This is a genomic window from Pseudidiomarina aestuarii (assembly GCF_048263735.1).
Lineage (GTDB): Bacteria > Pseudomonadota > Gammaproteobacteria > Enterobacterales > Alteromonadaceae > Pseudidiomarina > Pseudidiomarina aestuarii_B.
In genome coordinates, this window is the sequence record NZ_JBLXDX010000005.1 from 57,020 (window position 1) to 145,763 (window position 88,744).

Annotated in this window: 74 protein-coding genes and 1 other RNA gene (1 of these 75 only partly in view); 48 read left to right on the forward strand and 27 right to left on the reverse strand. The window is 49.4% G+C overall.

All coding sequences use genetic code 11. The annotated features are described in order from the left end of the window. Positions 1 to 13, reverse strand: the 5' end (the start) of a protein-coding gene (locus tag ACN0S4_RS11165; RefSeq protein WP_417657754.1) for a GntP family permease. Its footprint begins 1,283 nt before the window's first position; 13 of the gene's 1,296 nt are visible here — the first part of the coding sequence; its start codon is at positions 11 to 13; the stop codon falls past the left edge of the window. 230 nt (positions 14 to 243) lie between these two features. Here ACN0S4_RS11165 and ACN0S4_RS11170 point away from each other — a divergent pair, with 230 nt between their 5' ends. Both ACN0S4_RS11170 and ACN0S4_RS11175 read left to right on the forward strand, forming a co-directional pair. After that, the gene (locus ACN0S4_RS11170; RefSeq protein WP_417657755.1) at positions 244 to 2,514 is read left to right on the forward strand and encodes a TonB-dependent receptor; all 2,271 of its coding nucleotides are present in this window, start codon (positions 244 to 246) and stop codon (positions 2,512 to 2,514) included. A gap of 68 nt (positions 2,515 to 2,582) precedes the next feature. After that, positions 2,583 to 3,287 (forward strand): response regulator, encoded by a 705-nt coding sequence (locus ACN0S4_RS11175; protein ID WP_417657756.1) that lies wholly within the window; start codon positions 2,583 to 2,585, stop codon positions 3,285 to 3,287. Here ACN0S4_RS11175 and ACN0S4_RS11180 read toward each other — a convergent pair. Next, on the reverse strand, positions 3,276 to 6,653 hold the full coding sequence (locus ACN0S4_RS11180; protein WP_417657757.1) for a PAS-domain containing protein: 3,378 nt from the start codon (positions 6,651 to 6,653) through the stop codon (positions 3,276 to 3,278). The genes ACN0S4_RS11175 and ACN0S4_RS11180 overlap by 12 nt on opposite strands. Continuing rightward, positions 6,653 to 7,270, reverse strand: a complete 618-nt coding sequence (locus tag ACN0S4_RS11185) for a trimeric intracellular cation channel family protein (RefSeq protein WP_417657820.1) — start codon at positions 7,268 to 7,270, stop codon at positions 6,653 to 6,655. The genes ACN0S4_RS11180 and ACN0S4_RS11185 overlap by 1 nt, the downstream gene beginning before the upstream one ends. 163 nt (positions 7,271 to 7,433) lie before the next feature. Between ACN0S4_RS11185 and yajC the strand changes: the two genes are divergently transcribed. From yajC to ACN0S4_RS11235, 10 genes are all read left to right on the forward strand, one after another. Then, complete coding sequence (gene yajC, locus ACN0S4_RS11190) at positions 7,434 to 7,769, forward strand: preprotein translocase subunit YajC (RefSeq protein ID WP_169931421.1); 336 nt, start codon at positions 7,434 to 7,436, stop codon at positions 7,767 to 7,769. 19 nt (positions 7,770 to 7,788) lie between these two features. Next, positions 7,789 to 9,636, forward strand: a complete 1,848-nt coding sequence (secD, locus tag ACN0S4_RS11195; protein WP_417657758.1) for a protein translocase subunit SecD — start codon at positions 7,789 to 7,791, stop codon at positions 9,634 to 9,636. Positions 9,637 to 9,684: 48 nt separating this feature from the next. Then, positions 9,685 to 10,593, forward strand: coding sequence for a protein translocase subunit SecF (gene secF / locus ACN0S4_RS11200; protein ID WP_417657821.1), 909 nt, complete (start codon positions 9,685 to 9,687; stop codon positions 10,591 to 10,593). 73 nt (positions 10,594 to 10,666) lie between these two features. Beyond that, positions 10,667 to 11,446 (forward strand): peroxide stress protein YaaA, encoded by a 780-nt coding sequence (gene yaaA / locus ACN0S4_RS11205; RefSeq protein WP_417657759.1) that lies wholly within the window; start codon positions 10,667 to 10,669, stop codon positions 11,444 to 11,446. Positions 11,447 to 11,457: 11 nt separating this feature from the next. After that, a complete protein-coding gene (locus ACN0S4_RS11210) occupies positions 11,458 to 12,312 on the forward strand; it encodes a DUF3014 domain-containing protein (protein ID WP_417657760.1) in 855 nt (284 codons plus the stop codon). Further along, on the forward strand, positions 12,309 to 12,914 hold the full coding sequence (locus ACN0S4_RS11215; protein WP_417657761.1) for a 1-acyl-sn-glycerol-3-phosphate acyltransferase: 606 nt from the start codon (positions 12,309 to 12,311) through the stop codon (positions 12,912 to 12,914). Before ACN0S4_RS11210 ends, ACN0S4_RS11215 begins: the two co-directional genes overlap by 4 nt. A gap of 51 nt (positions 12,915 to 12,965) precedes the next feature. Further along, positions 12,966 to 13,430 (forward strand): 6,7-dimethyl-8-ribityllumazine synthase, encoded by a 465-nt coding sequence (gene ribE / locus ACN0S4_RS11220; protein WP_417657762.1) that lies wholly within the window; start codon positions 12,966 to 12,968, stop codon positions 13,428 to 13,430. A gap of 11 nt (positions 13,431 to 13,441) precedes the next feature. Continuing rightward, a complete protein-coding gene (gene nusB / locus ACN0S4_RS11225) occupies positions 13,442 to 13,861 on the forward strand; it encodes a transcription antitermination factor NusB (RefSeq protein WP_169931428.1) in 420 nt (139 codons plus the stop codon). 12 nt (positions 13,862 to 13,873) lie between these two features. Beyond that, complete coding sequence (thiL, locus tag ACN0S4_RS11230) at positions 13,874 to 14,881, forward strand: thiamine-phosphate kinase (RefSeq protein ID WP_417657763.1); 1,008 nt, start codon at positions 13,874 to 13,876, stop codon at positions 14,879 to 14,881. Then, positions 14,868 to 15,362, forward strand: a complete 495-nt coding sequence (locus tag ACN0S4_RS11235) for a phosphatidylglycerophosphatase A (protein WP_417657822.1) — start codon at positions 14,868 to 14,870, stop codon at positions 15,360 to 15,362. The genes thiL and ACN0S4_RS11235 overlap by 14 nt, the downstream gene beginning before the upstream one ends. On the opposite strand, the gene dxs is transcribed toward ACN0S4_RS11235, so the two are convergent. Genes dxs through ACN0S4_RS11250 form a run of 3 tightly spaced genes read right to left on the reverse strand, consistent with a single transcriptional unit; the run spans position 15,324 to position 18,392 of the window. Further along, positions 15,324 to 17,204 (reverse strand): 1-deoxy-D-xylulose-5-phosphate synthase, encoded by a 1,881-nt coding sequence (gene dxs / locus ACN0S4_RS11240; protein ID WP_417657764.1) that lies wholly within the window; start codon positions 17,202 to 17,204, stop codon positions 15,324 to 15,326. The two genes, ACN0S4_RS11235 and dxs, sit on opposite strands and share 39 nt — an antisense overlap. A gap of 4 nt (positions 17,205 to 17,208) precedes the next feature. Further along, positions 17,209 to 18,096: a (2E,6E)-farnesyl diphosphate synthase gene (gene ispA / locus ACN0S4_RS11245; RefSeq protein ID WP_417657765.1), complete on the reverse strand. Its 888-nt coding sequence runs from the start codon at positions 18,094 to 18,096 to the stop codon at positions 17,209 to 17,211. Continuing rightward, a complete protein-coding gene (locus tag ACN0S4_RS11250; protein WP_417657766.1) occupies positions 18,093 to 18,392 on the reverse strand; it encodes an exodeoxyribonuclease VII small subunit in 300 nt (99 codons plus the stop codon). Before ACN0S4_RS11250 ends, ispA begins: the two co-directional genes overlap by 4 nt. A gap of 162 nt (positions 18,393 to 18,554) precedes the next feature. On the opposite strand from ACN0S4_RS11250, the gene thiI reads away from it, so the two are divergent. After that, a complete protein-coding gene (gene thiI, locus ACN0S4_RS11255; RefSeq protein WP_417657767.1) occupies positions 18,555 to 20,042 on the forward strand; it encodes a tRNA uracil 4-sulfurtransferase ThiI in 1,488 nt (495 codons plus the stop codon). Positions 20,043 to 20,071: 29 nt separating this feature from the next. Further along, positions 20,072 to 20,443 (forward strand): VanZ family protein, encoded by a 372-nt coding sequence (locus ACN0S4_RS11260; protein ID WP_417657768.1) that lies wholly within the window; start codon positions 20,072 to 20,074, stop codon positions 20,441 to 20,443. Here ACN0S4_RS11260 and srmB read toward each other — a convergent pair. Beyond that, positions 20,440 to 21,648: an ATP-dependent RNA helicase SrmB gene (gene srmB, locus ACN0S4_RS11265; protein ID WP_417657769.1), complete on the reverse strand. Its 1,209-nt coding sequence runs from the start codon at positions 21,646 to 21,648 to the stop codon at positions 20,440 to 20,442. The genes ACN0S4_RS11260 and srmB overlap by 4 nt on opposite strands. Positions 21,649 to 21,705: 57 nt before the next feature. Between srmB and ACN0S4_RS11270 the strand changes: the two genes are divergently transcribed. Beyond that, a complete protein-coding gene (locus ACN0S4_RS11270; protein ID WP_417657770.1) occupies positions 21,706 to 22,413 on the forward strand; it encodes a tRNA1(Val) (adenine(37)-N6)-methyltransferase in 708 nt (235 codons plus the stop codon). 6 nt (positions 22,414 to 22,419) lie between these two features. Here the strand turns inward: ACN0S4_RS11270 and ACN0S4_RS11275 are convergent, their stop codons facing one another. From ACN0S4_RS11275 to ACN0S4_RS11285, 3 genes are read right to left on the reverse strand one after another with little or no spacing between them, the layout of a single operon-like run. Continuing rightward, positions 22,420 to 24,114 carry a dipeptidyl-peptidase 3 family protein gene (locus ACN0S4_RS11275; protein ID WP_417657771.1) on the reverse strand — a complete coding sequence of 565 codons (1,695 nt, stop codon included), beginning with the start codon at positions 24,112 to 24,114 and terminating at the stop codon, positions 22,420 to 22,422. A 36-nt stretch (positions 24,115 to 24,150) separates the two neighbouring features. Then, positions 24,151 to 25,059, reverse strand: coding sequence for a recombination-associated protein RdgC (gene rdgC, locus ACN0S4_RS11280; protein ID WP_417657772.1), 909 nt, complete (start codon positions 25,057 to 25,059; stop codon positions 24,151 to 24,153). A 21-nt stretch (positions 25,060 to 25,080) separates the two neighbouring features. Next, positions 25,081 to 26,823 carry a sensor histidine kinase gene (locus tag ACN0S4_RS11285; RefSeq protein WP_417657773.1) on the reverse strand — a complete coding sequence of 581 codons (1,743 nt, stop codon included), beginning with the start codon at positions 26,821 to 26,823 and terminating at the stop codon, positions 25,081 to 25,083. 180 nt (positions 26,824 to 27,003) lie between these two features. Between ACN0S4_RS11285 and ACN0S4_RS11290 the strand changes: the two genes are divergently transcribed. The 11 genes from ACN0S4_RS11290 to ACN0S4_RS11340 all read left to right on the forward strand — a co-directional run bounded on the left by ACN0S4_RS11290 (position 27,004) and on the right by ACN0S4_RS11340 (position 39,781). Beyond that, positions 27,004 to 28,482, forward strand: coding sequence for a hypothetical protein (locus ACN0S4_RS11290; RefSeq protein WP_417657774.1), 1,479 nt, complete (start codon positions 27,004 to 27,006; stop codon positions 28,480 to 28,482). A gap of 75 nt (positions 28,483 to 28,557) precedes the next feature. After that, positions 28,558 to 31,194, forward strand: a complete 2,637-nt coding sequence (locus ACN0S4_RS11295; RefSeq protein ID WP_417657775.1) for a TonB-dependent receptor domain-containing protein — start codon at positions 28,558 to 28,560, stop codon at positions 31,192 to 31,194. A 119-nt stretch (positions 31,195 to 31,313) separates the two neighbouring features. Next, positions 31,314 to 32,591 carry a mechanosensitive ion channel family protein gene (locus tag ACN0S4_RS11300; protein WP_417657776.1) on the forward strand — a complete coding sequence of 426 codons (1,278 nt, stop codon included), beginning with the start codon at positions 31,314 to 31,316 and terminating at the stop codon, positions 32,589 to 32,591. A gap of 122 nt (positions 32,592 to 32,713) precedes the next feature. Further along, the gene (locus ACN0S4_RS11305; protein ID WP_417657777.1) at positions 32,714 to 33,490 is read left to right on the forward strand and encodes a DUF3450 domain-containing protein; all 777 of its coding nucleotides are present in this window, start codon (positions 32,714 to 32,716) and stop codon (positions 33,488 to 33,490) included. Between the two features lie 2 nt (positions 33,491 to 33,492). Further along, the gene (locus ACN0S4_RS11310) at positions 33,493 to 34,854 is read left to right on the forward strand and encodes a MotA/TolQ/ExbB proton channel family protein (RefSeq protein ID WP_417657823.1); all 1,362 of its coding nucleotides are present in this window, start codon (positions 33,493 to 33,495) and stop codon (positions 34,852 to 34,854) included. A gap of 8 nt (positions 34,855 to 34,862) precedes the next feature. After that, positions 34,863 to 35,381, forward strand: coding sequence for a MotA/TolQ/ExbB proton channel family protein (locus ACN0S4_RS11315; RefSeq protein WP_417657778.1), 519 nt, complete (start codon positions 34,863 to 34,865; stop codon positions 35,379 to 35,381). Positions 35,382 to 35,408: 27 nt separating this feature from the next. Further along, entirely contained in the window at positions 35,409 to 35,816 is a 408-nt protein-coding gene (locus ACN0S4_RS11320; protein ID WP_169931445.1) for an ExbD/TolR family protein, read from the forward strand. A 2-nt stretch (positions 35,817 to 35,818) separates the two neighbouring features. Beyond that, positions 35,819 to 36,427: an energy transducer TonB gene (locus ACN0S4_RS11325; protein WP_417657779.1), complete on the forward strand. Its 609-nt coding sequence runs from the start codon at positions 35,819 to 35,821 to the stop codon at positions 36,425 to 36,427. 15 nt (positions 36,428 to 36,442) lie between these two features. Further along, positions 36,443 to 37,708, forward strand: a complete 1,266-nt coding sequence (locus ACN0S4_RS11330; protein WP_417657780.1) for a tetratricopeptide repeat protein — start codon at positions 36,443 to 36,445, stop codon at positions 37,706 to 37,708. Between the two features lie 165 nt (positions 37,709 to 37,873). Next, on the forward strand, positions 37,874 to 38,818 hold the full coding sequence (locus ACN0S4_RS11335; protein ID WP_417657781.1) for a porin: 945 nt from the start codon (positions 37,874 to 37,876) through the stop codon (positions 38,816 to 38,818). 30 nt (positions 38,819 to 38,848) lie between these two features. Continuing rightward, complete coding sequence (locus ACN0S4_RS11340) at positions 38,849 to 39,781, forward strand: AEC family transporter (protein WP_417657782.1); 933 nt, start codon at positions 38,849 to 38,851, stop codon at positions 39,779 to 39,781. On the opposite strand, the gene xseA is transcribed toward ACN0S4_RS11340, so the two are convergent. Then, on the reverse strand, positions 39,774 to 41,120 hold the full coding sequence (gene xseA, locus ACN0S4_RS11345) for an exodeoxyribonuclease VII large subunit (RefSeq protein WP_417657783.1): 1,347 nt from the start codon (positions 41,118 to 41,120) through the stop codon (positions 39,774 to 39,776). The two genes, ACN0S4_RS11340 and xseA, sit on opposite strands and share 8 nt — an antisense overlap. 101 nt (positions 41,121 to 41,221) lie before the next feature. Between xseA and guaB the strand changes: the two genes are divergently transcribed. The 4 genes from guaB (at position 41,222) to purL (ending at position 49,760) form a co-directional block, all read left to right on the forward strand. Further along, positions 41,222 to 42,691 (forward strand): IMP dehydrogenase, encoded by a 1,470-nt coding sequence (gene guaB, locus ACN0S4_RS11350; RefSeq protein ID WP_417657784.1) that lies wholly within the window; start codon positions 41,222 to 41,224, stop codon positions 42,689 to 42,691. Between the two features lie 6 nt (positions 42,692 to 42,697). Continuing rightward, positions 42,698 to 44,272 carry a glutamine-hydrolyzing GMP synthase gene (guaA, locus tag ACN0S4_RS11355; protein WP_417657785.1) on the forward strand — a complete coding sequence of 525 codons (1,575 nt, stop codon included), beginning with the start codon at positions 42,698 to 42,700 and terminating at the stop codon, positions 44,270 to 44,272. Positions 44,273 to 44,274: 2 nt separating this feature from the next. After that, positions 44,275 to 45,681 carry a membrane-bound lytic murein transglycosylase MltF gene (gene mltF / locus ACN0S4_RS11360; RefSeq protein ID WP_417657786.1) on the forward strand — a complete coding sequence of 469 codons (1,407 nt, stop codon included), beginning with the start codon at positions 44,275 to 44,277 and terminating at the stop codon, positions 45,679 to 45,681. A gap of 182 nt (positions 45,682 to 45,863) precedes the next feature. Further along, entirely contained in the window at positions 45,864 to 49,760 is a 3,897-nt protein-coding gene (purL, locus tag ACN0S4_RS11365) for a phosphoribosylformylglycinamidine synthase (protein ID WP_417657787.1), read from the forward strand. Between the two features lie 69 nt (positions 49,761 to 49,829). Here purL and ACN0S4_RS11370 read toward each other — a convergent pair whose 3' ends face one another. The 3 genes from ACN0S4_RS11370 to ACN0S4_RS11380 all read right to left on the reverse strand — a co-directional run bounded on the left by ACN0S4_RS11370 (position 49,830) and on the right by ACN0S4_RS11380 (position 56,826). Then, positions 49,830 to 52,943, reverse strand: coding sequence for a TonB-dependent receptor (locus ACN0S4_RS11370; protein WP_417657788.1), 3,114 nt, complete (start codon positions 52,941 to 52,943; stop codon positions 49,830 to 49,832). 133 nt (positions 52,944 to 53,076) lie between these two features. Beyond that, positions 53,077 to 53,535 carry a tRNA adenosine(34) deaminase TadA gene (tadA, locus tag ACN0S4_RS11375; RefSeq protein WP_417657789.1) on the reverse strand — a complete coding sequence of 153 codons (459 nt, stop codon included), beginning with the start codon at positions 53,533 to 53,535 and terminating at the stop codon, positions 53,077 to 53,079. 87 nt (positions 53,536 to 53,622) lie between these two features. Next, positions 53,623 to 56,826, reverse strand: coding sequence for a TonB-dependent receptor (locus ACN0S4_RS11380; protein WP_417657790.1), 3,204 nt, complete (start codon positions 56,824 to 56,826; stop codon positions 53,623 to 53,625). A 219-nt stretch (positions 56,827 to 57,045) separates the two neighbouring features. On the opposite strand from ACN0S4_RS11380, the gene ACN0S4_RS11385 reads away from it, so the two are divergent. From ACN0S4_RS11385 to ACN0S4_RS11400, 4 genes are all read left to right on the forward strand, one after another. Next, on the forward strand, positions 57,046 to 58,251 hold the full coding sequence (locus tag ACN0S4_RS11385) for an endonuclease/exonuclease/phosphatase family protein (protein WP_417657791.1): 1,206 nt from the start codon (positions 57,046 to 57,048) through the stop codon (positions 58,249 to 58,251). Between the two features lie 84 nt (positions 58,252 to 58,335). Next, the gene (gene phoB, locus ACN0S4_RS11390) at positions 58,336 to 59,022 is read left to right on the forward strand and encodes a phosphate regulon transcriptional regulator PhoB (protein WP_417657792.1); all 687 of its coding nucleotides are present in this window, start codon (positions 58,336 to 58,338) and stop codon (positions 59,020 to 59,022) included. 17 nt (positions 59,023 to 59,039) lie between these two features. Then, entirely contained in the window at positions 59,040 to 60,356 is a 1,317-nt protein-coding gene (gene phoR, locus ACN0S4_RS11395; RefSeq protein WP_417657793.1) for a phosphate regulon sensor histidine kinase PhoR, read from the forward strand. A 101-nt stretch (positions 60,357 to 60,457) separates the two neighbouring features. Beyond that, a complete protein-coding gene (locus tag ACN0S4_RS11400) occupies positions 60,458 to 61,429 on the forward strand; it encodes a PstS family phosphate ABC transporter substrate-binding protein (protein ID WP_417657794.1) in 972 nt (323 codons plus the stop codon). Between the two features lie 81 nt (positions 61,430 to 61,510). Here the strand turns inward: ACN0S4_RS11400 and asnC are convergent, their stop codons facing one another. Next, a complete protein-coding gene (gene asnC / locus ACN0S4_RS11405; protein WP_417657795.1) occupies positions 61,511 to 61,963 on the reverse strand; it encodes a transcriptional regulator AsnC in 453 nt (150 codons plus the stop codon). A gap of 167 nt (positions 61,964 to 62,130) precedes the next feature. Here asnC and asnA point away from each other — a divergent pair, with 167 nt between their 5' ends. From asnA to phoU, 5 genes are all read left to right on the forward strand, one after another. Further along, the gene (gene asnA, locus ACN0S4_RS11410; RefSeq protein ID WP_417657796.1) at positions 62,131 to 63,120 is read left to right on the forward strand and encodes an aspartate--ammonia ligase; all 990 of its coding nucleotides are present in this window, start codon (positions 62,131 to 62,133) and stop codon (positions 63,118 to 63,120) included. Between the two features lie 122 nt (positions 63,121 to 63,242). Further along, positions 63,243 to 65,489, forward strand: a complete 2,247-nt coding sequence (locus ACN0S4_RS11415) for an ABC transporter permease subunit (RefSeq protein WP_417657797.1) — start codon at positions 63,243 to 63,245, stop codon at positions 65,487 to 65,489. A 14-nt stretch (positions 65,490 to 65,503) separates the two neighbouring features. Continuing rightward, positions 65,504 to 67,168, forward strand: coding sequence for a phosphate ABC transporter permease PstA (pstA, locus tag ACN0S4_RS11420; RefSeq protein WP_417657798.1), 1,665 nt, complete (start codon positions 65,504 to 65,506; stop codon positions 67,166 to 67,168). A gap of 20 nt (positions 67,169 to 67,188) precedes the next feature. Next, positions 67,189 to 68,007, forward strand: coding sequence for a phosphate ABC transporter ATP-binding protein PstB (gene pstB, locus ACN0S4_RS11425; RefSeq protein ID WP_417657799.1), 819 nt, complete (start codon positions 67,189 to 67,191; stop codon positions 68,005 to 68,007). Between the two features lie 19 nt (positions 68,008 to 68,026). Then, a complete protein-coding gene (phoU, locus tag ACN0S4_RS11430; RefSeq protein WP_417657800.1) occupies positions 68,027 to 68,746 on the forward strand; it encodes a phosphate signaling complex protein PhoU in 720 nt (239 codons plus the stop codon). A gap of 126 nt (positions 68,747 to 68,872) precedes the next feature. Here phoU and serA read toward each other — a convergent pair whose 3' ends face one another. The 3 genes from serA to ACN0S4_RS11445 form a co-directional block, all read right to left on the reverse strand. Then, the gene (serA, locus tag ACN0S4_RS11435; protein ID WP_417657801.1) at positions 68,873 to 70,114 is read right to left on the reverse strand and encodes a phosphoglycerate dehydrogenase; all 1,242 of its coding nucleotides are present in this window, start codon (positions 70,112 to 70,114) and stop codon (positions 68,873 to 68,875) included. A gap of 24 nt (positions 70,115 to 70,138) precedes the next feature. After that, positions 70,139 to 70,804, reverse strand: a complete 666-nt coding sequence (gene rpiA, locus ACN0S4_RS11440) for a ribose-5-phosphate isomerase RpiA (RefSeq protein WP_417657802.1) — start codon at positions 70,802 to 70,804, stop codon at positions 70,139 to 70,141. A 76-nt stretch (positions 70,805 to 70,880) separates the two neighbouring features. Continuing rightward, the gene (locus tag ACN0S4_RS11445; RefSeq protein ID WP_417657803.1) at positions 70,881 to 71,498 is read right to left on the reverse strand and encodes a 5-formyltetrahydrofolate cyclo-ligase; all 618 of its coding nucleotides are present in this window, start codon (positions 71,496 to 71,498) and stop codon (positions 70,881 to 70,883) included. 19 nt (positions 71,499 to 71,517) lie between these two features. Between ACN0S4_RS11445 and ACN0S4_RS11450 the strand changes: the two genes are divergently transcribed. Beyond that, positions 71,518 to 73,098: an amidohydrolase family protein gene (locus tag ACN0S4_RS11450; protein WP_417657824.1), complete on the forward strand. Its 1,581-nt coding sequence runs from the start codon at positions 71,518 to 71,520 to the stop codon at positions 73,096 to 73,098. An 83-nt stretch (positions 73,099 to 73,181) separates the two neighbouring features. On the opposite strand, the gene ssrS is transcribed toward ACN0S4_RS11450, so the two are convergent. Both ssrS and ACN0S4_RS11460 read right to left on the reverse strand, forming a co-directional pair. After that, positions 73,182 to 73,364: non-coding RNA, 6S RNA (ssrS, locus tag ACN0S4_RS11455), on the reverse strand. A 19-nt stretch (positions 73,365 to 73,383) separates the two neighbouring features. Further along, complete coding sequence (locus tag ACN0S4_RS11460) at positions 73,384 to 73,698, reverse strand: cell division protein ZapA (protein ID WP_169931469.1); 315 nt, start codon at positions 73,696 to 73,698, stop codon at positions 73,384 to 73,386. 158 nt (positions 73,699 to 73,856) lie between these two features. Here ACN0S4_RS11460 and ACN0S4_RS11465 point away from each other — a divergent pair, with 158 nt between their 5' ends. Genes ACN0S4_RS11465 through ACN0S4_RS11480 form a run of 4 tightly spaced genes read left to right on the forward strand, consistent with a single transcriptional unit; the run spans position 73,857 to position 78,126 of the window. After that, positions 73,857 to 74,444, forward strand: coding sequence for a UPF0149 family protein (locus ACN0S4_RS11465; RefSeq protein ID WP_417657804.1), 588 nt, complete (start codon positions 73,857 to 73,859; stop codon positions 74,442 to 74,444). After that, positions 74,445 to 75,767: a Xaa-Pro aminopeptidase gene (gene pepP, locus ACN0S4_RS11470; RefSeq protein ID WP_417657805.1), complete on the forward strand. Its 1,323-nt coding sequence runs from the start codon at positions 74,445 to 74,447 to the stop codon at positions 75,765 to 75,767. It abuts the gene before it with no gap. Then, positions 75,749 to 76,978 carry a 2-octaprenyl-6-methoxyphenyl hydroxylase gene (gene ubiH / locus ACN0S4_RS11475; protein ID WP_417657806.1) on the forward strand — a complete coding sequence of 410 codons (1,230 nt, stop codon included), beginning with the start codon at positions 75,749 to 75,751 and terminating at the stop codon, positions 76,976 to 76,978. The genes pepP and ubiH overlap by 19 nt, the downstream gene beginning before the upstream one ends. Beyond that, positions 76,978 to 78,126 (forward strand): UbiH/UbiF/VisC/COQ6 family ubiquinone biosynthesis hydroxylase, encoded by a 1,149-nt coding sequence (locus ACN0S4_RS11480; RefSeq protein WP_417657807.1) that lies wholly within the window; start codon positions 76,978 to 76,980, stop codon positions 78,124 to 78,126. Before ubiH ends, ACN0S4_RS11480 begins: the two co-directional genes overlap by 1 nt. A 92-nt stretch (positions 78,127 to 78,218) precedes the next feature. Here ACN0S4_RS11480 and ACN0S4_RS11485 read toward each other — a convergent pair whose 3' ends face one another. Then, the gene (locus tag ACN0S4_RS11485; protein ID WP_417657808.1) at positions 78,219 to 79,070 is read right to left on the reverse strand and encodes a LysR family transcriptional regulator; all 852 of its coding nucleotides are present in this window, start codon (positions 79,068 to 79,070) and stop codon (positions 78,219 to 78,221) included. A 170-nt stretch (positions 79,071 to 79,240) separates the two neighbouring features. On the opposite strand from ACN0S4_RS11485, the gene gcvT reads away from it, so the two are divergent. From gcvT to gcvP, 3 genes are all read left to right on the forward strand, one after another. Continuing rightward, positions 79,241 to 80,317 carry a glycine cleavage system aminomethyltransferase GcvT gene (gene gcvT, locus ACN0S4_RS11490; RefSeq protein ID WP_417657809.1) on the forward strand — a complete coding sequence of 359 codons (1,077 nt, stop codon included), beginning with the start codon at positions 79,241 to 79,243 and terminating at the stop codon, positions 80,315 to 80,317. 44 nt (positions 80,318 to 80,361) lie between these two features. Continuing rightward, complete coding sequence (gene gcvH / locus ACN0S4_RS11495) at positions 80,362 to 80,751, forward strand: glycine cleavage system protein GcvH (protein ID WP_417657810.1); 390 nt, start codon at positions 80,362 to 80,364, stop codon at positions 80,749 to 80,751. A gap of 93 nt (positions 80,752 to 80,844) precedes the next feature. Next, positions 80,845 to 83,754 (forward strand): aminomethyl-transferring glycine dehydrogenase, encoded by a 2,910-nt coding sequence (gene gcvP, locus ACN0S4_RS11500; RefSeq protein WP_417657811.1) that lies wholly within the window; start codon positions 80,845 to 80,847, stop codon positions 83,752 to 83,754. 165 nt (positions 83,755 to 83,919) lie between these two features. On the opposite strand, the gene ACN0S4_RS11505 is transcribed toward gcvP, so the two are convergent. From ACN0S4_RS11505 to ACN0S4_RS11525, 5 genes are all read right to left on the reverse strand, one after another. Beyond that, the gene (locus ACN0S4_RS11505) at positions 83,920 to 84,093 is read right to left on the reverse strand and encodes a hypothetical protein (RefSeq protein ID WP_417657812.1); all 174 of its coding nucleotides are present in this window, start codon (positions 84,091 to 84,093) and stop codon (positions 83,920 to 83,922) included. 2 nt (positions 84,094 to 84,095) lie between these two features. Further along, entirely contained in the window at positions 84,096 to 85,142 is a 1,047-nt protein-coding gene (locus tag ACN0S4_RS11510; RefSeq protein WP_417657813.1) for a serine/threonine-protein kinase, read from the reverse strand. Then, positions 85,135 to 85,593 carry a hypothetical protein gene (locus ACN0S4_RS11515; protein ID WP_417657814.1) on the reverse strand — a complete coding sequence of 153 codons (459 nt, stop codon included), beginning with the start codon at positions 85,591 to 85,593 and terminating at the stop codon, positions 85,135 to 85,137. Before ACN0S4_RS11515 ends, ACN0S4_RS11510 begins: the two co-directional genes overlap by 8 nt. Positions 85,594 to 85,741: 148 nt before the next feature. Further along, on the reverse strand, positions 85,742 to 86,353 hold the full coding sequence (locus ACN0S4_RS11520) for a DUF6037 family protein (protein ID WP_417657815.1): 612 nt from the start codon (positions 86,351 to 86,353) through the stop codon (positions 85,742 to 85,744). A gap of 159 nt (positions 86,354 to 86,512) precedes the next feature. Further along, complete coding sequence (locus ACN0S4_RS11525; protein ID WP_417657816.1) at positions 86,513 to 87,175, reverse strand: hypothetical protein; 663 nt, start codon at positions 87,173 to 87,175, stop codon at positions 86,513 to 86,515. 509 nt (positions 87,176 to 87,684) lie between these two features. On the opposite strand from ACN0S4_RS11525, the gene ACN0S4_RS11530 reads away from it, so the two are divergent. Further along, complete coding sequence (locus ACN0S4_RS11530; protein ID WP_417657817.1) at positions 87,685 to 88,491, forward strand: DUF6615 family protein; 807 nt, start codon at positions 87,685 to 87,687, stop codon at positions 88,489 to 88,491. A gap of 166 nt (positions 88,492 to 88,657) precedes the next feature. On the opposite strand, the gene ACN0S4_RS11535 is transcribed toward ACN0S4_RS11530, so the two are convergent. Further along, positions 88,658 to 88,744 (reverse strand): integrase core domain-containing protein (locus ACN0S4_RS11535; protein WP_417657825.1); only part of this gene is annotated, 87 nt, incomplete at its 5' end.

The window sequence follows — 88,744 nt, forward strand, 5'->3', positions numbered from 1 at the left end:
TCATGCTTAACATGCACTACCTCGTTATCATTTTTATGTGTATCAGGTATGCCACGACCCGTACGACGTTGCTCACTATGCGCGAGGACCGCACAATTTTACATAGTACTAACGTACAGAATACAACGTGAATACTTTGCGCTAGGGTAAGCATGCCATGACCATTAGGATGTGCCAAACGGCATACAGAACAACATAACAACCCATATGAAGACAACAACTCGAATTCGGGAGAACGAGACCATGAGTCAGCCCAAGCACACACAAACATTTCGGCATTCGCTCGTAGCAATGGCTATTGCTTCGGTGGTTGCGATGCCAGCCGTTGCGCAAGAAGCCAATGCTGATAACGCGCAAGCGAATGACGACTATAAAGGTTTAGAGCGCATTGAAGTCACTGCGCGTCGCCGTACGGAAAGTATTCAAGAAGTTCCAGTTTCTGTTTCTTCGTTCAGTGCAGGTGACCTTGCTGAAATTGGCGCGGAAGACATTACCGAACTGCAACAACGTATTCCGAACACCACGTTACAAGTGAGCCGTGGTACAAACTCTACGCTAACCGCCTATATTCGTGGTGTGGGTCAGCAGGATCCACTGTGGGGTTTTGAGCCAGGCGTTGGTATCTACATTGATGATGTTTATGTTGCACGGCCGCAGGGCGCGGTACTCGAAGTGTTAGATTTAGAGCGCATCGAAGTATTACGTGGCCCGCAAGGCACGCTGTACGGAAAGAACACCATTGGTGGTGCGCTGAAGTATGTCACCAAAGAATTAACAGGTTACGACGAATTCAGCGTGGAGGGTACAGTCGGTACTTACGGTCAGAAAGACCTGAAACTATCGGGTCAGACTGCTTTATCTGACAATTTCTTTGTAGGTGGTGCCTTAGCGACATTGAACCGTGATGGTTTCGGTGAGTTCGTGAATACGGGCGATGAGAACTACAACAAAGAATTGATGACTGGTCGTGTGAGCGCGAAGTGGCTGGTTTCTGACGACGTCAGCGCCAAGTTCATGTATGACAAAACCAAAGACGATTCGAACTCAAAGGGTGGCTATCGTCTGACCTCGTCACAGTTAACTGGACAAGAACCATATCAAAGCGTGTATGACTCCAATACCGCAATGCCAGTTGAAAACCTCGTGGAAACCGAAGGTTATTCACTGACTATCGATTGGGACATCAACGAGAACTGGGCATTTAAATCGGTAACGGCCGCTCGCGAAGGTTACACCATGACCAACATCGATTTCGATTCTACCGGTGCTGGCGCGTTGCTGGTTCCTGCAGACTACGAAGATGAGCAAACGACTCAAGAGTTCCAGCTAAGTTACGCGAAAGACCGCACCACATTTGTAGGTGGCGTGTATTACTACGACGGTGAAGCGTGTGGTATTTTCGGAACTGTGTTACCGCAGTTATTGGGCGTCGGCTTAACCATTGATAACGGTGGTTGTGTTGATACCAAGAGCACCGCTCTGTACGGTCAAATTAACTATGATATGACCGATAACTTCTCCTTTACGGTCGGTGGCCGATACACCGAAGACGAGAAATCAGCGAACGTTTTAAGACAGACATTCCTTGGTGTGAAGTTCCTAGATCGCTCAGGGGCTGCGACTCTGTTATCTACGAACTCTGACTTCAGTGCTGAAGAGAAGTGGACTCATTTCTCGCCACACGCGAGCATGCGTTATCGTATTACCGATGACACTATGGTCTACGGTAGCTACAGTAATGGCTTTAAGTCAGGTGGTATTGACATGCGTGCAGACGCATCGCTCAACCCTGATGCTGTAAACCCTTACGATCCAGAAATTGTGGATACCTATGAAGCCGGTATCAAAACTGAATTCTGGGACGACCGCATTCGCTTAAATGCTGCGTGGTTCTTGTCGAACTACTCAGACATGCAGGTCACTGTGCAACGCGCAGTACCAGCGGGTGTTGCTTCACAGGTGTTAAACGCAGCTGAAGCAACGGTCTATGGTTTCGAAATTGAAGCAGTTGCCGCTGTAACTGATAGCCTGAACGTCACCGCCATGATGGGTAACGTGAATGCAGCGTTTGACTCGGTTCGCTTCTTCGACCCAGTCGCGCAAGAAACAACGGATGTGTCTGATTTGTGGTCATTTGCCAACACGCCTGAATTGGTTGCGAACTTAGGTTTCAACCAAAGCCTTGAAAATGAATATGGTCAGTGGGTTTGGTCAGGCAACATGGCGTATCGCAGTGAAACACAAATCTTTGAAGTACCATCAATGTTGGACATGGGCGGCTATAGCCTCTTCAACACCAGTTTGATGTGGTACTCCAATGACGGCAACTGGTCTGCTGGCCTGCATGTGAAAAACATCGGCAACAAAGTATACCGCTTAGCTGGTTATAACTTCGCAGCGCCACGTGACGCGAACGGTAATCGCACTGGCCCAGGTTTGGGTGGTGAAGATACTATCGTTGGTTACTATGGCGACCCGCGTACTGTCTCCCTGACTGTGGGGTATCGTTTCTAACCCCGCACAGTTGTTGCCGGAGCATTTTGCTCCGGCAATGACTGACTTTTACATTCGGACACGCTAGCATGGGGTATCCTTTTTCCAACGATCAAACCAATAACATGGCCCGTGCAATTATTGCCGACGATCATCCGTTATTCCGAGCTGCCCTCCGTCAAGCGTTGACGGAAACATTGGCAACGGACATCAAAGAAGCGGCAACCTTCCATCAATTATTGTCCATGTTACAAGCCGAGCCCCAAATCGAACTCATCTTGCTGGATTTATCTATGCCGGGGAATCGAGGTTTAACGGGACTGACGTCGTTACGCAGCCGCTATCCAGATATATTGGTGGTAATCGTATCTGCCAATGAACATCCACAAGTCATACGCCAAGCCATGGCTTACGGCGCGAGCGCTTACATCCCCAAATCAATGCCACTCAATGAGCTGCAACATGCTGTTGAAACCGTCTTAGCAGGTGATACTTGGTTACCAGAGCATTTGGTCGGTGAATTAGCTCTAGCAGAAAACGATCCTTCGGTTGAATTTGCGCGCCGTTTAGAGCAGTTAACGCCGCAACAATTTCGTGTGCTGGAATGTCTAGCCGATGGTCTTTTGAATAAGCAAATTGCTTATGAACTGAACGTGCAAGAGACAACGATTAAACAACATGTCTCCGCCATTCTGCGTAAGTTAAATGTCATCAACCGCACGCAGGCGGGCGTGGTCTTCAAGCAAATGTTAAACGCCACCGACAGCAACACCGACAATCAATCACTTCAATAATTGTTTCAGTAATCGTTTCAGTGCCACCGTTTTAATTGGCTTTGGAATAAAGGCTGCGCGCTCGGCAATGGCTTGCTCGCGTACCTGCTCGTCTGGATCCGCCGAGTTGATGATGGCAGGTAATGCCGGGTTGTTAAGCTGCGTGCGAATAGCCTGCAACGCTTGGATGCCGGTTTCGCCATGGTCGAGGTGATAATCCAAAATCAAACCATCAGGCAGCGTGCTTGGTTCACTCGGCAGATCGACAGCACCACCTGCCGTCAGCACAGTAGCTCCCCAGCTTGTTAGCAACTGCTCCATAGCAACGAGAACGCGAGAATCATTGTCGACCACCCAAAGGGTTTTTCCGTGTAAGAAATTATCGTTCGTTGCGCGACTCAACGCTGGTGCGCGCCGCTTCTGTTTCTGCCAACGTGCAACGGGTAAGCGCAGTACGAAACTCGTGCCGCGATTCACTTCAGACTGAAATTCCAGTGGGATATCGAGCAAACGGCACATACGTTCAACTATGGCTAGACCTAAGCCGATGCCCGGGTTATCACCTTTTTGATCCAGTTGATGAAACTCACGGAAAATGTTCTCGCGCTGATCCGCAGGAATGCCGCGACCGGTATCAATAATGTGGAGATCAACAGCGTTACCGCGCCGCCTTGTGCCGATCACAATACGGCCAGCATCCGTGTACCGAATGGCATTCGATAGCAGGTTTTGAACAATTCGGGATAGCAACTTACGGTCGGTATCGACCCACGCACTCGAGCTGAGGTGGCGAATTTTAATGTGCTTATCAGCGGCGATAACTTGTTGAGTCTCCACCAACGGCATCAGGATATCGTTGAGCGCGGTCACTTGTTTATTGACTGGTAGGTTACCCGCTTCGAGGCGCGTCATTTCAAGTAACATTGTTAGCAGTTCTTCGGCATTTTGGAGCGACTGTTGTAGCTGTCGAGCCAGTGCTCCGGTCTCGCCTTGTAGGCGCTGCTGCAGCATGTCACAGAACAATGTGGCGGCATTGAAAGGCTGCATCAAATCGTGACTGACTGCGGCAAAAAAGCGTGACTTACTTTGATGCGCACGTTCCTCTGCTTGTTTAGCATTCAGAAGCTCTTGGGTTCGTTCCAGAACTCGCTGCTCAAGTTCTGCGTTGATACGTTCAAGTTCACGCTGTGCTTGCACCAACTCAGTAATGTCGGTGTAGGTAGTCACGAAGCCGCCATCTGGCATGGGCGCGCCTTGTAGCTCAATCACATGTTCGCCTTGCTGACGTTGGTAGCGATAGGCGCTACCCGCCCTCAAGTACTGCAAGCGTTTCTCAATTTCGGCGTCAATATCAGCGTGCACCCCATCGCCTAGCAAACCTCGTTTAGCGTTATAGCGCAGCAATTCAGCAACTGGCATTCCCGCTTGCACAAAACCTGGTGGGTAATGGAATACTTCCAAGTAGCGGCGGTTCCATGCCACTAAACGAAGCTCTTGGTCGACCACGCTGATGCCCTGTGGAATATTCTCGACCGATGCTTGTAAGAGTTCGCGATTGAATTTGTAGAGCTGCGATGCTTGCGTCGCCCAAGTCACCACTTGCGAAATAGGTACGCCCGGTTGCTGGGTAATTGCATCGAGTAAAATTCGACTGGCCGCACTACCAATCACTGCTGCCAGTTCGCGTTCCACTCGTGCGAGTATGGGAGCGGGCACAAAATCATCGGGTGGCGCGCTATTGAGATCAATTTGTAATCGTTCCGCTAAGCGGTCCAGTTCCACCGTATCAAAAAACCGAGCCAGTACTTGGCGCAGCCGGCCCCAGTTAATGGGGTGATGCTGGTACAACTCTGGATGCCCGCCGGTAGGGTCGACAAACAATTTCGTTTGCCGCTTTTCCACCGAGTCACTGCGAAACAGTAACGAGCCCAAAATGAAGAGGGCAATATTGCAGCCCAAGCTCAGCAAAATACCCTGACTCATAGCCACGTCAGTAAGCTCTCGTTGGCTATGAATGGCGGGCGTGAGGAGATAAATCACCCACAAAGTCGTGCCAATGATAATGCCTGCTGCAGCGCCGGCTTTGTTGGCACGCGACCAGATTAAGCCGCCCAACATAGCTGGCGCCAACTGAGCCAGTAGTGCAAGTGACAGTAAGCCTGCATTCACCAACGGCATATTGGCTTCGGTCAGCTTATGAAAGCCGAATGACAGCCCAATAATCACAATGATTGTAGAGCGACGAATACCGAGAATCCGTGCCGGACTAAAGGTGAATTTTCGCAGCCGTTGATCGGTAAGGCGCAACCACAGTGGCATGATCACGTCATTCGACATCATGATACTCAGTGCCAGAGTCGCAATAATTACCATACTCGTTGCGGACGCAAGGCCACCGATAAACGCCACCAGCGTCATCAGTGGCTGTTCAGCATGCAACAGCAGGCTCAGCATAAATGTATCGCTACGGGCTGCCTCAGGCACCAGAATCAAGCCCGCTAGGGCAATCGGGAGGATAAAGAAGTTAATCGCAAATAAATACAGCGGAAAAGCCCAACGCGCCGTCCGTAACTCTTCGGGATCGTTATTCTCTATATATGATACGTGGAATTGTCGCGGCAACACGAACATTGAGATTGCGCCGAGGAGAATATGCGTCACATACACAAAGCCGCCACTCGGCAACCCAGCCATAACTTCCGCAACGCGGGGTTCTTGAGCGGCTTGTACAAACAAGTCGCCAATGCCATCGAACAACCCGTAGGTCACGAAGATACCCACCGCCATAAACGCGCCAAGCTTAACGACTGATTCAAAGGCAACAGCGTCCATTAAACCATTGTGCTGCTCAGCGAGACTCAACCGCCGAGTTCCGAACAAAATCGCAAAGCCCATCATGGCCAACGCAACCAACGCCGCAACGTCACCGAACCACGGCAGTGGCTGAGAACCAAACCCAGTCACCATGGCAAAACTGCCGGTCACTGCTCGCAGCTGCAGTGCAATGTAGGGAACAATACCCACAAGCGCTATCAACGCGACCACGACAGATAGTGTCGCATTCTTGCCGTAGCGACTGCCGATCATGTCAGCAATGGAAGTCAGGTTTTGTTGCTTACAGGCGTGCAATAGCCGCATTTGCAGCGAATGCAGGAAGATAAAAACAATGATGGCACCAACATAGGTTGGCGCCATGGCCCAACCGTAATAAGCCGACTGCGTAATAGTGCCGTAGAAGGCCCAGGTGGTGCAATGAATGCCTTGCGCAAGCGCATAACGATAGGGTTTGACTTGATTGGCCGGGCGTCGGTCACCGCGGTAGGCAATGGTATAAAGAATAGCAATATAGCCAACCGCAACCAGAACCGTGAGCCAAATAGAGAGCATTAGCGCGGCCCACCGTGTTCATGAAATACCGTCAGTGTCCACTGCCAGCGGATGGCACCTAGGCGCATGATTAGTGTTGTGAGCCCTCCAACCAAAAGAGCTAGCGCAGGGGTAAACTCCACCATCAGAACGTAGACTGAGCCGCCCACTAAACAAGTGGTTGCGTATAGCTCTCCTTTCAACACCATCGGAATGTCGCGGACCAACACATCGCGCAGCATACCTCCGAAACACGCACTCATGGTGCCCATAATCACGCAAATCACTGGCGAAAACCCTGCCATCATGGCTTTCTGTGCACCCATCACTGTGAAGAAGGCGACCCCAACTGCATCGGCAAATAACAGAGTAGTCTGATGAATATAGTCGCGGAGTCGGAGCCATAAAATAGTGAGTAAAGCCGCGATGGCAATGGTGTAAAGGTAGTTTGGGTCATGCACCCAAAATACTGGTAAATCGAGTATCAGATCGCGCAGGGTACCGCCGCCAATCCCGGTTACGGCAGCGAGGACAATTACACCAAAGCCATCCAAATTTTTGCGAAATGCCAACAACGTGCCGGCCACGGCAAAAACCGCGACGCCAAGGTGATCAACAATGTAGAGCAGAAGTTCCATGTCCATGTGTGAATCCAGGTTAGCTTCGTTGTGTAAACACTCCCTATTTAACCAGTTTTTCGTTAGAATGCCCGACTATTCGCAAAAACTGGTCGATAGGGCTTGTTTACTTTAAAGTGAGCCCCATCTCTATCCAAACTATTTTTATAAAAAGGGGACTTTCATGGATTTTCTAATCGGTACAGCCTACGCGCAAGACGCGGGTGCACAGCAAGGTGGCGGCATGGAACTTATTTTCATGTTGGTCATGTTTGGTTTGATTTTCTATTTCATGATTTATCGTCCGCAAGCAAAACGCGTCAAGCAACATAAAGAATTGATTGCCAGCGTCAGCAAAGGTGACGAAGTACTAATGAATGGTGGCATGGTTGGCCGCATCACGAAACTCAGCGAAGACAAAGATTTTATGGTCATCGCATTATCTGAAGGCGTTGAAGTGACCGTGCAAAAATCAGCAGTCACTGCGGTACTGCCGAAAGGAACCATGAAGTCTCTGTAATTAGAGCTAAGGATCTGTTGTGTTGAATAAGTTTCCGCTCTGGAAAAACCTAATGGTGGTTTTCATCATCGCGTTTGCGGCGCTGTATGCGCTACCGAACTTGTATGGTGAAGACTACGCAGTGCAAGTATCTGCTGGACGCACAGTAACCGTGAATACGGAAACTCTGGGTCGAGTGGAGTCAGCGCTGCAAACAGCCGACATCGAGATGAAAGGGATTACGCTTGAAGAAGAGCAAGTGCTCGTGCGCCTTTTCAGTGACAGTGATCAGTTGAAAGCTCGCGATGTTATTTTGCGCGAGTTAGGTACTGATTACTTCGTTGCTTTAAACCTTGCTGCTGCGACGCCAGATTGGCTCGAGAGCCTAGGTGCATCGCCGATGAAGTTAGGCTTGGATTTGCGTGGTGGTGTGCACTTTCTCATGGAAGTCGACATGGGCGAGGCGATGCGCAAAATTCTCGACCAGATGCGGGATACGGTTCGCACAGATTTACGTGAAGAGCGAATTCGTTACAGTGGTGTCAATCGCGATGGCAACGACGTTGTTATTGAACTGCGTTCGGCGGAAGATTATGCGGCGGCGGAGTCATTTTTGAACAATCAGTATCAAGGTTATACCTTGATCGATGATGAAGCGACGCAGACCATACGCTTGCGCATGACGGACGATAAAATTCGTGAAACGCAAGATTATGCGATTTCGCAAAACGTCACCATTCTGCGCAACCGTGTGAATGAGCTTGGTGTTGCCGAACCTGTCGTCCAGCGCCAAGGTTCTGACCGCATCGTGGTACAACTTCCAGGCGTCCAAGATACGGCGCGCGCCAAAGAAATTCTTGGCGCTACAGCTACACTTGAATTTCGTTTTCAAGACACAGAAAACAGTGTGTTTGATGCCGAAGCAGGACGTGTTCCATTCGGTAGTGAACTTTACCCGAATCGCAATGGCGGCAACGTCTTGTTGAAGCAAGACGTGATTCTGACCGGTGATCATATCGTCAACGCCTCATCTAGCTTTGATGAGAACCAACGCCCGCAAGTCAATATTACGCTCGATGGTGCAGGTGGTGACAAAATGTCACTGGCCACTCGAGATAATATCGGTCGTCCGATGGCAACTTTGTTTATCGAGTTTAAAGCCACAGGTGAGCGTGATGAAGAAGGTAAAATCATCTTTGAGCGCCAAGAAGAAGTCATCAACGTTGCAACCATTCAGGCGCGGCTTGGTAGTGCTTTCCGCATCACCGGTATTGGTTCTCAGCAAGAAGCTCAGAACTTATCGTTGTTGCTCCGAGCAGGAGCTTTGATTGCACCGATTCAAATTGTTGAAGAGCGCACCATAGGCCCGAGCCTTGGCGCCGAGAACGTCCAGATGGGTATTCAAGCTATCGTGGCGGGCTTCATCATGGTGATCATCTTCATGGTCATTTACTACCGCAAGTTTGGTCTTGTCGCGAATATGGCGCTGTGTGCCAACGTGGTACTGATTATCGGTGTGATGTCGATGATACCTGGTGCGACGCTCACGTTGCCGGGTATGGCAGGTATTGTTTTGACGGTCGGTATGGCGGTGGATGCCAATGTCCTTATTTTCGAGCGAATACGCGAAGAAATTAAGGCGAAGCGCAGTCCGCAACAAGCTATTCATCACGGTTATGACAGTGCATTGTCTACCATTGCAGATGCCAACATTACGACTCTGATTGCAGCGATCATATTGTTCGCTGTCGGGACCGGACCGGTGAAAGGGTTCGCGGTTACGTTGGCAATTGGTATTTTGACCTCAATGTTCACTTCAATTGTAGGTACACGAGCAGTCGTGAATGCAATTTGGGGTGGCAAACGAATCGATAAGTTGTCGGTGTAGGAGAAGCAGATGCGTGAATTAGTCAAAACGGAAAATGCTCTGCCATTCATGAAGTACCGCTTCGTGTCGTGGATTTTTAGTGCCATTTTACTCATTGGTTCGATTGCTTCCTTGAGTATCAACCAGTTGAATTGGGGTCTCGATTTTACCGGCGGTACCGTTATTGAAGTCGGTTACGATCGTCCAGCGGATTTGTCTGCAGTTCGAGTAGTATTAACGGAACGTGGTTTTGGCGATGCTGTCGTCCAAAACTTCGGAACCCAAGAAGATGTGTTAATTCGGATAGAACCTCGCGAAGGTGTGAAAGCGCAGGAGCTAGGCGATCAAGTTTTGCGGGCACTACAAGAGTCGAGTGATGGCACCATTGAAATGCGTCGGATCGAATTCGTTGGTCCACAAGTGGGCGACGAATTAACTGAGCAGGGTGGCTTGGCCATGCTGACCGCATTAATTTGTATCTTGCTGTACATAGCGGTTCGGTTCGAATGGCGCTTGGCGCTGGGTGCAGTTGGGGCTTTGGCTCATGACGTTATTCTGACATTGGGTCTATTTTCAGTCTTAGGATTGGAATTTGATTTAACTGTATTGGCAGCTTTGCTCGCAGTAATCGGTTATTCCATTAACGATACGGTCGTCGTGTGTGACCGAATTCGCGAAAACTTCCGTAAGTATCGTAAAGGCACTCCAGAAGAGATTATCGACGGAGCTATTACCGACACCCTAAGTCGAACGGTTATTACCTCGTTGACCACGGTGCTGGTATTACTCGCGCTATTCTTCTTAGGTGGCCAATTGATTCACGGTTTCGCAACAGCGTTGCTGTTCGGTATCTTTATCGGTACTTACTCGTCCATCTTCATTGCGAGCGGTTTAGCGCACGCGTTGGGTATTAGTCGAGAAGATCTGATGCCACCAGAAGTGGAAAAAGAGGGCGAAGACCTCGAACCGATGCCATAGGCGAAGCAAACAGTTTATCCAGTATGGCCTTCATTGAAGGCCATATTTATTTTCACGATAAGGAGAGAATTGGATGTTAGCAGTTATTTCTCCAGCCAAGAATTTGGACTATGAGAGTGAACTTCCCACCAAAGAGTTCACGCAGCCGCGATTACTTGATGATGCAACTGCGTTAGTAGATGTCGCGCGCGAATTATCGCCGCAACAGCTCGGCAGCTTAATGTCGATTAGTGACAAATTGGCCGGTTTAAATGCTGCCCGATTTGCAGAGTGGCAGACGCCATTTGACCTTGATAATGCACGGCAGGCCATCTATGCATTTGATGGTGATGTATACGCTGGTTTGTCAGCAGAAAAGCTTGATGCCGAAGCAATTGCATATGCTCAGGAACATTTACGCATCTTGTCAGGTCTATATGGTGTACTAAGACCTTTAGATTTAATGCAACCGTATCGATTAGAGATGGGCACTAAGCTCGAGACCTCGCGAGGCAAAAACCTATACGAGTTTTGGGGCGACAGTATTACCGAGATGCTAAATAAGGATCTTGAGCAATGCGGATCAACTATACTAGTTAATCTTGCGTCTAATGAATATTTTAGTAGTGTACAAAACAAGAAACTGAACGCCGACATCATCACCCCTGTGTTCAAAGATGAGAAAAACGGCGAGTACAAGGTCATCAGCTTCTGGGCGAAGAAAGCACGTGGCATGATGGCGCGATTTATGATGAACAATAAGCCAAAATCGATTGCCGATTTGCAGAAGTTTAATGCTGCTGGTTATCGATTTAGCTCGGCAGAATCTACAGCAACAGAATTGGTATTCCTGCGTTCTGAGGCTGATCAATAAGGAGTAAGCGCATGGCGGAACATCAACACGATCGAATCGAAGAAGAAAGTGGTCGCGGCAAACTCATCTTGACCGTGATCGTTGTTCTAGCAATCGCTGTTGCTGTTGTGGGTTGGCTCTGGTCACAACAATCAGAACCGACTCCGAAGCCTGTTGATATTCCTGTTGCTGTGGAAACCGAAGAGACAGAACCTGAGCCAGAACCAGAGGTAATTGATGAGCCAGAACCAATGCCAACGGTTGAGCTTGAGTCGGAGCCACTGGTTGAACCTGAACCAGAGGTGGAATTACCCGCGCTTGGCGAAAGTACTACCGAGGTTCTAGGGTATTTGGAAACCGCTGAGCAGTCCGTTGAGCCTTTACGTAGTGAGCAACTTGTGCGGGATGCCACCGTGTTTGTTGATAATCTGCGTAACGGTGTGGTGATTCGTGATAAAGCTATTATTGAAGGACCACAGAGCCGCTTCCGCGTACTTGAGCAGAACGGCAAAATCTATGTCGATCCGCGCAGCTTTGATCGTTACAACACGGTTGTCGATTGGTTTGTGAGCCTTGATAGTGCAGTTTTAGTACAAGGACTGGATCGCTACGAGCCGCTGGTAAAACAAGCATTAGGCGAAATTGGCTACCCTGATGCGGAACCAGAAACAGTTTTAGTGGAAGCCATTGATATGCTGCTGGCGACACCGTCAGTAGGCACGGTCATTGAACTTAATGACGATAAGGTCATGTATCGTTATGCAGACCCTGAATTGGAAAGCTTGCCAGACGCGCAAAAGCAAATGTTGCGCATGGGTCCTGATAACATTCGGCGCGTGAAGCTGAAGTTGGAAAGTCTGAAAGCGGAGCTTCTGGCAGCACAATGACAGCACAGCACACGATGATCCCTGCACACTTGCAGGGAGATTTTCCGACGCGCGGAAATGCTTTTAGTCGCTGGATAGGGCGTGTTGGATTGCGCGTCTTAGGTGGCTGGCGTATTGAAGGCGAATTGCCGCGCACCCGTCAAGCCATCATTCCTGTTGCCCCGCACACCAGTAACTGGGACTTTTTTATTGGCGTGTTTGTGATGTTGGCTCTGGGTTTAAAACTTTCTTATCTCGGCAAACACACTATTTTCAGATTTCCAGTCAATGGTTTGTTGCGTTGGTTAGGAGGAATTCCAGTGGATCGCCGCTCAGCCCAAGGGGTGGTCGGTGAAATGGTGGAGCAATTCAAACTACGTTCAGAACTGGTGCTAGCGCTCTCGCCAGAAGGCACTCGCAAGAAAGTCACGGAATGGAAAAAGGGCTTTTTGCATATTGCCAAAACTACTGGCGTACCCGTTATCCCTATTGCATTGGACTTCAGCCGCAAGGTTTTGGAGATCACACCGGCTCTTCTTATCACCGGTGATATTGATACTGAATTAGAACGCGTGAAAGCAGCTGTCGCTCACGCACAAGGCAAAAATCCACAACATGCCTGAAGCAAAAATTTGTGCTATTATCGCGCCCGTTTCGTTAAGAGGAATTCATCCATGAAAGTTATTGAAGGCGGTATTGCCGCAAATAGCGCAAAAATTGCGATTGTCGTCGCTCGCTTCAACCATTTTGTGGTCGACAGTTTGCTGGAAGGCGCACTGAATACGCTGAAGCTTTATGGTCAAGTCAGCGCAGACAATATCACTGTGGTGAAAGTACCTGGTGCTTATGAAATTCCTCTGGCTACTAAAAAATTAGCCGCGACCGGCCAGTTCGACGGAATTATTGCGTTAGGCGCAGTCATTCGTGGTGCTACTCCCCATTTTGACTTCGTTGCAGGCGAGTGTAACAGCGGTTTGACGCGGGTTGGACTGGAATTTGATATACCGATTGCGAACGGCGTATTGACGACCGATACCATTGAACAAGCAATCGAGCGTAGCGGCACCAAAGCCGGCAACAAAGGTTCAGAAGCTGCCTTAAGTACGTTGGAAATGATCAACGTCTTAAAGCAGTTATAAGAGGTTATTGAATGAAACCAGCAGCACGTCGCAAAGCCCGTAAACTTGCCGTTCAAGCAATTTACTCCTGGCAATTGTCACAGAACAGCATGACCGATATCGAAGCACAGTTTTTGACGGACAACGATACCTCAAAAATTGATGTCGATTACTTTTTGGCTTTAGTTCGTGGTGTTGCAGGGCAGTCCAAGAGCCTTGATGATGCGATGACGCCTTATTTAGATCGCCCTGCTAAAGATCTCGACCATGTCGAACGTGCAGTCTTGCGCCTAGCGTGCTTTGAACTGCGTGACCGCCTCGACGTTCCCTATAAAGTCGCAATTAACGAAGCCATTGAGCTTGCTAAAGCTTTCGGTGCTGACGACAGTCACCGCTTTGTGAATGGTGTGCTAGATAAAGCCATCGACGCATTGCGTCCTGCTCGCCAGTAAGTTGATTCGACTATGGCATTCGGCGAATTCGATGTCATCGAAACCTATTTTACGCACCGCTTCGCTCAACGGGATGACGTTCAAGTTAGCGTGGGCGACGACGGAGCGATTGTCGCGATTGACCCTACCGAAGACTTAGTTATTGTTACCGACACCATGGTTGCTGGCGTGCACTTTGATGCCAACACGCCTGCTCGCGCCATCGGCCATAAAATCCTTGCGGTAAACCTCAGTGATCTCGCTGCTATGGGTGCCGAACCGCGTTGGTTTAGCCTAGCGTTGACCCTTCCTGAAATTGATGAGGAATGGCTGACAGGCTTTTCCACTGGGCTCAAGGAAATGAGCGAGTATTACGATTGCAGCTTAATTGGTGGTGATACCACACGTGGACCTTTAACGATTACGGTCACGGCTCATGGTGTGGTTCCGAAAGGCAAAGGGCTGTTGCGTAGCGGCGCCAGGCCCGGCGATTGGATTTATGTATCCCACGCACTAGGTGACGCGGGACTCGCGTTAGCGGTGCAACAAAAGCGTTTGGCTATTTCAGATCCACACTATCGCAAGGTTTGTGAACGACTCTTCTTTCCAACGCCACGGGTAGCACTGGGACAGTCATTACGAGGCATTGCCAGCAGCGCAATAGATATCTCTGATGGCCTGTTAAGTGATCTCGGCCACATTTTGAAAGCTTCTCGTGTGGGTGCGCGGCTCAGTCTGGATGAGTTACCTTTGTCGTTGCCCATGACCGAGAGTTTGTCTCAAGAACAAGCGCTAACCTTAGCGTTGACCAGCGGTGATGATTACGAGCTATGTTTTACCGTTCCGGAGAGTCAGCGTGGACTGTTTGATACCTTAGTGGCGCATTCGGCAACGAAGCCTATTTGTATCGGGCGCATTACCAGTGAGGTCAACCGTGTGGCACTCGACTTAGATGGTGAGCCGTGGCAGTTGCCAGCGGGTGAGCAGGGGTATCAGCATTTCGTCAATGCCAACGAACGAGGTGATGATGGTCAATCCTAAGGTTCATCCACGTTTACTCGTGAACCCAATCCATTTCTTGGCTTTGGGCTTTGGCAGTGGGTTGGCACGCTATGCACCCGGCACTTTCGGGACTCTCGCTGCGCTACCATTACTTTGGTTATTACATACGCAATTGAGTGTGTTCAACTATGCGGCAGTGACGCTTGTTTTTGCCGTGGTCGGTGTGTGGATTTGTCACTATACCGCGAATGCTTTGGGTGTTCACGACCATCCGGCGATTGTCTGGGATGAGGTGTGCGGCATTCTGATTGCCATGGTGGCACTTCCGCTAACTTGGTGGAATGTCTTACTAGCGTTCGCTTTATTTCGTTTCTTCGATATCGTCAAACCCGGCCCGATAGGCTGGTGTGACCGCAATTTGCACGGCGGGTTGGGTATTATGGTTGACGATATTTTGGCTGGCGTTGCCGCCGGCGCAACCTTACATCTTGGCTACGCGCTCTTGAATACGTTTCAGTAAGCCTGCGCTATCGAGTCCAAGCTCGGCGCGAATCTCGTCCTGCGTTCCATGTTTAACAAAGCTATCAGGCAAGCCACACTGCAACAATGGCAGATTAATTTGCTGTGCTTGCAGGTATTCCGCAATGGCGCTTCCCGCGCCGCCAGCAATGGCATTATCTTCAACACTGACCAGCAACGTATGGTCTTTGGCAAGAGCCTCTATGCAAGCGGTATCGAGCGGCTTCACAAAACGCATATCAATCACAGTTGCGTCGAGTTCTTCGGCACACGGCATGACATCCGCAAGGCAAGTCCCAAAACTAGCAATAGCAATGTTCTTACCGGTCCGCACGGTGCGTGATTTACCAATTTCCAAAGCTTGTAACTCAGCGTCCAATTCACAGCCACTACCGTTACCACGTGGATAACGCACAGCTGCGGGTTGCCCTAACCGATACCCGGTGAAGAGCATGTTGCGACATTCGTTCTCGTCGCTTGGTGCCATAACTACCATGTTGGGTATACAACGTAGGTAGCTTAAATCGTAGGCGCCTTGGTGTGTTGGGCCGTCAGCACCGACAATGCCCGCACGGTCAATCGCAAACAACACCGGTAAGTTTTGTAGCGCAACATCGTGGATCAACTGATCGTACGCGCGCTGCAGAAAGGTGGAATAAATGGCGACCACAGGTCGATAGCCACCAATCGCCAAACCGGCTGCAAAAGTGACTGCATGTTGCTCGGCAATAGCAACATCAAAGTATTGTTCAGGGAAGCGCTGTGAAAACTCCACCATACCTGAGCCTTCACGCATGGCTGGTGTGACTGCCATGAGTTTCGGATCATGGGTAGCCATTTCACACAACCAATCGCCAAATATTTGAGAGTAAGAGGGGGTTGCTGCTTTTTTGCTAGGTAGCGACGAAATAGCTGGGTCAAACTTCGGCACGCCATGATAGCCAATCGGATCTTTTTCGGCCGGCTCGTAGCCTTTGCCTTTGCGGGTCACCACATGCAGAAATTGTGGTCCTTTCAACTTACGCATATTGCGCAAAGTATCGACCAACAGGTTGACGTCGTGACCGTCAATTGGGCCGATGTAATTAAAGCCCAATTCTTCAAAAATAGTGCCTGGCGCGACCATGCCTTTCATATGTTCTTCGGCACGACTGGCCAAGTGGTGAATACCTGGCATGCCTTGCAATAACTTCTTACCGCCTTCGCGAATGGAGGTATAAACCTTGCCAGACAATAAGCGCGCTAGGTGATTATTCAACGCGCCGACATTCTCCGAAATGGACATGTCGTTGTCATTTAAAATCACCAGTAAGTTCGGGTCGATATCACCGGCATGATTGAGTGCTTCAAATGCCATGCCTGCAGTCATTGCGCCGTCACCGATGATCGCGACCACTTTTTGTTGGGTCTGTTCGCGCTCAGCGGCAATCGCCATCCCGAGTGCAGCGCTAATAGATGTGCTCGAGTGACCTACACATAGAGTGTCGTACTCGCTCTCTTCACGCCATGGGAACGGGTGCAAGCCATCTTTTTGACGAATGGTGTGCAGTTGCGCCTTGCGGCCGGTCAAAATTTTATGGGGATACGCTTGATGACCAACGTCCCAGACTAATTGGTCATAGGGCGTGGTATAGACATAATGCAATGCGACAGTCAGCTCAACGGTACCTAAACCTGATGCCAAATGGCCACTGCTACGACTCACTGAATTTAACAGAAATTCACGCACCTCCGCGCAAACTTGCGGGAGCTGACGCTCTGAAAGTTCACGTAGATCGGCTGGGACGTCAATTGCATCCAACAGTGGGTATTGCGTTGCTGGATGACTGCCAGATTCTGTCATATCGTTAATGATCCCGATTTAATAAAGCTTCTGCAAAGCTTTCCAATGTCTGGGTATTGTAAGGGATTCTGCTCAGGGCATGAAGTGCTTTCTGGTGCAGATTATGTAAGCACTCTTGTGCTCCGGCTAATCCTAATACACTTACATACGTTGCTTTGTTCGCTGCGCGATCACTGCCTTGAGACTTGCCCAGAGCAGTCGTACTGCCAGTGACATCGAGAATATCGTCTTGAACCTGAAAGGCTAGTCCCAAGTAATCCGCAAATGACTCAAAATCTGTGCGCCACTGCTGCGCATCTGCGTCACCAGCGAGCACGCCGAGGGTCACGGCACAACGAATAAGGGCACCGGTTTTATGGCGGTGAACTCGTGCCAATTCGGCCTCAATGAGCTGTTTCGCTGTGGCATCCAGATCCAATGCTTGGCCCGCACACATACCGCGATCTCCGCTGGCAATTGCCAACGCGTTGACCATCGCCAGTTGCGCTGTCGCGGAAACGGCTAAACCGGGAGTACTGAGAATTTCGAACGCGAGCGATTGTAAGGCATCACCAGCAAGAATCGCTGTTGCCTCGTCAAATGCGATGTGACAGGTGGGCTGTCCACGGCGCAGTGTATCATCATCCATAGCGGGCAAGTCGTCATGGATGAGGGAATAGGCATGAATACATTCAACGGCAGCGGCTGCGTGATCTAATACGCTCTCATCAGCATGACAGAGCTGGCCAACTTGATACGTCAAAAAAGGCCGAACGCGCTTGCCACCTAATAACAACGCGTATTGCATGGCTTGATTGAGAGTCTCAGCTGGGCGGTCTGTACGTTCTAATGATTGCGTTAAAAAACTATCGACACGCTCTCTGGCTGCGGCAAGAACAGCGTTTAGGGTCACACGTCATCCTCTTGGCTGGCACGTGCTGCTTCGGTAAAAGGCTCGAGAGTCTCGCCTTGTTGTTGTTGCAACAATTGGCTGACTTTCTGCTCGGCTTGTTGCAGTTTTTGCTGGCTCACTCGTGACAACGCAATGGCACGTTCGAATTGCTGTAATGCCCCCTCTAGCGGCATATCGCCCTGCTCAAGCTGCGCAACAATCTGTTCAAGCTGCTGCATGGCCTGCTCAAAGGTGAGTTCGTCAGCACCTTTTTGGGGTGACGCAGTTTTAGTCGTTTCTGCTGAAATGTCTGCCATTCGGGATATCCCCTATATTCGTTAGCGTCAGGCGCTTTGAGGCGCACAAATTACCGCGATTCCGTGACTCGGTCAAATCCGCTATAATACCGCCCTTTTGCGCCGGTGTAAGGGTTTTCGGGCGTAAAACAGAGTCAATGCGAGAAAGAGTACCTTACTATCATGAAATTTATTATTCGCTTGCACGCTGAGATCACCATTAAAAGTAAAGGCGTTCGTAAGCGTTACGGCAAAGTTTTAGTCAATAATTTGAAAAGCATCTTGCGTCAGCAACAACTGCCCGTCACAGTTAAGTGGTGTTGGGATCGCATTGAAATTATCGCAACCGAAGCAGCTAGCGTTGAACAGCATGCCAGCATTGAGCAGCACCTCGTTCGGGTCTTGCAGGATGTCCCGGGCATTGCTTGGTTTAGTCAGTCATTCGAACAACCACTCGAGTCACTCGAAGCCATTGCCGATTTGACCGTTGCAACTTGGGGGCAAAGCATCGCAAACCGTTCGTTTGCTGTGCGAGTGAATCGCAAAGGCGAACACGATTTTAGCTCACAAGATGTGGCGAAGCTGGTTGGTTCGCGATTGTTAGCAGCAACGCCGAGTGCACGAGTGAATTTGAAACAGCCGGAAATTGATGTTCGGCTTGAAATTGATGGTAATACGGTACGAGTGTTTGGCGATAAGCTAGCTGGACTTGGCGGATTCCCAATTCCAACACAGGAAACAGTAGTTAGCTTGTTGTCCGGTGGCTTTGACTCCAGTGTCGCCAGTTTCCAATTATTGCGACGCGGCGCCCGTACCCATTTTTGCTTTTTCAATTTGGGCGGTGCGCAGCATGAAACCGGTGTGCGTCAAACGGCTCATTATTTATGGCAACGCTATGCTGCATCGCATCCGCTGAAGTTTGTGAGTATCGACTTTGCACCGGTTGTGGAAGAGATTTTAGAGCGCGTTGACACAGGTTTAATGGGTGTGGTGTTGAAACGTCAAATGTTGCGAGCTGCAGAAATCGTCGCGGATCGTTTGAACGTATCTGCTTTGGTAACTGGTGAGGCGCTGGGCCAAGTTTCCAGTCAAACCTTGAGTAATTTGAGTGTAATTGACGAAGCTACTGCGAAGTTAGTGCTGCGTCCGCTCATTACCATGGATAAACAAGAGATTATTAACATTGCGCAACAAATTGGAACCGCAGATTTAGCTAGAAGTATGCCAGAATATTGTGGTGTGATTTCGGTGAAGCCGAATGTCAAAGCCGGCAAACAGGCGGTACTGGAAGCTGAATCGACGCTGGATAGTAGCTTAATTGAGCGTCAGGTATTGGCGGCGAATGTAGTTGGAGTAAGCTCACTGGGTGAGCAACTTGCGAGTCAGGTGAGTGCGGTAGAGACGGTCGATTCAGTGCCTCAGAATGCCGAAGTCATTGATATTCGCAGTGCTGATCAACAGGAAGCGAAGCCATTAGATGAGCTGCAATTAGGCGCTCCGGTGCAACACATACCGTTTTTTAAATTAGCACGTCGCTTTGCCGAATTAGATAGGCAAAAAACCTATCTACTGTATTGTGACCAAGGTGTGATGAGTCAATTACAAGCTTTATACTTGCAAGAGCAAGGTTACTCGAACGTTGCGATCTTGAAGGTTCAGCTTCATTCTTAAAGGGTGCAGTAAGCTGCAAGGAAGGTGTCATGTCAAAGCGATTGTTCGCTCGGTTGTTGTTTTTATTGGTGTTGATCGGGTTGTCGGTTGCTTTTTTGGTGCAAATCCAAGCAAACGCGGTACCACGTTTTGAACATTTAGATAAAGTAGTGCACTTCGTTGCATTCTTTATTTTGGCCTGGACCTTTCATCGTGCATTCCCCATTCCTTGGTGGCTCGCCGTCATGATACTAACCGGTTATGGTCTCGCGATTGAGTATATCCAAGGATTGATGCCGTATCGGTCAGCCAGCGGTTGGGACTTAGTGGCAGATGCCGCCGGTGCCGCAACATACTATCAATGGGCGCTGTGGCGTCATCACCGCAATAAGTCTAAGCGAGTGAACGAAGAAACGGACTAACGTTTCTTCGCTTTTGATTTGGCTTTTTTCGCTTTTTTCTTCTTCGCTGCACCTGGGAATTTATATTGTGGTTTCAATTCCGCAATAACGCGTCGATCGATCTTCGCTTTCTGATAACGCTCAATTCGACTCAATAATTGTGCGTCATGCGCTTCCACAATATTGACTGCAGTACCGGTTTTACCCGCTCGCGCTGTGCGCCCAATGCGGTGTAAATACACATCTGCTTGTTTTGGCAGATCGAAGTTAATGACCACTTCAATATCATCAATATCGAGACCACGTGCTGCGACATCGGTCGCAATCATGGTGCTGTTATCGAACTTTTCCATGCGCGCGATGATTTTTTGGCGCTCATCTTGCGGCATATCACCACGTAAGGTGAGGTTTAGAATACCGGCGCTTTGCAATTGTCCAGCCAAGGTATCGACGCGCTCACGGGTGCGCACGAAAATCACCCGACGGCCGGGGAAATCCTGCAAAATACGAATCAGCAATTGCAATTTGTGCTCATAGGTATCGGCTTGATACCAGCGCTGCAGAATCTTTCCTTTCTCACGCTTGGATGGCTCAATGGTTAAAGTGATGGGGTCTTGTTGCAGTTCTGCTGAGAAAGAGCGTACGCCTGGGGAATCTAAGGTGGCGGAAAACAGCAACGTTTGCTTGAGTCCTCGCGCTTCGTTGACGAGTTGTTTCACCGCGGTAGCAAAGCCCATATCCAGCATGCGGTCGGCTTCGTCAATAATCAGACATTCAACCAGCTCGAGGTTGCAGCGGTCGGCACTGATTAAATCGAGCAAGCGGCCCGGCGTTGATACCAAAATGTCGTGGCTTGCTTCCAGAGTTTCATGTTGACTGCCGTAATTGACACCACCGGTCACGAGAATTGATTTCAACTCAGTCGTTTCAGCAAAGGCGTCCGCTTGTTCCCAGATTTGTTGAGCAAGTTCACGAGTCGGCGCCAAAATGAGCACACGAGCAGGTCCTGGCTGACGGCGTGGGTAGTCGAGCAGATGCTGGAGTGCCGGAAGCAAAAACGCGAGTGTTTTACCGGTGCCCGTTGGTGAGTTCACGAGTAAATCATGACCTGCTAAAGCTTCAGGAATGACCGCCTGTTGAACCTTCGCAGGTTTATTGATTTCAGCGCCAAGTAAAACGTCAATCAACGCTTCATCTAATTCAAGATCATCCCAGTCGGGTGTCATCACATTTTCCTGTAAACTAGTGCGCACAACCACGATGACCGAGCGCAATGATTCATTATGAGCTTTCAATGTCGGCAATTTTACCTGAAAGATGATCGCTGTGCGATGAAAGTTAGCACGGATAGTCTGCTTTTAGGCTCCTGGGTTGCCGTAGAGCCAACTACTAGCTGTATTTTAGATGTCGGCACCGGTTGTGGCATCTTGGCTTTAATGATGGCTCAGCGCACTGCTGAGCAGGCACAGATCGAAGCCATTGAGCTTGACGCAGAGGCCGTTCAGCAAGCTCAAGAGAATATCGTCGCCAGTCCGTGGCCCGCAAAAGTTCAGTGTACGCAAGCCGATTGCTTCGCGTGGCAACCGCAACAACCCGTCGATCTGATCGTCTGTAATCCACCGTACTTTACCGCGCACTTAGCCAGTCAGCAGGAGCAACGACGTTTGGCGCGGCAGGGGACGCAACCCTTAACCGCATGGTTGGCGCGCATGACCACATGGTTGAGTCCACAAGGACGAATTGCATGGATACTGCCATTAAGTATGGAAACGCGACTAGAAGCACCGAGTGAGTTGTCACTACGTCGCCGTTGTGAGGTGGCAACTGTCGTTGGGAAACCGGCAAAACTGGTGTTACTGGAATGGACGAATGAGACCGTTGAGTGCAGACACGAGTCGTTGTCGATTCGAACTGCGGACGGTGATTATGCAAATGAGTTTCGACAACTCACCAGCGCCTTTTATCTCGCTGGTGAGCACCAAACTTCCTAATCAAGCTTATTCTAAACCGAGCACTTTCTTACCTTGTGTGAACGTAATATCCACCGGAATTGACGCGGCTGAGAGTCGATCTAAATCAGCTTGCAGCTGCGGATTCACGTTACCCATGGTATCGAACAACTCACTCACGCCGGCGTAGTTACCGTCGCCCTGTAAGGTCAGGATATCGGCTGACAGGTCGTTCATAGCGGTGCGCATGGCATCCATATTGACTGCATATTGACCTTGGTCATTGCGTGTAAAGGCACCGGCTTCAGCAAAGTAGTTGAACCGCACCATGTTGGCGCGACCATGCGCACTCGAGGCACCAAAGCGTACTGAACGGAAAATCCCCGCTAAGAAGGTGGTGTAATAGTCTTCCAACTGACCTTCATCCAGAACACCTTGCTCAAGCAGCTGAGTGACCATGTACAAGCCAAGAATATCTGCCTTACCTTCTTCCAAAGGTGAAGCAAACTCTTTCAGCGCTTCGCGAACCGTGCCTTCGCTACCCACTAAGTTTTTAATCCCCAAACCGTGCGCAACTTCATGAAACATCGTGTTCGCAAAGAAAGCATCAAATGTGATGTGCTGGCGTTGCTCAGGGACGATTAACTCATCGGCAATCGGCACCAAAATTTCATCGAACTTCGCGCGCATGGCGTTCTTCAATTGCGACCTGCGTGTGCCTTTGGCGAGTTGAACTTCCTCGTCATTCGGTAGGTTCACCGCAATGGTTTTGCTACCGGCATTGGAATGGCCTGCGTAATAAACCACGTCATAGGCATTCAATTGCGCACCAGAGCCGGGGACTTCCGCTTTGTAAGCCTCGTCGACTGGCAAGCCTTGTTGCAGCGCGGGTAAGTATTCTGCGTACTTGGCGAGGCGCTCACTCCATGCCATATCTTTGATCAGCACATAGGATTCAAACCCAGCGCGATAGCCGTACAACTGATCTTCATAGGTTTCAATCGGGCCAATGATCACGTCAATCGGGTTATCGATCAGATCCATCCAAGCATAATCGGAAGCCTGATATTCATTGCTAAGCAGTGCATCTGCGCGCATCCGCAAATAGTCGGCAAAGCCCTCATGGTCGGCAAAGTTGGCCGCTTCTCGGAGTAAGTCTGCAGCGCGCTGTAGTTCAGGGGCAAAGGCTTCATTGTACGGAATGCTGTAAAGCTCGCCTTCATCGTTGCGACGCACTAGGGTGTACAAATCAACTTTGCCGGCGAAGTCAGCAGCTTCGAACTCTGCTTTCGACATATCGGCTGGATAATAATTGGCACCAGCAGGCTTCGGCTCAACGTTCGTTAAGAACGGGGTATTACTATCGAGTCGATCCCAGGGGCCATAATTGATCATGGCGAATTTACGTACCTTCGGATCCGCGAGTTGCCCCAGCAACTCCATGCGGTCACCCGGGTACGCTTGGCGCCAAAACAATTGGTCCATAATTTCAGAGGCATCAATCAACAAACCAATCATGGTGCGCTGGTTGTCACTCAAATGAGTGAGATCAGCGGTCAAATCGACATTGGTATAAATGTCGAGACGATCTGCTGCATCAGGCAATAGCTGATACGTCGAGGTCTCAGCTGTGACCGCTTCAGTTGTGGTCGATTGTGGCTGTGACTCTTGACTACAGGCACTGACCGTTAAAGCAGAGAGCACCGCAAGAGCGAGTAGATTTTTGTTATTCGTTAATTTCATGACTGGCTCATTCCGTAGTTGAAAAAAGGAGTGTCCTTACTCTAGACCCTCTTGCGACTGAAATAAACTCACTAGCGCAGGAAATAATTCATGGAGTTCACCGGACAGCAGAGCAAAGTCAGAATCGATTTTTTCAGCACTCGAAATATTCGAAATCTTTTCTTGTTCGTCGGTCAGTCGATCGGTCGGCTTTAAGCGTTTAATCGAACAATCGGCTTCCATGACGAAGCTCAGACGGTCGGCCCAAATGAGGCCTAGTTTGGTGACTTGCTTACCATGTTCGAGGTGATTCTTGATTTCGGTACTGGTGAGGTCAATTTGTCGTGCCCGCACCACACCACCTTCATCAATGGTATCACGCAGTTCCAGTTCGTCACCGAACTCGAAATCACCAGGAATGTGAGAATCGCGCAACCACTGAGTAAAGAATAATTCTGCGGAATCACTGCTAAGCCAGGGTTTGACTGGCAAAGAGCCAAGCGAACCGCGCAACAAGGCTAAGAAGTTTTCTGCTTTGGCGGCGGTACTAGCGTCCACAATCACCACTCGGTGCTGCATGTTAATCATGCCCCAGGTGCTTGAAAATTTTGTGAATGCTTGTGGCATCAACCGATGAATAATGTCTTCTTTCATGGTCTGCTTTTCTTTGGCACCCACTTTGCGGTCTTGCTCCGCTTCGATGACCTGTAGCTGCTGCTCAAGCTCACCATTGATAACGGCAGCAGGTAACACGCGCTCTTCTTTGCGTGCACAAAACAGCGAGTGATCACCAATGCGCAGCACCAGTTGGTCGTTGTTTGTGCCGAATGGCGATGACCAGCCAAAACTAGCAAGTTCTTGGCGACCGCAGGGCTGGAACTGTTCAGCTTCCAGCGCCGTATCGAGGTTTTCTGGCAAAACGAAATCGTCTGCTAGGGTGTAGATACGCAGATTACGAAACCACATAAAAGTCCTTATTTATCTTCGTTACTTTGTTGAGTCGATGAATTGCATGGGCATTTCGAACGTGTATTTGAGTCCTTTGCCCGGTGCGGCGTCGGCATGAATGACACCGTTGAGTGTTTGGGTTACCAAGTTACGCACAATGTGCGTGCCTAAGCCAGTACCACCTTGTTGACGGCGAGTGGTGAAGAACGGGTCAAAAATCTTCTCGAGTTGTTCTTGAGTCAAACCTTTGCCGTTATCCGAGTAGTCAAAGTGCAGTTTATCGCCATCACGTCGCGCTTGAATGATGATTTCACCTCGTGATTGATTCTCAAAGCCATGAATCAACGAGTTTTGAATCAAGTTAGTAAAAATCTGTGCAATGGCGCCCGCAGGACAGCGAATGGTGATGGCTGAGTCGATATCCAACTGAATCGCATGTTTGGAATTTTTAAAATGTGGCTGTAATGCCTGAATCACATCTTGCAGATATTTCTTCAGATTAATCTCACGCACGGCTTCAGAGGTTTGGTCGACGGCAACTTGTTTAAAGCTTCCGATCAAATCAGACGCGCGAGTCAGATTGTTTTCGAGTAGTGTCAGGCCTTCATCACTTTCTTCAAGAAAGGCAGCGAGCTGAGCTTGCGTCAGGTTCTTATCTTTCAAGGACTGTTGGAGTTGGTTGATGCGGTCACGAATAAAGGTCGCTGCGGTAATACTGACACCAATGGGGGTATTTACATCATGCGTAATTCCGGCAACCAGACCACCGAGAGATGCCATCTTCTCCGATTCAATCAACTGCGTTTGCGCGCGTTCCAATGCAGATAATGAGTTTTGCAGACGGGTATTGGTCTCTCGCAAGTCACGCTCAATTTCTTGCCGCTGGCGAATTTCGCGTTCGAGTTTCTCTTGCCGCGCTTCGAGCTCTGATTTACGCCGCTCCAAATCCACCAATACCCCACTGAGACTCGATGTTTTGCGGGCAACTTCTTGCTCGAGAATGGCGTTCTGATCATCTAACTGTCGATTCACCTGCTCGAACTGTTGTTGTGTGCGGGTGAGGTCGGCTTGATAGTCAGCCAAATTATCAAGCAGTTGGTTATAGGCTTGCTCAATCATCGTAAACTCACGATTCCGTTGATTCTTCAAATGAATCTTTGAGCGCGGTAAATCTTCTAGTCGGAACTGACGAATTTGGTTGGTTAAATCGAGCATCGGCCGGTTCAGCATGCGGTTGAACGCCAAGCTAAAAAGTAAAATCAGGAAAGTACTTTTCACCAGCGCGCTGCCAAAGATGAAGTATAAAGTGACTTTGATTCGGTCAATGGCAATATCTCGGGTCGAGAAGAGCGTCACATCACCCACTTGTGTCGAGTTACCTGAGAACTCAAATACCAACGTTGAGAAGTAGCCGAATAGCCCCTCACGTTCAGCGAGCGTGTAGCTCTCCATCGGCTCTTGCGGCAAAATACTCAGAGGGCCGGTGCGGCCAAGGTTCGCCAATACGGCACCCGTATCATCACGAATCACTACACCGGATATAGCGGGAATACTGATCAATCCCTGCGCAATAGCATCAATTTGTGGGTAATTGTACTCCCACAATGAACGTCCCAGTGAGTTACTAAAGGTCGCTTGTTGGTTGCGCAACTCTTCAACCAATAAATCTTGGGTATCGTAATATTCGCCAACCACTTGGACACCCGTCACTAACACTGTCAACACGAAGTAGACAGAGAGAACGCTGGTCAACAGTGACTTGGAAATACTGGTGGTGGTCATTAATGTCTCGCAATAGGCTTGCGCAAAAGGTACTGGATTCAGCGCAAATCCGCAATAACAACTCGTCGTCGCAAGTTGTCACAAAGCATTCATATCGGTGTCACCCCGCTGTCACATAACGCACTTAAAGTTCACCGCGTAACTTTTTACATACGTCTTACTTTCTCAACGGAGACCGATATGAAACGCACGAATATTTTTGCTCTGAGCGCTGTAACCGCAGCATTATTCCTCGCTGGCTGTGGTGGCGACATCAACTTGACTCCGACGTCTATCGACAACTCAGTCGATAACTCAACCAATAACTCTGGTGGCGGCGGTGCAACCAACAACTGTGCTTCTTATGAAGTTGATGGCACCAGCGTACAAGGTGAGAAGATTGGTGCAGATTGCGTCTACCCACGCAGCTTCTCGACTCCAGAAGATCCAGTTGTAATGGACATCCGCTTGGTTGAATTGCCAGGTGGTGCGCATATCTTCCCAAATGGCTTATATATTGGTGAAAACGTTGAAGCAACCGCTGATGTGAACCGTGAAGGTCCAACATTGACTATTGATGCTGGCGCAACTCTAGCGTTTGAAGATGGTGACTCATTCGTTCGCATCGCTCGTGGCGCGAACATCGAAGCAAACGGCAACCGTAATGCCCCAATCACATTCACTTCTGTGCAAGAACTCGACAACCAAATAACCAACCCGAACGCTCGTGGTTTGTGGGGTGGCTTGGTGATCAACGGCTTCGGAATTTCGAACAAATGTGATCAAAGCGATTTAGCGAACTGTGTACTTCAAGGTGAAGGTGGCGCAGGTTTCTATGGTGGCGACGACAACGAAGATAACTCAGGTTCAATTCGCTATGCTTTAGTTAAATACGCTGGTTATGAAGTTTCTTTAGACAACGAATTGAACGGTATCACGTTCAACGCAGTAGGTTCTGGTACTACACTTGAGTACATCCAAGTTCACAACAACTTGGACGACGGTATCGAGTTCTTCGGTGGCGCTGCTAACGTGAAAAACGTGGTTCTGACTGGTAACGACGATGACTCGTTAGACTGGGCTGACGGCTGGCAAGGTAAAATTCAATATATCTTAGTGAAGCATGCGGATGACCGCGCAAACCGTGCCATTGAGGCAGACGGTAATAGCGGTAACAACGACGCAACGCCATTCTCTAACCCAATTATCGCAAACTTCACCTCAATCGGTTCATTGACGGCGACTGACGGTTCAGACGAGTCTGAAGGTGTGTTGCTCCGTGAAGGTACTCGCGGTGCTTTGTATAACTTCTTGATTACCGATGCGCGCGGCGAGTGTTTGGAAATTGACCAAGCAACCACCTTAGCAGCGGCGCAAGCAGGCGATTTGTCGATTGAAAACTCCATCATTGCTTGTAGCGAAAACTTCGCTGACCAACCAACACAAGATTGGTTCCAAAGCTATCCAACGAACGTGACGCTGGATGAAATGGCGACAGTGTTAAGCTCAGGTTATGTTACTGCAAGCACTATCACTGACGCTTCAGGCGCTGAAGTAACCGTCACACCTAAATCTGATTTGAGCACCATCGACCCATTCTTTGATGATGTTGATTTTATCGGTGCAGTAAGTGAAGACGACGATTGGACTAACGGCTGGACAGTCGGTCTGCGCGACTAATCAAAGGAATATTCTGCACACGGACGTGCAATCTCTTTGAATCATCAAGATTAGTCTACGCATACGGAGTCTCTCATGAAAAAGCATGCCGTTTTAACCAAAAGCAAGGTTGGGATTGCTGTTGCAATAGCACTCTCTACCCAGCTTGCGGTTGCTCAAGAAGCAGCTACAGACGCCGCAAGCGCTGAAACCATTGAAGAAGTGGTCACTACAGGCACGCGGTTACAAGGATCGGCCGCAGCAGTTGTCGAAGAACGTAAAGCTCAGGCTTTCGTTGCCGACATTTTGGGTGCCGAACAAATTTCGCGGACTGGCGACAGTGATGCCGCCTCTGCATTACGCCGTGTCACCGGCCTTACGTTGGTAGATGGCAAGTTTATCTATGTTCGTGGTTTAGGTGAACGATACTCGAGTACGCAGCTCAACGGCGCGTCTGTGCCTTCGCCCGATCCGACTCGAAACGTCATTCCACTCGATATGTTCCCAGCGAGCATTATTGAGAGTATGTCAGTACAGAAGTCGTACTCGCCGGATATGCCAGCAAACTTTGGTGGTGGTAACGTCGACATTCACACCGTTTCTATTCCTTCCGACCAAGTTTTTGAAGTATCGATTGGCACGGGTTGGGATTCCAACTTCAGTGACGATGGCTTGACCTATGCAGGCGGCGGTAGTGACTGGAAAGGCACCGACGACGGCTCACGTGCGTTATCGGGTGCGATGGCCTCAGCTTTGGCGCGCTATCAAGAAAACATCAATGCTGCGAATATTGCGAATGTTGATGGTATTTCCATTGCTGACGCGCAAGCAATCAACCGCAGCCTAGCAGCATCATTGAATACGCAGAACGAAGTCTATACCAAAAGCCTGAGCCCAGATATCAAAGGCTCAGTGAGTTTTGGTGATAGCTACGATATCTACGACGATTGGACTTTTGGTTTCCTTGCTGGCGTTGACTATGACAACAGCTGGTCAAATAGCGAAGAGACTGAGAAAGTTCTCGGTATTGCCGATGGTCAATCTGTTGTCATTCAAGATGGTGCTTCACGAGTTACCGCAAACACGGTTGAACTCAGCGGTATTTTGAATTTTGGTTTGCAATACGGTGATTACCATAAAGTAGAAACATCAACGATATTCCTGCGCAATACGCAAGATCGCGTAGAGCAGGGTGGTGTTGAAACTGCAAACTCAATTACTGAAAGTAATTTGTCATTCTTCGATACAGACATTCGCTACGAAGAGCGTGAATTATTGACCAACCAAGTGCGTGGTTCACATTTCTTCCCTGAGTTGTGGAATATCGCGGTGGATTGGCAGTATGCAGAATCTGAAGCCAGTCGCTATGCGCCAGGTGAAATATTCTATCGGCAGATTAGCAATCGCGACTTAGGCGATGGTGTTGGTGATCTAGCGTTCCAACAAACGCGTTCAGCCACCACGCTGCAGTACCAAGAGCTGCAAGATGACGCACAGGATTGGCGCGTTGATGTTGAACTGCCATTGTATTTCGATGCGGTTGAAGTGTTAGTTCAGGGCGGTGGTCAGCTCTCGAAGAAGGCACGTTCATCGTTTTCGCGTCGCTTCGCGATTTCGGCTGAAACAGTCGCCAATGACGCGTTGCAGGGCGTTGGCTATGATGAGCTGTTCAGCGATAGCAACCTAATCGATGAAGACTTCGGCTTTCAATTGTTCGGTGCACCGACAGCAACTGACCCGAACTACCTTGCCGCACAGCAGGTTGAAGCGGGCTATGGTTTGCTCGATATCAATCTGAATAATGATTGGCGGGTGAGCGGTGGTTTGCGCTGGGAGCAGTACACGCAAGTGGCGGCACAGCTCGATATTCGTAACATGACGTTCATTGGTGATGTTGCGGAAGCTGGACGTATTGAAGACGACATCTACGGTAGTATTGCGTTGACGTATCAATTGAACGACGAAATGCAATTACGCTTTGGTTACGGTAGCACCGTGGTGCGTCCAGACCTGCGTGAGTTGACTGAAGTCTTGTTCGTTGACCCAATCACCAACTTCAAGGTCCGTGGTAACAGTAACTTGTCGACCACTGATATTGATAACTTTGACATGCGTTGGGAATGGTACCTGCCAGCTGGCGAAAACTACTCGGTTGGTTTGTTCTATAAAGATCTAGCGAACCCGATTGAAGCCGTTGAAGCCAAAGGTACGGACTCAGACCGCGTTATTACTTTCTTGAACGGTCAAGCCGGTGAAGTTTACGGTGTTGAATTTGAATTCTTGAAAGATTTGACTGGATTACGTGATGGTTTATTCGTAAGCGGTAACTTGACGTTATCGGATTCGGAAATCAGCATCGCGAATACGGGTAACGTCGAATTGACCAATAACACTCGTCGCATGACAGGCCACTCTAAGTACGTTGCTAACCTACAGTTCGGTTACGACTCTTTGGATGGCGAGCATAGTGCATCATTGATTTACAACGTCGCGGGCGAGCGGATTGCCTTCGCTGGTGTGAAACAAGGTGAGTTGGGTATTGGCGACGCGTTCGAGCAACCATTCCATAGCTTAGACTTAGTTTATACTTGGTATCCTGACTTTAACTCCAATGTAAAACTGAAAGTTCAGAATTTACTGGGTGACGATGTCTCCATTGTACAAGATGGCATCACCATTCAAGAACGTTCAGTCGGCACTGGCGTGAGTGTGGAATACAGCTACTCCTTTTAATTCAGAATGTAGTTAGTTGAAAGGGAGCCAGACGGCTCCTTTTTTCATGTTGAGCCCTTGCGACTCTTGGTTTATCGTGTCTGCAGGAAACAACCTCAGTAACAGCAGGTGAGAAAAGCATGGATTCAATAGCGCAAGTACAAGCTTGGCTCAGTGAGCGACCCGATATGGAAACGCTCGCTTATTTGGCATTACTGTTGGTTGGCGCTTGGGTCGCCAACTTTATCGTCAAAAAGATACTGCTGCGCGGTGCCCTGCGAATCCTGTCATTCACTCCGGTTGGTAAAGATCGCCAGTTGTTCGAGCGAAATGTCATTGCGCGCCTAGCCAACGTTGTTCCAGCGTTGGTTATCTCCCATTGGATTATCGAAGTTCCGAACTTGGCGGAAACCGTGGCGATTGTTGTCGATAACGTCGCCATAGCATTCATTATCTTGACCGTTGCCCGCTCGATTAGTGGTGTATTGACAGTCATCAATACCTTTTATGAACGCGGCGAAGACGCACATTTGCGGCCGATTAAGGGGTATATCCAAGTGGTTAAGATTGGCATTTATGCCATTGCAGCCATTTTAGTCATTGCCGCGTTAATTGATAAGTCGCCAGTAATACTCCTCTCTGGTTTAGGTGCTATGGCTGCCGTGGTCATGTTGGTGTTCCAAGATACGTTATTGTCGCTGGTCGCGAGTGTGCAAATCACCTCAAACGACATTATTCGGGTGGGTGATTGGGTCGAAATGCCGAACCTCAATGCCGATGGTGATGTCATTGATATCGCGTTGCACCAAGTGAAAGTGCAGAACTGGGATAAAACCATCACCTTTATTCCAACCAAACGGTTTATCTCTGATCCCTTCAAAAACTGGCGCGGTATGCAAGAGTCCGGTGGGCGCCGGATCAAGCGCAGCCTGTTCCTAGATCAGCAGTCGATTCACTTTCTCAGTACCGAAGAGCGCGACAAACTGCGCCGTTTCCGACTATTGCAGGACTACTTGAAAACCAAGCAAGAAGAGATTGATGCTTGGAACCAAGAGCTCAAAGATGCTGGCAAAGAGCCCGTGAACACCCGACGGATTTCGAACATAGGAACCTTCCGCGCTTATGTTCTCGAGTATCTGAAGAGTCATCCGCACATTCATCAAGACATGACATTGATGGTGCGGCAGTTAAATCCGACCGCGGACGGCTTACCGCTAGAGGTATATTGTTTCACCAACACCATCAAATGGACTGAGTATGAGCAGATTCAATCTGACATTTTTGACCATTTGTATGCCATTGTGAGTGAGTTTGGCTTGCGGGTATTCCAGCATCCAAGCGGTGTTGACATGCGCACTTTAGGTGAAGCTTTTAGTGCGCAGCGTGAAACCGAAAAATCCGAACAAAAACAGTCATAAAGACATTAAAACAGCATAAAAGTGTCACATTGACACATAACTGAAATAAAGCAGTCACCAAGCTGTCACACAATTGCCGTATTGTGCACTCCATCATTCATCACGATATGTAGGGTGTTGCCATGCGGCTTGTGTCTATTCCTTCTGTGCTGGTGCTGACGCTGTTTTCAACAGCAACAGTATTCGCGCAAGATCAGTCCCTCGAACCGGTTGTGGATGCTGCCAGCACCATCAACCAATCTGCGAAAAGCTCGCAACTCAAAGTGGAAGATATTGCCGATTCCATTCAAGAGCGGATTCAGCAGTACAAACAAATTTCTCGTCAAATTGATGGACTCAACGTCTATACGCAACAGTTGCAAAAGCAATTGGACAATCAAGACATCGAGAAAGCTGAACTAAATTCTTCGATTGACGAAGTCAGCGTGGTTGAACGTCAAATCACGCCATTAATGTTACGCATGATTGATAGCCTAGACGCTTTCGTTCGTCTGGATGTCCCTTTCTTACCTAATGAGCGCAAAGACCGCGTCGCGAACCTTCGCGACTTGATGGACCGCGCTGATGTGGATGTATCTGAGAAATTCCGTCGCGTGATGGAAGCCTACCAAATTGAAGCCGATTACGGGCGCAACATTGAAGCGTACAACGGTGCTATGGACGTTGATGGCCAAGAGCAAGACGTCGAGTTCTTGCGTGTGGGCCGTACCGTGTTCATTTACCGCACGCGTGATGGCGGCACCATGGGCGTTTGGAATCAACAACAACGTGAATGGCAGCCACTGGATGATAGCTATGGTCGTGACGTGCAAGAAGCATTGCGTATCGCTCGTAAGCAGTTAGCACCAGACTTACTCATGTTGCCAATTTTTACTGTTGATTCAGCTGCGGGAGAATAATGATGAAAGGGTTACAAACATTACTTATTGCCTTCGCGGTTGCCATGATGTCAACGGTATCCGCAGCACCGCAAGAGCCGGTTGATCTGGATGAACTGTTGCGCCAGTTGCAGCAAGGGCAGTTTGCTCAATCAGAAGAAAATAAAGAACGCGAAGCGCGCTTCCGTGCCGAAGCCGATGAGCAACAACGCATTCTGCGCGAAGCTATTGCTGAGCGTGATCGTTTAGAGCAGTTGAGTGAGCGTTTAGAAACGCGGTTCGAGCAAAACGAAGTCGAACTCGGCAATTTGACCGATGCGTTGACACAGCGTATGGGCTCCTTGCGTGAACTTTTTGGTGTACTTCAGCAAGTAGCGGGTGACACCAGCGGTAAATTGCAAAACTCCTACGTTTCTGTGGAATTCCCAGGTCGTAGCGAGAACCTTAGCGAACTCGCACAAAAGATGGGTTCGAGCTCTAAGCTTGCATCCATTGAAGAAATTGAGTCGGTTTGGTTTGCATTGCAACAAGAAATGACTGAGTCGGGCAAGGTTAGTGAGTTCAACACTGAGGTGACCTTGGCAAATGGCGAAAAAGTAGAGAAAGAAGTGGTTCGTATCGGCACGTTCAACATGGTTGCTGATGGCCGCTACTTGGAGCTGGTTCCAGGTACGGACACAGTCGCTGAATTGATTCGTCAGCCGGCATCACGCTTCCTGAACACCGCTGAAGCTGTGCAGACTGAGTCTTCTGACTTAGTGCAATTCGGATTGGATCCAACAGGTGGCTCGATTCTTGGTTTACTTGTGCAAGCACCTGATTTGGGCGAGCGCGTTGACCAAGGTGGAACCGTTGGCTACGTCATTTTGGCACTCGGCCTGATTGGTTTGCTGATTGCACTGGAGCGCTTCGTTACCTTGACTCTGATGGGTGGCAAAGTACGCAAGCAGTTGAAAGACACCACAGCCCGTGATGACAACCCGTTGGGTCGTGTCATGCAGGTACAAGACAAGTATCCACAAGTCGACACCGAAACGTTGGAATTGAAATTGAGTGAAGCGATTTTGCGCGAAGTTCCAAAGATCACGCGCAACCTAACCTTCATCAAGATTATCTCGGTTGTTGCACCGCTGTTGGGTCTCTTGGGTACCGTTACGGGCATGATCAACACCTTCCAAGCCATTACCTTGTTTGGTACCGGCGACCCGAAACTGATGGCTGGCGGTATCTCGCAAGCTTTGGTAACTACGGTCCTTGGTTTGGTGGTAGCAATTCCGATGACGTTGTTGTTCGCAACGCTCAACACACGTAGCAAGAACATCGTGCATGTATTGCAAGAGCAGGCTTCGGGAATTATTGCGGAGCGTTCTGAGCGGGGGCACTAATTGTGTTCATGATCGACTTTTACAGCGCTATTCAGGACTTTATTGAAACCGGTGGTCAGGTACTACTGATCATCGGGGTACTGATTTTTGTGATGTGGTTGATGATTCTGGAACGCGTCTTTTACTACGTCAAAGGTCATCGCGAGCGCGTCAAATATGTTCGCAGCACTTGGCAAGCACGAGCTGATAAATCGTCGTGGAATGCCGAGCAAATTCGGCAGGCGATGATTTCCCGCACCGCTATAGCACTCGGTGGGAATTTACCGGTTCTGCAAGCACTCGTTGCGCTGTGTCCGTTGTTAGGTTTGATGGGCACCGTGACCGGCATGATTGAGGTGTTTGACGTGATGGCGGTATCGGGTACTGGGAATGCACGGTCGATGGCGGCTGGCGTATCCAAAGCTACGATTCCAACCATGGCAGGCATGGTCGGCGCACTATCCGGGGTTTTCGCAACCACTTGGTTGCAACGCACAGCGAAGCGCGAGCGATTGAAGCTCGAAGAGCGCTTACTGCTCGAACACTAATTCGGTAAGGATGAGGAGTCTCACCCGATGAAACAGCATTTTGCGAATTTGATTGATGAAGAAGAAACAGCCATTGATATGACGCCCATGTTGGACGTTGTTTTTATCATGCTGATCTTCTTTATCGTGACCGCGAGCTTTGTGAAAGAGGCGGGTATTGATGTGAACCGTCCAGAGGCGTCTACCGCTGTGCAGAAAGACCGCGCCAATATCTTGGTTGCGATCAGCGATACCGGCGAAATCTGGATCAACAAACGTCAGGTCGATGCGCGTGCGGTGCAAGCCAACATTGAACGTTTGTATGCGGAAAACCCGCAAGGTTCTGTGGTCATTCAAGCCGATAAAAAAGCCACAACTGAAACCTTGATCAAAGTTATGGATGCAGCGCGCGCAGCCGGTGTATTCGACGTCTCCATTGCAACGCAAGAAGACTAGTTATGATGAGATTCTTTGCCGCTTTAGCCGTCGCACTAGTCGTTACATTAGGTTTGTTTTATCTAATGCAATCACTGATCACAGGTGGTGAGGGTGCAATGACTGACCCGCCCCGTGGCAGTGTTCTCGACTTTGTGCGCGTGAAGCCCGAAGAGGTGGTGCAGGAAAAGGAACGCAAACCCGAGCGTCCGCCGGAGCCAGAAGAGCCGCCACCTGATTTACCGCAACCGCAGTCAGATACGGTAGCCGAAACTAGTGATGCCGCGGGCTTTGACTTCAGTGCCACGGTTCAAGCCGATACGAACTTGTCGGGTGGTCTCGGTTTAGATACCAGTGATGGTGAATATTTGCCGATTGTTAAAGTACAAGCCGCTTACCCGCGTCGGGCATTACAGCGCGGTATCGAAGGCTATGTCGTGGTCGAGTTTACGGTCACACGCCAAGGCACGGTTCGTGACCCGCGTGTGGTTGAAGCGGAGCCGGAAAGTATCTTTGATCAAGCTGCCATGGATGCGGTGTTGAAGTTCAAATACAAGCCACGCGTTGTCAATGGCGATGCGGTGGAAGTGGAAGGCGTGCAAAACCGCATTACCTTCGAGATAGATGGTTAACCAGAGGATCGCCTCATGAAACGTCACTTATTTTTAATCGCATTGGTGTTATTTGCAACGTCGTTGCAGGTTGCTGAGTCGCAAGAGCGCAAACGCACACCGGCTTTGCGTGAGCAAGTGTATAGCCAGTTGGCACGCGCTCAAGAGCTGGCTGATGCCGGTGACGTTCCTGCGGGTATTGCTGCATTGCAAAATGTAGAGACTAAGATCAGCAGCATGAATAGCTATGAACGCGCCATGTTATGGAATTTCTATGGCTACATGTATTACGGTCAAGACAACATTGAGCGAGCTATTCACTACTTCAGCAAAGTAGTCGATGAAGATCCCATTCCAGAGTCATTGCAACAAAACACTTTATTCAGCTTAGCGCAGTTGGCTCTGGGCGAGGGCCGCTATAATGACACCCTGGCATTCTTAGACCGCTGGCAAGCTCTGGTGGGTGATGCCGAGCAAACCAAAGCCTTGGTCTTAAAAGCGCAAGCCTTGTATCAGCAAGAAAGCTATGCAGAGGCGTTAGCGCCGATTACTGCTGCTATCGAGAAAGTAGAAGCCGAGGGTAGTTACGGTGATGAGAACTGGTACGTGTTGCAACGCGCTATCCACTTCGAATTGGGTAACACCGAAGCGGTCGCTGATGTGCTAGCAACCATGGTGAAAGCGTTTAATAAGCCTGAGTATTGGATTCAATTAGCTGGTGTTTATGGTCAGCTGGGTCAAGAATCTAAGCAGTTGGCGTTATTAGAAGCAGCCTACCAGCAAGGTTTCTTGACGAAGGGCAGCGACCTGATGAATCTCGCGCAAAGCTACTTCTTCAGTGATGTTCCGTACAAAGCAGGTAAGGTGCTCGAGCGTGGACTTGAAGAAGGTAAAATTGAGCGTAACTTACGTAACCTGAAAATGTTGGCACAAAGCTGGGTTGCCGCGCGCGAAACTGATAAAGCGGTTGCTGCATTAGAAGCTGCGGCTGAACTGAGTGAAGACGGCGAGCTTGATGCGCAACGCGCCCAGGTGCTGATTAATGCAGAGCGCAACCAAGAAGCCATTCGTGCGGCCCGCCGAGCCTTAGAAAAAGGTGGTTTGGAACAACCGGGCAATATGCATTTAGTAATTGGTATGGCGGAGTTGAATTTAGAAAATTTCAACGAAGCACTCCAAGCATTCGCGCAAGCCAAAAAGTTTGATGATGTGCGCCGTACTGCGAATCAGTGGGAACGTTACACCAGCTCGGAAAAAGAGCAACGTGATCGGTTGACTGAATTGCGTAAATCTTCATCATAAAATCAATAATTTGCAATGAAAGTGACGTAAAACTGAAATGTAAATGACAAAAAAGATTCATAGAGTCATGAAACTGTCATAAAAGTGCCATACCATGTGCAACCAAGATGAGCGTGTCCCTAGGCACGCTCGTACCGATCAGCATATAATTATCGGATGGCGCACATGATCAACTCATTTAAGAACACACTTTTTGTCGCTGGTGCATTGCTTTTAGCTGCACCACACGTTGCTGTGTCTGCAGCAGAAAAACCTACCTTTGACTTCTATGGTCGTATCAATGTTTCGCTGCAACAGTCCGACGACGGTGCTGGCAGTGATAGTGAGGTGAAAAGTAATTCATCACGCATTGGCGTGCGAGGTGGGGCGCAGCTCAGCGAATCACTCGAGGTCATTTACCAATTAGAGTGGCAAGTGGATGTCGCTGACCTCGGTGGTGATGACAACCTGCGTTCGCGAAATCAGTTTATTGGTTTGCGTGGCGATTTTGGTGAAGTAACCATTGGTCGCCGTGATACCGTATTGAAAACCTTACAAGGCGATATTGACGCGTTCAGTGACTACGAGGCCGACGTGAAAGCCTTGTTTGAAGGCGAGAATCGTACGAAAAATACGTTGTCGTACTACTCGCCAAAATGGAATCAATTTGCTGTCGCGGCGAGCTACGTGGTCAGCGAAGACGACGCCATAGATGATGGCATCTCGATGGCCGTAACTTATGGTGACGAAGATCTAGACGATACTAGTTATTATCTGGCAGCCGGTATGGACTCCAAAGTCGAGGGCTACGATATTATTCGTGCGGTCGGTTATACCAATGTCGGAGAGACCATGGTTGGCCTGATGTGGCAAGATCAAGAACAAGTCGATGGCACGGCTCAAGCCGATGGTTATGTGGTCAGCGCACAGCGTCCATTTGGCAAGTTCGTCGCGAAAGTTCAGTACCAAATGATGGACTTTGAGGATGGGCGTGATAATTCACTCGCATTCGGCGCAGATTATCGTTTTACTCGTAACACCAAGGTCTTTGCTTGGTACACTGGTCGCGATTTAGAAACCATCAATGCTGACCAAAGCTATGTAGCTATCGGGATTGAACACCGCTTCTAAAGCCTTTGACCTGACGCATTAGAGAGGATCATGGCTAATTTCTTATTTATTGCCGGCTATTTGTTGATAGGTTTATTGTTACAACGCAGCCGGCAATTCCCTCAAAATACGGGCCAGATCCTCAATGCTTACGTTATTTACGTGGCATTGCCTGCGTTAGTCCTACAAAAAATTCCTCTATTAGAGTTATCCACCGCGCTGGTCATTCCTGCGGTGGTACCTTGGTTATTACTAGCTTTGACGGTGCCGTTGTTGCTGTGGTGCAGTCGCCGCTTTCAGTGGTCGCGTTCAACAACGGGTGCGATGCTAATCATTGTGCCTTTGGGGAATACCTCATTTGTCGGTTTTCCAATGATCGAAGCCTTTTTCGGTCCTGCAGGGATTCCGTTTGCGCTGTTGTATGATCAACTGGGTTCCTTCTTAATTCTATCTATTTACGCGACCATTATAGCGGCGGTGTATAGCGCCGATCCCGGTGGCGAGGCGCGTCGTCCGAGCGCTTGGCAGCTAACCAAGAAAATCGTCACCTTCCCGCCGTTCATTGCATTAATTGTGGCGCTTCTGTGTCGCTCTATTGACTACCATGCGGCAGTTCAGCGTTTTATTGATTCATTGGCGGTGACGCTGGTTCCGGTCATTATGGTCGCCGTCGGCTTTCAGTTGAAGTTTCGCTTGCCGCAGGAAGATCGTGGACCATTGGTAGGAGCGCTCTTGATTAAGTTAGTGCTCACTCCACTGGTAGTTCTCGGATTAATGTGGCCTTTTGGTCTCGACCAACTGGTGGTTCAGGTGACACTACTAGAGGCAGCGATGCCTGCGATGATTTCAGCTGGGGCATTAGCCATTATGGCGGGACTCGCGCCGACGTTAGCTGCGGCCATTGTCGGTTATGGCATTGTGTTCTGCTTTCTCACCCTGCCGTTATGGTTCTGGCTGGTAAACCAACTCGCCCGAATTACTTAGTGGGTTCCGTTTTCACTGCTGAAAACTGGCCTTGTGCCACCCGAACTTGAAATGACTCACCGGTTTCCACATCAGCGGGCGAGCGAATCACTTGCCCATCTGCTTTTTGTGCCACTGCATAGCCACGCGCAATAGTTTGTAACGGACTCACCATTTGCAAAGCTTGCGATAACCCAGAGAATTGTTGTCGACGTTCTTTCAGTCGGGTGGTGATAGCGCGGGCTAACCGCTGCTCTAAGCTTTGTTGATGCTGCTTCAATGGCTCCAGTTGCCGTTGTGGATGCACGCGTTGCAACCGTTGTACCAAATTCAGTTGGTTCTGGCGTTGTCCTTGCATGATGCGTTGCATCGCGCGAATGGAGCGTTCTTGCAGGTCATCTGCACGCTGTGTATCCATGTGCAGACGCCGTTGGGGGTCTTGTTGGAGCAGACGGCGATGTAAATGCAGATGCGCTTGCTGCTGATACGTTCTGAAGCGCAGCCAGGCTTGTTGCAACCGTTGTTCGAACTGCTGCGCCTGTCGCAGCCGCTCACGTTGGTCAGTACTGACTAACTCGGCAGCTGCTGAAGGCGTTGGTGCGCGCACGTCACAAACAAAGTCAGCAATGGTGAAATCGACTTCATGACCCACCGCACTAATAGTCGGTAGCGGGCAAGAGTGCAGCGCATAGGCTAACTGCTCGTCATTAAAGCACCAGAGATCTTCGAGTGAGCCGCCGCCGCGCGTGACAATTAATACATCGACTTCGTTGCGATCACACGCCCGTTGCAACATGCGCAGTAACTCTTGGGTGGCAGCTTGACCTTGCACCGCGCTGGGGTAAATTACTACTTCGATACTCGGGTCGCGCCGTTTTAGCACGGCAAGGACGTCGCGAATAGCGGCACCGGTTGGCGAGGTCAGCACCCCGACGCGTCGAATTTCGCTGGGTAACGGCTTTTTCACCGCAGGGTCAAATAGGCCTTCCGCCTGCAGCTTTTGTTTCAACTGCTCATACTGCTGTTGTAGCAGCCCGGCGCCGGCATCTTCCATGTGCTCAATAATGAGTTGGTAGTCGCCACGTGGCTCATAAACCGTAATTTTAGCGCGTACCAGCACTTGCATACCGTTTTGTGGACGAATGCGAACACGTTGATTCGCGTTTCTGAACATGGCAGCACGAATCTGCGCGCGCTCGTCCTTTAACGTCAAATACCAATGCCCAGAACCGGGTGCGGCGAAGTTAGAAATTTCACCCATCAGCCAGACCATGCCGAAGCCCTGTTCCAATACTTGGCGGACTTCTGCATTCAGTGATGCGACGGTGAAAACCTGACGTTGTTCAGTGGCAGATGGCATGTTGCTCTCGGTAGGGGCGGTTAGCAAAAAATCAGTTTACTGAAAAGGGCTTTTCGAGTAAAATCCTCCCGCAACATTAAGTCAGCTAGTGAGATGTTGCCATGCTACGAATTGCCCAAGAAGCACTAACCTTTGACGACGTTCTGCTCGTCCCCGGTCACTCCACCGTTTTACCCCATACAGCCGACCTGCGCACGCGTCTTACGCGGACCATCGAGCTCAATATTCCTATGGTTTCAGCCGCTATGGATACGGTCACTGAAGCAGCGCTAGCTATTGCTCTCGCGCAAGAAGGGGGCATTGGCTTCATTCACAAGAATATGACGATTGCGGAACAAGCAGCGCACGTTCGGCGCGTGAAAAAATACGAAAGCGGCGTGGTCTCTGATCCGATTACGGTGTCACCCGACACGACCCTCGGTGAAATTCGTGCATTAGCGCTTGAACATGGCTTCCACGGTTTCCCTGTTGTCGAAAAATCAGGTGAACTGGCCGGCATCATCACCGGACGTGATACGCGTGCTGAAAAAGATGACAGCAAGCGAGTCAGCAGCATCATGACACCGAAAGATAAATTAGTGACCGTCAAAGAGAATGCGGGCAGTGAGGAAATCTTGGGCCTCATGCACCAGCATCGCATTGAAAAAATTCTGGTGGTCGATAACGACTTCCATTTGCGCGGCATGATCACACTGAAAGATTTCACCAAAGCTGAAAACAAGCCGAATGCGTGTAAAGACGAATTGGGTCGGCTGCGTGTGGGTGCTGCTGTAGGCGTTGGCCCGGGTACTGATGAGCGCATTGACGCGTTGGTTGAGGCAGGCATTGATGTGTTGTTGATCGATACCTCACACGGTCACTCGCAGGGCGTATTAGACCGCGTTGCATGGGCTCGTAAGCGCTATCCAGAGCTCTCCATTATTGGTGGCAATGTAGCTACAGGCGCTGGCGCCAAAGCACTCGCTGACGCCGGAGTAGACGCTGTGAAGGTTGGTATCGGTCCAGGCTCTATTTGTACCACGCGTATTGTAACCGGTTGCGGCGTGCCGCAAATCACCGCCATTTCGGATGCAGTTGATGCACTGAAAGGCTCTAACATTCCTGTCATTGCCGACGGTGGCATTCGCTTCTCAGGCGACATCGCCAAAGCCATCGCTGCCGGTGCAGACTGTGTCATGGTTGGCAGCATGCTAGCCGGTACGGAAGAATCACCGGGTGAAGTCGAACTCTATCAAGGTCGCTATTACAAATCCTACCGCGGCATGGGTAGTATCGGCGCGATGAATCAGCGTCATGGTTCGTCTGATCGCTATTTCCAAGCGACAAACGAAGCGGAGAAGTTGGTACCAGAAGGTATTGAAGGACGCGTTGCTTACAAAGGCCCAATCGCTACCATTATTCATCAGCAAATGGGTGGCTTGCGCTCAGCAATGGGTTTGACGGGTAGTGCCAACATTAAAGAAATGCGCACCAAACCACAATTTGTCAAAGTCACCGCGGCTGGCATGGGCGAGTCACACGTGCACGATGTGCAAATTACCAAAGAAGCACCTAACTACCGGATGGGTTAAGACATCATGCAAGATATTCATGCACATCGAATTTTGATCCTCGACTTCGGCTCGCAATATACGCAGCTGATTGCCCGTCGCGTCCGTGAGTTGGGCGTTTACTGTGAACTCTGGGCATGGGACGTTTCCGAAGCCGATATTAAAGAGTTTGCACCGAACGGTATCATTCTCTCTGGTGGTCCTGAGTCCGTTACAGAAGAAGGCTCACCGCGCGCACCAGACTATGTGTTCGAGGCGGGTGTTCCGGTATTCGGTATTTGCTACGGCATGCAAACTATGGCTGCGCAGTTAGGCGGTAAAGTTCAGGGCTCTCTGGAGCGTGAATTTGGTTATGCGCAAGTAGAACGCATTGCACCTAATCCACTGTTTCATCACATTGAAGACGCCGTTCACGAGAATGGCAATCCTCTTCTTGATGTGTGGATGAGTCACGGTGACAAGGTGATTGAAGCGCCTGAAGGCTTCAGTATTTCGGCACAGACGCCTACTTGCCCAATTGCAGCGATGGTCGACGACAAACGCGATTTCTATGGTGTTCAGTTCCACCCAGAAGTAACGCACACGCGTCAGGGTTTGCGCATGTTAGAACATTTCGTGGTCGAAATTTGCGAATGTGAGCGCAACTGGACACCAGCGCATATCATTGATGACGCGGTCGCGCGTATTCGTGAGCAAGTCGGTTCTGGCAAGGTTGTATTAGGTCTATCTGGCGGTGTTGATAGCTCGGTCACGGCAATGTTGTTGCATCGTGCTATTGGCGATCAACTGACCTGCGTCTTTGTCGACAACGGCTTACTGCGTTGGCAAGAAGCGGAGCAGGTGATGGAGATGTTTGGCGACCATTATGGTCTGAACATCGTTCATGTGGATGCCGAAGATCGCTTCCTCGACGCCTTAGCGGGTGAGAAAGACCCAGAAGTCAAGCGTAAAATTATTGGTGGTGTGTTTATCGATATTTTTGATGAACAAGCCAGCCGTATTAAAGACGTCAGCTACTTAGCGCAAGGTACTATCTATCCAGACGTGATTGAGTCTGCGGGCTCCAAAACCGGCAAGGCGCATGTCATTAAATCGCACCACAATGTCGGTGGTTTGCCAGCTGACATGAAGTTAAGCTTAGTTGAGCCTCTGCGCGAGTTGTTTAAAGACGAAGTCCGCAAAATCGGCTTAGAACTCGGTTTACCGTATGACATGCTGTACCGTCACCCATTCCCAGGCCCTGGCCTTGGTGTGCGCGTATTGGCTGAGGTGAAAAAAGAGTACTGCGAATTGCTTCGTCGTGCCGACCATATTTTCATCACAGAACTTCGCAATGCCGGCCTGTATCATCAGGTCAGCCAAGCCTTTGCTGTATTTTTACCTGTGCGCTCGGTCGGTGTGATGGGCGATGCGCGTAAGTATGACTGGGTCATTGCTTTGCGAGCAGTGGAGACCATTGACTTTATGACGGCGCGTTGGGCACACTTGCCTTACGACTTGTTAGAAAAAGTATCCAACCGAATCATCAATGAAATCGATGGGATCTCGCGAGTGGTTTACGATATTTCGGGTAAACCGCCAGCTACAATTGAGTGGGAATAGCCATGCTGGCGCGTTGGCTTAGCTTAATCATCAGTGCGATGATTTTGCTTGGTTGCGCGCCGCAAGCGCAAGACAGCCAACTCGAACTCATTCAAGAACGTGGTGTACTGCGAGTCGGTACGCTCCTCGGCCCATCAACTTACTTCCTCGATCAAGAACGTGATGCGGGCTTGGAGTATGTCCTCGCCCGCGCTTTTGCGGATGAACTTGGCGTTGAATTGGAAATGGTTCCTCGCTACAGCGTCACTGCGCTATTTAACCTTCTGCAAAGTAATGAAGTCGATATCCTCGCCGCAGGCCTAGACCGCACCGCTCAACGAGAAGAGTCGATGCGCTTCGGACCACCGTACCAAGTAGTTGAACAGAAAGTTGTCTTCAAACAAGGCAGCCGCACGCGTCCGCGTTCGCTCGAGGACATCGAAGCTGACTTAGTGGTGATGCAGGGCAGTAGTCACGATGAGTATCTGCAACGAGTTGCGGATGACTTTCCGGAATTACCGTGGCGCACTACCGATGAGCATGATGCCAACGAATTGCTCGAGCAAGTGGTCCGCGGCGACTTAGCCTACACCATAGCCGATACCAACACCCTTGATATCAAACGTCGCTATTACCCGGACCTCAGTGTCGCATTTACCGTTCGCGAGAATGTCGATATCGCTTGGGCATTAAAGAAGGATCTGGATGCTTCGTTATATGCCGAAGTGATTCGTTTTTTCGGTCAGTTGCGCAATTCAGGGCAATTAGCGCAATTAATCGACCAACATTTTGGCCATGTGGCTAGCTTCAATTACGTTGATACCTCGCTATTTATTCAGGCCGTCGAGACCACATTGCCGCGCTATCGTGAGCTTTTTGAGAAACATGCCGGCACTTTGGATTGGCGTTTACTCGCCGCTATTAGCTATCAAGAGAGTCTCTGGAATCCGCGAGCCGTGTCACCAACCGGAGTTCGTGGGTTGATGATGCTGACACTGCCAACCGCCCAACAAATGGGTGTGCAGAGTCGTTTGAATCCAGAAGAGAGCATCCGCGGTGGTGCTCGCTACGTCGAACAAATGATTGACCGAATTCCAGCTCGGATCCGCCATCCAGATCGGTTATGGTTTGCTTTAGCCGCTTATAATATTGGGCTAGGGCATTTGGAAGACGCACGAATTTTAACCCAGCAACAGGGGGCTGATCCCGACCGCTGGATTGATGTCAGAAAACGACTACCTTTATTACGACAGAAACGATTTTATCGACAGACGCGCTACGGATTTGCGCGCGGTGATGAGCCAGTGCGGTATGTAGGCAATATTCGTCGCTATTACGATACTCTAGTGTGGCTTGATGAACGCGGTCGGATCCCATCATCACCACTCATCATAGCGCTGCCTGATGACAGTGCCGACGAGGTAAACTAATGCAAAAGCACCGCCGATTAGTCAGTAAAGAGCGCCGTAGAGCTTGGTTACGTAAGCATCGACTGTTGCAAGCTGAGCGTCGTCATAAATGGTTTCGACTGTGTGAGAACGAGTAGCCGCAGCGACCATTTCTGACTATAATACGCACCTATTTTTCCGCTCCCAACCCTGGAGAAACATCTGTGGAGATTGTACGCGGCGCCCCTGCCTTATCCGAATTCCGTAGCGCTAAATTATTGCAACGTCTGCAACATGCAGAATTGCCGGTTACGGATATTTATGCTGAGTTCATGCACTTCATTGATACGCAGCAACCTCTTGATGACGCCGCTCACGATGTTCTCAAAAAGCTACTGACTTATGGTCCTGCGCTTGCCCAGCATATTCCAGAGGGTGAGCTACTCGCTGTGGTACCACGTCGTGGCACTATTTCGCCATGGTCTTCGAAAGCGACTGATATTGCGCACAACTGTGGTCTGAACGCTATTCGCCGTATCGAACGCGGCATCGCCTATTATGTGCAGGGCAACCTCAACGCCGAACAACTGCAGCAAGCACAAGCATTGCTGCATGACCGCATGACCGAAATGGTGTTGCATGAGTTGAGTGCTGCCAAGCAATTGTTTGATGCAGCCGAGCCGGCTCCGGTGCGCAGCGTCGATATCATTGCAGGTGGTCGCGCCGCACTGGCAGAAGCCAATAGCACCATGGGGTTGGCGTTAGCTGATGATGAAATCGATTATTTGTATGAAAACTTCACCAAGCTGAAGCGGAATCCGAACGACATCGAACTCTACATGTTCGCTCAGGCGAACTCAGAACATTGCCGCCACAAAATCTTCAATGCCGATTGGACGATTGATGGCAAAGAGCAGGTCAAATCGCTCTTTAAAATGATTAAGAATACCTTCGAGAAACATCCTGACAATGTGTTGTCGGCATACAAAGACAACGCAGCGGTGATGGTGGGCTCGGAAGCAGGGCGTTTTTACCCTTATCCAGCCGGTACCCCAGCAGCTGGCGAGTACAGCTATTTCCACGAGCCGATTCATATTTTGATGAAGGTGGAAACACATAACCATCCAACTGCAATTTCCCCATTTGCGGGCGCTGCAACCGGTTCAGGTGGCGAAATTCGTGACGAGGGTGCCACAGGTCGCGGCTCGAAGCCTAAAGCCGGCCTGGTTGGTTTTAGCGTGTCGAACTTACGTATTCCTGGCTTTGAACAGCCGTGGGAAGAAGACTTCGGCAAGCCTGACCGGATTGTCTCCGCACTCGATATTATGTTGGAAGGACCGCTCGGTGGCGCCGCTTTTAACAACGAATTTGGTCGTCCTGCATTAACTGGCTACTTCCGTACCTACGAAGAGCAAGTGGTCAGCCATAACGGTGAAGAAATTCGCGGTTACCACAAGCCAATCATGTTAGCTGGTGGTTTGGGTAATATTCGCGAGCAACATGTTGAAAAAGGCGAGATCCCAGTCGCTGCCAAATTAGTCGTGTTGGGTGGCCCAGCCATGAACATTGGATTGGGCGGCGGTGCTGCTTCGTCGATGGCATCGGGTACCTCAACGGAAGACCTCGATTTTGCCTCGGTGCAACGCGACAACCCTGAAATGGAACGTCGTTGCCAAGAAGTGATTGATCGTTGCTGGCAGCTTGGTGACAAAAATCCAATTGCCTTTATTCATGACGTCGGTGCGGGCGGTTTATCAAATGCCATGCCTGAATTGGTGAATGACGGTGGCCGTGGTGGTCGTTTTGAATTGCGTAAAGTGCCCAACGATGAACCTGGCATGTCACCCCTAGAAATTTGGTGTAATGAATCACAAGAACGCTATGTACTGGCTATTGCGCCGGAGCGCATGGACGTTTTTGAGGCTATTTGTGAGCGTGAGCGTGCGCCATTTGCGGTAATTGGTGAGGCTACTGAAGAACCGCATCTGGAATTAACCGATAGTCATTTTGACAACACGCCGATTGATTTGCCGTTGGATGTATTGCTCGGTAAGCCACCGAAAATGCATCGCGATGTAGCCTCGCTTCAAGTTGAAGGCCAAGCATTAAACCGCGAGGGAATTAAGCTCAGCGAAGCGGCACAACGTATTTTACGCTTGCCTGCCGTTGCCGAGAAAACCTTCCTGATCACCATCGGTGACCGCACGGTAACGGGCTTAGTGGCGCGTGACCAAATGGTCGGACCGTGGCAGATCCCAGTCGCTGACGTGGCAGTCACCGCCGCGAGCTATGACACCTATGCTGGTGAAGCCATGGCAATGGGTGAGCGCACGCCATTAGCACTTCTAAACTATGCTGCATCGGCTCGCATGGCGGTTGGTGAAGCACTGACTAACATCGCAGCGGCGGACATTGGTGACATCACCAACGTGAAGCTTTCCGCAAACTGGATGGCCGCAGCCGGTCACCCAGGCGAAGATGCCGGTTTGTATGAAGCAGTTAAAGCCGTCGGCGAAGATCTCTGCCCAGCACTCGGACTCACTATCCCAGTGGGGAAAGACTCCATGTCAATGAAGACGCGCTGGCAAGGCAAAGACGGTGATAAAGCAGTTACTGCGCCGTTGAGTCTGGTGATTACCGCGTTTGGCCGGGTGCGCGATATTCGCCGTACCCTCACGCCGCAGTTACGTCTTGATAAAGGCGATAGCAAACTACTGTTGATTGACCTTGGTCGTGGCAAAAACCGTCTTGGTGGTTCAGCACTGGCACAGGTCTATCGTCAGCTTGGTGACCAAGCGCCAGATGTCGATCGTCCGGAATTACTTGCAGGTTTCTTCCGCGCCATTCAGCAACTCATCCGTGAGAAAAAGGTTGTAGCCTACCATGACCGCTCGGATGGCGGTTTGTTCGCCACCGTCGCAGAAATGGCGTTTGCTGGACATTGCGGTGTGGAAGTCGCACTCGATAGTATCGGTGACGATGACTTAAGCGCCATTTTCAATGAAGAATTAGGTGCCGTTATTCAGGTATTGGTTGACGATATGGATGCGGTGCAGCAAGCCTTCGCAGATGAAGGTCTGGCTGAACATGTGCACATCATCGGCCGACCCATGCGTGAAGACGTGGTGCGTTTCAATCGCAATGGCGAAGAAGTCTTGTCGCACTTGCGCAGTCACTACCGCGCAGTCTGGGCGGAGATGACGCATCAAATGCAACGTTTACGTGATAACCCGAATTGTGCTGACGAAGAGTTTGCGGCGAAGCAAAAGCTCGATGATCCTGGCTTATCCGCAAACCTGACCTTTGATCCGTCAGAGGATATTGCAGCTCCGTATATCAGCACGGGTCGCGACCCTGTCGTCGCTATTTTGCGCGAGCAGGGCGTTAACTCTCATGTGGAGATGGCTGCTGCCTTTGATCGTGCTGGCTTTGCCGCCATTGATGTTCACATGAGCGATATTTTGAGTGGCCGTGTATCTCTTGAAAAATTCAATGGCTTAGTTGCTTGTGGTGGTTTCTCGTACGGTGACGTACTCGGTGCCGGTGAAGGTTGGGCTAAGTCCATCCTCTTTAATAACCGCGCTCGCGACGAGTTCAGTGCCTTCTTTGAGCGTCAAAAGACCTTTGCTCTCGGGGTGTGTAACGGCTGTCAGATGCTGTCGAACCTGAAAGAGCTCATTCCGGGTGCAGAAGCATGGCCACACTTCGTGACCAACCGCTCTGAGCGTTTTGAAGCACGCTTTAGCTTGGTGGAAGTACAAGAATCGAATTCATTATTCTTGGAAGGCATGGCAGGTTCACGCATGCCGATTGCGGTTTCACATGGTGAAGGGCGCGCGGAATTCAAAGGCGACAACTTAGCCGCAGTCAATCGAGATAACCTGGTGACGCTGCGTTACATCACCAATCGTGGCAATGTCGCAGCAGCTTATCCTGCGAATCCAAATGGCTCACCTGAGGGCATTACTGGCCTCACCACAGCCGATGGCCGCGTCACTATTATGATGCCGCACCCAGAGCGGGTATTCCGGACTGTCGCGAATAGCTGGCATCCGGACGAGTGGGGCGAGGACAGCCCGTGGATGCGCATGTTCCGTAACGCGCGCGTTTATCTGGGCTAGTCACAAGAATCCAAACCAATAAAAAACCCGGCTCGAAGGCCGGGTTTTTCGTATCTACTGCAGTACGTCTTAGAAGTCGTACTGGAAGCCGATGCGGACGCTCCACAATGATGGTGAGCCAGCGCGACCTTGAACTGAGTTGATGCGTGGATTAATAGCATCAAATACCCACTGATCTTGGTCGTTAATGCTCACTTCAGCAACGTTAACGGCGCGTGGGAAGCTTGCTTCATACAAGACTCCCCAATCATCGTTTAGCATGTTGGTGAAGTTATCGACCACCAAGTAAACGCTGGATTTGTGGTCAGCCATGAAGCCTGGTAATTCTTGCTCAATTTTCAGGTCAAGCTTGTGCCACCAGTCACTATTGAATTCGTTACGCGGTGCAATACCACCGGCATAAGCATTCAAACCGTACTCGTCGATAAAGCTCAAGAACTCTTCAATCTGAGCATTGGTTACGCCATCACCCCAAACAACATTGCTGTCATTCGCGCCTGTTGGTACGTATAGCAATGAACGACCGCTCGTGATGTCACCGACCGCAGCATTCATGGTGAAGCTATATGGACGACCTTTGTTGGCTGAACCAAAGATGCTGAACTTCGTGTCGTAACCACTTAATAACTCAGTGGTATAGGTTCCACGAAGCGTGAAGCGATGCGGAATTTCGTAGTTCGAGGTAGCGATACCTGGATTTTCTGCATCAGCAGTAGCAACGCTGGTGTAGTTCGAGTAAGCAACCGAGCTGGTCATTGGGTTTACGTCTTCTGCTTTGTTCCAAGCATAAGCAAGTGACCAATCTAGACCCCAATCGTAATCTTTAGACACCGCGAAGCTGATGCTGGTTTGATCACCAGAGTCACCATCCACGTTGGTCAACAAGAACGCATCGGCGCCACTGCGAGAGTAGATAGGACGACCATCTGGTGCGGTGCCAGACTGCACTGCTCGTAAATCACGAATAATGGCAGCATCTTGCTTACGAGTATGTAAGAAGTCAGCCATCAACACGTAATCGTCAGCAGTCACATACGTTGCACCCAATGCGAATTTCCATTCGTTCGGAATTTCAAAGTCAGGGTCAAGCGCGTTGACTGGACCACGTCCAGCTGCTTGTGCAACTTCGTCGATCATTTCTTGTGGAATACCAATCAGAGGACTGCTGCTGCCATAGTCCAGATCGAACAGGTTGACGTTGAAGCGGTTTGCTTCGTAAAGGCTTACGCCGTTGTTTGAATAGTTGTTTGACAACCAAACGTTCGGGTTACCACCAGAGTAAAGACCTAAACCGCCACGTACTTCAAGTTGATCGTTCACAACCCAATTCACACCCAAACGTGGTTGAATCAAGCCTTCACCATCGAGAGTGGCTGTATTACCAAATCCGTAGGTATCGAGGAATGCTTGGTTCAATAGTGGTGCATCATTGGTGGTATACCAGTCATAACGCAAACCGAAGGTTAACGTGAGGTCGTAGTCAATGAAGTAGTATTCGTCTTGCGCATACAAGGTGTTGACCGCATATTTGAACGCGCCTGCACCGTCATCTGGATTATTGGTACCCGCAGCGTTTTCATAAATGATGCGGCTGACGAAACCATTTTCGAAATCATCGATAGAGTTGAAACGATGCTCACCTTCAGACTCTTGAATAAACAAGTTGAAGACATCATAGCTTTCATACTCATAACCGAAGGTAAACGTATGGTCGTCAAGTAAGTAAGTACCCGCTACTTTATAAAACACCGTGTCATAGGCGAGTTTGTTGGAGTGACGTGAGTCATCTGCGCCTAAATAAATGGTATTACCGTTCTGACGGATTTGAACTTCACCGACTTCGGTTCCACCTAAAGGAACCACCGCATTTTCTAGTTCAGAGTAACCGGCACGAACCTCGGTCGAGAAGTTGTAGGTCCAATCTGAGTATAGTTGCGCAACATAAGAGTTGAACTCAGCACCACGAGAATAGAAGTGATTTGAGAACTCTAATTCGTTGTCGTCGCCATCTGACTCAGCAATGGAGAAACCATCGTTGAAGTTGTAGGTGAACTGGGCACGATGGTTGTCATTGATGTACCAATCGAGTTTCGCCAAGATTTTCTCATCTTCAACCGGCAGGCTGGACGGGAAACCACCTGGTTCAAAACCGTAGACGTTACGAGCAATAGCGGCAATCCGATCCAAATCAGCTTGCGTCACGCCCAACACTGGCGTGGCGACGTTTGCATCCTCAGGACCGCGGTCAAAAGTATCAGAGCCTTCTAACTTCTCATATGCTAAGAACGCAAACAGTGTGTCTTGAATCAACGCACCACCGGCATTGAAACCGTAGCGCTTTTCGTTAAAGGCACCGATAGTGACTGGCTCACCTTCGAGCTCGTCACCCGTTAATGAATCATTGGTGTAATCGAAGAAGAAGCTACCGAATAATTCGTTTTCACCAGACTTGGTGACCGCGTTGATATTACACGCCGTGAAACCACCGTATTGAACATTAAAAGGGGCTAGCTCAACCGCTACCTGCTCAATTGCATCATAAGAGAACGGCATGCGTTCGGTTGGATAGCCGCTTGAGTTCAGACCAAAGTTATCATTCGTACGCACACCATCAACCGTTAAGCTGTTGAAGCGTGGGTTGGCACCGCCACACTGAATGTCACGTGCATTGGTTTCGTTGATATAAATGCGCGGGTCAATTTGCACCACATCTTTGATGTCACGATTCGGAGCTGGCTGCTCTTGCAAGTCACTTAAATTAAAGTTTGAAGCTGGGCTGTTAGAACCCGAGCTCATAGTGAGCTGACGGCCAGAGACTTCGATGCGCTCGACACTTTGTTGAACAACCTGAATTCTTAGGTTCTCGGTTTCGCCAAGCGTCAGGAAAATATTCTCAACGACTTCGCGGTTACCCATGCTGTCGGTAACTGTCAACGTGTAAGGACCACCAACCGCAAGGCCACGAGCTGAAAACAAACCGCTATCGTTTGCCGCTAATGAGGTACTGGTACCGGTGCGCTCGTCACGTAATGTGACGTTGGCGTTAGCTATAGTCTGACCAGTATTTTCACTGGTCACCACACCGCGGATGCTGGATGAAGTTTCTTGAGCCGTTGCTGTTGCAGATAAACCGATTGCTAACGCAATGGCAACTGCAATTCGGCTATGTTTATTATTAGACATAATGAGCGTTCCTAGATTGAGATGAGACAACTGAGTTGTATTTCAACATCGTCGAGCTTAGTAATGGAGTATGACAGTTTGATGAAATAGTAGTCGAAAATTAGGAAAGTCACCTATTTTGTTCGAACTTTTATTAACTTTTCTTGTCTCTCCGCTTCCGAAAGAATTGTTTCAACAAAGTAGCGCACTCTTCTTCAAGAACGCCGGCAATAATTTCAGCCTTATGATTCATCGAAGTATGGTTGAGAACTTGAATAGCAGATCCGGTTGCCCCCGTTCTTGGGTCATAAGCTCCGAAGACTAACGTCTGAATACGAGCATGCGTGATCGCACCAGCACACATCGCGCAGGGCTCCAGCGTGACATAAAGGGTGGTATTCACCAGTCGATAATTATCGATGAATTGACCTGCCGCGCGAATGGCTTGAACCTCAGCATGAGCCGATGGGTCATTCAAACGAATAACCTCATTAAACCCCTCGCCAATTATTTCATCGTTATAGACAAGCACAGCTCCCACAGGAACCTCGCCGTGCTGCTCCGCCTGCCTGGCTAGTTCCAGAGCGCGTTGCATATAGAATTCATGCTGCATCGTAATACTTCACTATAGGTGTTTGAGCCATGATAAAAAAAAGCCCCCGCAGTTGCGAGGGCTTTCGGCATGACTAATCGGTGTTGATTAGAAGCTGTAGCGAATACCAATCTTCGCTTGCCACGTTGAACGCTCTGGCAAGTAGTTGGTTGGAGCTGCAGTATCAAACCCGCCGAACGGTGTACCGTAGACGTAACGACCTTGGTCGTCGAGGTCAACAGATACTAAACGGTTTGCGTTATCACCGAAGAAGAAGGTGTGCTGTTGAGCCGCTTCTTTATCGAACATCGCAAGGATGTTACGAATGTTGAAGTACAACTCACCTTTATGACCTTCAAACAATCCTGGCAACTCTTGCGTGTATTTGAAATCAAGAGTTGTGTTCCAAGGACCACGGTCGTTGTTACGTGGTGCATAACCACCCGCGTAACCACCTAAACCTGCTGCTGCAATGTACTCAGCAAATTGGTCATAGCTAAAGCCGTTGCGATACGTGACGTTTGGATCGTCAGCACCAGTCGGGATATAAGCTAAGTAACGAGACGTGCTGTCAAACTGGTTCTGATCACCAAACTTGTTGAAGCGGAAGGTGTCATAAACGTAGCTAAACGGACGTCCTGACTGACGCTCCCAGAACAGGCCGAAGGTAGACTGGTAGCCAGAGAACAACTCTGTGCGGTACGTGATGTCTGCCATGAAGCGGTGTTCGATCTGGTAGCTAGCTGTACCTGGATCGATGTTCTGCACATCTTTAGCAATTGGATACTGGAAGTTTGAAGTTGCTGTAGACGAACTACCTGCGACTGCTTCTTCGATATCCTGATTGGTGTAGCTAGTACGGAAGCTTAAACCATTGTCCCATGCTTTACCGATAGTAGCGGTGAAGATTTGGCTCTTACCACCGTCGCCATTGGTCAGCATCAAGTCATAACGGTTCACGTTGTTGTCATCACCAATGCCCATAGGAACGTGGTCATCAAGTGGGTCGTCAACAACATAGATAATCCGACCGCCATCTGCAGTAGTGACGATGTTACCGTTCGCATCAGTCAATGGACGACGCGCTAAATCAACCCAACGAACGTCATCTTTACGACGGCTGTAGATGAATTCAGCACTGGTGTACCAATCATCACCCAAAATACCTAAGTCGGTGTTCCAGTCGAAGCCTAAGCTCAAACGCCAGTCAGTTGGCAGTTCAAAGTTTGGATCGATTGGGTTGGTGTTGCCGTCGCCAGCAACTAACGCATCTTGAACTTCTTGTGGTACTTGCGTGATATCAACATTGTCTAAGTAGATAGATTCGTCGATAGAACGTGTGTCGAAAGGCACAATGGTAACACCGTCATTGGTGTATGCGTTTGAAATCCATACGTTTGGACGACCACCGCCGTAGCGACCGAAACCACCACGTAAAGTGAAGTCTTCAGTCATAGCATATTTGAAGCCAACGCGTGGAAGAATCAAATCTTTACCATCGAGGTTCTCAGTGTTTGAGAAACCATAACGGTCGAAGAAGCGTTGGTTAAATACCGGTGTGTCTTCAGCGAACATGCGCTCATAACGAACACCGAAGGTTAACTCGAGGTCCCAAGTTGGTGCCCAAGTGTCTTGAATGTATAAAGACTGAGTGCCCTGAGTGAATTGAGCTGCGCCGTCATCGACATTACCAGTGTATGCGTTCTGGTAACCGAAGCGTGCTGCTTGACCAGCTTCAAAATCAGCAATCGAGTCAAACGTCCACTCACCCAATGTGCGCTGGATGAATACGTTGTATACGTCAACGCTTAAGTAATCGTAACCAAACTGAATAGCGTGGTCACCCAATAGGTACTCACCGTTGAATTGGAACTGTAACGTGTCGTTAGCCAATTCGTTCGCATGACGTGAATAGTCAGGACCGATAGCGATACGACCGTTCTCACCAGTGATGGTGACGTCACCAAAGTTTTTGCCCAACAATGGGATTTGACCGGTCGTTACTTCTTTGTACGACAATTTCACGTCACTAGAGAAGTTTGAACTCCAGTTTGAATAAACCTGTAAAGCATATGCACTCAGTTCTTGAGTGTTGTTATACCAATGTGAAGACAAGCGCAGCTCGTTATCACCGCCGTTATTGTTACGGGTAGAGTTACCATCGGTATTTTGGTAAGTAAATGCTGCACGATGTTCGTTGTTGATGTTCCAGTCTAATTTGACCAACAACTTCTCGTCTTCTTCAACTGGATTCACGTTCCAGTCACCAGCATTGACGCCATATACTTCACGAGCAATACGAATAACTTCGTCTACTTCGGCTTGTGTAACGTTAGCGATGTTAGAAGCGCTTGAACCTAATGGGCCAGCTTCAACAGACTTTGGCTCTTCTAATTTTTCGTAGTTCACGTAGAAGAACAAAGTATCTTCGATGATTGGACCACCGAGGCTGATACCGTATGTTTTTTCTTCATAATCTAATACTGGTGGCTGTGAGCCGCCCAAGTATCGCGATACTTGTGGGTTACCTGCTAAGCTATCGCTGGTGTATTGATACAAGACAGAACCTTCGAATTCGTTGGTACCTGACTTGGTTACAGCGTTGATTTTAGCACCAGTGAAGTTGCTGTCTTTCGCGTTGAAAGGTACAACATCAACAGTGATTTGCTCAATAGCGTCAATCGAAATAGGTGAACGCTGAGTTGGGTAACCGTTACCATTCAGACCGAAGTCATCGTTCTGGCCGATACCATCAACAGTAATTGAGTTATATTTCGGGTTATTACCTGCAACAACCAACTCATCGCCTTCACCGATAGTTGCTGCTAACGGGTTTAAGCGAACGATTTCTTTCAAGTCACGGCCATAGGTAGGTAGTGATTGAATTTGCTCTTCACCGAACGAGCTTGATGAGCCACTGTTCAACTGAGCGTAGTTTACAGCTGAACCAGTAACGCTGATACGTTCAACGTTGGCTGCTTCTAACTGCGCGTTCAGGCGGTAGGTGTCGCCCAAACTTAAGAATAGTTCGGTGTAGGTCGCATCGCGGTAGACATCAGAGTCTAAAGTCACGCGGTATGGACCGCCAACACGCAAGCCACTTGCGATGAAAGCACCAGAGGCGTCAGTGGTGGTTTCTAAACGGCTACCTGAAGGAACGTGTTCGATAATAACGCGAGTATTTGCCGCGCCTTGGCCGCTTGGAGCCAATACCGAGCCACGCATTGAGGCAGAGGTATCTTGAGCGACAGCAGTTGCAGACGCGAGACCTAAGGCCACCGCGATAGCACTAGCTGTGCCTGTTAATCGCATAGATGTTCTCATTGTATTTCCTGGGTTGGTTGTCAAATAAAATGCTGAGCAAGGCTACACCGCTTTTATGACGCCTTGATGACAAAACGCATCTTTTTTCTGCATTTCGATGTCAATTTTGTGACAACATTTTACGCATTTTTTTAATTGATTGCACAGAGTAAATTGAACCTTTATTGTGCGACTTTGTCAGAGCGACCTCGTCAAGGAGAGGTATTCATGTTGCGAACCTTAGGCAGTACGCTGGCTGTAGCTTTTTTAATCATATTTTTAAGTGGTTGCGATATGCCCAAGAAAAATTTTAAAGAACCCAAAGCACTGCGCGTGGCAGCCTTCAATGTCAGCATGGATGCCTCTAACTATCTGCAGCAAAGCGAAATCCCGACTCAAGGTGCAACCGCGCTGCAGCAGGCTCTAGAAGACCAGCACCCACAGATTCGTGCCATCGCTGAAATCATTCAACACACACGTCCCGATGTACTGGTGCTGAATGAATTTGATTACCTAGACAGAGCCGAAGGCGTCGATCGTTTTCAAGCGGATTACCTAGCTGTAAGTCAAAACGGTGAAGCACCGATTGATTATCCGTACGTCTATCTCGCACCGGTGAACACCGGTAAGCCGAGTCCTTACGATTTAGATCGCGATGGCAAGATTTCTAATTATGGTGATGACGCCTGGGGCTTCGGTTGGTACGAAGGTCAGTACGCTATGGTGGTACTGTCAAAATATCCGATAGTCGAGAGCGACGTGCGCACCTTTCAAAACTTCAAATGGAAAGACATGCCAGGTGCATTACGCCCACTGATGCCGGCAACGAGCGAGTGGTGGTATCCGGATGAAGTCTGGGCGGAGTTTCCGTTGAGCTCGAAATCGCATTGGGATGTTCCGATTCAGGTTGGTGAACATGAAGTTCATATCTTGGTCAGTCACCCAACGCCGCCAGTATTTGATGGTGAAGAGAACCGCAATGGTCGTCGCAATCATGACGAAGTGCGCTTCTGGGCCGATTACATTCGCCCAGAGCACAGCGATTATATCTATGACGATCAAGGACGCGAGGGTGGCTTAGCAGCCGATGCGGCTTTTATTATTGCAGGTGACTTGAATGCCTCTGATGAAGGTGACGGCAATATCCCCGGTACCATTGAGCAATTGACCTTACACCCACTAATACAGGGTGACGTGATCCCGCAAAGTGAAGGCGGCGCGCAACATTCCCCAGATAATCCGAAAGGGAGCACTCACACAGCGAGTTGGCGCAAACGTGCTGATTATGTGTTGCCATCTGTGGCGGGTATTCATGTTATCGACAGCGGCGTTTTCTGGCCAACGGAAGGACAACCAAAGGCTGATTTAGTCAGCTCTCGCGGCGCATCTTCAGACCACCGTTTGGTGTGGATTGACATACAACTTCGAGATTAACTTCACAAATTTGTATTAAATTCATAAAAGTGTCATAAAGAATCGTAATAATTGGCGGTGCAGATAAACATTTAGGTGAAGCACATGTCGAGAAAGATTCTGATTGTTGAAGACGAAGCCCCAATTCGGGAAATGCTCAGTTTCGTCATGGAACAACATGGCTACCAAGCAGTAGAAGCAGGTGATTACTCCGCCGCCCTTGAGAAGATTGTCGAACCTTTCCCAGACATGATTTTGTTGGACTGGATGCTTCCAGGTGGGTCAGGTATTCAACTAGCGAAAAAATTAAAGAGTGACGATTTCACGCGCGGCATACCTATTATTATGTTGACCGCGCGCGGTGAAGAGGAAGACAAAGTCCGCGGCCTCGAAGTGGGCGCAGATGACTACATCACCAAACCATTTTCACCGAAAGAGCTGATGGCGCGCATGCGTGCTGTGTTCCGCCGCGTGGCTCCAACCGCTTTAGACGAGCCGTTGGAAGTGGAAGGCTTGAAATTAGATCCAGTGTCGCATCGCGTGACTGGGTTTAATGATCGCTTGGATATGGGTCCTACCGAATTTAAGTTGTTGCACTTCTTTATGACGCATCCTGATCGGGTGTATAGTCGTGAGCAATTACTCGATCAAGTATGGGGAACCAACGTCTATGTGGAAGACCGCACGGTTGATGTTCACATTCGACGCCTACGTAAAGCAATTTCAATGCATGGTCATGACCGCTTGGTACAAACTGTGCGTGGAGTGGGTTATCGGTTCTCTCATCGCTAAGTTGAAGCGACGTAGCGATGGATAAAAAATATTCCGTTCTGTTTATTCTCCGAGGCCTACTGTGGTTTTTAATCCCAGTGGGCGTGGTCGGTTGGTTGTTCGGAGCCTTTTGGGAAGTAACCGCGCTAGCGTTGCTTGGGCTGGTGGTTTGGCATTACTTCTACCAGTACAAATTGGTTGATTGGTTGTGGCATCGCCGCACGCTGCTGCCACCGAGTGCTCCGGGTAGTTGGAGTTACATCTACGACGGAATCTATCGAACCCAGCGCCGCAGTCAGCAACGCCGCCGTGCTTTAGCGCGGTTATTACGACGCTTTCGTGAAGCTTCAGAAGCGATTCCCGATGCAGCCATTGTCTTCCGTAAAGACGGAGGACTGATTTGGTGTAACAAGCTCGGGCAGTTCTACTTCGGTCTAAAATGGCCAGCCGATACGGGCATTCGCCTCTCCAACTTGATCCGTCATCCAGAATTTATCGCTTACTTACAAAAGGGCGATTTCAGTGACGACATTCATCTGCCGTCACCCGTGCGTGAAGATATTGAGCTCGAAATCCGTATCATGCCGTACAGCGATGACCAATACTTGTTGATGGCACGTGATGTCACGCAACTGCGCCAGTTGGACCAAATGCGCAAAGATTTCGTCGCCAACGTCTCGCATGAATTAAAAACACCGCTGACTGTATTGCAGGGCTATCTAGAAATGCTCGACGATGCCAGTGGCATGCCTGCTGAGATGCATCGCAAAGCCGTGCGCGACATGAACGCGCAGAGCACGCGCATGCGTAATCTCGTCGATCAGTTGTTGTCACTGTCGCGCATGGACATTACGCGCGGCGATATTTTCGACCGCGTTGTCGATGTCCCGAAATTACTGAATACTATTCAAGCCGATGCCGAACGCCTGAATGCGGAACGTGGACACGAACTGGTTTTTGAAATCAGCTCTGAAAAGCTCTACGGACATGAAGATGAGATGCGCAGTGTGTTATCCAACTTGGTGACCAATGCCATTCATTACACGCAGCCGGGTGGTCGCATTGTGGTGCGCTGGCGGCCAGTAAATCAGCAAATGGAATTTAGTGTTTCAGATAATGGGCCGGGAATTCCAGCCGAACATATTCCTCGTTTAACCGAGCGGTTTTATCGAATTGATAAAGACCGAAACAGTAAAACCGGTGGTTCAGGATTGGGGTTAGCCATAGTCCAACAGGCTTTGGAACATCATCACTGCAGACTAAACATCGATTCGGTGGTGGGGCGTGGGTCAACATTCTCGTTTCGAGCTCCAGAGGAACTTGTCGTTCGTGACACTTTATTGAAACAAATATGACAGCCTGACAAAAAATGTCATTAAACTGTCACATTCAGCCTCTACACTAGCTTCAATTCTTCATACAGTCAGCGAATCTGACATTGAAATTTGGAGTGTTTATGAAACTCAAGCAAGCATTAATCGCAGTTAGCGTCGCAACTCTGGTTGCTGGTCCAGCACTGGCACAAAAAGCGACTGACAATTTACCTGAATACGAAAAAGTAAGTGGCCTATCAGGCAACCTTTCTTCTGTTGGTTCAGATACCTTAGCCAACATGATGACGTTTTGGGCAGAAGAGTTTAAGCGTCAATATCCAAACGTGAACATGCAAATTCAAGCAGCGGGTTCTTCAACGGCACCACCTGCATTAACTGAAGGTACGTCAAACTTCGGTCCAATGAGCCGCGCAATGAAATCAAAAGAAATTGAGTCTTTTGAGAAGCGCCATGGTTATAAGCCAACGCAAGTTCGTGTTGCTATCGATGCGTTAGCCGTATTCGTCCATAAAGATAACCCGATTGAAGGCATGACCATTGCTGAAGTCGACGCGGTATTCTCAAATACTCGCTTATGTGGTGCGAACCAGCAGGTTCAACGCTGGAGCGACTTAGGTTTAACGGGCGCATGGGAGAATCGCGACTTACAGTTGTACGGTCGTAACTCAGTTTCTGGTACCTACGGCTACTTCAAAGAAATCGCGTTGTGTGACGGTGACTTCCGTCCAAACGTGAACGAGCAGCCTGGCTCAGCCTCTGTAGTTCAGTCAGTTTCAACCTCACTGAATGCTATCGGTTACTCAGGTATTGGTTACTTAACCTCAGGTGTCAAAACAGTACCAATCGCTGTTGAAGAAGGCGCTGAGTTTGTTGATGCAACCACTGAAAACTCGCTTGCTGGTAAGTACCCACTTGCACGTTTCCTATACGTTTACGTGAACAAGCACCCGAACAAACCATTGGATCCAGCAACAGCTGAATTCCTGAAAATGGTACTGTCAAAAACGGGTCAAGAGATTGTCGATAAAGACGGATACATCCCACTGCCACTGGCTGTAGTAGAGCAAGAAATGGAACGTCTTGGGCTAAACTGAAAGTGAACGGTAAAAAGTGAACAGTGAATAGAAACGCTCACTGTTCAACGAATAAAGCGCTGGTATTTTGCCAGCGCTTTTTTACTGGCTGACCGAAATGTCGCGGAGGATCGGCTGCTGGAGTGAAATCAGTGTTTCCGTCGCTTGGATTTCGTCGATGGGCTGGATTTTCTCGATCAGTAAGTGCTGCAAGTCATCAATGGATTTCACAAATACTTTGATAAATACGCTGTACTGGCCCGTGGTGTAATGTGCTTCGACTACTTCCGGCAACGCTTGCAGCTGCTTTAATGCGCTCGGATAGTCACCCGCACGAGCCAGCGTAATACCAATAAAACAACACACATCAAAGCCAAGCGCCCGCGGATTTACCGTGAGTTTGGCACCGGTGATGATGCCTTGCTGGCGCATTTTCTCGACGCGCACATGAATGGTGGCAGGGCTCACACCATGTTGTTTAGCAATTTCAGCGTAGGAAGTGCGCGCATTCAGCAATAATGCGTCGAGAATCGCTTGGTCCAAAATATCGATCATCTAATGATTCCGCCTTAAATAACGAATTTTTTAATGTTTTATCAATTAAAACCCATAATATTAAATATTATATTTAAGTAAAGCGTTAATTTATTAAATGGTATTGATCGCATTACTGATTTCGGTGAATGATGTCTCATCAAAACGAAAAATTATTGGAGAACATCATGAAAACATCGACTTTTGCACAACAACAACTTCGTCTAAGCCAAGTGAAACACCAGTTTGCTTCGGCGTTGGCACAGCAACTTCAGTTAATCCCCGTCCAGGCACCGTTGATCATGGCGGCAGGAAGTGGCATGCAAGACGGCCTTGCTGGTCATGAACAACCGGTTAAGGTTCACGTCCAAGCGGAACAGCGTGATTATGAAGTGGTTCATTCGCTGGCAAAATGGAAGCGCGCGCTTCTTGGACAACAGCAGTTTGCTGCCGGCTCTGGCATCGTGACCGACATGCGTGCGTTACGTCCTGACGAAGAAAAGCTTTCCGAGCGGCACTCGGTGCTGGTTGAGCAATGGGACTGGGAGCGTGTAATCCAGCCGCAAGAGCGCACCATCGCCACATTGAAAGAAACTGTGCGTGGTATCTATTCGGCACTGAAGCAAACTATCCAAGCGCTGTATCCTGACGAGAGTTTTCCGGTGCAGTTGCCGGCCGATGTGACATTCATACACGCCGAGCAATTACGCCAAGCCTATCCGGACTTAACGCCGAAGCAACGAGAACGCGCAATCACTCAACAGCGCACCGTGGTCTTTATTATCGGTATTGGCGGTGCATTAGGTGACGGGGAAAAGCATGATGTTCGCGCGCCGGATTATGATGACTGGACTTCAGAAACCGACTTAGAGTGGGGCGGACTAAACGGTGATTTGTTGGTGTGGCATCCGCTACTTGATGACGCACTCGAGTTATCGTCGATGGGTATACGTGTGGATGCACCGGCACTCTTACGGCAATTGGAACTCAGCGGTAAGCAGCACCATGCGCAATTGCCGTGGCATCGGTTAGTTCTGTCGGGTCAGTTGCCACAGACTATTGGCGGTGGTATTGGCCAGTCACGCGTGGCTATGTGGGTGTTACAATATGACCATATTCGCGCCACACAAGCGACTTTGCTAGACCTGCCTCAGCAGTCTGTCAGTGTTGCTGCCTAGACAACTTTGCGTCAAAAAGACACTTTCATGGCAGAAATATGACAGCGCTGTAACAATACTGTCATAGTTTGCCGCTATACTTGCACCCAGTAAAATTCACGAGCTAATTTCTGAGGGCAAGCATGGCGGCATCCACACCCACTCGAATGGGGGCCAGCAATATTCGACTACTCAAAGATAGAGCTGCACGCTGGGGGGTAACCTTTGGCGGCGTCCTAGTGTTAGTCGCATTACTGTTGATCTTCTTCTATTTGCTTTATGTCGTTGAACCGATTTTCCGCGGTGTCGATGTTGAAAAACAATCGTCATTTGCAGTGCCAGGTGAGGCAACAACTGTTGCGCTGGGCATGGAAGAGCAATCGGAAATTGGCTATCGCTTCGCGGACAATGGTCAGTTGACCTTCTTCGCTCTGCAAAACTTGCCGCGCTCGAATGCTGAGCTCGGTGATGTGTTATTGCAAGAGCAGGTCACGCCAACGGCGCCGACGGCCTTCACCAAAACGCAGCCACAGAAAAAGCGTTACGCGTACGCCATCGAGGGTGGTGAAGTGGTTATCGTTGAGCCGAAGTTTCGCTCGCGTTTTGAGAATGGTCAACGCACTACAACACCTGAAATCGCCATCATTACTGAAGACTCTCCAATTCAGGTTGATGAGCAAGGCCGTAACCTCGTGCAATTGGCTTATGAGTACGATGGTGACGCAAGCCTGTTTGCTGCGGTTACCGCTGACGGCAAGGCTATCGTCAACTCTATCAGTGCATCGCGTAACTTCATCACGGGTGCAGTAACGCTCGAATCTAAGTTTACTGAATTGCCAGTGAACGGCGCTATTGAGCAAGTCATAGTGACGCCTGACTTACGACAAGTGTTTGTCCGTCAGGCGAATCGTCTCTATGTCTTTGAAGTGAGCCGCAGTGGGCAGGTGACCGAAAAGCAACTCCTTACTATCGACAAGCGTCGTTACGGTGATGTGACGAGCATGCAACTGCTGGCTGGTGCTAGCTCCATCATGTTTGGCCACAGTTCAGGTTTAATTACGCAGTGGTTTGAAGTAGCCAGTGACGAAGGCCGTCGCTATCAATACATCCGCGAATTCAAGTCAGGCAATAGCCCGATTGTGGATATTGTCGCTGAGTACTATCGCCGTACCTTCTACACAGTCAATGCCGAAGGAACCTTGGGTGTCTTCCACACTACCTCAGAAGCTGATTTATATCAGGAGCAGCCAGAGGGCGTCCAAGCTGAGCGGGTGGTGATAGATCCCCGCGCAAATACGCTCATGATGCTGAGCGGCAATGAATTACACATCTTTGATTTGGACAACGAGCATCCAGAAGTCACGTGGAGCGGTTTGTGGCAAGAAATTTGGTATGAAGGCTATCCAGAGCCTGATTATGTGTGGCAGTCCACGTCTGGCTCGGATGACTTCGAACCTAAGTTCAGCTTAGTGCCAATTTCATTCGGAACCATTAAGGCTGCTGCTTACGCCATGTTGTTCGCAGTGCCGATTGGTCTTGCGGCAGCTGTTTACACCGCGTACTTCATGTCGCCTTCGGTGCGCAAAGTGGTTAAGCCTACCGTTGAAATTATGGAGGCATTACCGACCGTTATTCTCGGCTTCTTAGCGGGGTTATGGCTGGCGCCGGTGGTGGAGAATTACCTGCCTGGCATTGTCGCGACTGTCGTTCTAGTGCCGACAGCAATTATTCTGCTGGCATTTATTACCAGCGTATTACCGAAAAACTATCGTAATTTCTTCACTGATGGCCGCGCCGCGCTGGTGCTGATCCCGTTAGTGATGCTGGTTGGCTACGCCGCATTCAGTGCCTCGCCACTAGTGGAAGACTGGTTGTTTGGTGGCAATGTCCGTCAGTTTATTACCAATGAATTAGGTATCACCTTTGACCAACGTAACTCGTTGGTGGTCGGTATTGCCATGGGCTTCGCGGTTATTCCAACCATCTTTTCAATTGCAGAAGATGCGGTGTTTAGCGTGCCGAAGCACCTATCGAATGGTTCACTCGCATTGGGTGCCACTACATGGCAAACGCTGACCAAAGTGGTCTTGCTCACGGCAAGCCCAGGTATCTTCTCGGCAGTCATGATGGGTCTGGGTCGCGCGGTCGGTGAAACCATGATCGTACTCATGGCGACCGGTAATACGCCGATTATGGACTGGAACATCTTTGAAGGTATGCGCACCCTGTCCGCCAACATTGCGGTCGAAATGCCAGAGTCGGAAGTGGGTAGTTCGCACTATCGCATTCTGTTCTTGGCAGCCTTTGTATTGTTCGTATTCACGTTCGTGTTTAACACGTTGGCTGAGTTTGTTCGCCAGCGGTTGCGCGAAAAATATAGCTCGATGTAAGCGAGAGGATTTCCATGAAAGTTTGGTTTAAGACAGGAAAACCGTGGATTTGGCTAACAGCAGGTGCTGTGAGTATCAGTCTGATTGCCGTCATCGGGTTGTTGATCATGATTGCCTGGCGTGGCCTCAGCTTCTTCTGGCCCGCTGTTATCCACGAGATGGATATTCAAGCCTCTGATGGCAGTACCCGTACCATTATCGGTGAAATCTATGACCGTGAAGTGGTTCCAACCTCTCGGCTCGAGGGCAGTGCAGATGTGCTCGAGGGTTATAACGAGGAAATGCTTGAGCGTCTGTTACTGAAAGTTGGTAACCGTGAGTATGTGTCACTCGACTTCACTTGGGTTATGGAACCGCAAGTGGTGCGTGATGAGACGCCAGCAAATCTAGCTGTGCTGGAACGTTCGAAAGACGGCAACTTCTATGGTTACGTGATCGACATCTTGGAGAACGGTGAGTCGGTGCTAACCTCAGACTCTGAGGAAGAAAAGCGCGAAGAGCTTTTTGCTCGCATTGAGCGTGCGGTAGAGCTCAACGAACAAGCCATGGATCTGCAGGACGGTGAAATTGGTGCTATCAACTACCAGCTGAATCAGCTGCGTCTTGAACAGCGTCGGTTAGAGCTAAATAATGCCTTTACTGAAGCAGAAGCCGAGCGGATTGCTGCGGAAGAAGCGCAGTTGCGTGCCGATTATCAAGTCCTCGAAGCGCAGTTGTTTGAGTACCGTGAGCAAGCGAGCCGTGACGCGGTCGTGATGCGTGACATGCGCAACATGGAAGTGACGTTGCCGATGTATCGCATGTTGGACGTTACCTTCCCGAACGACATGAACATCTTGCAAAAGCTCGCACACTTCTTCGTGCAAATTGGCAAGTTCGTGTCCGAAGACCCACGTGAAGCCAACACCGAGGGGGGCGTATTCCCAGCTATCTTCGGTACCGTGTTCATGGTCTTGCTGATGTCGATTATTGTGACGCCATTTGGTGTGGTTGCTGCGGTATACCTTCACGAATATGCGGGTAAGAACGCCATTACGCGCCTGATTCGTATCGCGGTAATCAACCTCGCCGGTGTGCCATCTATTGTTTATGGTGTATTTGGTTTAGGTTTCTTCGTCTATATGGTGGGTGGCTCGTTAGACCAAATCTTCTATCCAGAAGCATTGCCAAGCCCAACCTTTGGTACCCCAGGGGTCATGTGGTCCGCGATTACTCTCGCGATCCTGACGCTGCCGGTGGTCATTGTTTCGACTGAAGAAGGCTTATCGCGCATTCCAAGCACCTTACGTGAAGGCAGCTTGGCACTAGGCGCAACCAAAGCCGAAACCTTGTGGCGCATCGTATTACCTATGGCATCACCGGCTATTATGACGGGTTTGATTCTTGCAGTAGCACGTGCAGCTGGTGAGGTAGCGCCATTGATGTTGGTAGGTGTAGTGAAGTCGGCGCCGATGTTGCCGCTCGATGGTAACTTCCCGTACTTCCACCTCGATCGCAAATTTATGCACTTGGGCTTTCACATTTATGATGTCGGTTTCCAAAGCCCGAATGTCGAGGCCGCGCGGCCTCTGGTTTACGCAACGTCATTCTTGTTAGTGACAGTCATTGTGGGTCTTAACTTGACTGCCATTGGTGTGCGTAACCATTTACGTGAAAAATATCGCTCTCTTGAGCACTAATTGATGAGAAGGGATGAACTATGATTTCGGTCACTCCGAACGCAAACACTGCTGAAGCTTTAGACCTCGCCAATTTAACGGCCGAGCAAACCGCCTTGGAAATTCGCGGTCTAAACTTGCACTACGGTGAAGCTCAAGCTTTGTTTGATATTGACATGCATATCCCGAAAAACCGTGTGACCGCGTTTATCGGTCCATCGGGTTGCGGTAAGTCTACTTTACTGCGCTGCATCAATCGTATGAATGACTTGGTTGAGATTTGCCGTGTGAAAGGCGAAATCTTGCTGCATGATAAAAACATCTACGATAAAGACGTCGATGTCGCTGAATTGCGTCGTCGTGTCGGCATGGTATTCCAGCGCCCGAATCCATTTCCGAAGTCGATCTACGAAAACGTGGTCTATGGAATGCGCTTGCAAGGCGTCAACGACCGTCGCACACTGGACGAAGTCGTCGAACGCTCATTGAAAGGTGCGGCATTGTGGGACGAGGTTAAAGATCGCCTAAGTGAGAGCGCCTTTGGCCTGTCAGGTGGTCAGCAACAACGTTTGGTGATTGCCCGTTCGATTGCAATTGAGCCAGAAGTCTTATTGTTGGACGAGCCAACATCGGCATTGGATCCAATTTCAACCTTAACCATTGAAGAATTGATCACCGAGCTGAAGAGCAAATACACCGTAGTTATCGTTACGCACAACATGCAACAGGCGGCACGTGTTTCTGATCAAACAGCCTTTATGTACATGGGTAAATTGATTGAGTACGCGGATACCAACACCTTGTTTACCACGCCTGATAAGAAGCAGACGGAAGACTACATTACCGGTCGTTACGGTTAACGGATAGAAGGAGCCAGTGATGGACAAAATGAACATGAGCCGGCATATTTCCGGCAAATTTAATGAAGAACTGGAAGCCGTCCGTAACCAAGTGTTGAATATGGGTGGTTTAGTTGAGCAGCAGTTGCGTGACTCACTGTACGCCATCGAAAAGTCAGATCATGAGTTAGCTGAGCAGATTTTGCAGCGTGACTATCGAATCAACGCCCTTGAGGTGCAGATTGATGAAGCCTGCGTACAAATCATCGCCAAACGGCAGCCAGCAGCGAGTGACTTGCGTCTGGTTATCGCTATCTTCAAAACTATTTCTGACTTAGAACGGATTGGTGACGAAGCCGAGCGCATTGCACGCGTAGCCCTCGAGAGCTTTAACAATGACCAGCAGCATTTCTTGGTGAGCCTAGAAAACCTCGGTCAGCAAGTACTCGCGATGCTACACGGCGTACTCGATGCTTTCGCGCGAATGGACTTAGATTCAGCCTATGAAGTGCACCAAATGGATGCGCAAGCTGACCGCCAGTATGAAGCACTGACACGTCAGCTGATGACATACATGATGGAAGATCCACGCGGCATTCCAAAGGTCATGAATGTATTGTGGTCAGCACGTTCACTGGAGCGTATCGGTGACCGTTGCCAGAACATCGCCGAATACATCATCTTCTTTGTCAAAGGCAAAGACGTGCGTCACGTCTCGCCAGAATCTATGGAACAAACTGTTCGCGGCAAGCGCGACTAACTGTCAGCTTTGCCGTCGTTACCCCGGCGGCAAAGCTATTGCGAATTACTCGGGATAAACGCGAATTACTCTGGATAAAGCGGGAATTACTCTCGATAAAAGCGAATTACTCGAGATAAACGCGTGCTAATAGAGCACGCGCGCCTTAATAGTTCCGTCAATGGCTCGTATTTCGATGAGTAAGTCATCGGCAATGGTACTATTGGGTGGGGTTTCAATATCAATAACCACATAACCTACTTGGCTGTCGGTCTGTAAGTACTGTCCTGAAACGTTGATGTTTTGTTCGGCCAATATTTGGTTGATACGTGTCAGCATGCCTGGGCGATTGTGGTGGATGTGCAACAAACGACGAGCGCCGGCGTGGGTTGGCAGTGCCACTTCTGGGAAGTTGACTGCTGACAAAGTCGAGCCATTGTCGGAATACCGTACCAGCTTGCCGGCCACTTCAATGCCGATATTCTCTTGTGCTTCTTGGGTAGAACCGCCGATATGCGGGGTCAAAATACAGTTATCGATACCGCGCAGTGGTGATTCGAACACATCATCATTGCCCTTCGGCTCGACCGGGAATACGTCAATAGCTGCACCCGATAACTGACCTGATTTCAATGCCTCAGCCAGCGCATCAATATCGACCACAGTGCCGCGCGAGGCATTAATAAGCACCGCTTCTGGCTTCATCGCGGCCAGCTGTTTGGCACTAATCATCCATTGGGTTTGCGGAGTTTCCGGAACGTGCAACGTGACCACATCAGACTGCGCGAGCAGCTCGTCGAGACTGCGAACTTGTAGCGCATTACCAAGTGATAATTTGGTTTCGATATCGTAATAGCGCACTTGCATGCCCAATTGCTCAGCCAAAATGCTTAATTGGCTGCCAATGTGGCCATAACCAATGATGCCTAACACTTTACCGCGCGCTTCAAACGAGCCTTTGGCTGCTTTGTCCCAACCACCGCGATGTGCAGCAGCATTTTTCTGTGGAATGCAGCGCAGCAACATAATAATTTCAGCGAGCACTAGCTCCGCTACACTGCGGGTATTGGAAAATGGCGCATTAAACACCACCACCCCATGTTCACGTGCAGCGTCGAGGTCAACTTGGTTGGTACCAATACAGAAGCAACCGACGGCAGCCAATTTGTCGGCGGCTTTAAAGACGCGAGCATTGAGTTGGGTGCGTGAACGAATGCCAATAAAGTGCACGTCTTTGACCGCTTCGCACAGTTCGTCCTCATTGAGTGAGGTTTTCAGGGCGGTGATATTGCTGTAACCGTGCTGCTTCAGCACTTCGATAGCGCTGCTATGCACGCCTTCCAACAGCAAAATCTTGATGCGATCTTTATCCAGAGATACCAAACTCATGCGCTTTCCTATGCAACTCTCAAATTAACGGGTGCGGGTTTGAATGCCTGACTCCGAGGCAATCAATGCAATATCAGCGCCACGGCGTGCAAACAAGCCGTTGGTCACTACACCAACGATATTATTCAGTTGTTCTTCCAATTGCACGGGGTCAAGGATATCAAGATTGTGAATATCCAGAATGAGGTTGCCGTTATCGGTCACGAAGCCTTGGCGCCACACTGGGTCGCCGCCTAAACGGACAATTTCACGCGCTACATATGAGCGCGCCATGGGAATCACTTCAATGGGGACTGGGAAGGTGCCGAGTCGGCCGACGAGCTTGCTGGCGTCCGCCACACAAATAAATTTCTGGGCGACTGCCGCGACAATTTTCTCGCGGGTTAAAGCACCACCGCCGCCTTTGACCATCCGAAAATGCTCGTCAATTTCATCCGCGCCATCAATGTAGACCGGTACTTCGGTCGCATTGTTGAGTTCTATGACTTCAATGCCAATTTTGCGTAGCCGCTGAGTAGAAGCATCCGAACTAGAAACCGCTGCCTCGATATCGTTTTTCATCGATGCCAACGCATCAATAAAAAAGTTCACCGTGGAGCCAGTACCGACGCCGACGATGGTGTTGGGTTTGACGTATTGAAGCGCAGCTTCGGCGGCTTGTTGCTTGAGGCGATCTTGAGACGTAGACATGACGATTCCATACCTTTGTACGCGGTCAATTGCGTGTCGATGAGAGCTCGGGGTTATGGGCGTTTAGTATACGCGCTTAACGGCGAAAATCCCACAGCTTCGTCGGGGTAATAATGCGTGGAAGTGGCACATCCCACGGCTCTGCGGGGATGCTTTCCACACACTGTTCGTCGTACGCCAAACCAATCGGTAATAAGCGTGGTAAGTGGCCTGCTTGCCATGCGGCAAGTGTGCGGTCGTAGTAACCACCACCCATGCCCAATCGATTCCCTTGCTTATCAAAGCCAACCAAGGGCACGAGCAAGACATCCAATGCAGCGAGGGGAGCCACATCAGGACAGCGTAGTTCCGGTTCGGGGATGTTAAAGGCGTTATTGCGCCATTGAGTTTCTGGCGTCACATTCAAAAACAGCAAATTGCCCTCGCGAAACGGGTGTAGCACAGGCACCGCAGGAGCGTGGTGTTCAAGCAGCCACTGATTAATGGCAACAGTATTGAGCTCAGCTCGCACACTCACGTAGCTGCCGACGCGCACGCTCTGTTGCAGCTCTGGCAGTTGTTGTAGGCGTTGCAACACCTGTGTCGCGGCTTGTTCGCGTTCTGCGGTCGATAGGCTCGCTCGTGCGTCCAGCAGTTCCCGCCGCAATTGCCGCGTCCGCATGGTGCTGTTATGCTCGTTTTTATTTGGTTCCATAAGGCAGCGTTATACCATGATGCGACAACTAATGACTATCCTCACCACATTGAGCTGTGCCGTCCTGTTGACGTCCAGTGTCTTGGCAGCACCGCCACCGAAGGCTACCGAACGGGGCGAACGCGGTGATGGCCCGCATCAACGTTTGATTCTGCGCGGCGGTATTCTCGTCAATGGTGAAGGTGCTCCAGCTTATGGGCCCGTCGATATCGTGATTGAAAACGACCGCATTGTGAATGTGGTCAGTGTCGGTCATCCGGGCGTTCCAATTAAGCCGGAAGGTCGACCTGTTGCCCAGTCGGGCGACCGTGAAATAGATGTGAGTGGTCACTACATACTGCCAGGCTTTGTTGACATGCACGGACACATTGGTGGTTCGGCGGACAATATTCCTGCCGATTACGTGTTGAAACTTTGGCTGGCGCACGGCATCACGACAGTGCGTGAACCGGGTAGCTTTAATGGCTTAGATTGGGTGCAGTGGCACCAGCAAGAAGCCGAAGCCAATCGCATTGTGTCGCCACGTATTGTGCCTTACGTCGGCTTTGGTATGGGCAGCGACGAGCCGATTTTCAACGCAGAACAAGCGCGCGAGTGGGTACGTGATATCAAAAGCCAAGGCGCTGCCGGCATTAAGTTCTTCGGTGCAACACCACGTGTCATGGCCGCTGCTCTCGACGAAGCTAAACAGCAAGACTTAGGCACCATGATGCACCACGCACAGCTCAACGTAGTGCGCACCAACGTGTTGGATTCTGCGCGCCAAGGCCTCACCACCATGGAACATTGGTACGGCTTACCGGAAGCGCTGTTTGACGGCCAAGTGATTCAAGACTACTCACCAGAATACAATTACAACGACGAGCAAGACCGCTTCGGTGAAGCTGGTAAGTTGTGGGAACAAGCCGCGAAACCGGGTTCAGAAAAGTGGAATGCCGTGCGTGATGAACTTATCGCACTCGATTTTACGATTAATCCAACACTGACTATCTACGAAGCCTCACGTGATTTGATGCGCGAACGTCGCGCCATTTGGCACGAAGAGTACACCTTGCCAACTTTGTGGGACTTTTTTACGCCAAGTCGCTACGCACACGGCTCGTACTGGTTCGATTGGACCACCGACCACGAAGTAGCATGGCGCAAGAACTTCACCCAGTGGATGACTTTCCTCAACGACTACAAAAACCATGGCGGTCGCGTCACCACCGGCTCTGATTCAGGCTATATCTATAAAATTTATGGTTTCGGCTACATCCGCGAGCTCGAATTGCTGCGCGAAGCCGGCTTCAATGCTCTCGAAGTTATCCAAGCCGCCACACTCAACGGTGCCGAAGCGCTGGGCATGGAATCAGAAATCGGCTCGGTCATCCCGGGCAAGAAAGCAGACTTAGTCATCGTCAAAGAGAATCCGCTGCGCAACTTCAAGGTGTTGTACGGAACAGGTCACTACCAGCTCGATGACAATAATCAGCCAATACGCACCAAGGGCATTCGCTACACCATCAAAGACGGCATCGTCTACGACGCGCAAGCGCTACTAGCCGACGTCCGCGAAATAGTCGCAAGAGCCAAGGGAACAGTAAATAGTGAACAGTGAACTGAAAAGCTGAATGGGCACAGTGTCGGGTTTAGGTTTTCCCGTTCACTATTCACCATTCACTTTTCACTGTAGTCGGTGGGTGATCACCCGGAATGCCGCCGCTGGCTGTAGCCCTTGAACCCACTGGTTCAAGGCGGGGCGCAAATGCACGGCCGCAGGCTTCTCGATACGGGTCGAGCTTGCACAATAGCCGCTCAGTGAGCCCCTTTACTGATGACATCGGCTCAGGGACATAAGCTCGCTAGCGCACATTCCAGGCAATCATAACTGCTGCAGAACTTCTCAACGTCCAGGACGTTGCTCTGCCATTACCTGCTCAAGTGTATCTTGGAGCAGTTTAATTTTTTCTTCCAAATCGCGTACTTTCTCGTCTTGTGCGTCTGCATATTGTGTGGCTTCGTGACACAAGTTCAAGGCAGCCATCACGGCAATTTGCTCTGGATGACTTAACCGCGTTGCCGAGCGTATTTGCTCAAGCTTTTCATTGAGTCGATCGGCCGCGCGTTGCAATGCCGCTTCCTGTCCCGCGGGACAGTTCACTTTGTACTGGCGATCCATCAATTTTATATCCATGGTACGCGGCGTTGATTGTGACATGACCTTTTCCTATTGCTGGCGCTGTAACTATTTCTACTGTTGGCCGATTCAGATGGCGCCATTATGGCATGCTTCCGTGCGCTTTGTCAGCTAGCCTGAATGGACTTGCAGTGTTACGATGTGTGTACACATTTAGCGTAATAAGTTGGAATAGATTGATGTCTGATCCCAGTGGCGAAGTGGGCAAACTACAAAGTTATGATCGCTTAACCGAGTTTTTTGAGCAGCAGGGTCTGTTGTCGAATGCCGCCGAAGTGCATGGCATTCTCTCTGGCATGGTTGCTGGCGGTGCGAGTTTAGAAGGCGAAGACTGGTTGTTATTGATGAGCGATCTCATTCACGAAGGGCAATCGTTTAAGCCGGTTGTGAAAGAGCAATTCATCGAATTAGCCAGCTCCATCTGCGCAGCCATGCGAGACCCTGATTTAGGCTACCAATTATTGTTACCGGGCGACCATCAGCCGCTGTACGAGCGCCTGCAAGCCATGACCGCTTGGGTGCAGTCGTTTTTAGTCGGTTTTGGCGTCAATCAAACCAATCTCGCGGGCTTATCCGAAGACCTGCGTGAAGCAATCGAAGATTTAGTCGAGATCGCGAAGCTCGATTTGTCCGTAGATGAGGATGAAGAAGGCGAACGCGCTTACTTTGAAATAGTCGAGTACCTACGAATTTCTGCGATGTTATGTTTTAACGAACTCGGCAAGAACTCTGGGGGCGCGTGTAAAACGAATAAGGTCCTGCATTAAATGAGCCACATTCCCAAGCACGAATTCAAACAACGGCGCGAGCAACTGCTCGCGTTTTTGCGCAAGCAGAAGCAATCCGCCATTGCGGTTATTCCCGCTGCCAGCTTGCAAACCCGTTCACGTGACACCGAATATCCGTTTCGCCAAGACAGTGATTTCTTTTATCTGACCGGGTTCAACGAGCCTGACGCGGTGCTGATCCTCGCGCCTGATGCTGATGAGCCCGTACAACTATTTTGCCAGCCGAGCGATGCGCATGCAGAAGTGTGGCATGGACGACGTTTAGGTGTAGATCGCGCGGTCGAAGCGCTCGACGTCAATGCTGCCTTCTCGATAGAGCAATTTGAGAAGTTACTACCCGAACTACTGAACGGTGTGCATAGCGTGTTTTATCCGCATGACAAACCGCACTTACAGCAGCAACTGAACACTGCCGCCGATTTCCTGCGTAGTGCGCCGAAAAAAGGCTATAGCGCTCCAGTGGCTTGGGTGGATTGCAATCCACAGCTGGCAAACATGCGTTTAATTAAAAGCGAAAACGAAATTGCAGTGATGCGTCGCGCTGCGGAAATTTCCGTGCTGGCGCATCAACGGGCGATGCGGTCAACGCAGCCTGGTCGCTACGAGTATCAAATTAGCGCTGATATTCAGCATGAATTTGCGATGCATGGTGCGCTGTCACCCGCCTATGGAATTATCTGCGGTGGCGGTGTGAATGCCTGTATTTTGCACTACACCGAGAACAGTGATGTGCTGCGCGACGGTGATTTATTGCTGATTGACGCTGGCGCAGAATACCAAGGCTACGCCGGCGACATTACCCGCACTTTCCCAGTGAATGGTCGCTTCAGCGATACGCAGAAAGCCTTGTATGAGGTGGTATTGGCAGCGCAAGAAGCTGCACTCGCCACCTTAAAGCCGGGTAGCAGCTTACCGAAGGCGCAAGACGCCGCTGCGCAAGCCATCACGCACGGTCTGATTGATTTAGGCATCCTCAAAGGCTCGTTTGCCGAGCATTGGGAAGCGACCAGCTATCGTAAGTTCTTCATTCACGGGCTTGGCCATTGGCTGGGGCTGGATGTGCATGACGTCGGAACCTATGACGCCGCCGGTAAAAAGCGTGCGTTTGAGCCAGGCATGGTGCTAACTGTCGAGCCAGGGATCTACATTCCACCGGGCATGCCTGATGTGGACGAGAAATGGCACGGCATTGGAATCCGCATTGAAGATGACTGCGTGATCACCGCTGACGGCTATGAGAATTTAACCGCTGGTGTGCCGAAAACCGCGGCAGAGATTGAGCAATGGATGCAAAACAAGTAACTGCCGCTTCTTCCAACGCATTAGTTGTCGCTGGCGGTGGCTTAGTTGGCGCACTCACGGCATTGCTCGTGGCGCGTGCGCAACCTGACCACACCATCGTTGTGGTAGAGCCGCAAGCCGAAGGTCCCGCGCCCGATCCACGCACCATCGCACTCGCAGCCGGCACCGTTCGCGTGTTGGAAGGCTTGGGTGTTTGGTCGCCGTTAGCCGTACAAGCATGTCCAATTGAGCATATTCATGTCAGCGATCAGCATCAATTGGGCGCAACACGATTACATGCCGAGCAAGAAAATGTGCCCGCTCTAGGGCAAGTGATTGCTGCCAGCGAACTGAACTTAGCTTTGTACAACGCCTGCCAAGCGCAGCCGAATATTCAGTGGTTGGGTGATCATAAAGTGGTCGCTACCCAAGCAACCCGGTCTGAACGCACCGTCACGTTAGAATCAGGCGCTGGTGACACGGTCAGCATGACCTGCCAGCTATTGGTGGGCGCCGACGGCAATAAATCCGCCGTACGCGCTGCTCTCGATATTCCCGTAGTGTCTACCCATTATGACCAGCAAGGCATTATTGCGGTGCTGCAGCTCGCCGATGGTCTCAATGGCTGGGCTTACGAGCGCTTCACGCCTTACGGACCAGTTGCGCTGCTGCCCATGCCGAATCGACAAGCGTCGTTAGTGTGGAGCATGCCACCCGATGAAGCCGAAGCGACCATGAATTTGCCCGCTGCCGAGTTTGTTCGCGCCGCGCAACACGCATTCGGTTTTCGCGCCGGGCGTTTTACCGATGTCACCATGCGCACCCAGTATCCGCTGCAACTGCATTTAGCCGAGCGCAGTGTCGCGCATCGTGCCGTGCTGATTGGTAACGCGTCACATTCGTTGCATCCGATAGCCGGACAAGGTTTTAACTTAGGCGTGCGTGATGCGCTGAGTTTGGCGGCAGTGCTTTCAAATTCAACGTCTGACAAAACAGATTTCGGCAGCTACAACGTCCTCAGCGATTACTGGCAAAGCCGCAAACAAGACTACGACCGCACCATTGGCCTGACTGATTTGTTAGTGCGTGGCTTCTCCTCATCGGCATTTCCGTTGACCTATGGGCGCACATTAGCGCTCGGCATTCTCGACTGGCTACCGCCACTCCGCGCCGCATTCGCCCGCCAAACGATGGGCTTAAACAATCCTGTAGTGGGTAGAGGAGAGCACTGATGGCTTATTCGGTAATCGTTGTCGGCGGTGGCCTCATTGGTCTCAGCACAGCCATTGGTCTGCGTGAGCAAGGGCATCACGTTACCTTGATTGAACGTGCCCCAGCACCCAGCTATACCGCTCAACCCGAATTACGTGTCAGCGCACTCGCACAACACAGTCGGCAATTGCTGCAACAACTGCAGGTTTGGGACCAATTACCGCGTGAGCGTCTCGGACCTTATACCGGCATGGAAGTGTGGGATCAGGACAGCTTCGGACGCATCGAATTTAACGCCGCAGAAGTAAACGCCGATGACCTCGGTGCCATAGTCGAAAACCGTGTGGTCGAAACCAAATTATGGGAGCGAGCGCAAGCAACAGGCGTTCAATTACATCCCGAAACAGCCATTACCGAGTTGCAGCAAACCGCGACACAAGTCCAAATCAAAACCGCCGCGGGGCAAACTTATCAAGCCGACTATTTAATCGCAGCCGATGGCGTGCAATCGCAAATTCGACAAAAAGTGCAAGCACCACTGACGTTTTGGGATTACGAACAACGTGGCATGGTGGCTGTGATTGATTGCGAGCAGCCACATGGCGCTGTCGCACGGCAGGTATTCCTACCATCCGGCCCCGTGGCATTGTTGCCGCTGGGTAATCCGAAGCAAGTCTCGCTGGTGTGGTCGTGTGATGATGACCAAGTCAGCAGCTATGAAGCGCTAGATGACAAAGCCTTTGCGCAGCAGCTGACACGCGTATCCGACGGCTGTTTGGGAACCTTAACCGTGGCATCTAAGCGCGCCAGTTTCCCGCTGCGCATGCATTACGCTCAGCGCTGGTTGCATGATCGTGTGATTCTGATTGGTGATGCGGCACATAGCATTCATCCGCTGGCTGGGCAGGGCGCCAACCTCGGCTTTGCCGATGTCACCGCACTACTCAAAGTCTTCGCTCAAGAAGCCGTGAGCCATCGTGACCTACGCGCTTGGGAACGCGAGCGCAAAGCCGCCGCTGTAGTCATGATCACCGCGATGGAAGCCTTCAAACGAGGCTTCGGCACCGCGCACCCCGCAGCCAAACTCCTCCGCGGTCTGGGACTGCACCTAGCGAATCGCATCAGCCCACTAAAACGATCGCTCACGCAAGTAGCCCTCGGCTCGTAACAGCCAAGTAAACAGTAAATAGTGAACAGTGAACAAAACCAGCATGTCTCCAGTTCACCGTTCACTGTTCACCATTCACTATTCACGGCCAGTTAGATCCGCTCCCGTATAAACTGTGCCAGCTGCTGCGCCGCCGCATTCTCCCCATCCACCACCTGCAGCACCACACTCACATCGCCCAATACCGGCAGGAGCGCATGCTGCAACCGCTGTAGATGATCCGGCACCGTACTTTGCGCCAACACAGTGATCCCCAACCCGCTTTCCAGAGCCGCCGTTAGCCCCGAAAAATCCGCGTTGGTATAAGTAATCCGTACCGGCGTATTCTGCTGCTTCAATACTCGCAGGGCGCGGCGTCGATAGATGCAGCCGTCGGGCGCTAACACCAAACTCAACGGCTCATGATCCAACAAATCAAAACCCGCAGGACCCGCCCACACCAAAGGTTCTTGCTTCAACTGCAACAAGCCCGGTTGACGCTGCTGCGCCGAACCCGGTTCGGTTAGTGCAATAATTAGGTCGAACGCGGACTCGTCACTGGTCAATAAATCTTTGCTAAGTGCTGAGGTAACTGCCAAAGTGACGTTCGGATAAGCTTGCGCGAATTGCCCCACCACTTGTGGCAGCAGTTTGCTGGCAAATTCGCTGGGAATACCCAGGCGTACCCGACCCGATAGCGACGGTTCGGTAAAGCGCACCAGCAGCTGGTCATTGAGGTTGAGCATTTGTCGCGCAGAGTCCAGCAATTCAGTGCCGGCATAAGTGAGCAGAATACGTCCACCACTGCGTTGAATCAGGGCAACGCCGAGTTGCTCTTCCAGCCGCTGTACCTGCAAACTAATTGCTGGTTGTGAGCGACCCAACTGCTTGCCGGCAGCCGTATAACTCTGCAGTTCATATACGCTTACAAAGGCGCGCAGGGCATCCAAAGACAGGTGTTGCATAACAGCACTCGCTAAATCAAAGAATTATAAAATTTCGTTATAGAAAAAGTATCAGTATTTATTATTTAAATAAAGGTATAAGGAATATTCATTTGTGACGAGCGCGCGCAAGTTTTATAATTTGCGCACTTTTTAAATGGCAATTTAAATCATAAAAGGACGTTGTGCTCATGGCCAACCGGACCCCGTTATACGATGCCCACGTGAAAGCAGGCGCAAAAATGGTCGACTTTCATGGCTGGGACATGCCACTGCATTATGGCTCGCAAATGGAAGAGCATCATGCTGTGCGTAAAGACTCAGGTATTTTCGATGTATCGCACATGACTATTGTTGATGTGGCGGGTATCGAAGCCAAAGACTTCTTGCGCTACATGTTGGCGAATGATGTTGCCAAACTCACCGTACACGGCAAAGCCCAGTACAGCAGCATGCTGAATGAATCTGGCGGCGTGATTGATGACCTCATCGTGTACTACTTTACTGACGAGTCGTATCGCTTAGTCGTGAACTCAGCCACGCGTGAGCGTGACATGGGCTGGATCAACAGCGTCGCAGCAAGCTTTAAAGTCACCATCACTGAGCAACCAGAGCTCGCGATGGTTGCCCTGCAAGGTCCAAACGCTGAAGACAAGCTCAAGTTAGTACTCGGCGACGCATTTGCTGAAGTAGCAGGCATGAAGCCATTTATGTCAGTACAAGTAGGTGATCTATTTGTCGCCACCACCGGTTATACAGGTGAGAAAGGCTATGAAATTGTAGTCCCAGCAAATGCCGTCGAGAAGTTGTGGGACGACTTGCTGAATGTTGGCGTGCAACCAAGCGGTTTAGGTGCGCGTGACACCCTGCGTTTAGAAGCAGGCATGAATTTGTACGGTCAAGACATGGACGAAACCACCACCCCATTAGAATCCAATATGGGTTGGAGTGTGGCGTTTGAGCCAGCCGACCGTAAGTTTATTGGTCGTACGGCATTGGAGCAGCAAAAAGCCAATGGTCACGCCAAGTTAGTCGGCTTAGTGATGCAAGAAAAAGGTGTATTGCGACACGGTCAGAAAGTGATTGTCGAAGGTGGGGAAGGAATGATTACATCCGGTACGTTCTCTCCCACGTTGGGCTTCTCTGTAGCTATGGCGCGCGTGCCAAATACCGTTCGCGACACCGCCGAGGTGGAAATGCGCAAAAAATTAGTTACAGTGAGCGTGGTCAAACCTAGTTTCGTTCGCAACGGCAAGTCGGTGCTATAGACCGCGCTCGAGCGAGCTCATCATTACTTTGAAGGATTTAGAACATGAGCAACATTCCAAAAGAATTAAAATACGCATCAACCCACGAGTGGGTGCGCAATGAAGGTGATGGTATCTACACCGTAGGTATTACTGAGCACGCTCAAGACCTATTAGGTGACATGGTGTTTGTTGAATTGCCAGACGTTGGTGACAACGTTGCAGCAGGTGACGACGTAGCTGTAGCTGAATCTGTGAAAGCAGCGTCAGACATCTACGCACCGATTGCTGGCGAAATTGTCGAAATCAACGAAGACTTAGAAGACGCTCCAGAAACCGTCAATAGTGATCCTTATGGCGACGGTTGGCTATTTAAGATTAAAGCCGACGACGCTAGTGAAGTTGATAGCTTGCTTGATGCTGAAGGCTATCAAGCAGTTATCGACGAAGAGTAATACGAGACTTGAAAACCATAACCCCGGTACGAATGGCCGGGGTTTTGTGTTTCATCAGTTCTGTCTAACCCGCGATGAGGGGATTTGAAGTAAATGACGACTACCACACTGCAACAGTTAGAAAATCATGGTGAATTTATTGCTCGCCACATTGGCCCCAGTGCCGATGAGCAAGCCGCCATGTTGGCCGAATTGGGCGAGAGTTCACTGGAAGGGTTAACTGCGGATACGGTGCCAGGCGCCATCCGTCGTGAGCCATTCTTAGCCGTTGGCGAGCCCATGACCGAGCGCGATGCGCTGGCCAAGTTGCGTACTATTGCCAAGAAGAACAAGGTTCTGACGTCATTTATTGGGATGGGCTATTACGATACGCTGGTCCCCAATGTCATTCTCCGTAACGTGTTAGAAAATCCAGGTTGGTATACCGCGTACACGCCGTACCAGCCAGAAATTGCACAAGGTCGCTTGGAAGCCATTTTGAACTTCCAAACCATGACCATGGACCTGACCGGTCTGGAACTTGCTAGCGCGTCATTGTTAGATGAAGCGACTGCTGCGGCAGAAGCTATGGCAATGTCCAAGCGTGTCAGCAAGAGCAAATCAAACACTTTCTTTGTGGCGGACAACGTCTACCCACAAACTATCGACGTGGTGAAAACTCGTGCCGAGATGTTTGGCTTTGAAGTAGTTGTAGGGCCAGCGCATGAAGCGACCGCAACAGAACACTTCGGTGCCTTATTGCAATACCCAGACCGCGAAGGTCAATTGCACAACCTTGAGCAGCTGATTGCCGACATTCAAAGTAACAAAGGTATTGTTGCCGTAGCAGCAGACATCATGAGCTTAGTGCTGTTGAAGGCACCGGGAGAAATGGGTGCCGACATTGTGTTGGGTTCTGCTCAGCGTTTCGGCGTGCCTATGGGCTACGGTGGTCCACACGCTGCGTTCTTTGCTACCCGTGACAAGTACAAGCGCTCACTGCCAGGTCGTATTATTGGTGTCTCGAAAGATTCGCGTGGCAACCAAGCATTGCGTATGGCTATGCAAACTCGTGAGCAGCATATCCGTCGTGAGAAGGCGAACTCGAACATCTGTACCGCGCAAGTATTGCTCGCCAACATGGCGTCGTTCTACGCGGTCTATCACGGCCCACAAGGCTTGAAGACGATTGCGTCACGCATTCACCGTCTGACCGATATCACCGCGCTGGGCATCCGCGACAAAGGTGCAGACGCAGGCATCGAACTCGTGAACACCACTTGGTTCGATACCCTGACCTTTACCTACAGCGGCAACGCTGAAGCATTGATTCAGAAAGCGGTTGATGCAGGCTTTAACCTGCGTGTTGATGGTCAAGTAAACGATAAGGCGCAATTCGGTTTGAGCTTCGACGAAGCCAAAACCCGCGCTGACGTAGAAACTGTATTCGAAGTGCTGTTTGGCGAAGACCATGGCCTCGATATCGAGACTTTAGACTCGCGTGTAGCTGCCGGTGAGTTGGAATCTATTCCAGCCGAACTAGTGCGTACCAGCGCCATTCTTGAGCACCCAGTATTCAACAGCTACCACTCTGAAACCGAGATGCTGCGCTACATCAAGCAACTCGAGAACAAAGACCTGTCGTTGAACCACAGCATGATCTCCTTGGGCTCGTGCACCATGAAGCTCAACGCCACCGCAGAAATGATTCCAGTCACTTGGCCAGAGTTTGGTCAGTTGCACCCGTTCTGCCCGACCGACCAAGCGGCCGGTTACGGTGAGTTGTTAACCACCTTGTCTGAGTGGTTAGTGGACATTACTGGCTACGACGTTATGTCTATGCAGCCAAACTCAGGCGCGCAAGGCGAGTACGCCGGCTTGTTAGCCATTGCCAAGTTTCATCAGAGCCGTGGCGAAGGCCATCGCAATATCTGTTTGATTCCAAGCTCTGCGCACGGCACCAACCCAGCGTCTGCTCAGATGATGAGCATGAACGTGGTGGTTGTAGACTGTGACAAGAACGGTAACGTTGACCTTGAAGACTTGAAAGCGAAAGCCGCTGAAGCCGGTGACAACCTGTCGTGCATTATGGTGACCTATCCGTCTACCCATGGTGTGTACGAAGAGGGCATCAAGACGATCTGTGACATCGTGCATGAGTACGGTGGTCAGGTGTATCTGGACGGTGCCAACATGAACGCGCAAGTGGGCGTGACGTCACCGGGTTATGTGGGTGCCGATGTCTCGCATTTGAACCTGCACAAAACTTTCTGTATTCCGCATGGTGGCGGTGGTCCAGGTATGGGTCCTATTGGTGTGAAGAAGCACCTCGCGCCATTCCTGCCGAATCACACCGTAGTGCCGATTCACGGTACTGGTTTAGACAACGGTGCGGTATCTGCAGCGCCATTTGGTAGCGCGAGCATTCTGCCGATTTCGTGGATGTACATTGCCATGATGGGCAGCCGCGGGTTGCGTGAGGCCACTGAAGTTGCGATTTTGAACGCCAACTACGTAGCGAAGAAACTCAGCAAGCATTATCCGATCCTCTATAAAGGCCGGAATGACCGCGTGGCGCACGAATGTATTATTGATTTGCGTCCGCTCAAAGATGCTTGTGGCGTGACCGAAATGGACGTAGCCAAGCGCTTGCAAGACTACGGCTTCCACAGCCCAACCATGAGCTTCCCAGTAGCAGGAACCTTAATGGTCGAGCCAACCGAATCCGAATCACAGGCCGAGCTAGACCGCTTTATTGAAGCCATGATCAGCATTCGCGACGAAGCCCGCCGTATTGAAAAAGGCGAGTGGCCAGAGGACAACAACCCACTGCACCACGCCCCACATACGCTGGCCGACATTGTCGACGCCAACTGGGACCGCCCGTACGACCGCAGCACTGCCGCCTACCCAGTAGCCGCCGTTGCCGTGAACAAGTTCTGGCCAACCGTCAACCGCATTGATGACGTTTATGGTGATCGGAATCTGATGTGTAGCTGCCCTCCGCTGGAGAGCTACCGGTAGCCGTTGCTGATGGTTATATTTCCATGATTTAGAACTGCTAATGCCCTCTGATTCAGAGGGTATTATTGTTTGTGCTAACGTCCGTTTTGAGCGAGGAGTGAACGTTAACGCCGTGCTCTGGAACAAACTAAAGCAAAGCGTAGGCTTATCCCTAGTAGCACTTTGTTATATTTTTTGGGGATCGCCTCTGGAACCCCAGATAAAGTAGCCACTACAATCGACTTTGTATTGTTCACGAGATATTTTTTCATCTCTCGTTGCCGGATGAATATTGCTAAATTCCGAAACTCTTTTAGAACGACTCTGATAACACTCTTTTTTATTAGTGACCTTATTCATATTTAGTACCTCCTTAGGAAGCGCTTAATTTCAGCTCTGTTCAGCTGAGGTTTACAATATTCAGTCACTCTTTGAGTATTTCCTGCTGCCGATGTTTTCTTTGCCAGCGAGGCACCGTCATTATCAACAGTTAGCTCAAATATACGCCCATCACTATGAGTCTTAAGCCACGTACGGCTCAATCCGTCACATGATAAAGTCCAATCAAGAAGCTCACCATCAATATCAGACAAGTCGTTGACTATATCTATCGCAGAAGCATAACGGTGAGCCAAATCAGTAGCGAGACACTTTTTGACAGTATTAATCAATGCCTGAGGAATGTGCTCTGGATAACTATCCTTGTTTGGAAATTGACCACTCACAACTGCGTGCCTAAACCTTGGTCTATTTAAATTCCCGTTTTCTATAAAAGTAGCATATTCAGAGTAAAAAGACTGATCTCCGACACACATCCGATGAAGTGTTAGACCGAACTGGTATATATCGAACTGATTATTAAAATTCGTTGTACTAAATGCCTCAGGAGGAACCATATTTCCGTAGATTCTATCTTGACCAGCAAGCCCACTGAAGGTGGTTTGCTTTGATTGCCCAAAATCAGATAATAGAGCTTCACCTCTATCAGAAAATAAAATATTATCCGGCTTGATATCAAAATGTATCAATCTTTTCGAGTGAATATTGTGTAACCCGCTTAGAACTTGTGTTGACCAAACAATAATTTCTCTAACACTCACAGGAGATTTTGCCATTCTCTTCTTCAGAGAGCCACGCTGAAAATAGGGCATGGCGAGAAAAAGATGATTATCATCCTGACAAGCGTAATAAATAGGAACAACATTTGGGTGGGAGCTCAGATACAATAGACTAGCCTCATTGAAGTATTCATTTATATCTGAAAAGTCGGCCTTAATCATTTTCTTAACAACGATATCAGCATTAAGCTGAAGATCTCTAGCGGTGAAGACGGTTGAGTTTTTGCCTTCTTGGCCAATCTCCTGATGGATGTGAAAGCTTAATTCTGCTGTCCTTGTCGTATTAAGCATTTGAAGCCCCCAAAGAAGTTAAAATAGCTTCCTTTTCTTCTTTGCTATGATGATCCCAGTCTTCAACCAGAACATATGATTTTTCCCCCTCAACATATAATTTGAAATCGGCTCGTTCCATTTCCAATTTTGCTGCAATCGTAGATATCTGACCACAAAAATAGCTAGATAGCAGACTGCTTGCAAATGCCTCTTGAATTACACCTTCAATCTCAATACGTCGAATATTTAATGTTTGAGAGTTGCTCTCAACTATCCTTAGGCCAGCCTTTTCTATATGGAACTCTCTTAGAATATCCAATATGGAATTTCTAATATATTTTAGAGCCTCAGGCGTTGGCAGGGCCTTTGGTATTTTAATGCCTTCAACGTTTACGATAGCATTTTCGTCTGAATCATATATTGCTATAATGACTGCACATGGTTTTACTCTAATTCCCAGAGTGTTCACATAACCCCCATAAAAATATAACGCTAAGATAACCGGCAATGACGTAGAGGCATAATCGCGAAGCGCCCCTGCGTTGCTATCCCAGTGACCGAAGGGAACGTGCTAAGAGTTTTGCTATATTTAAATCCCCATAATAATTTATCCAAACTCATCTTTTAGAAAAATCTTGAATTATTACTGCATCAAGTTTGTGATCATTAGCATCAGTTGAGTAGCAAAAGCTTATCGATAGATCACTACTGAACTCTTGGTACAAAGTGGGTCTTAGCAATCTAGTTTTATTGTCATTGAAAAGAGTTCTTTGTCGCCCATCTGAATTTCTCATAACACCATAACAGAAGCGCTTATTAGGATCTTGGCTATCACTCTTTGATAGAGATGTCACCATTGCTTCCTTAATATGTGGCGGTTTACCTAAAGTTACATGATCTGGAATAAACTGAGCAAAATACTCATTAAACTGACTCAATAAATCTCCAAGGTTTTCGCCATACTCAATATCAAAAAAAGCTCTTAACAGCTTCGCCTCGATAAGGAAGCCATTTACGTTTACCGATGAAACTAGTCGCTCATTAATTTTCTCACTTTTCAATAACTCTACTTTCATCAAAGCGTATTTGGGTTTTTTTTCTCCATCTTCGTACAGTTTAGCCAACACAATGTAATCACGGTTTTTGTAATTGAAAGGGAATGCTTCTATAGCCCAGCCCTTTGTAACCATATCCGCTTTTAATAGCTTGAAATTCTCAAATACACTCATATCCTTAACTCTTGATATTCAGTATGTTAAAAGGCCGAAATAATTAGTTAGAATGCAGCTATTAGGCACTACATTTCACATGGAATATAACGCCGCAAGCAGCGGCGAGCGATAGCGAGTCCAGCGCCGTAGGCGCGATGTTGACTTGCTTTGTTATGCCTATATATCACTGAGCTCGCTCCTCATTTGATTCATTAGAGCTCTAGTTTGATTTTGTATTTCAGATGCCAGCCCTGCGGCCTGCCTTTGAAAAGCTTCAGTTTTTTCGTGTTGCTGATGAAAAATTATTTCGGTAAAGTTTTTCATATATTCGTTGGTGCAATCCATTGATTCTTGTGCAAGCTGTTCCAATTTATCAAAGGTTTGCAGCATCTCGTCTGTTGCGATTAGCTTCAATCGATGGGATTCACTTTTGAGTTTCAACACATCTTTTAATCCTTCCTGCATCAACGCAGAGATTTGAGAGCTAAACCAACCGATAACCTGCCTTTCTCCCTGTTTATCGCCCACTTCTGTGGCTGCAAGATAATCTTGAAGATACTGATCAAATATTGGCTTCATACGCTCAGGTATTTCAATTTGATTCTTCTTTCCAAAGCTGTCCAAGTCAGTAACGTACTTAGCGTATTCAGATGCCTTTAGATCGAATATTTTTAATCGCCTATCTGCTCTGAATCTAAGATCTTGTTCAAACTGCTTTAGGTGTCTTTCATGTCTCTGCTTATTGAAGTATGCGAACGCAACCCATAATAGATTTACAATTCCAAATGCCCATGCATAGAATTTAGGATTCCCTTGTATTAGATCATAAATTTCCTGCATCGGACTCCTTTAGGCATAACGCAGATTCGGCGGGTTGAACCGCATTCAAACTCGGGGTAGTCCCTACTTGTAAATTTAATGTTTACTACATTACTGAGTATTTATAAAAAATAAAACGACATATACGCTTAACAAATTTTTGTCTGGCACAAAGTATGGAGTAATCCGCTTAACAAGTATTAGTAGTATCGAGATGTGGACAGGCTATTTTTACAATTCTGAAAGTTCAGTGAAGATTGAAAATGTCAGCTTTTGGCTCAAAGCTGAAGGTCAGTAATTAGCGAAAATCTGACCTTTTGACTTCGGGTATAATTCAATTAGAGACTAGCCGCCTCATTGTTAGTATGCGTATTGACGCCGACGCACGGCATGTTTACTTCGGCAGAATTGCGTATTTATTGTTGTGCTGTGAATTTAAATCTCTTAATGTCAATGACATAACGAAAACTAAAAGTTGTATATGGTGCGTATGCATGACATACAAATTATAGAGATAAATGGGGATGTCTATGATTAATTGTTATCATTTTCGGGCGGCAACTGCATATGTAGCTGGCTGGATATCGGCTCAATCGAGCGTTGGAGAGGAGTCGATTACCGATTGGTTACTCTACGACCTATCAGCAAAGGTAAGCGGGCTCAAGTATCTAAAATTCACAAAACCACAAGAGGCGCGAGTAACGGGAGCAGATTGGGAGTGGTGGTTCATCGGAAATCAGCAATCGCTCCGATTGCGAATACAGGCTAAAAGGCTGAGATTAGGAATAGACGCTTACCCCAGTCTTGCTTACTCGAATCAACATGGGTTGCAGATCGATAAACTGTTGGATGATGCTCGCGCAAACAATGCTTTGGCATTTTACGTCATATATGTTGAGCCTGGACATTATGCTCAGTTGTGCGGCGGTCCAGTTCCGCATGAACCGTTAAATCAAGCAATCTATCTTGCGGCGGCCAACACTATCAATCGGAGATTCATTTCACCTGCTAGGAGACATGTTTCAGTTGATGACGTTGTTGAACATTCTAACCCTATTGAGTGTTTGGTATGTTGTCCATATACCTTTCAGACCGCAAAAAAATCAATTGATGAGCTTGATCAATTTGTTAATCGCTATTTTCGCGACTCTCGCGTTGATGGAAACAGCGATATTGTCGAAGAAAGAAGGGGGCTATACGAAGAGTTGCCTGGCTATGTCTCGTCGCTTGTGGATCATTCCAAAGATGGTCGGTTTGAATGGTATGAGCGGGAATTTTCGGATCAACTTCCCGATGCTGATGGGATCGTGACATTGGATCTGAGGTCGGTGGAGTGAAATCTAACAAATTGCTCCTGAACTCTAGCGTTATGCATTCAAAGAAAATATGAAACCTATCGAGAAAGTGACCATTCTCCTTAAATAGCACCATACTCTCAAGAATAGTTCAGTTTCTTTGACAGGCCCCCATTATTAGAACCACTCGAGGAATGAATTGAGCTGTTCAATTTTCAATGGATGCCACGAACTGCAAGGGTGGCAGGTTGTCTAAAGCCCGATGAGGTCGACTCTTGTTATAGTCATCCCGCCA

Coding starts and splice junctions, on each gene's coding strand:
- secF (WP_417657821.1), top strand. CDS start 9,685: ATGAAGTACCGCTTCGTGTCGTGGATTTTTAGTGCCATTTTACTCATT.
- rpiA (WP_417657802.1), bottom strand. CDS start 70,804: ATGTCTACGTCTCAAGATCGCCTCAAGCAACAAGCCGCCGAAGCTGCG.
- ACN0S4_RS11485 (WP_417657808.1), bottom strand. CDS start 79,070: ATGCAACACCTGTCTTTGGATGCCCTGCGCGCCTTTGTAAGCGTATAT.
- xseA (WP_417657783.1), bottom strand. CDS start 41,120: ATGCCATCTGCCACTGAACAACGTCAGGTTTTCACCGTCGCATCACTG.
- ACN0S4_RS11460 (WP_169931469.1), bottom strand. CDS start 73,698: ATGTCACAATCAACGCCGCGTACCATGGATATAAAATTGATGGATCGC.
- rdgC (WP_417657772.1), bottom strand. CDS start 25,059: ATGTGGTTTCGTAATCTGCGTATCTACACCCTAGCAGACGATTTCGTT.
- ACN0S4_RS11175 (WP_417657756.1), top strand. CDS start 2,583: ATGGGGTATCCTTTTTCCAACGATCAAACCAATAACATGGCCCGTGCA.
- ACN0S4_RS11270 (WP_417657770.1), top strand. CDS start 21,706: ATGAGCTTTCAATGTCGGCAATTTTACCTGAAAGATGATCGCTGTGCG.
- ACN0S4_RS11525 (WP_417657816.1), bottom strand. CDS start 87,175: ATGCAGGAAATTTATGATCTAATACAAGGGAATCCTAAATTCTATGCA.
- ACN0S4_RS11465 (WP_417657804.1), top strand. CDS start 73,857: ATGTCTGATCCCAGTGGCGAAGTGGGCAAACTACAAAGTTATGATCGC.
- ACN0S4_RS11415 (WP_417657797.1), top strand. CDS start 63,243: ATGGCGGCATCCACACCCACTCGAATGGGGGCCAGCAATATTCGACTA.
- mltF (WP_417657786.1), top strand. CDS start 44,275: ATGCTGGCGCGTTGGCTTAGCTTAATCATCAGTGCGATGATTTTGCTT.
- yajC (WP_169931421.1), top strand. CDS start 7,434: ATGGATTTTCTAATCGGTACAGCCTACGCGCAAGACGCGGGTGCACAG.
- serA (WP_417657801.1), bottom strand. CDS start 70,114: ATGAGTTTGGTATCTCTGGATAAAGATCGCATCAAGATTTTGCTGTTG.
- ACN0S4_RS11310 (WP_417657823.1), top strand. CDS start 33,493: ATGAAAGGGTTACAAACATTACTTATTGCCTTCGCGGTTGCCATGATG.
- gcvP (WP_417657811.1), top strand. CDS start 80,845: ATGACGACTACCACACTGCAACAGTTAGAAAATCATGGTGAATTTATT.
- ACN0S4_RS11505 (WP_417657812.1), bottom strand. CDS start 84,093: ATGAATAAGGTCACTAATAAAAAAGAGTGTTATCAGAGTCGTTCTAAA.
- pepP (WP_417657805.1), top strand. CDS start 74,445: ATGAGCCACATTCCCAAGCACGAATTCAAACAACGGCGCGAGCAACTG.
- phoB (WP_417657792.1), top strand. CDS start 58,336: ATGTCGAGAAAGATTCTGATTGTTGAAGACGAAGCCCCAATTCGGGAA.
- gcvT (WP_417657809.1), top strand. CDS start 79,241: ATGGCCAACCGGACCCCGTTATACGATGCCCACGTGAAAGCAGGCGCA.
- pstA (WP_417657798.1), top strand. CDS start 65,504: ATGAAAGTTTGGTTTAAGACAGGAAAACCGTGGATTTGGCTAACAGCA.
- ACN0S4_RS11340 (WP_417657782.1), top strand. CDS start 38,849: ATGGCTAATTTCTTATTTATTGCCGGCTATTTGTTGATAGGTTTATTG.
- ACN0S4_RS11530 (WP_417657817.1), top strand. CDS start 87,685: ATGATTAATTGTTATCATTTTCGGGCGGCAACTGCATATGTAGCTGGC.
- ACN0S4_RS11320 (WP_169931445.1), top strand. CDS start 35,409: ATGAAACAGCATTTTGCGAATTTGATTGATGAAGAAGAAACAGCCATT.
- gcvH (WP_417657810.1), top strand. CDS start 80,362: ATGAGCAACATTCCAAAAGAATTAAAATACGCATCAACCCACGAGTGG.
- ribE (WP_417657762.1), top strand. CDS start 12,966: ATGAAAGTTATTGAAGGCGGTATTGCCGCAAATAGCGCAAAAATTGCG.
- phoR (WP_417657793.1), top strand. CDS start 59,040: ATGGATAAAAAATATTCCGTTCTGTTTATTCTCCGAGGCCTACTGTGG.
- ACN0S4_RS11380 (WP_417657790.1), bottom strand. CDS start 56,826: ATGCGATTAACAGGCACAGCTAGTGCTATCGCGGTGGCCTTAGGTCTC.
- ACN0S4_RS11250 (WP_417657766.1), bottom strand. CDS start 18,392: ATGGCAGACATTTCAGCAGAAACGACTAAAACTGCGTCACCCCAAAAA.
- ACN0S4_RS11185 (WP_417657820.1), bottom strand. CDS start 7,270: ATGGAACTTCTGCTCTACATTGTTGATCACCTTGGCGTCGCGGTTTTT.
- ACN0S4_RS11315 (WP_417657778.1), top strand. CDS start 34,863: ATGATCGACTTTTACAGCGCTATTCAGGACTTTATTGAAACCGGTGGT.
- ACN0S4_RS11275 (WP_417657771.1), bottom strand. CDS start 24,114: ATGAAATTAACGAATAACAAAAATCTACTCGCTCTTGCGGTGCTCTCT.
- ACN0S4_RS11210 (WP_417657760.1), top strand. CDS start 11,458: ATGGCGGAACATCAACACGATCGAATCGAAGAAGAAAGTGGTCGCGGC.
- ACN0S4_RS11180 (WP_417657757.1), bottom strand. CDS start 6,653: ATGCTCTCTATTTGGCTCACGGTTCTGGTTGCGGTTGGCTATATTGCT.
- ubiH (WP_417657806.1), top strand. CDS start 75,749: ATGGATGCAAAACAAGTAACTGCCGCTTCTTCCAACGCATTAGTTGTC.
- srmB (WP_417657769.1), bottom strand. CDS start 21,648: ATGACACCCGACTGGGATGATCTTGAATTAGATGAAGCGTTGATTGAC.
- thiI (WP_417657767.1), top strand. CDS start 18,555: ATGAAATTTATTATTCGCTTGCACGCTGAGATCACCATTAAAAGTAAA.
- ACN0S4_RS11300 (WP_417657776.1), top strand. CDS start 31,314: ATGGATTCAATAGCGCAAGTACAAGCTTGGCTCAGTGAGCGACCCGAT.
- asnA (WP_417657796.1), top strand. CDS start 62,131: ATGAAAACATCGACTTTTGCACAACAACAACTTCGTCTAAGCCAAGTG.
- ACN0S4_RS11480 (WP_417657807.1), top strand. CDS start 76,978: ATGGCTTATTCGGTAATCGTTGTCGGCGGTGGCCTCATTGGTCTCAGC.
- pstB (WP_417657799.1), top strand. CDS start 67,189: ATGATTTCGGTCACTCCGAACGCAAACACTGCTGAAGCTTTAGACCTC.
- ACN0S4_RS11330 (WP_417657780.1), top strand. CDS start 36,443: ATGAAACGTCACTTATTTTTAATCGCATTGGTGTTATTTGCAACGTCG.
- ACN0S4_RS11385 (WP_417657791.1), top strand. CDS start 57,046: ATGTTGCGAACCTTAGGCAGTACGCTGGCTGTAGCTTTTTTAATCATA.
- ACN0S4_RS11400 (WP_417657794.1), top strand. CDS start 60,458: ATGAAACTCAAGCAAGCATTAATCGCAGTTAGCGTCGCAACTCTGGTT.
- ACN0S4_RS11445 (WP_417657803.1), bottom strand. CDS start 71,498: ATGGAACCAAATAAAAACGAGCATAACAGCACCATGCGGACGCGGCAA.
- ACN0S4_RS11520 (WP_417657815.1), bottom strand. CDS start 86,353: ATGAGTGTATTTGAGAATTTCAAGCTATTAAAAGCGGATATGGTTACA.
- ACN0S4_RS11305 (WP_417657777.1), top strand. CDS start 32,714: ATGCGGCTTGTGTCTATTCCTTCTGTGCTGGTGCTGACGCTGTTTTCA.
- guaA (WP_417657785.1), top strand. CDS start 42,698: ATGCAAGATATTCATGCACATCGAATTTTGATCCTCGACTTCGGCTCG.
- thiL (WP_417657763.1), top strand. CDS start 13,874: ATGGCATTCGGCGAATTCGATGTCATCGAAACCTATTTTACGCACCGC.
- phoU (WP_417657800.1), top strand. CDS start 68,027: ATGGACAAAATGAACATGAGCCGGCATATTTCCGGCAAATTTAATGAA.
- ACN0S4_RS11285 (WP_417657773.1), bottom strand. CDS start 26,823: ATGACCACCACCAGTATTTCCAAGTCACTGTTGACCAGCGTTCTCTCT.
- nusB (WP_169931428.1), top strand. CDS start 13,442: ATGAAACCAGCAGCACGTCGCAAAGCCCGTAAACTTGCCGTTCAAGCA.
- tadA (WP_417657789.1), bottom strand. CDS start 53,535: ATGCAGCATGAATTCTATATGCAACGCGCTCTGGAACTAGCCAGGCAG.
- ACN0S4_RS11450 (WP_417657824.1), top strand. CDS start 71,518: ATGCGACAACTAATGACTATCCTCACCACATTGAGCTGTGCCGTCCTG.
- ACN0S4_RS11335 (WP_417657781.1), top strand. CDS start 37,874: ATGATCAACTCATTTAAGAACACACTTTTTGTCGCTGGTGCATTGCTT.
- ACN0S4_RS11370 (WP_417657788.1), bottom strand. CDS start 52,943: ATGTCTAATAATAAACATAGCCGAATTGCAGTTGCCATTGCGTTAGCA.
- ACN0S4_RS11295 (WP_417657775.1), top strand. CDS start 28,558: ATGAAAAAGCATGCCGTTTTAACCAAAAGCAAGGTTGGGATTGCTGTT.
- ACN0S4_RS11170 (WP_417657755.1), top strand. CDS start 244: ATGAGTCAGCCCAAGCACACACAAACATTTCGGCATTCGCTCGTAGCA.
- asnC (WP_417657795.1), bottom strand. CDS start 61,963: ATGATCGATATTTTGGACCAAGCGATTCTCGACGCATTATTGCTGAAT.
- ACN0S4_RS11215 (WP_417657761.1), top strand. CDS start 12,309: ATGACAGCACAGCACACGATGATCCCTGCACACTTGCAGGGAGATTTT.
- guaB (WP_417657784.1), top strand. CDS start 41,222: ATGCTACGAATTGCCCAAGAAGCACTAACCTTTGACGACGTTCTGCTC.
- ACN0S4_RS11510 (WP_417657813.1), bottom strand. CDS start 85,142: ATGCTTAATACGACAAGGACAGCAGAATTAAGCTTTCACATCCATCAG.
- ACN0S4_RS11260 (WP_417657768.1), top strand. CDS start 20,072: ATGTCAAAGCGATTGTTCGCTCGGTTGTTGTTTTTATTGGTGTTGATC.
- dxs (WP_417657764.1), bottom strand. CDS start 17,204: ATGACAGAATCTGGCAGTCATCCAGCAACGCAATACCCACTGTTGGAT.
- yaaA (WP_417657759.1), top strand. CDS start 10,667: ATGTTAGCAGTTATTTCTCCAGCCAAGAATTTGGACTATGAGAGTGAA.
- ACN0S4_RS11325 (WP_417657779.1), top strand. CDS start 35,819: ATGATGAGATTCTTTGCCGCTTTAGCCGTCGCACTAGTCGTTACATTA.
- ACN0S4_RS11290 (WP_417657774.1), top strand. CDS start 27,004: ATGAAACGCACGAATATTTTTGCTCTGAGCGCTGTAACCGCAGCATTA.
- ACN0S4_RS11235 (WP_417657822.1), top strand. CDS start 14,868: ATGGTCAATCCTAAGGTTCATCCACGTTTACTCGTGAACCCAATCCAT.